This is a genomic window from Streptococcus oralis subsp. dentisani (assembly GCF_002096335.1).
Taxonomy (GTDB): domain Bacteria; phylum Bacillota; class Bacilli; order Lactobacillales; family Streptococcaceae; genus Streptococcus; species Streptococcus oralis_Z.
Map to the genome: position 1 here is coordinate 115,344 of NZ_NCUW01000029.1, position 115,343 is coordinate 230,686.

107 protein-coding genes, 6 tRNA genes, 3 rRNA genes, 1 other RNA gene and 6 pseudogenes (2 of these 123 cut by a window edge) are annotated in these 115,343 nt (G+C 39.4%); 88 read left to right on the forward strand and 35 right to left on the reverse strand.

Annotated features, from left to right (window positions below):
- Nucleotides 1–1,354: the 3' portion of an ATP-binding cassette domain-containing protein gene (locus B7709_RS05280; protein WP_084972001.1), read on the forward strand. It extends 269 nt beyond the left edge of the window; only the last 1,354 of its 1,623 coding nucleotides appear in the window; its start codon lies off the left edge, out of view; the stop codon is at nt 1,352–1,354.
- Between the two features lie 61 nt (nt 1,355–1,415).
- On the forward strand, nt 1,416–3,959 hold the full coding sequence (locus tag B7709_RS05285; RefSeq protein WP_084972002.1) for a YfhO family protein: 2,544 nt from the start codon (nt 1,416–1,418) through the stop codon (nt 3,957–3,959).
- Nucleotides 3,960–3,987: 28 nt separating this feature from the next.
- Here the strand turns inward: B7709_RS05285 and B7709_RS05290 are convergent, their stop codons facing one another.
- Nucleotides 3,988–6,642: a YhgE/Pip domain-containing protein gene (locus B7709_RS05290; RefSeq protein ID WP_084972003.1), complete on the reverse strand. Its 2,655-nt coding sequence runs from the start codon at nt 6,640–6,642 to the stop codon at nt 3,988–3,990.
- A gap of 127 nt (nt 6,643–6,769) precedes the next feature.
- On the opposite strand from B7709_RS05290, the gene B7709_RS05295 reads away from it, so the two are divergent.
- Nucleotides 6,770–7,312 carry a TetR/AcrR family transcriptional regulator gene (locus tag B7709_RS05295; protein WP_084972004.1) on the forward strand — a complete coding sequence of 181 codons (543 nt, stop codon included), beginning with the start codon at nt 6,770–6,772 and terminating at the stop codon, nt 7,310–7,312.
- Nucleotides 7,313–7,351: 39 nt separating this feature from the next.
- Here the strand turns inward: B7709_RS05295 and B7709_RS05300 are convergent.
- The 7 genes from B7709_RS05300 to rlmH form a co-directional block, all read right to left on the reverse strand.
- Nucleotides 7,352–7,425 (reverse strand) — tRNA-Asn (locus tag B7709_RS05300).
- 5 nt (nt 7,426–7,430) lie between these two features.
- Nucleotides 7,431–7,502 (reverse strand) — tRNA-Glu (locus tag B7709_RS05305).
- A 51-nt stretch (nt 7,503–7,553) separates the two neighbouring features.
- Nucleotides 7,554–8,306, reverse strand: coding sequence for a competence system response regulator transcription factor ComE (gene comE / locus B7709_RS05310; RefSeq protein ID WP_000866077.1), 753 nt, complete (start codon nt 8,304–8,306; stop codon nt 7,554–7,556).
- Nucleotides 8,303–9,622, reverse strand: coding sequence for a competence system sensor histidine kinase ComD (gene comD / locus B7709_RS05315; RefSeq protein WP_061453871.1), 1,320 nt, complete (start codon nt 9,620–9,622; stop codon nt 8,303–8,305). Before comD ends, comE begins: the two co-directional genes overlap by 4 nt.
- A 20-nt stretch (nt 9,623–9,642) precedes the next feature.
- Nucleotides 9,643–9,768 carry a competence-stimulating peptide ComC gene (gene comC, locus B7709_RS05320; protein WP_084972005.1) on the reverse strand — a complete coding sequence of 42 codons (126 nt, stop codon included), beginning with the start codon at nt 9,766–9,768 and terminating at the stop codon, nt 9,643–9,645.
- A 163-nt stretch (nt 9,769–9,931) separates the two neighbouring features.
- A tRNA-Arg gene (locus tag B7709_RS05325) sits at nt 9,932–10,005 on the reverse strand.
- Nucleotides 10,006–10,048: 43 nt separating this feature from the next.
- The gene (rlmH, locus tag B7709_RS05330; RefSeq protein WP_084972006.1) at nt 10,049–10,528 is read right to left on the reverse strand and encodes a 23S rRNA (pseudouridine(1915)-N(3))-methyltransferase RlmH; all 480 of its coding nucleotides are present in this window, start codon (nt 10,526–10,528) and stop codon (nt 10,049–10,051) included.
- Between the two features lie 185 nt (nt 10,529–10,713).
- Here rlmH and B7709_RS05335 point away from each other — a divergent pair, with 185 nt between their 5' ends.
- From B7709_RS05335 to B7709_RS05500, 33 genes and pseudogenes are all read left to right on the forward strand, one after another.
- On the forward strand, nt 10,714–11,907 hold the full coding sequence (locus tag B7709_RS05335; protein WP_084972007.1) for a S1C family serine protease: 1,194 nt from the start codon (nt 10,714–10,716) through the stop codon (nt 11,905–11,907).
- A 57-nt stretch (nt 11,908–11,964) separates the two neighbouring features.
- Entirely contained in the window at nt 11,965–12,723 is a 759-nt protein-coding gene (locus tag B7709_RS05340; protein WP_084972008.1) for a ParB/RepB/Spo0J family partition protein, read from the forward strand.
- Between the two features lie 223 nt (nt 12,724–12,946).
- Nucleotides 12,947–14,308, forward strand: a complete 1,362-nt coding sequence (gene dnaA / locus B7709_RS05345) for a chromosomal replication initiator protein DnaA (RefSeq protein ID WP_061454114.1) — start codon at nt 12,947–12,949, stop codon at nt 14,306–14,308.
- Between the two features lie 159 nt (nt 14,309–14,467).
- A complete protein-coding gene (dnaN, locus tag B7709_RS05350; protein ID WP_084972009.1) occupies nt 14,468–15,604 on the forward strand; it encodes a DNA polymerase III subunit beta in 1,137 nt (378 codons plus the stop codon).
- Between the two features lie 64 nt (nt 15,605–15,668).
- Nucleotides 15,669–15,863, forward strand: a complete 195-nt coding sequence (locus B7709_RS05355; protein WP_061453865.1) for a DUF951 domain-containing protein — start codon at nt 15,669–15,671, stop codon at nt 15,861–15,863.
- Nucleotides 15,864–15,947: 84 nt separating this feature from the next.
- Nucleotides 15,948–17,063: a redox-regulated ATPase YchF gene (gene ychF / locus B7709_RS05360; RefSeq protein ID WP_084972010.1), complete on the forward strand. Its 1,116-nt coding sequence runs from the start codon at nt 15,948–15,950 to the stop codon at nt 17,061–17,063.
- 72 nt (nt 17,064–17,135) lie between these two features.
- The gene (gene pth, locus B7709_RS05365; RefSeq protein ID WP_061453864.1) at nt 17,136–17,705 is read left to right on the forward strand and encodes an aminoacyl-tRNA hydrolase; all 570 of its coding nucleotides are present in this window, start codon (nt 17,136–17,138) and stop codon (nt 17,703–17,705) included.
- Nucleotides 17,706–21,209, forward strand: a complete 3,504-nt coding sequence (gene mfd / locus B7709_RS05370; RefSeq protein WP_084972011.1) for a transcription-repair coupling factor — start codon at nt 17,706–17,708, stop codon at nt 21,207–21,209.
- 57 nt (nt 21,210–21,266) lie between these two features.
- Nucleotides 21,267–21,533 carry an RNA-binding S4 domain-containing protein gene (locus tag B7709_RS05375; protein ID WP_001234973.1) on the forward strand — a complete coding sequence of 89 codons (267 nt, stop codon included), beginning with the start codon at nt 21,267–21,269 and terminating at the stop codon, nt 21,531–21,533.
- A complete protein-coding gene (locus B7709_RS05380; protein ID WP_061453863.1) occupies nt 21,526–21,894 on the forward strand; it encodes a septum formation initiator family protein in 369 nt (122 codons plus the stop codon). The genes B7709_RS05375 and B7709_RS05380 overlap by 8 nt, the downstream gene beginning before the upstream one ends.
- 4 nt (nt 21,895–21,898) lie before the next feature.
- Nucleotides 21,899–22,021, forward strand: coding sequence for an SP_0009 family protein (locus B7709_RS10315; protein ID WP_000429342.1), 123 nt, complete (start codon nt 21,899–21,901; stop codon nt 22,019–22,021).
- Nucleotides 22,014–23,285 (forward strand): serine hydrolase, encoded by a 1,272-nt coding sequence (locus B7709_RS05385; RefSeq protein ID WP_084972012.1) that lies wholly within the window; start codon nt 22,014–22,016, stop codon nt 23,283–23,285. Before B7709_RS10315 ends, B7709_RS05385 begins: the two co-directional genes overlap by 8 nt.
- Nucleotides 23,282–24,559 (forward strand): tRNA lysidine(34) synthetase TilS, encoded by a 1,278-nt coding sequence (gene tilS / locus B7709_RS05390; RefSeq protein WP_084972013.1) that lies wholly within the window; start codon nt 23,282–23,284, stop codon nt 24,557–24,559. The genes B7709_RS05385 and tilS overlap by 4 nt, the downstream gene beginning before the upstream one ends.
- Before the next feature lie 4 nt (nt 24,560–24,563).
- The gene (gene hpt, locus B7709_RS05395) at nt 24,564–25,106 is read left to right on the forward strand and encodes a hypoxanthine phosphoribosyltransferase (RefSeq protein WP_084972014.1); all 543 of its coding nucleotides are present in this window, start codon (nt 24,564–24,566) and stop codon (nt 25,104–25,106) included.
- 15 nt (nt 25,107–25,121) lie between these two features.
- Nucleotides 25,122–27,080: an ATP-dependent zinc metalloprotease FtsH gene (gene ftsH, locus B7709_RS05400; RefSeq protein ID WP_084972015.1), complete on the forward strand. Its 1,959-nt coding sequence runs from the start codon at nt 25,122–25,124 to the stop codon at nt 27,078–27,080.
- A gap of 120 nt (nt 27,081–27,200) precedes the next feature.
- Nucleotides 27,201–27,674, forward strand: coding sequence for a transcriptional regulator (locus B7709_RS05405; protein ID WP_084972016.1), 474 nt, complete (start codon nt 27,201–27,203; stop codon nt 27,672–27,674).
- Nucleotides 27,675–27,746: 72 nt separating this feature from the next.
- A tRNA-Glu gene (locus B7709_RS05410) sits at nt 27,747–27,818 on the forward strand.
- A gap of 231 nt (nt 27,819–28,049) precedes the next feature.
- Nucleotides 28,050–29,596, forward strand: a 16S ribosomal RNA gene (locus B7709_RS05420).
- A gap of 51 nt (nt 29,597–29,647) precedes the next feature.
- Nucleotides 29,648–29,720 (forward strand) — tRNA-Ala (locus tag B7709_RS05425).
- Between the two features lie 129 nt (nt 29,721–29,849).
- Nucleotides 29,850–32,751 (forward strand): 23S ribosomal RNA (locus B7709_RS05430).
- 76 nt (nt 32,752–32,827) lie between these two features.
- Nucleotides 32,828–32,943, forward strand: a 5S ribosomal RNA gene (rrf, locus tag B7709_RS05435).
- The 16S, 23S and 5S rRNA genes sit together here with 3 tRNA genes alongside, the layout of an rRNA operon.
- 5 nt (nt 32,944–32,948) lie before the next feature.
- A tRNA-Asn gene (locus B7709_RS05440) sits at nt 32,949–33,022 on the forward strand.
- A 115-nt stretch (nt 33,023–33,137) separates the two neighbouring features.
- Nucleotides 33,138–33,494, forward strand: a pseudogene (gene tnpA / locus B7709_RS05445) (IS200/IS605 family transposase).
- A 360-nt stretch (nt 33,495–33,854) separates the two neighbouring features.
- Nucleotides 33,855–34,088, forward strand: coding sequence for a sigma(X)-activator ComW (gene comW, locus B7709_RS05455; RefSeq protein ID WP_061454255.1), 234 nt, complete (start codon nt 33,855–33,857; stop codon nt 34,086–34,088).
- Nucleotides 34,089–34,333: 245 nt separating this feature from the next.
- On the forward strand, nt 34,334–35,620 hold the full coding sequence (locus B7709_RS05460; RefSeq protein WP_084972146.1) for an adenylosuccinate synthase: 1,287 nt from the start codon (nt 34,334–34,336) through the stop codon (nt 35,618–35,620).
- 200 nt (nt 35,621–35,820) lie between these two features.
- Nucleotides 35,821–36,288, forward strand: coding sequence for a tRNA adenosine(34) deaminase TadA (gene tadA, locus B7709_RS05465; protein WP_084972017.1), 468 nt, complete (start codon nt 35,821–35,823; stop codon nt 36,286–36,288).
- A gap of 32 nt (nt 36,289–36,320) precedes the next feature.
- Nucleotides 36,321–36,414, forward strand: an RNA gene (ffs, locus tag B7709_RS05470) — signal recognition particle sRNA small type.
- Nucleotides 36,415–36,473: 59 nt separating this feature from the next.
- On the forward strand, nt 36,474–36,917 hold the full coding sequence (locus B7709_RS05475) for a dUTP diphosphatase (RefSeq protein ID WP_061454253.1): 444 nt from the start codon (nt 36,474–36,476) through the stop codon (nt 36,915–36,917).
- A 1-nt stretch (nt 36,918) separates the two neighbouring features.
- Nucleotides 36,919–37,434 (forward strand): annotated as a pseudogene (locus B7709_RS05480) (histidine phosphatase family protein).
- Nucleotides 37,435–37,447: 13 nt separating this feature from the next.
- Nucleotides 37,448–38,809 (forward strand): DNA repair protein RadA, encoded by a 1,362-nt coding sequence (gene radA / locus B7709_RS05485; RefSeq protein ID WP_084972018.1) that lies wholly within the window; start codon nt 37,448–37,450, stop codon nt 38,807–38,809.
- A 72-nt stretch (nt 38,810–38,881) separates the two neighbouring features.
- The gene (locus B7709_RS05490; protein WP_162279162.1) at nt 38,882–39,376 is read left to right on the forward strand and encodes a beta-class carbonic anhydrase; all 495 of its coding nucleotides are present in this window, start codon (nt 38,882–38,884) and stop codon (nt 39,374–39,376) included.
- A gap of 214 nt (nt 39,377–39,590) precedes the next feature.
- The gene (locus B7709_RS05495) at nt 39,591–40,559 is read left to right on the forward strand and encodes a ribose-phosphate diphosphokinase (protein ID WP_061454250.1); all 969 of its coding nucleotides are present in this window, start codon (nt 39,591–39,593) and stop codon (nt 40,557–40,559) included.
- Between the two features lie 119 nt (nt 40,560–40,678).
- Complete coding sequence (locus tag B7709_RS05500; protein WP_084972020.1) at nt 40,679–41,116, forward strand: CoA-binding protein; 438 nt, start codon at nt 40,679–40,681, stop codon at nt 41,114–41,116.
- Nucleotides 41,117–41,143: 27 nt separating this feature from the next.
- Here the strand turns inward: B7709_RS05500 and B7709_RS05505 are convergent, their stop codons facing one another.
- Nucleotides 41,144–42,154, reverse strand: coding sequence for a YeiH family protein (locus tag B7709_RS05505; protein ID WP_084972021.1), 1,011 nt, complete (start codon nt 42,152–42,154; stop codon nt 41,144–41,146).
- Nucleotides 42,155–42,303: 149 nt separating this feature from the next.
- Between B7709_RS05505 and B7709_RS05510 the strand changes: the two genes are divergently transcribed.
- From B7709_RS05510 to purB, 32 genes and pseudogenes are all read left to right on the forward strand, one after another.
- Complete coding sequence (locus tag B7709_RS05510) at nt 42,304–43,473, forward strand: pyridoxal phosphate-dependent aminotransferase (RefSeq protein ID WP_061454248.1); 1,170 nt, start codon at nt 42,304–42,306, stop codon at nt 43,471–43,473.
- Nucleotides 43,470–44,240 carry a DNA repair protein RecO gene (gene recO / locus B7709_RS05515; RefSeq protein ID WP_061454247.1) on the forward strand — a complete coding sequence of 257 codons (771 nt, stop codon included), beginning with the start codon at nt 43,470–43,472 and terminating at the stop codon, nt 44,238–44,240. The genes B7709_RS05510 and recO overlap by 4 nt, the downstream gene beginning before the upstream one ends.
- Nucleotides 44,237–45,229 carry a phosphate acyltransferase PlsX gene (gene plsX, locus B7709_RS05520; protein WP_084972022.1) on the forward strand — a complete coding sequence of 331 codons (993 nt, stop codon included), beginning with the start codon at nt 44,237–44,239 and terminating at the stop codon, nt 45,227–45,229. The genes recO and plsX overlap by 4 nt, the downstream gene beginning before the upstream one ends.
- Before the next feature lie 4 nt (nt 45,230–45,233).
- Complete coding sequence (locus B7709_RS05525) at nt 45,234–45,470, forward strand: acyl carrier protein (protein WP_084972023.1); 237 nt, start codon at nt 45,234–45,236, stop codon at nt 45,468–45,470.
- A 443-nt stretch (nt 45,471–45,913) separates the two neighbouring features.
- Nucleotides 45,914–46,057, forward strand: a complete 144-nt coding sequence (locus B7709_RS05530) for a class IIb bacteriocin, lactobin A/cerein 7B family (protein ID WP_084972024.1) — start codon at nt 45,914–45,916, stop codon at nt 46,055–46,057.
- A 15-nt stretch (nt 46,058–46,072) separates the two neighbouring features.
- Entirely contained in the window at nt 46,073–46,231 is a 159-nt protein-coding gene (locus tag B7709_RS05535) for a class IIb bacteriocin, lactobin A/cerein 7B family (protein WP_001056955.1), read from the forward strand.
- Between the two features lie 13 nt (nt 46,232–46,244).
- Complete coding sequence (locus B7709_RS10115; RefSeq protein WP_164497054.1) at nt 46,245–46,421, forward strand: hypothetical protein; 177 nt, start codon at nt 46,245–46,247, stop codon at nt 46,419–46,421.
- 209 nt (nt 46,422–46,630) lie between these two features.
- Nucleotides 46,631–46,786 (forward strand): hypothetical protein, encoded by a 156-nt coding sequence (locus B7709_RS10120; RefSeq protein ID WP_000732134.1) that lies wholly within the window; start codon nt 46,631–46,633, stop codon nt 46,784–46,786.
- A gap of 38 nt (nt 46,787–46,824) precedes the next feature.
- Nucleotides 46,825–47,037 (forward strand): bacteriocin immunity protein, encoded by a 213-nt coding sequence (locus tag B7709_RS05540; protein ID WP_084972025.1) that lies wholly within the window; start codon nt 46,825–46,827, stop codon nt 47,035–47,037.
- An 80-nt stretch (nt 47,038–47,117) separates the two neighbouring features.
- Nucleotides 47,118–47,306 carry a hypothetical protein gene (locus tag B7709_RS05545; RefSeq protein ID WP_084972026.1) on the forward strand — a complete coding sequence of 63 codons (189 nt, stop codon included), beginning with the start codon at nt 47,118–47,120 and terminating at the stop codon, nt 47,304–47,306.
- A gap of 24 nt (nt 47,307–47,330) precedes the next feature.
- A complete protein-coding gene (locus B7709_RS05550) occupies nt 47,331–47,540 on the forward strand; it encodes a bacteriocin immunity protein (RefSeq protein WP_084972027.1) in 210 nt (69 codons plus the stop codon).
- A gap of 324 nt (nt 47,541–47,864) precedes the next feature.
- Nucleotides 47,865–48,059 carry a hypothetical protein gene (locus B7709_RS05560; RefSeq protein WP_084972029.1) on the forward strand — a complete coding sequence of 65 codons (195 nt, stop codon included), beginning with the start codon at nt 47,865–47,867 and terminating at the stop codon, nt 48,057–48,059.
- Nucleotides 48,060–48,191: 132 nt separating this feature from the next.
- Complete coding sequence (locus B7709_RS10260) at nt 48,192–48,380, forward strand: hypothetical protein (RefSeq protein ID WP_084972030.1); 189 nt, start codon at nt 48,192–48,194, stop codon at nt 48,378–48,380.
- Between the two features lie 165 nt (nt 48,381–48,545).
- The gene (comA, locus tag B7709_RS05570) at nt 48,546–50,699 is read left to right on the forward strand and encodes a peptide cleavage/export ABC transporter ComA (protein WP_084972031.1); all 2,154 of its coding nucleotides are present in this window, start codon (nt 48,546–48,548) and stop codon (nt 50,697–50,699) included.
- 12 nt (nt 50,700–50,711) lie between these two features.
- Nucleotides 50,712–52,061: a competence pheromone export protein ComB gene (gene comB, locus B7709_RS05575; RefSeq protein ID WP_000801579.1), complete on the forward strand. Its 1,350-nt coding sequence runs from the start codon at nt 50,712–50,714 to the stop codon at nt 52,059–52,061.
- A gap of 168 nt (nt 52,062–52,229) precedes the next feature.
- Complete coding sequence (purC, locus tag B7709_RS05580) at nt 52,230–52,937, forward strand: phosphoribosylaminoimidazolesuccinocarboxamide synthase (protein WP_000043285.1); 708 nt, start codon at nt 52,230–52,232, stop codon at nt 52,935–52,937.
- 66 nt (nt 52,938–53,003) lie between these two features.
- Nucleotides 53,004–56,729, forward strand: coding sequence for a phosphoribosylformylglycinamidine synthase (locus B7709_RS05585; RefSeq protein ID WP_084972032.1), 3,726 nt, complete (start codon nt 53,004–53,006; stop codon nt 56,727–56,729).
- Between the two features lie 12 nt (nt 56,730–56,741).
- Nucleotides 56,742–58,184, forward strand: a complete 1,443-nt coding sequence (gene purF / locus B7709_RS05590) for an amidophosphoribosyltransferase (protein WP_084972033.1) — start codon at nt 56,742–56,744, stop codon at nt 58,182–58,184.
- Between the two features lie 38 nt (nt 58,185–58,222).
- Complete coding sequence (gene purM / locus B7709_RS05595; protein WP_084972147.1) at nt 58,223–59,245, forward strand: phosphoribosylformylglycinamidine cyclo-ligase; 1,023 nt, start codon at nt 58,223–58,225, stop codon at nt 59,243–59,245.
- On the forward strand, nt 59,242–59,793 hold the full coding sequence (purN, locus tag B7709_RS05600) for a phosphoribosylglycinamide formyltransferase (protein WP_084972034.1): 552 nt from the start codon (nt 59,242–59,244) through the stop codon (nt 59,791–59,793). Before purM ends, purN begins: the two co-directional genes overlap by 4 nt.
- The gene (locus B7709_RS05605; protein WP_084972035.1) at nt 59,793–60,212 is read left to right on the forward strand and encodes a hypothetical protein; all 420 of its coding nucleotides are present in this window, start codon (nt 59,793–59,795) and stop codon (nt 60,210–60,212) included. The genes purN and B7709_RS05605 overlap by 1 nt, the downstream gene beginning before the upstream one ends.
- A gap of 20 nt (nt 60,213–60,232) precedes the next feature.
- Nucleotides 60,233–61,780, forward strand: coding sequence for a bifunctional phosphoribosylaminoimidazolecarboxamide formyltransferase/IMP cyclohydrolase (purH, locus tag B7709_RS05610; RefSeq protein ID WP_084972036.1), 1,548 nt, complete (start codon nt 60,233–60,235; stop codon nt 61,778–61,780).
- Nucleotides 61,781–61,900: 120 nt separating this feature from the next.
- Nucleotides 61,901–63,166 carry a phosphoribosylamine--glycine ligase gene (purD, locus tag B7709_RS05615; RefSeq protein WP_084972037.1) on the forward strand — a complete coding sequence of 422 codons (1,266 nt, stop codon included), beginning with the start codon at nt 61,901–61,903 and terminating at the stop codon, nt 63,164–63,166.
- A gap of 201 nt (nt 63,167–63,367) precedes the next feature.
- Complete coding sequence (purE, locus tag B7709_RS05620) at nt 63,368–63,859, forward strand: 5-(carboxyamino)imidazole ribonucleotide mutase (RefSeq protein WP_000165491.1); 492 nt, start codon at nt 63,368–63,370, stop codon at nt 63,857–63,859.
- On the forward strand, nt 63,846–64,925 hold the full coding sequence (gene purK / locus B7709_RS05625; RefSeq protein WP_084972038.1) for a 5-(carboxyamino)imidazole ribonucleotide synthase: 1,080 nt from the start codon (nt 63,846–63,848) through the stop codon (nt 64,923–64,925). Before purE ends, purK begins: the two co-directional genes overlap by 14 nt.
- A 147-nt stretch (nt 64,926–65,072) precedes the next feature.
- Nucleotides 65,073–65,708 carry a YdcF family protein gene (locus B7709_RS05630; RefSeq protein WP_084972039.1) on the forward strand — a complete coding sequence of 212 codons (636 nt, stop codon included), beginning with the start codon at nt 65,073–65,075 and terminating at the stop codon, nt 65,706–65,708.
- Between the two features lie 14 nt (nt 65,709–65,722).
- A pseudogene (locus tag B7709_RS05635) lies at nt 65,723–65,949 on the forward strand (phosphoribosylaminoimidazole carboxylase).
- A 3-nt stretch (nt 65,950–65,952) separates the two neighbouring features.
- Complete coding sequence (locus B7709_RS05640; protein ID WP_084972040.1) at nt 65,953–66,645, forward strand: aspartate/glutamate racemase family protein; 693 nt, start codon at nt 65,953–65,955, stop codon at nt 66,643–66,645.
- 201 nt (nt 66,646–66,846) lie between these two features.
- Nucleotides 66,847–68,001: a DUF262 domain-containing protein gene (locus B7709_RS05645; RefSeq protein WP_084972041.1), complete on the forward strand. Its 1,155-nt coding sequence runs from the start codon at nt 66,847–66,849 to the stop codon at nt 67,999–68,001.
- The gene (locus B7709_RS05650; protein ID WP_084972042.1) at nt 67,985–69,007 is read left to right on the forward strand and encodes a HEPN domain-containing protein; all 1,023 of its coding nucleotides are present in this window, start codon (nt 67,985–67,987) and stop codon (nt 69,005–69,007) included. Before B7709_RS05645 ends, B7709_RS05650 begins: the two co-directional genes overlap by 17 nt.
- 63 nt (nt 69,008–69,070) lie before the next feature.
- A pseudogene (locus B7709_RS10090) lies at nt 69,071–69,285 on the forward strand (phosphoribosylaminoimidazole carboxylase).
- Between the two features lie 67 nt (nt 69,286–69,352).
- On the forward strand, nt 69,353–70,651 hold the full coding sequence (gene purB, locus B7709_RS05660) for an adenylosuccinate lyase (protein ID WP_000610729.1): 1,299 nt from the start codon (nt 69,353–69,355) through the stop codon (nt 70,649–70,651).
- Nucleotides 70,652–70,708: 57 nt separating this feature from the next.
- On the opposite strand, the gene strH is transcribed toward purB, so the two are convergent.
- Nucleotides 70,709–74,443 (reverse strand): LPXTG-anchored beta-N-acetylhexosaminidase StrH, encoded by a 3,735-nt coding sequence (gene strH, locus B7709_RS05665; RefSeq protein ID WP_084972043.1) that lies wholly within the window; start codon nt 74,441–74,443, stop codon nt 70,709–70,711.
- Nucleotides 74,444–74,745: 302 nt separating this feature from the next.
- Entirely contained in the window at nt 74,746–75,504 is a 759-nt protein-coding gene (locus B7709_RS05670) for a GntR family transcriptional regulator (protein ID WP_162279163.1), read from the reverse strand.
- A 276-nt stretch (nt 75,505–75,780) separates the two neighbouring features.
- Between B7709_RS05670 and B7709_RS05675 the strand changes: the two genes are divergently transcribed.
- From B7709_RS05675 to B7709_RS05710, 8 genes are all read left to right on the forward strand, one after another.
- The gene (locus B7709_RS05675) at nt 75,781–77,568 is read left to right on the forward strand and encodes a glycoside hydrolase family 35 protein (RefSeq protein ID WP_084972044.1); all 1,788 of its coding nucleotides are present in this window, start codon (nt 75,781–75,783) and stop codon (nt 77,566–77,568) included.
- The gene (locus B7709_RS05680) at nt 77,565–78,041 is read left to right on the forward strand and encodes a PTS sugar transporter subunit IIB (protein WP_000156968.1); all 477 of its coding nucleotides are present in this window, start codon (nt 77,565–77,567) and stop codon (nt 78,039–78,041) included. Before B7709_RS05675 ends, B7709_RS05680 begins: the two co-directional genes overlap by 4 nt.
- 26 nt (nt 78,042–78,067) lie before the next feature.
- Nucleotides 78,068–78,973: a PTS mannose/fructose/sorbose/N-acetylgalactosamine transporter subunit IIC gene (locus B7709_RS05685; protein WP_000616991.1), complete on the forward strand. Its 906-nt coding sequence runs from the start codon at nt 78,068–78,070 to the stop codon at nt 78,971–78,973.
- Complete coding sequence (locus B7709_RS05690) at nt 78,960–79,781, forward strand: PTS system mannose/fructose/sorbose family transporter subunit IID (protein WP_000185287.1); 822 nt, start codon at nt 78,960–78,962, stop codon at nt 79,779–79,781. Before B7709_RS05685 ends, B7709_RS05690 begins: the two co-directional genes overlap by 14 nt.
- A 3-nt stretch (nt 79,782–79,784) precedes the next feature.
- Nucleotides 79,785–80,189, forward strand: a complete 405-nt coding sequence (locus B7709_RS05695) for a PTS sugar transporter subunit IIA (RefSeq protein ID WP_000045700.1) — start codon at nt 79,785–79,787, stop codon at nt 80,187–80,189.
- Between the two features lie 104 nt (nt 80,190–80,293).
- Nucleotides 80,294–81,460: an SIS domain-containing protein gene (locus B7709_RS05700; protein ID WP_084972045.1), complete on the forward strand. Its 1,167-nt coding sequence runs from the start codon at nt 80,294–80,296 to the stop codon at nt 81,458–81,460.
- A gap of 10 nt (nt 81,461–81,470) precedes the next feature.
- Entirely contained in the window at nt 81,471–82,466 is a 996-nt protein-coding gene (gene lacD, locus B7709_RS05705) for a tagatose-bisphosphate aldolase (RefSeq protein WP_084972149.1), read from the forward strand.
- Nucleotides 82,467–82,613: 147 nt separating this feature from the next.
- Nucleotides 82,614–83,651, forward strand: coding sequence for an aldose epimerase family protein (locus tag B7709_RS05710; protein ID WP_084972046.1), 1,038 nt, complete (start codon nt 82,614–82,616; stop codon nt 83,649–83,651).
- A gap of 128 nt (nt 83,652–83,779) precedes the next feature.
- Here B7709_RS05710 and B7709_RS05715 read toward each other — a convergent pair.
- The 17 genes and pseudogenes from B7709_RS05715 to B7709_RS05795 all read right to left on the reverse strand — a co-directional run bounded on the left by B7709_RS05715 (nt 83,780) and on the right by B7709_RS05795 (nt 96,140).
- A pseudogene (locus tag B7709_RS05715) lies at nt 83,780–84,270 on the reverse strand (prolyl-tRNA synthetase associated domain-containing protein).
- A gap of 42 nt (nt 84,271–84,312) precedes the next feature.
- Nucleotides 84,313–84,570, reverse strand: a complete 258-nt coding sequence (locus B7709_RS05720) for a metal-sensitive transcriptional regulator (protein ID WP_084972150.1) — start codon at nt 84,568–84,570, stop codon at nt 84,313–84,315.
- 206 nt (nt 84,571–84,776) lie between these two features.
- Complete coding sequence (locus B7709_RS05725; RefSeq protein ID WP_042901941.1) at nt 84,777–85,319, reverse strand: DUF3592 domain-containing protein; 543 nt, start codon at nt 85,317–85,319, stop codon at nt 84,777–84,779.
- A gap of 78 nt (nt 85,320–85,397) precedes the next feature.
- On the reverse strand, nt 85,398–86,060 hold the full coding sequence (locus tag B7709_RS05730) for a hypothetical protein (RefSeq protein ID WP_084972151.1): 663 nt from the start codon (nt 86,058–86,060) through the stop codon (nt 85,398–85,400).
- A gap of 13 nt (nt 86,061–86,073) precedes the next feature.
- Nucleotides 86,074–86,616 carry a DUF3592 domain-containing protein gene (locus B7709_RS05735; RefSeq protein WP_084972047.1) on the reverse strand — a complete coding sequence of 181 codons (543 nt, stop codon included), beginning with the start codon at nt 86,614–86,616 and terminating at the stop codon, nt 86,074–86,076.
- Between the two features lie 14 nt (nt 86,617–86,630).
- Nucleotides 86,631–87,152: a hypothetical protein gene (locus B7709_RS05740; protein ID WP_084972048.1), complete on the reverse strand. Its 522-nt coding sequence runs from the start codon at nt 87,150–87,152 to the stop codon at nt 86,631–86,633.
- 74 nt (nt 87,153–87,226) lie between these two features.
- Entirely contained in the window at nt 87,227–88,264 is a 1,038-nt protein-coding gene (locus B7709_RS05745; RefSeq protein ID WP_084972049.1) for a hypothetical protein, read from the reverse strand.
- 110 nt (nt 88,265–88,374) lie between these two features.
- A pseudogene (locus tag B7709_RS05750) lies at nt 88,375–89,040 on the reverse strand (hypothetical protein).
- Between the two features lies 1 nt (nt 89,041).
- On the reverse strand, nt 89,042–89,614 hold the full coding sequence (locus tag B7709_RS05755; protein ID WP_084972050.1) for a hypothetical protein: 573 nt from the start codon (nt 89,612–89,614) through the stop codon (nt 89,042–89,044).
- Nucleotides 89,615–89,917: 303 nt separating this feature from the next.
- Nucleotides 89,918–90,772, reverse strand: a complete 855-nt coding sequence (locus B7709_RS05760) for a VOC family protein (RefSeq protein ID WP_084972051.1) — start codon at nt 90,770–90,772, stop codon at nt 89,918–89,920.
- A 361-nt stretch (nt 90,773–91,133) separates the two neighbouring features.
- Nucleotides 91,134–92,399, reverse strand: coding sequence for a tyrosine-type recombinase/integrase (locus tag B7709_RS05765; protein ID WP_084972052.1), 1,266 nt, complete (start codon nt 92,397–92,399; stop codon nt 91,134–91,136).
- Between the two features lie 91 nt (nt 92,400–92,490).
- Entirely contained in the window at nt 92,491–92,751 is a 261-nt protein-coding gene (locus B7709_RS05770; protein ID WP_084972053.1) for a helix-turn-helix transcriptional regulator, read from the reverse strand.
- Nucleotides 92,748–93,329 carry a replication protein gene (locus B7709_RS05775; protein ID WP_084972054.1) on the reverse strand — a complete coding sequence of 194 codons (582 nt, stop codon included), beginning with the start codon at nt 93,327–93,329 and terminating at the stop codon, nt 92,748–92,750. The genes B7709_RS05770 and B7709_RS05775 overlap by 4 nt, the downstream gene beginning before the upstream one ends.
- A gap of 172 nt (nt 93,330–93,501) precedes the next feature.
- Nucleotides 93,502–94,116, reverse strand: coding sequence for a hypothetical protein (locus B7709_RS05780; RefSeq protein ID WP_084972055.1), 615 nt, complete (start codon nt 94,114–94,116; stop codon nt 93,502–93,504).
- A gap of 3 nt (nt 94,117–94,119) precedes the next feature.
- On the reverse strand, nt 94,120–95,196 hold the full coding sequence (locus B7709_RS05785) for an ATP-binding protein (RefSeq protein ID WP_084972056.1): 1,077 nt from the start codon (nt 95,194–95,196) through the stop codon (nt 94,120–94,122).
- Nucleotides 95,196–95,510, reverse strand: a complete 315-nt coding sequence (locus tag B7709_RS05790) for a hypothetical protein (protein ID WP_003071541.1) — start codon at nt 95,508–95,510, stop codon at nt 95,196–95,198. The genes B7709_RS05785 and B7709_RS05790 overlap by 1 nt, the downstream gene beginning before the upstream one ends.
- Nucleotides 95,511–95,609: 99 nt before the next feature.
- Nucleotides 95,610–96,140: a hypothetical protein gene (locus tag B7709_RS05795; protein WP_084972057.1), complete on the reverse strand. Its 531-nt coding sequence runs from the start codon at nt 96,138–96,140 to the stop codon at nt 95,610–95,612.
- Nucleotides 96,141–96,430: 290 nt separating this feature from the next.
- Here B7709_RS05795 and B7709_RS05800 point away from each other — a divergent pair, with 290 nt between their 5' ends.
- Nucleotides 96,431–98,359 (forward strand): hypothetical protein, encoded by a 1,929-nt coding sequence (locus tag B7709_RS05800; protein WP_084972058.1) that lies wholly within the window; start codon nt 96,431–96,433, stop codon nt 98,357–98,359.
- 28 nt (nt 98,360–98,387) lie between these two features.
- Here B7709_RS05800 and B7709_RS05805 read toward each other — a convergent pair whose 3' ends face one another.
- Nucleotides 98,388–99,176 carry a hypothetical protein gene (locus B7709_RS05805; protein ID WP_084972059.1) on the reverse strand — a complete coding sequence of 263 codons (789 nt, stop codon included), beginning with the start codon at nt 99,174–99,176 and terminating at the stop codon, nt 98,388–98,390.
- Between the two features lie 215 nt (nt 99,177–99,391).
- Here B7709_RS05805 and B7709_RS05810 point away from each other — a divergent pair, with 215 nt between their 5' ends.
- From B7709_RS05810 to B7709_RS05820, 3 genes are read left to right on the forward strand one after another with little or no spacing between them, the layout of a single operon-like run.
- Entirely contained in the window at nt 99,392–100,165 is a 774-nt protein-coding gene (locus tag B7709_RS05810) for a hypothetical protein (protein WP_084972060.1), read from the forward strand.
- Between the two features lie 13 nt (nt 100,166–100,178).
- Nucleotides 100,179–101,684 carry a serine/threonine-protein kinase gene (locus B7709_RS05815; RefSeq protein ID WP_084972061.1) on the forward strand — a complete coding sequence of 502 codons (1,506 nt, stop codon included), beginning with the start codon at nt 100,179–100,181 and terminating at the stop codon, nt 101,682–101,684.
- Between the two features lie 16 nt (nt 101,685–101,700).
- Nucleotides 101,701–102,351, forward strand: coding sequence for a hypothetical protein (locus B7709_RS05820; RefSeq protein WP_084972062.1), 651 nt, complete (start codon nt 101,701–101,703; stop codon nt 102,349–102,351).
- 381 nt (nt 102,352–102,732) lie between these two features.
- On the opposite strand, the gene rpmG is transcribed toward B7709_RS05820, so the two are convergent.
- Both rpmG and rpmF read right to left on the reverse strand, forming a co-directional pair.
- Nucleotides 102,733–102,882: a 50S ribosomal protein L33 gene (gene rpmG, locus B7709_RS05825; protein WP_001265622.1), complete on the reverse strand. Its 150-nt coding sequence runs from the start codon at nt 102,880–102,882 to the stop codon at nt 102,733–102,735.
- A 15-nt stretch (nt 102,883–102,897) separates the two neighbouring features.
- Nucleotides 102,898–103,080, reverse strand: coding sequence for a 50S ribosomal protein L32 (rpmF, locus tag B7709_RS05830; protein WP_000290417.1), 183 nt, complete (start codon nt 103,078–103,080; stop codon nt 102,898–102,900).
- 220 nt (nt 103,081–103,300) lie between these two features.
- Here rpmF and ilvD point away from each other — a divergent pair, with 220 nt between their 5' ends.
- Nucleotides 103,301–105,004: a dihydroxy-acid dehydratase gene (gene ilvD, locus B7709_RS05835; RefSeq protein WP_000137343.1), complete on the forward strand. Its 1,704-nt coding sequence runs from the start codon at nt 103,301–103,303 to the stop codon at nt 105,002–105,004.
- Nucleotides 105,005–105,170: 166 nt separating this feature from the next.
- On the opposite strand, the gene B7709_RS05840 is transcribed toward ilvD, so the two are convergent.
- The gene (locus tag B7709_RS05840) at nt 105,171–105,512 is read right to left on the reverse strand and encodes a metal-sulfur cluster assembly factor (RefSeq protein WP_001204052.1); all 342 of its coding nucleotides are present in this window, start codon (nt 105,510–105,512) and stop codon (nt 105,171–105,173) included.
- Between the two features lie 168 nt (nt 105,513–105,680).
- Here B7709_RS05840 and hisS point away from each other — a divergent pair, with 168 nt between their 5' ends.
- From hisS to B7709_RS05880, 7 genes are all read left to right on the forward strand, one after another.
- A complete protein-coding gene (gene hisS, locus B7709_RS05850) occupies nt 105,681–106,961 on the forward strand; it encodes a histidine--tRNA ligase (protein ID WP_084972064.1) in 1,281 nt (426 codons plus the stop codon).
- A 117-nt stretch (nt 106,962–107,078) separates the two neighbouring features.
- Nucleotides 107,079–107,672, forward strand: a complete 594-nt coding sequence (locus B7709_RS05855) for an SLATT domain-containing protein (protein ID WP_084972065.1) — start codon at nt 107,079–107,081, stop codon at nt 107,670–107,672.
- Nucleotides 107,669–109,105, forward strand: coding sequence for an RNA-directed DNA polymerase (locus B7709_RS05860; RefSeq protein WP_084972066.1), 1,437 nt, complete (start codon nt 107,669–107,671; stop codon nt 109,103–109,105). The genes B7709_RS05855 and B7709_RS05860 overlap by 4 nt, the downstream gene beginning before the upstream one ends.
- Nucleotides 109,106–109,314: 209 nt before the next feature.
- Entirely contained in the window at nt 109,315–109,956 is a 642-nt protein-coding gene (locus B7709_RS05865; protein ID WP_084972067.1) for a CPBP family intramembrane glutamic endopeptidase, read from the forward strand.
- 17 nt (nt 109,957–109,973) lie between these two features.
- The gene (locus B7709_RS05870) at nt 109,974–110,192 is read left to right on the forward strand and encodes a hypothetical protein (RefSeq protein ID WP_084972068.1); all 219 of its coding nucleotides are present in this window, start codon (nt 109,974–109,976) and stop codon (nt 110,190–110,192) included.
- Nucleotides 110,193–110,362: 170 nt separating this feature from the next.
- Nucleotides 110,363–112,105, forward strand: coding sequence for an aspartate--tRNA ligase (gene aspS / locus B7709_RS05875; protein WP_084972069.1), 1,743 nt, complete (start codon nt 110,363–110,365; stop codon nt 112,103–112,105).
- Nucleotides 112,102–113,043 (forward strand): YitT family protein, encoded by a 942-nt coding sequence (locus B7709_RS05880; RefSeq protein WP_084972070.1) that lies wholly within the window; start codon nt 112,102–112,104, stop codon nt 113,041–113,043. Before aspS ends, B7709_RS05880 begins: the two co-directional genes overlap by 4 nt.
- 45 nt (nt 113,044–113,088) lie before the next feature.
- Here the strand turns inward: B7709_RS05880 and B7709_RS05885 are convergent, their stop codons facing one another.
- The 3 genes from B7709_RS05885 to B7709_RS05895 all read right to left on the reverse strand — a co-directional run.
- The gene (locus B7709_RS05885) at nt 113,089–114,078 is read right to left on the reverse strand and encodes a LacI family DNA-binding transcriptional regulator (protein WP_084972071.1); all 990 of its coding nucleotides are present in this window, start codon (nt 114,076–114,078) and stop codon (nt 113,089–113,091) included.
- 9 nt (nt 114,079–114,087) lie between these two features.
- A complete protein-coding gene (locus B7709_RS05890) occupies nt 114,088–114,888 on the reverse strand; it encodes a DUF1189 domain-containing protein (protein ID WP_084972072.1) in 801 nt (266 codons plus the stop codon).
- A 180-nt stretch (nt 114,889–115,068) separates the two neighbouring features.
- Nucleotides 115,069–115,343, reverse strand: partial view of a sugar ABC transporter permease gene (locus B7709_RS05895; RefSeq protein WP_001065641.1) — the 3' portion only. The gene runs 568 nt beyond the window's last position; 275 of the gene's 843 nt are visible here — the last part of the coding sequence; the start codon falls outside the window, past its right edge; the stop codon is at nt 115,069–115,071.

A 115,343-nucleotide genomic window follows, 5' to 3' on the forward strand; every position in this document is an offset into this window, starting at 1 on the left:
AAAGCTTTATAGCATTATGAAAGAGAAAGATGCTATTTACATGAAGGAAGATTTTTCCGATGAAGATGGTGTTCGTGCAGCTGAACTCGAAGGGGAGTTTGCTGAACTTGGAGGTTGGGAAGCAGAGAGTGAAGCATCTCAACTACTTCAAAACCTAAACATTCCAGAAGAATTGCACTACCAAAATATGAGCGAATTGGCCAATGGTGAAAAGGTAAAAGTTCTCCTTGCCAAAGCACTCTTTGGTAAACCAGATGTTCTTCTCTTGGACGAGCCAACCAACGGTTTGGATATCCAATCGATTACTTGGCTAGAGGACTTCTTGATTGACTTTGATAACACCGTCATTGTTGTATCCCATGACCGCCACTTCTTAAACAAAGTATGTACTCACATGGCCGACCTTGACTTTGGAAAAATCAAACTCTATGTTGGAAACTACGACTTCTGGAAGGAGTCTTCTGAGCTTGCTGCTAAATTGTTAGCAGACCGTAATGCCAAAGCGGAAGAAAAGATTAAGCAATTGCAAGAATTCGTTGCTCGATTCTCTGCCAACGCTTCTAAGTCAAGACAGGCAACATCTCGTAAAAAAATGCTTGACAAGATTGAACTAGAAGAAATTGTGCCATCTAGTCGTAAATATCCATTTATCAACTTTAAAGCAGAACGTGAGATTGGTAATGATCTCTTGACAGTAGAAAACCTAACTGTAAAGATTGATGGTGAAACTATCTTGGACAATATTAGTTTCATCTTGCGTCCAGGTGATAAGACCGCTCTTATTGGACAAAATGACATCCAGACGACTGCATTAATTCGTGCAATCATGGGTGACATTGACTATGAAGGAACTGTCAAGTGGGGAGTTACTACTAGCCGTTCTTACTTGCCAAAAGATAACTCTGCTGATTTTGCAGGGAACGAGTCAATTCTTGACTGGTTGCGTCAATTTGCAAGTAAAGAAGAAGATGACAATACCTTCCTACGTGGTTTCCTTGGTCGTATGCTCTTTTCTGGTGATGAGGTTAACAAACCTGTAAATGTCTTGTCAGGGGGAGAAAAAGTACGTGTCATGCTCTCAAAACTCATGCTCTTGAAATCAAATGTCCTTGTACTCGATGACCCAACAAATCACTTGGACTTGGAATCTATCTCAAGCTTGAACGATGGATTGAAAAACTTTAAAGAATCCATCATCTTTGCCAGCCATGACCACGAGTTCATTCAAACTTTGGCAAACCATATCATTGTTTTGTCTAAGAATGGCGTCATCGATCGTATTGATGAAACCTATGATGAATTCCTAGAAAATGCAGAAGTACAAGCAAAAGTCAAAGACCTTTGGAAAGACTAAATAAGACTTCAAAACTCAGTTGGGTTAACCAACTGAGTTTTCTATCATTCTACGAGGTAACATGAAATCATTTTTAAAAACATATCGAACCTATTTTATTTCTTTCATCATTCCTGTAGTGATTATGTTTGGAGTATATCTATCTCAAGGGATCTACTGGAATAGCGATACATCCCCACTATTAGGAGATGGGTTTCATCAATACGTTATTTTTGATGTGGCTTTACGGGATATTCTACATGGAAATGGTAGTTTGTTTTACACCTTTACAAGTGGACTCGGACTGAATTTCTATGCTCTATCTAGTTATTACTTGGGTAGCTTTCTTTCACCTCTGGTTTACTTTTTTAATCTGTCAAATATGCCAGATGCTGTTTATCTGACAACTCTATTAAAATTTGGATTGATTGGTCTGTCAACCTTCTTTAGTCTAAATAAATTATTTCGATCTATCCCTCAGCCTTTAAAACTGGCCTTATCAACTTCCTATGCTTTAATGAGCTTCACTGTCAGTCAGTTAGAGATAAAAACATGGTTAGATGTTTTCATCTTGATTCCTTTAATTATAACTGGCTTACACATACTTATAACACAAAAGAAGCGTCTACTATACTTTACAAGTCTGTCAATTTTGTTTATCCAAAACTATTATTTTGGATATATGACAGCATTGTTTCTTATTTTCTGGTATCTCTGCCAAATTTCATGGGACTTTAAAAATCGAAAATCATCTTTTCTTGATTTTGTTGTTACCTCCTTTTTAGCAGGAATGGTTAGTTTGATGATGACTCTTCCTACATTGTTTGATTTACAAACTCATGGGGAGAAGTTAACTGCCATCACAAAATTAAAAACAGACAGTAGCTGGTATTTAGATATTTTCGCAAAACAATTCATTGGATCTTTTGATACAACTAAGTATGGATCTATACCAATGATTTTTGTTGGACTGCTTCCTTTTATTTTAACCATTCTATTTTTCACAATAAAATCCATAAAGTTTCACGTGAAACTTATCTATGCACTCTTCTTCACTTTTTTAATAACAAGCTTTTACATAGAGGCACTTGATTTATTTTGGCAAGGGATGCATACCCCAAATATGTTTTTGCATCGCTATGCTTGGATCTTTTCTACTCTGTTAATTTATACTTCATCAGAAGTCTTAAATCGTCTGAATGAAATTAAGTTCTGGAATCTATTTGTCTCCCTTTTTCTTATACTGACAGGATTTTTAGCTACTGTATACTTTAAATCACACTATTCTTTTTTAACAGATTTAAATATCCTACTCACTCTTGAATTTCTACTAGTTTATTCACTTTTACTCCTTGCAGTCATCAGAAAATTTATCTCTGTAAATCTATTTGCAATTCTTTTGTCTTTATTTATAACAGCTGAGATAAGCTTAAATGCTTCTTCTCAAATGGAAGGAATAGCTAAAGAATGGGCCTTTGCTTCTCGCAGTGCCTATAATAGAGATGTCACTGCTATGGAATCCATTATAGAACAAATTGACAATCCATTTACACGTACTGAGAAACTGCAAATTCAAACAGGAAATGACAGTATGAAATTTAACTACAATGGAATCTCTCAATTCTCGTCTGTACGAAATCGTTCAGCTAGCACTAGTTTGGATAAACTTGGATTCAAATCCTCTGGAACCAACCTCAATCTCCGTTATGCAAATAACAGTATTTTAGCGGACAGTTTATTTGGTATCCAGTATAATATTTCTGAAACTCCCCTTGATAAATATGGCTTTCAAGAGATTTATCAAAAGGATCATTTAACCTTATATAAAAATCAACTCTCTTTACCTATTGCTTTTGCCACTCAATCTATTTACACTGATGTAAACTTTAACAATCATACTCTGGATAATCAGGCTTTATTTATAAACCAGCTTGCTAATCTCAACTTAGATTACTTTTCCAAAATAGCATATGATAAAACAGATACTTCAGATGGTTTAACAAGCATCACAAGTTCTACGAATGAGGATGCAAGGATTGATTATCAGATTGAGGTTCCTCAAAATAGTCAAGTCTATCTCTCTTTTGCAAACCTTCATTTTACTAATGATAAACAAAAGAAAATTGACATCCTTATCAACAGTGAAAAAAAGACTTTTACAACTGACAATGCCTTTAACTTCTTTAATTTGGGTTATACTGAAGAACAAAAAACTTTCAATATCAGTGTTAGCTTCCCTGGAAATTCTCAAGTGTCATTTGAAACTCCAACCTTCTATCGTTTAGATACCCAAGCTTTGACTGAGGCAATCCAAAAGATTAAAGAACAACCTGTAGAAGTATCTACCTCTAAAAATAAAGTCTTTGCTACATATGAAGTCAAACAAGATAGCTCTATTTTCTTTACCATTCCTTATGACAAAGGTTGGTCTGCTTATCAAGATGGAAAAAAACTTGAAATCAAGCAGGCTCAAACTGGTTTTATGAAGGTTGATGTTCCAAAAGGAAAAGGAACCATTACACTTTCCTTCATTCCTAATGGTTTTGTTATTGGAGCAGTCTGCTCAGTAACTGCCCTTCTACTTTTTGGAATCTATAATTACAAACGAAATTCATCTATGACATAAAAATCGACCAAGGAATTGGTCGATTTTTTTAATCTTCTTGCATCTTCTTAGGTTGATAAGCTAGCATACCTAAAACAGTAAAGAAAGCTAGTATTATAATAAGGAAAATCACTTGATGATGGATATTTCCTGTCATAGAGATTGTTTGTCGTAAACCTGATACAGAGTAACTCATTGGTAACCATGGATTGATACCTTTAAAGAAATCATTTGTCAAAGCAAGGGGGTAGGTCCCTGCACTTGATGCTAACTGTAATAGTAGTAAAATAAGAGAGAAGAAAGCTCCTAAACGGCTATTCCAAGTTGTTAAAGCTGTCACCATAGACATGAAGGCTAAACTTGTGATTATAATCAGAATCAAGGTTCTCATCTCATGGTTAGCAGTCAATCCAATAAGATGGACGCCTCCATAAACTAAAACACCTGCTAAGACAGCTATAATCCCATTTATTTCAGATCGAGACTTCAACCAAGCCCAACGGCTCTCTGGATGACGTCCAGAAGGCAACTTCGCAAAAATCATATTGGTAGATATAGCAGCAACAAAAAGAGCAACTGATATCATATAAGGAGCCATGGCAATCCCATTTACAGGAACTTGGTCATTATCTGTTTTTGAGAGAACTAGAGGCTCAGATAATGTTTCTGCATTTTCAGATTCTGTTGAAGCTGATTTAAGTTGATTATTAGCATTTCCTAATCCTTGTCCTAATGAATCAACTCCTGTCTGTAAATCTTCAAGACTAGAGGTTAAAGTTGTTCCACCATCTGCTAGTTTTCCAGCACCATCTGCAATCTTCATAGCGCCACTTCCTAGTTGAGATGCTGCAGAAAGTAACTGTGTTGATTTATCTGTCAATTGACCAGAGCCAAATTGTAATTTAGTAAGACCTGCTATTAACTCTGGACTCTTATTATTCAATTGAGCAGAACCAGATGACAAACTTTCTATACCTGATACTAATTCTGGAGCTTTTCCAGCTAACGTATCTACTCCAGCTGTCAAGGATGATGTATTTTGTGTCAACTTACTTGATCCAGAAACTAATTGATCTAGACTGGTTGTTAAATTTGCATTTTTTTCACTTAGTTTATTGGCACCTATAGAAATTGTGTTCAGTCCTTTAGTATAGTTTACAACTCCTTTTTCAATTGACTGACTTCCAGGAACTAACTGATTATTTACAGAAGTTTGTAATTTTGTAAATCCATTTGACAATGTTGTCAAGGAGCTAGATGCTGCAGGTAAGAGTTGATTTGCTTTCGTCTGCACATCAGATAGATTAGATACTTGTTGTTCTGAATTCTCTATACTTTCTTTTAATCCCCCTACTGTCGTTAAAATTGTTTTTGCTGACTCAATAGTAGAATTAGAATTTTTAGAAATAGCTTCTGTCAGTTCTTTCTTTTGTTCCTCTGTGAGAGATTGATAAGTAGCTGTTGATTGAAGGTTCGCAAGAGTTTTTTCTTGTTCTGTCTGACTTTTGGTCACAATATCCTGAGCAAGAGTTGTTAGATTTGGCAAAGCTTCTGATAATGTCTTTTTCAGTTGAGTATTATCTGCTATTGTAAGAGCTTGTAGTGTCTTATTTAGTTCTCCTAGGCTTGTTGTCAATTGTGCTATTTCTTTATTTTGTTGAGATGAGGACTTTAATTGACTTGAAATTTCTTTAATACCAGTATTTAATTTCTCCATTCCATCTCTTAGTGTATCTGATTGATTGGATAATTGACTTGTTCCATTAGAAAGTTTTTCTACACTACTTGTATAAGCATTTACACCAACTGAAAATTGATTGAGACCTGTATTCAGTTGTGAAACGCCACTTGTGTAGGACTTTATACCTGTATTTAGCTGATTTACACCTGTCACCAACTCAGGAGTTTTTGACGCTAATTGACCAAGTCCAGTGTCAACTTGTGAGACGGCTTTTGTATAACTTTGTAAACCACTATTAAAAGTCCCTAAACCAATATGTAATTGCTCTATTGCAGATACATAGCTAGATAACCCTTTTGTAAATTGATCTGCTCCATTTGAAAAAGTTACAGTTGAGTTTGCTAAAGTATTAAGATTTGCCGTCAATGTTTGACTTCCCGTCACCAATTGATTCGCTCCATTAGCCAATTGTTCACTTCCATCAGCTGCCTTATTTACTCCAGACTTCAAGTCATTCATTTTTTGAAATAAAGCCTTGGTATACGTTTCAGTTACATTAGTAGAAACGGTTTGTTTTAATTGTGTCATTGCAGAATCACTCATCTTGCTTGCAATAAAGCTATGCCCACTTGAGGTCTGATAATCAATCTGCATCTGTTCAGGATGATTTGTTAGGATAGAAGCAGCTTTTTCAGACAAGTCACTTGGTAAAATCACTACCATGTAGTAATCACCATCTTCTAGCCCTTTTTCCCCTTCCTCTTCATTAACAAAATGAAAATCTAAAGCCTTATTTTCTTTTAAATTAGACACCATGTCTTCACCTATTGTCATTGTCTGTCCATTATAAGAAGCTTCCTTATCTTTATTGACAACTGCTACAGGTAACTCTGACAATTGACCATATGGATCCCACATAGATGATAAAAATATGATATTGTATAAAGCTGGAATGAGAGAAATCCCTATCATTACAATGATAAAGGTCGGTTTTTTAAATATTGCTTTCCATTCTTTAAACATGTTTCCTCCTTTTTTACACATATTGTCTAAAATTTTGATATAATAGATTATACATCAAAAAATCCAAATTTCAAGGTAAAAAATTATTTTTTAGACATATTGTCTAATTTGTCTACAAGGAGGAATTATGAAAGAAAGTAACAAACGTTTAAAAACAAAACGCATTATCGAAAATGCCATGGTACAATTACTGATGGAACAACCCTTTGATCAAATTTCTACTGTCAAGTTAGCAGAAAAAGCCGGAATTAGTCGTTCCAGCTTTTACACTCACTACAAGGATAAGTATGATATGATTGAGCACTACCAAAGTAAACTCTTTCATACCTTTGAATATATTTTCCAAAAACATGCTCATCATAAAAGAGATGCTATTCTAGAAGTATTTGAATATTTAGAGTCAGAACCACTTCTGGCTGCACTCTTATCTGAAAATGGTACAAAAGAAATCCAAAATTTCTTGAGAAATAAGCTTCACATTATGCTTAGCACAGACCTTCAGAAGCGCTTTATGAAACTACAACTAAATCCAATTGAATTAGAATATAGTAGCATTTATCTAACAAATGCCCTATTTGGAGTTTGCCAGACTTGGATTGCTCACGGAAAAAAAGAAAGCCCGCAAGAAATGACAGACTTCCTTATGAAAATGCTAGGTGATGCAAACTAAGAATAAAAAAGAACACCGAGTAGTGTTCTTTTTATCTGACTCCGCCAGTAGGACTCGAACCTACGACATCATGATTAACAGTCATGCGCTACTACCAACTGAGCTATGGCGGATAAAATAGTCCGTACGGGATTCGAACCCGTGTTACCGCCGTGAAAAGGCGGTGTCTTAACCCCTTGACCAACGGACCATCTATCTGTAGCAGATATAACCATTATATCAATTTCTTACTAATTGTCAATCACTTTTTAGATTTTTTCTCTAGAATATCTTTTAGTTTGCGAATTTTCAAACGAGTGATGGGACAGCGATGATCTTCATAAAATACAACTTCTAGATTCTTTCGATCAATTTCTCTCACATTTCCCACATTGACAAGGAAAGATTTATGGGAGCAATAAAATCTCTGAGTATGTTTGTCCTTTTCCTGAATATCTGTCATAGTTCCATAAAATTCTTTGGCAAAATTCTTACCAATAATTCGCAGTTTATGAGAAACACCTGTTGTTTCGATATACAAAATATCATGGTAAGGGATTTTCAAATCATTTCCCTTATAGTTGTAATCAAAATAGTCTACAACATCTTCGTTTTCAAGTAGCATACTCTTAGTGTAAAAAATACTCTGCTCGATACGTTTTTTGAACAATTCATCATTGATGTCTTTATCAACAAAATCTAGGGCTGATACCTGATATTTGTAAGTTAAGGTAGCAAATTCAGATCGACTAGTAATAAAAACAATAATAGCATAGGGATTGTGATGACGGATAAACTGTGCCACTTCAAAACCCTTTTTCTCAATTCCATGAATATCGATATCTAAGAAATAAAGCTGGTTTACTTCATCATTTTCGATATATTCCTTAAACTCACGAACTTTTCCTGTTGTCTTGTAAGAAATAGGAATATTTGATTCCTCAGAGATTTCATTCAATATTCTCTCAAGTCTCACTTGATGCTCAATAACATCTTCTAAAATTAGTACTTTCATTCAAATTCCCTCTTAAATCTAATAATTTGTCTAAATGTGTTGTCTTCCATCTCTGTTTCTAAAATAATGTTGTCATACTTATCTAAAATCTCTTTAACATTATTAAGTCCTAGACCTCTATTTCTTCCCTTGGTAGAGAAACCCAAAGCAAATAGGTCTTCTGAAGGCGTCATAGTAATTTTACATGAATTCTGGATAACTATAACTGTTTCAAAATCCATTTTAATGACTGCAACTTCCATTTGTTTCAAGTAACTATCCGCGGCCCCTTCAACAGCATTGTTTAAGAGAATACTCATGATGCGAACAAGATCAAGTAAATCCATTGACAATCTAGTAATAACATCCTTTACTTCCAATGTAAATTCTACATCATTATTTCGTGCATAGACAATAGATTGAGCAATCAAACTCCGTAAAGCTGAATCTTCTAAATTGTTCAAATCAAAGTAAGTATATTTTTCTGAACGCAGTTTTTGATTCGCTTTTACTAATACTTCATTATAAACTCTGTCAATTTCCTGTAAATCTTCACTGTCAATTGCCATTTGCATGCTGACAAGCATACCTGCATAGTCATGACGAAAACCTCGAATTTCATTATACAACTTGACAATTTCATCAGTATAAGTCTGTAAATGCTTTTGTTCAAATTTCTTCTGCTTTAGGGCAATCTCTTTTTCAACTTGAACCTTGTGAGAATTCATTGCAAAGAAAATCAATAACAAGCAGATAAAAACAATAGTTGATAAAATACTTCCAAAACTATTTAAGTGACGAACCGTACTCACTATATCTGAAACAAAGGATAAAGTATGCAAAAAAACAAATGCTACTATCACTTTTTTAAAAAAAGGATAGAGATAATCTTTGTCAAAATATTTAATTTCTAGATAAAAATAACGAATTATTATTAGAATAGCAAAATAAGTCAACAACAATACTACTAGAAAGAATATACCTTTATAGTGTAATACAAAGTCATCACCTGTTATAGAAGATAAGATTACAGATATAAAAGTATGGGTACTGTGATATATTAAAGATAATAGTAAACTGATAAAAATTCCTTTGTATTTATCATACTTCTTTAATTTTCTTAAATAACCATACACAACTAAAGGAAATAAAAATTTAGACAAAGCAAAACCATCTACATATGCTAGACTGATAACTTCTTCAATTATCAAAACTGATATACATGTGTAACATAAAAAAATAATTTGTTCTTTTCTAGTTATTTTACAAATCCATTCATAACTTTTGCTAATAATGAAAAAATAAAAAATAGCTATCCCTAACCCAAATAAATCCATTACTCTTTACCTTTATTTCATTACTTTTTTCTTGGAAAAATAAGATTACGTATTAATTCTGAAATTCTTTGTTCCCCACCTTGAATTCCCTGCAATTCTTTCTCTGTAAGCTTTTTGAACTGTTCCAATTTAACTATGTTTTTCATAATAAAATCTCCTGTATTGTTTTTCTTGTAAATTAACTTACAAGTTTATTATACAAAATGAAGATTCTTTAAGAAAAATTTCTTCTCAACTGTACTTTTTTGCACCTGAAATGCACTTTTTTAAGAAAAAAGCTGGGAGTTTTCCCAGCTTTGCATCTAAAATTGATCCCAGCAGGATTCGAACCTGCGACCGTTCGCTTAGAAGGCGAATGCTCTATCCAGCTGAGCTATGAGACCTAACATGACCATTCTATCAAAAAATAAGAGCTAAGTCAATCTTCTATTTATGATAAGGGGATCCCTGCTGAATGGTAAAAGAACGATAAATTTGTTCAACAAGGACTAATCTCATTAACTGGTGTGGCAAGGTCAAACGCCCAAAACTAACAGAAAGATTCGCTCGATGCTTCACAGTAGGGGATAGTCCCAGACTTCCACCAATAATAAATGTAAGGGTAGAAAATCCATTTATAGAAGCTTGTTCTAACTGTTTACTGAATTCTTCTGAAGAGAGAGTTTTTCCTTCAATTGCCAACACAATAACAAAATCTCTTTCTCCAACTTTAGAAAGAATTCGATTTCCCTCTATTTCTAATATTTTGTAATTTTCTGACTCACTTGCCTTATCTGGAGTTTTCTCATCAGCAAGCTCAATCATTTCTAATTTTGCGAAACGTGAAATTCGTTTGCCATATTCAGCAATACCATCTTTAAGGTATTTTTCTTTTAATTTTCCCACTGTTACAATTTTTATTTTCATTCTTCTATTCTATCATATCCACACTTCATTTCACATCTTATACACATAAAAATCATCCTAAATTTCTAGCAAATTCACAGAATAAAAGGAGTTATCCACAACTTGTGTAAAACTTTAAACTTTTAAGTTTGAATTAAGTTAATAGGTTTATACTTTAATTAAATAACAAATAATTGGAGGCGTTTATGAAACACTTACAAACACTTTACAAAAAAGGAGTTACATTTTTTGTAATTGTTCTCATCGGATTTTTAAGTGGAGCTTTGGGAAGTTTTGTAACACTACAACTTTCACAAAAACAAGGAAGTCAAGCTACGAATAATAATTCTGGCACTGTCACTCAAACATCCTATAAGAATGAAAATTCAACCACTCAAGCAGTAAATAAAGTTAAGGATGCTGTTGTCTCAATCATTACTTATTCTTCTAATAGTAGACAAAGTAGTGTATTTAATGCTGATGAAGCTAATCCTGATTCAGATAATCAACAAATCGCAAGTGAGGGATCAGGGGTTATCTATAAAAAGAACGACAAAGATGCCTATCTTGTAACAAATACTCACGTTATCAATGGAGCTTCAAAAGTCGACATCCGTTTAGCAGATGGTACAAAAGTTCCTGGTGAAATTGTCGGATCTGATACTTTCTCTGATATTGCTGTCGTTAAAATTTCTTCAGAAAAAGTTACAACAGTAGCAGAATTTGGGGATTCAAGTCAACTTAGTGTTGGAGAAACAGCGATTGCTATCGGTAGTCCTCTAGGTTCAGAATATGCTAATACAGTTACACAGGGAATCATCTCAAGTCTTAATCGAAATGTTTCTCTAAAATCTGAAGATGGTCAAGCTATTTCAACAAAAGCCATTCAAACAGATACGGCCATTAACCCTGGTAACTCTGGTGGTCCACTTGTAAACATTCAAGGACAAGTAATTGGTATTACATCAAGTAAAATTGCAAGTAATGGTGGAACGTCTGTAGAAGGTCTTGGTTTTGCAATTCCTTCAAACGATGCACAAAATATCATTAAACAGCTTGAAAGTGATGGTAAAGTGACTCGTCCTGCTCTTGGAATTCAAATGGTCAATCTGTCAAATGTTGGAGCTAGTGATCTTAGAAAACTAAACATTCCAAGTAGCCTCACTTCAGGTGTAGTTGTTCGATCTGTTCAAAGTAATATGCCAGCAAATGGACATCTTCAAAAATACGATGTCATTACCAAAGTTGACGACAAAGAGATTGCCTCATCAACAGACCTACAACATGCCCTTTACAATCATGCTATTGGAGACACTATAAAAATAACCTACTACCGTAATGGTAAAGAAGAAACAACCTCTATAAAATTAGATAAGAATTCTGGTGATTTAGAACATTAATTGACATCAGTGTAAAGAAAACTTTACAGAAAGTAAAAGATATGTTAGTGTAGAATCATGGAAAAATTTGAAATGATTTCTATCTCTGAAATACAAAAGAATCCTTACCAACCTCGAAAAGAATTTGATGTAGAAAAATTGAAAGAGTTGGCTCAGTCAATCAAAGAAAATGGACTAATTCAACCAATCATTGTTCGTCAATCTCCTGTAATTGGTTATGAAATCCTTGCAGGAGAGAGACGATATCGGGCTTCTCTCTTAGCTGGTCTGACCTCTATTCCAGCCGTTGTGAAACACCTCTCAGATCAAGAAATGATGATCCAATCAATCATTGAGAATTTGCAGAGAGAAAATTTAAATCCTGTTGAAGAAGCACGCGCCTACGAATCTTTAGTAGAAAAAGGATTTACTCACACTGAGATAGCGGATAAAATGGGAAAATCTCGTCCTTATATCACTAATTTTATTCGTTTACTTTCCCTACCAGAGCATATCTTAGCTGAAGTAGAAAATGGAAAAATTTCTCAAGCTCATGCACGTTCACTAGTTGGTTTGGATAAAGAGCAACAGGAATATTTCTTTCAGCTAATCAAAAATGAAGACATCTCTGTGAGAAAGTTAGAAACACTGCTGACAGAGAAAAAACAAAAGAAGCATAAAAAAAGTGATTCTTTCATCAAAGATGAGGAAGATAAATTAAAAAAACGACTGGGATTAAATGTAGAAATTAAACTTTCTAAAAAAGATACTGGAAAGGTTATTATTTCTTTTTCAAGCCAAGAAGAATATGACAGAATTATCAACAGCCTGAAATAAGGCTGTTCTTTTATTTTTTCAACCCACAAATTTATCCACTATTTTTTATAGCAGAAAACCAAAGAATTCAAGGGAATCCCTCACTTTTCCCCAACCTGTGGATAAAAAGTGTAAACATTGTGGATTCTTTTCCACAGATTGTGGAAAAATGCTATCATCTATGGTAAAATAAGTTTAACAGTAAACCTTTTTATATCAAATATAGAAAAGGAGGGGATAATCGGTGAAAGAAAAACAATTTTGGAATCAAATCTTAGAATTGGCTCAAGAAAGATTGACACGTTCTATGTACGATTTCTATGCCACACCTGCTGAACTCATAAAAGTGGAGGGAAATGTAGCTACTATCTTTTTACCTAGACCTGAAATGGAAATGGTTTGGAAAAAACAGCTCAAGGATATCATTGTGGCCGCTGGTTTTGAAGTTTATGATACTGAAATAAAAACTCAATTTGTCCTAACAAAACCTGAGGAAGAATCTTCAACCTATGTCATGGATTCTGAAAATAGCAATCATTATGTTACTTCACAGGCCAATCTTGCTATTCCATATTCTGAAACAGGATTGAAGGAAAAATATACCTTTGATAACTTTATTCAAGGAGATGGGAATATATGGGCTAAGTCTGCTGCTCTAGCTGTTTCTGAAGACCTCGCCTTGACTTATAATCCCCTTTTCATTTATGGTGGTCCTGGACTAGGGAAAACTCACTTGCTAAACGCGATTGGAAATGAGATTCTGAAAAATATTCCTGATGCGCGTGTCAAGTACATTCCTGCCGAAAGTTTTATCAACGACTTTCTTGAGCATCTGAGGCTCGGGGAAATGGAAAAATTTAAAAAAACTTACCGAAGCCTTGATCTCTTACTGATTGATGATATCCAATCTCTCAGTGGCAAAAAGGTTGCAACTCAAGAAGAGTTTTTCAATACTTTCAACGCTCTTCATAGCAATCAAAAACAAATCGTTCTGACTAGTGACCGAAGTCCTAAACACCTAGAAGGCCTTGAAGAAAGACTTGTCACGCGCTTTAGCTGGGGATTGACTCAAAATATCACCCCTCCTGACTTTGAGACACGTATCGCCATTCTTCAAAGTAAAACGGAACATTTAAACTACCATTTCCAGAGTGATACCCTAGAATATCTGGCTGGCCAATTTGATTCAAATGTTCGAGAATTGGAAGGAGCAATTAACGATATCACTTTAATTGCCAGAGTAAAGAAGATTAAAGACATCACTATTGATATTGCTGCAGAGGCTATTAGAGCTCGCAAACAAGATGTTAGCCAACTGCTAGTCATTCCAATTGACAAAATTCAAACTGAAGTTGGTAATTTTTATGGAGTGAGTGTCAAAGAAATGAAGGGGACGAGACGAGTTCAAAACATCGTTTTGGCGCGTCAAGTAGCCATGTATCTAGCTAGAGAACTGACAGATAATAGTCTTCCAAAAATCGGAAAAGAATTTGGTGGAAAGGATCACACTACAGTTATTCATGCCCATGCTAAAATAAAATCATTGATTGATGAAGACGATAATTTACGCTTAGAAATCGAAGCAATCAAAAAGAAAATTAAATAGTTTGTGGATAACTTTTACTTTTCTATCTTTTTTATCCACATTTTTTAAACAAGCTAAAAATCTTGAAGTTACTAAATAGAAATCAGTTTTCCACAGAATTCACACACCCTATTATTTCTATTATCCTTCTAATACTAAAAAATAAATAAAGGAGAATCCATGATTCATTTTTCAATTAATAAAAATTTATTTCTACAAGCCTTAAATACTACAAAACGAGCAATAATCTCTAAAAACGCTATTCCAATTTTATCAACAATCAAAATTGATGTTACCAATGAAGGGATTACTTTAATTGGATCAAATGGTCAAATCTCCATTGAAAATTTTATTTCTCAAAAGAATGAAGATGCTGGTCTTTTGATTACTTCCTTAGGTTCAATTCTTCTTGAAGCCTCTTTCTTTATCAATGTTGTATCCAGTCTTCCAGATGTAACGCTTGATTTCAAAGAGATTGAACAAAAACAAATTGTCTTAACAAGTGGCAAATCAGAAATTACCCTAAAAGGGAAAGATAGCGAACAATACCCACGAATCCAAGAAATATCAGCAAGCACTCCTTTGGTTCTTGAAACCAAACTACTCAAGAAAATTATCAATGAAACAGCTTTTGCTGCAAGTACGCAAGAAAGTCGTCCAATCTTAACAGGTGTCCACTTCGTATTGAGCAAAAATAAAGAACTAAAAACAGTTGCGACAGATTCTCATCGCCTTAGCCAGAAAAAATTGACTCTTGAAAAAAATGGAGATGATTTCGATGTGGTGATCCCTAGTCGCTCTCTACGCGAATTTTCAGCTGTTTTTACGGACGATATTGAAACAGTGGAGATTTTCTTTGCCAATAATCAAATCCTCTTTAGAAGTGAAAATATTAGCTTCTACACTCGTCTCCTAGAAGGAAACTATCCTGATACAGATCGCTTAATTCCAACCGACTTTAATACGACAGTAACTTTTGATGTTGTTAATTTACGTCAATCTATGGAACGTGCTCGTCTTTTATCAAGTGCGACTCAAAATGGTACTGTGAAGCTTGAAATTAAAGGTGGTGTTGTTAGCGCTCATGTTCATTCTCCTGAAGTTGGTAAAGTAAACGAAGAAATCGATACGGAGAAGGTGACTGGAGATGATTTAACTATTAGTTTCAACCCAACTTACTTGATTGATTCCCTCAAGGCTTTAAATAGCGAAAAGGTGACTATTAGCTTTATCTCAGCTGTTCGTCCATTTACTCTTGTGCCAGCAGATACTGACGAAGACTTCATGCAGCTCATTACACCAGTTCGTACAAATTAAGTAAAAGAGGTTGAGCCTAGCTCGCCTCTTTTATGATATAATCGAAAAAGAAAAGGAGAGTAGTATGTATCAAGTTGGAAATTTTGTTGAGATGAAAAAACCACATGCTTGTATCATTAAATCAACTGGTAAAAAAGCCAATCGTTGGGAAATTACACGTGTTGGGGCAGATATCAAAATCAAATGTAGCAATTGCGATCACCTTGTTATGATGAGTCGCCATGATTTTGAACGAAAAATGAATAAGATTATTGACTAAGAACCCTTAGTTAGAGAGTTAGCAAGTTTTCCCTTTTTGTGTTATAATGTTAGGGATTGAAATGAGAACGGAGAATGAGAAAATATGGCTTTAACAGCAGGTATCGTTGGTTTGCCAAACGTTGGTAAATCAACCCTTTTTAATGCAATTACAAAAGCAGGAGCAGAGGCAGCAAACTACCCATTTGCGACTATTGATCCAAATGTTGGGATGGTAGAAGTTCCAGATGAACGCCTACAAAAACTAACTGAAATGATTACTCCTAAAAAGACAGTTCCAACAACTTTTGAATTTACAGATATTGCAGGGATTGTAAAAGGCGCATCAAAAGGGGAAGGTCTAGGGAATAAATTCTTGGCCAACATCCGTGAAGTAGATGCGATTGTTCATGTTGTGCGTGCATTTGATGATGAAAATGTTATGCGCGAGCAAGGACGTGAAGACGCCTTTGTGGATCCACTTGCAGATATTGATACCATTAACCTGGAGTTGATTCTTGCTGACTTAGAATCAGTTAATAAACGCTATGCGCGTGTAGAAAAGATGGCACGTACGCAAAAAGATAAGGAATCCGTGGCAGAGTTTAACGTCCTTCAAAAGATTAAACCAGTCCTTGAGGATGGAAAATCAGCTCGTATCATTGAATTTACAGATGAGGAACAAAAGGTTGTCAAAGGTCTCTGCCTTTTAACCACTAAACCAGTTCTTTATGTTGCCAATGTGGATGAGGATGTAGTTTCAGATCCAGATTCTATCGATTATGTGAAGCAAATTCGTGAATTTGCAGCGACAGAAAATGCAGAGGTAGTTGTTATTTCCGCGCGTGCTGAGGAAGAAATTTCTGAGTTAGACGATGAGGATAAGCAAGAGTTTCTTGAAGCACTTGGCTTGACAGAATCAGGTGTTGATAAATTGACTCGAGCTGCTTACCACTTGCTTGGACTTGGAACTTACTTTACAGCTGGTGAAAAAGAAGTCCGTGCTTGGACCTTTAAGCGTGGTATGAAAGCTCCTCAAGCAGCTGGTATTATCCACTCAGATTTTGAAAAAGGTTTTATTCGTGCAGTAACCATGTCATATGAGGATCTAGTGAAATACGGGTCTGAAAAGGCTGTAAAAGAAGCTGGGCGCTTGCGTGAAGAAGGAAAAGAATATATCGTTCAAGATGGCGATATCATGGAATTCCGCTTTAATGTCTAATAACATTTAACAAATAGTGTCAATTAGGTTGGAAAAAAATTCCAACCCTTTTGGCTTTTGAAAGGAAAATAAATGACTAAATTACTTGTTGGATTAGGAAACCCAGGGGATAAATATTTTGAAACCAAGCACAATGTTGGTTTTATGTTGATTGACCAATTAGCTAAAAAACAAAATGTCACTTTTACACACGATAAGATATTTCAAGCTGATCTAGCATCTTTTTTTCTTAATGGCGAAAAAATTTATCTTGTCAAACCAACGACGTTTATGAATGAAAGCGGGAAAGCTGTTCATGCTTTATTGACTTACTATGGTTTGGATATTGAAGATTTACTCGTCATTTACGACGACCTTGACATGGAAGTTGGGAAAATTCGTTTAAGAGCAAAGGGCTCAGCAGGTGGTCATAATGGGATTAAATCTATTATTCAACATATAGGTACTCAGGTCTTTAACCGTGTTAAAATAGGTATTGGAAGACCTAAAAAAGGTATGTCAGTTGTTCACCATGTTTTAAGTAAGTTTGATCAGGATGACTATGTAGGTATTTTACAATCAATTGACAAGGTTGACGATGCTGTAAACTACTATTTGCAAGAGAAAAACTTTGAGAAAACAATGCAGAGGTATAACGGCTAAATGGCGACTTTATTAGATTTATTCTCAGAAAATGATCAGATAAAAAAATGGCATCAAAATCTGACAGATAAGAAAAGACAACTAATACTAGGACTGTCAACTTCTACCAAGGCTCTTGCAATTGCAAGTAGTCTAAAAAAAGAAAATAAGATTGTGTTATTGACATCGACTTATGGAGAAGCAGAAAGAATTATCAGTGATCTTCTTTCTATCTTAGGAGAGGAATTTGTCTATCCATTTTTGGTAGATGACTCTCCTATGGTAGAGTTTTTGATGTCTTCACAAGAAAAAATCATTTCGCGAGTTGAAGCCTTGCGTTTTTTAACTGATTCATCTAAGAAAGGGATTTTAGTTTGTAATATAGCGGCAAGTCGATTGATTTTACCTTCTCCAACTGGATTTAAAGAAAGTATTATAAGGATTGCAGTCGGTGAAGAGTATGAGCAACATGATCTTCTTCACAAATTAAAGGAAATAGGCTATCGCAAAGTTACGCAAGTACAAACTCAAGGTGAGTTTAGTATTCGAGGAGATATTTTAGATATTTTTGAGATGTCTCAGTTAGAACCTTTCCGAATCGAGTTTTTTGGTGATGAAGTAGATGGAATTCGGACTTTTGAAGTAGAAACACAATTATCAAAAGAAAATCAGACAGAACTCACTATCTTTCCAGCTAGTGATATGCTTTTAAGAGAAAGGGACTATATACGAGGTCAGTCAGCTTTAGAAAAGCAAATTTCGAAGACCTTATCACCAATTTTAAAATCATACTTGGAAGAGATTTTGTCAAGTTTTCATCAAAAACAAGTACATTCAGATAGTCGAAAGTTTTTATCTTTATGTTACGATAAAAAATGGACTATATTTGATTATATTGAAAAAGATACGCCAGTATTCTTTGATGATTACCAAAAATTGATGAATCAGTATGAAGCCTTTGAGAGAGAATTAGCGCAATACTTTACAGAAGATTTACAGAATGGTAAATCATTTTCTGATATGCAGTATTTTGCAGATATAGAGCAAAACTATAAAAAACAAAGTCCAGTTACCTTTTTCTCCAATCTACAAAAAGGACTAGGAAATCTCAAGTTTGATTACATTTATCAATTTAATCAGTATCCAATGCAAGAGTTTTTTAATCAATTTTCTTTTCTTAAAGAAGAAATTGAGCGATATAAAAAAATGGACTACACCATTGTTCTGCAGTCTAGCAATTCAATGGGAAGTAAAACATTGGAGGATGTTTTAGAGGAATACCAGATTAAATTGGATTTCAGAGATAAGTCAAGTATCTGTAAAAAATCTGTAAACTTAATCGAAGGTAATTTAAGACATGGTTTTCATTTTGTAGATGAAAAAATTCTCTTGATTACTGAACATGAGATTTTCCAAAAGAAAATAAAACGTCGTTTTAGAAGACAACATGCTTCGAACGCAGAGCGATTAAAAGATTATAATGAACTTGAAAAAGGGGACTACGTTGTTCACCATATCCATGGAATTGGCCAATATTTAGGGATTGAAACAATTGAAATCAAAGGGATTCACCGTGATTATGTCAGTGTTCAATACCAAAATGGGGATCAAATCTCCATCCCAGTTGAGCAGATTCAATTACTGTCCAAATATGTTTCAAGTGATGGTAAAGCTCCAAAACTTAATAAATTAAATGACGGTCATTTCAAAAAAGCTAAGCAAAAAGTTAAGAACCAGGTAGAGGATATAGCTGATGATTTAATCAAACTTTATTCTGAGCGTAGTCAGTTGAAGGGTTTTTCTTTCTCAGCTGATGATGATGAGCAACGTGCTTTTGATAATGATTTCCCTTATATTGAAACGGATGATCAACTTCGTAGTATTGAGGAAATCAAGAGAGATATGCAAGATTCTCATCCCATGGATCGACTTCTGGTTGGGGATGTTGGTTTTGGGAAGACTGAAGTAGCAATGCGTGCAGCATTTAAGGCGGTCAATGATCATAAACAAGTTGTCGTTCTAGTTCCGACGACGGTTCTAGCACAACAACACTATACCAACTTTAAGGAACGATTCCAAAATTTTGCAGTTAATATTGATGTGTTGAGTCGCTTTAGAAGTAAAAAAGAGCAGGCGGAGACACTTGAAAAATTAAAGAATGGTCAAGTCGATATATTGATTGGAACGCATCGTGTTTTGTCAAAAGATGTTGTTTTTTCAGATTTGGGCTTGATGATTATTGATGAGGAACAACGATTTGGTGTCAAGCATAAGGAAACCTTGAAAGAATTAAAAAAACAAGTAGATGTCCTAACCTTGACAGCTACTCCAATACCTCGTACTCTCCATATGTCTATGCTGGGAATCAGAGATTTATCTGTTATTGAAACTCCGCCAACTAATCGCTATCCTGTTCAGACTTATGTTTTGGAAAAGAATGATAGTGTGATTCGTGATGCTGTCTTGCGTGAAATGGAGCGTGGAGGTCAAGTTTACTATCTTTACAACAAAGTTGACACGATTGATCAGAAGGTTTCAGAATTACAGGATTTGATTCCAGAAGCTTCAATTGGGTTTGTTCATGGACAAATGAGTGAAATTCAGTTAGAAAACACTCTATTGGACTTTATTGATGGCCAATATGATATTTTGGTGACAACTACCATAATTGAAACAGGCGTTGACATTCCAAACGCCAATACCTTATTTATTGAAAATGCAGACCATATGGGCTTGTCAACCTTGTATCAATTAAGAGGAAGAGTTGGTCGGAGCAATCGCATTGCTTATGCCTATCTTATGTATCGTCCAGAAAAATCAATCAGTGAAGTCTCTGAAAAGAGATTAGAAGCAATCAAAGGATTTACAGAATTGGGATCTGGATTTAAGATTGCGATGCGAGATCTTTCTATTCGTGGAGCAGGAAACCTCTTAGGAAAATCCCAATCGGGCTTTATTGATTCTGTTGGTTTTGAATTGTATTCGCAGCTACTAGAGGAAGCTATTGCTAAACGACATGGTAATGGGAACACAAGAACCAAAGGGAATACCGAATTGATTTTACAAATTGATGCCTATCTTCCTGATACTTATATTTCTGACCAACGACATAAGATTGAAATTTACAAGAAAATTCGTCAAATTGACAATCGTGTCAACTATGAAGAATTACAGGAAGAATTGATGGATCGTTTTGGAGAATATCCAGATGTAGTGGCTTATCTTTTAGAGATTGGTTTGGTCAAATCATACTTGGATAAGGTCTTTGTCGAACGTGTAGAAAGAAAAGAGAATAAGATTACAGTTCAATTTGAAAAAATCACTCAGCGACTGTTCTTGGCTCAAGATTATTTTAAAGCCTTATCTGCAACCAACTTAAAAGCGGCCATAGCGGAGAATAGAGGGCTAATGGAAGTCGTATTTGATGTCCGAAACAAGAAGGATTATGAAATTTTAGAAGGTTTGCTGATTTTTGGAGAAAGTTTACTAGAGATAAAAGAATCAAAGGAAGCTAATTCTCTTTGACGTTTTTCTTCTATAAAAGGGATAAAAATGGTACAATGATAATTTGAGGTAATAAAAATGAGATTAGACAAGTATTTAAAAGTATCACGAATTATTAAGCGTCGTACAGTCGCAAAGGAAGTAGCAGATAAAGGTAGAATCAAGGTAAATGGAATTTTGGCCAAAAGTTCAACGGATTTGAAAGTTGATGACCAAGTTGAAATTCGCTTTGGAAATAAGTTGTTGCTTGTAAAAGTACTGGAGATGAAAGATAGTACAAAAAAAGAAGATGCAGCAGGCATGTATGAAATTATCAGTGAAACACGGGTAGAAGAAAATGTCTAAAAATATTGTACAGATGAACAATCCTTTTATTCAAAATGAACACCAACGTCGTCGTTACCTGATGAAGGAAAGACAAAAGAGAAATCGCTTTATGGGTTGGGTTCTGATTTTGATGATTTTGTTGTTTATTTTACCGACTTATAATCTGGCCCAAAGCTATAATCAGTTACTGCAACGTCGTCAGCAATTGACAGAATTGAAAGAACAATACCAAACTCTTAGTGATGAAAAGGATAAGGAATCTGCTTTTGCTGCAAAGTTGAAAGATGAAGACTATGTAGCAAAATATGCACGTGCCAAGTACTATTACTCAAAGACACGAGAAGCGATTTACACAATTCCTGATTTGCTTCCGAGGTAATGTCATGGAAAATTTATTAGAAGTTGTTGAGAAGTTTTTAAGTTTGTCAGATGAAAAATTAGAAGAATTAGCAACTAAAAATCATTTATTACGATTACAAGAAGAAAGGGAAGGAAAGAATGCGTAAGTTCTTAGTAGTGTTATCACTACTATCTGTTTTTATCATAACTTCAAGAGTAGTTAGCACAGAAAAACAGCTTCCTTACTCTTCACAAGAAATTTATTATCTAACTGAGTCTGATTATGGATTTTACTATAAAGAACCTCTTGAATCGCCAATGGTTTATGGAGAAACGGCTATCTATGCAAATGAGGATTTGATTAAGGAGTCTGGAAAATTGACTCCTGGAACCACCTTTAAAATCGTAGAATGGCGTTTGAATAGACAAGGTATTCCTGTTTTTAAATTAGACAATCATCAGTTTGTCGTTGCAGATAAGCGTTTGGTCTATGATCAAAGTCATGTTCAAACTCAAAGTAGACAAGTATGGTTGGAACCGGGGTTTGTTATCTATAATAGCCCTTATGATGCTAAAGAAATTTCTTCATCCCTCTCTCCCTATCAACGCGTAATAGTGGATAGAACCCTCTTTGCTGAGGGACAAGAATTTCTTCATATTGACCAAGTTGGGTGGGTATCAAAAGAGTTCGTCTCAGAAGAGGACAATCGTATCCAGAAGGTTCAAGAAATCTTATCAAACAACTATCAGAACGAAAAATACTCTATTTATGTTAAACAACTGAGCACAGGAAAAGAGGCTGGGGTGAATGAAGACAGCAAACTCTATGCAGCTAGCATCTTGAAACTGGCCTACCTTTATTATGCTCAAGATAAGATAAATCAAGGGGAATATACGCTGGACAGTAGCTTCAAGTATATTCCAGAAGTAAATAGTTTCCCTGGATCCTATAAACCAGAAGGTAGTGGCAGTTTACCTAAAAAAGAAGACAACAAAGATTACAGTCTTCAACAGTTAATTACCAAGGTAACAAAAGAGTCTGACAATGTTGCTCATAATATTTTAGGTTATTATGTGACAAATCAATCTGACGGAACTTTTAAAGAAAAAATGTCCACTATTATGGGTGAAGATTGGGATGTGAATGATAAATTAACTTCTTCAAAAATGGCTGGAAAGGTCATGGAAGCTATTTATAATCAGAATGGCTTCGTACTGGAGTCTCTAAGCAAGACGAATTTTGACAACCAGCGAATTGCAAAAGGTGTTTCGGTTAAGGTAGCTCATAAAATCGGAGATGCGGATGAGTTCAAACACGATACTGCGATTGTTTATACGGACTCTCCTTTCGTTCTTTCCATTTTCACCAAAAATTCTGATTATGACACTATTGCTAAGATAGCAAAGGATGTCTATGAGGTTCTAAAATGAGGGAGCAGGATTTTTTAAATCATTTTCTCCGAAAAGAGTACTTCAAAAAACATTCTAAAGTCCTATTGGCTCTGTCTGGTGGACTGGATTCGATGTTTTTATTCCATCTATTGTCTACTTATCAAAATGAGTTGGGAATTGAGCTGATTTTAACTCATGTCAATCATAAGCAGAGAAGTGAGTCTGACTGGGAGGAAAATGAACTAAGGAAGTTAGCTGATGTAGCTGGACTTCCTATTTATATCACAAGCTTTTCAGGAGAGTTTTCAGAGGCGCGTGCTCGAGAGTTTCGTTATGATTTTTTTAGGAAAATCATGAAAGAGGTTGGGGCGACAGCCTTGGTCACTGCCCACCATGCAGATGATCAGGTTGAAACGATTTTGATGCGGTTCATTCGTGGAAGTCGACTACGTCATTTAATAGGAATAAAAGAAAGTCAAGTAGTTGATGATATTGAAATCATCCGTCCCTTGTTGCATTTTCATAAAAAAGATTTTCCACTAATTTTTCATTTCGAAGATCAAACAAATCGTGAGAACAGCTATTTTCGCAATCGTATTCGAAATAGATATTTACCAGAACTTGAAAAAGAAAATCCTCGACTTAGATCTGCTCTTTTAAATCTAGGAAGTGAGATTTCAGATTACCAAGCAGCCATAACGGAGCTTTCTGAACAGATTGATGTAGAAGATTTGAATGAGCTCTTTTCATACTCAAAACAAACTCAAGGGGTCTTGCTCCAGAACTATCTCAATCAATTTCCTGACTTAAATCTTACAAAGGCTCAGTTTGATGAAGTTAGACAGATTTTAGTAAGGAAAAGTCAGTATCGTCACCCACTGAAAAATGGTTATGAATTGATAAAAGAGTATCAGAATTTTCGAGTTTGCAAAATCAGTCCTCAGGCTGATGAAAAGGAAGATGAACTTGTGTTACACTATCAAAATCAAGTTCGACATATGGGTTATTTATTTTCCTTTGGCATCCCTATCGAAGGAGATGCTGTTCAAAAAATGATGGTTTCACGGGAAACATCTGTACATATTAGATATCGAAAACCTGGTGATGTTATTAGGCTGAATGGTCATCGAAAGAAACTGAGACGCTTATTTATAGATTTGAAAATCCCTATTGAAAAACGAAAAACAGCTCCTATTATTGAGCAATTTGGAGAAATTGTTTCAATTTTGGGAATTGCTATCAGTGATTTGAGTAAAAACACGAAAAATGATATAATGAACACTGTACTTTATATAGAAAAAATAGATAGGTAAAAAGATGTTAGAACACGATATTAAAAAAATCCTCATTTCACATGATGAAATTACAGAAGCAGCTAAAAAGCTAGGTGCACAATTAGCCAAAGATTATGAGGGAAAAAATCCAATTCTTGTTGGAATTTTGAAAGGATCGATTCCTTTTATGGCTGAATTGGTCAAACATATTGATACGCATATTGAGATGGACTTCATGATGGTATCTAGCTACCACGGTGGAACTGCAAGCAGTGGTGTGATCAATATCAAGCAAGATGTAACTCAAGATATCAAAGGAAGACATATTCTATTTGTAGAAGATATCATCGATACAGGTCAAACTTTGAAGAATTTGAGAGATATGTTTATTGCAAGAAAAGCAGCTTCTGTTAAGATTGCAACCATGTTGGATAAACCAGAAGGGCGAATTGTTGAAATCGAAGCTGATTATACTTGCTTTACTATTCCAAATGAGTTTGTAGTAGGATATGGTTTAGACTACAAAGAAAACTATCGTAATCTTCCTTATGTTGGAGTGTTGAAAGAGGAAGTTTATTCAAATTAGAAAGAGCATTCTTTAATGAAAAAACAAAATAATGGTTTAGTTAGAAATCCATTTCTATACTTGTTAATTATCTTCTTCCTTGTAACAGGATTTCAGTATTTTTACTCTGGAAATGCTGCTGGGAAAAGTGAAAAAATTAACTATACAGAATTGGTAAAAGAAATTACAGCAGACAATGTAAAAGAATTGACCTATCAGCCGAATGGTAGCATCATTGAGGTGTCTGGTGTTTATAAAAATCCTAAGACAAGTAAAGAAGAAACAGGAATTCAATTTTTCACTCCTGATGCTACGACAGTAGAAAGATTCTCAAGTACCATTCTTCCGTCGGATTCAACAGTTGCAGAATTGCAAAAACTTGCTTCTGAACATAAGGCTGAGGTAACGGTTAAACATGAGAGTTCGAGTGGTATGTGGATCAATATCCTTGTCTCTGTTGTGCCATTTGCCATTCTCTTCTTCTTCCTATTCTCTATGATGGGAAATATGGGAGGAAATAATAGTAGAAATCCAATGAGTTTTGGACGTAGCAAGGCCAAGGCTGCTAACAAAGAAGATATCAAGGTACGATTTTCAGATGTAGCAGGTGCCGAGGAAGAAAAACAAGAATTAGTTGAAGTTGTTGAATTCCTAAAAGACCCAAAACGATTTACAAAACTTGGTGCGCGTATTCCTGCGGGTGTTCTTTTAGAGGGACCTCCGGGAACAGGTAAGACTTTGCTTGCTAAGGCAGTTGCTGGAGAAGCAGGCGTTCCATTCTTTAGCATCTCAGGATCGGACTTTGTAGAAATGTTTGTCGGAGTTGGTGCAAGTCGTGTTCGTTCTCTTTTTGAGGATGCTAAAAAAGCAGCACCAGCCATTATCTTTATCGATGAAATTGACGCTGTTGGTCGCCAACGTGGTGTTGGCCTCGGTGGAGGAAATGATGAACGTGAGCAAACCTTGAACCAGCTCTTAATTGAAATGGATGGTTTTGAGGGCAATGAAGGAATTATCGTTATCGCTGCGACAAACCGTTCAGATGTCCTCGATCCTGCTCTACTACGCCCTGGACGTTTTGATAGAAAAGTCTTGGTTGGTCGCCCTGATGTTAAAGGTCGTGAAGCAATTTTGAAAGTTCATGCTAAAAACAAACCTCTAGCAGAGGATGTTGATTTGAAATTAGTTGCCCAACAAACTCCAGGTTTTGTTGGTGCTGACTTGGAAAATGTTCTAAACGAGGCAGCTTTGGTTGCTGCTCGTCGCAACAAGTCAGTCATTGATGCTTCAGATATTGATGAGGCAGAGGACAGAGTGATTGCTGGACCATCTAAGAAAGATAAAACAGTATCACAAAGAGAACGTGAATTGGTTGCCTACCATGAGGCTGGACATACCATTGTTGGTTTAGTCTTGTCAAATGCTCGTGTTGTTCATAAAGTGACCATCGTACCACGTGGACGTGCAGGGGGATACATGATTGCACTTCCTAAAGAAGATCAAATGCTTCTTTCTAAAGAAGATATGAAAGAGCAATTAGCAGGTTTGATGGGTGGTCGTGTAGCTGAAGAGATTATCTTTAATGTCCAAACTACAGGAGCTTCAAATGACTTTGAACAAGCTACACAGATGGCGCGTGCAATGGTCACTGAATACGGTATGAGTGAAAAACTAGGTCCAGTTCAATATGAAGGCAATCATGCTATGTTTGGTGCACAAAGTCCTCAAAAATCAATTTCAGAGCAAACAGCCTATGAGATTGATGAGGAAGTTCGTTCATTATTAAATGAAGCACGGAACAAAGCAGCTGAAATAATTCAATCAAATCGTGAAACTCACAAACTAATTGCAGAAGCATTGTTGAAATATGAAACATTGGATAGTACTCAAATTAAATCTCTTTACGAAACAGGAAAAATGCCTGAGACTGTAGAAGAGGAAACCCATGCCCTATCTTATGATGAAGTAAAATCAAAAATGAGTGAAGAAAAATAACCCCGGAGAGGCGCTGCCTCTCTTTTTATGTGCCGTTGAGGGAGGAATAAGTATCGAATAGAGGAAAGAGATCCATAGGTTCGTGCATTCTGCTAGACTAAAGGCAGAAAGGAGAAATCTATGAATCTAAAAGAATTATATGAAGAAAGCAAGGGGATTGTCCATAAGTGTCGGAAAGATTATCATCTCCATCTGTGGGAGAAAGAGGACTGGGATCAGGAAGGTATGATGTGCCTCTATGAGCTAGTCAGTCACCATCCAGAGTTACTAGAGGGAGAACGTCACCGACTATATGTCTGCTTTAAAACCAAATTCCGCAATCGCATCCTAGACTACATCCGTAAACAGGAAAGTCACAAGCGCCGTTTCGACAAAGAGCCCTATGAGGAGGTGAGCGAAATCAGCCATCGCCTAGGCGAAAAAGGACTCAGGCTGGACGATTATTATCTCTTTCACGAACTTCTAAAGAATTACAAATCAAAGCAGAGTATGGAAAAACAAGAGTTAGTGGACCGTCTCATGGGAGGAGAATGTTTCAAAGGACGCAAGTCACTCCTAGGCGAATTAAGAGTGGTATTGAGTGATTTTAGATAAAATGAAAATAGCCCAAAAAAGTTCTTGACAAAGGCAAAAAAGTAGGTATAATAGAAAGAGTTGAAAAGCTCAGGTCCGTTGGTCAAGGGGTTAAGACACCGCCTTTTCACGGCGGTAACACGGGTTCGAATCCCGTACGGACTATGGTGTATCGCAGGGTTGAAAAAAGTAAAAAAAGTTTCAAAAAAGTGTTGACAAAAGTCGGCGGCTGTGATATACTAATATAGTTGTCGCTTGAGAGAGAAAGAGTGACAAAGACCTTTGAAAACTGAACAAGACGAACCAATGTGCAGGGCACTACAACTGAGGTTGTAGTACTGAACAATGAAAAAACAATAAATCTGTCAGTGACAGAAATGAGTGAGAACTCAAACTTTTAATGAGAGTTTGATCCTGGCTCAGGACGAACGCTGGCGGCGTGCCTAATACATGCAAGTAGAACGCTGAAGGAGGAGCTTGCTTCTCTGGATGAGTTGCGAACGGGTGAGTAACGCGTAGGTAACCTGCCTGGTAGCGGGGGATAACTATTGGAAACGATAGCTAATACCGCATAATATTGACTATTGCATGATAGTCAATTAAAAGGTGCAATTGCATCACTACCAGATGGACCTGCGTTGTATTAGCTAGTTGGTGGGGTAACGGCTCACCAAGGCGACGATACATAGCCGACCTGAGAGGGTGATCGGCCACACTGGGACTGAGACACGGCCCAGACTCCTACGGGAGGCAGCAGTAGGGAATCTTCGGCAATGGACGGAAGTCTGACCGAGCAACGCCGCGTGAGTGAAGAAGGTTTTCGGATCGTAAAGCTCTGTTGTAAGAGAAGAACGAGTGTGAGAGTGGAAAGTTCACACTGTGACGGTATCTTACCAGAAAGGGACGGCTAACTACGTGCCAGCAGCCGCGGTAATACGTAGGTCCCGAGCGTTGTCCGGATTTATTGGGCGTAAAGCGAGCGCAGGCGGTTAGATAAGTCTGAAGTTAAAGGCTGTGGCTTAACCATAGTACGCTTTGGAAACTGTTTAACTTGAGTGCAAGAGGGGAGAGTGGAATTCCATGTGTAGCGGTGAAATGCGTAGATATATGGAGGAACACCGGTGGCGAAAGCGGCTCTCTGGCTTGTAACTGACGCTGAGGCTCGAAAGCGTGGGGAGCAAACAGGATTAGATACCCTGGTAGTCCACGCCGTAAACGATGAGTGCTAGGTGTTAGACCCTTTCCGGGGTTTAGTGCCGCAGCTAACGCATTAAGCACTCCGCCTGGGGAGTACGACCGCAAGGTTGAAACTCAAAGGAATTGACGGGGGCCCGCACAAGCGGTGGAGCATGTGGTTTAATTCGAAGCAACGCGAAGAACCTTACCAGGTCTTGACATCCCTCTGACCGCTCTAGAGATAGAGTTTTCCTTCGGGACAGAGGTGACAGGTGGTGCATGGTTGTCGTCAGCTCGTGTCGTGAGATGTTGGGTTAAGTCCCGCAACGAGCGCAACCCCTATTGTTAGTTGCCATCATTTAGTTGGGCACTCTAGCGAGACTGCCGGTAATAAACCGGAGGAAGGTGGGGATGACGTCAAATCATCATGCCCCTTATGACCTGGGCTACACACGTGCTACAATGGCTGGTACAACGAGTCGCAAGCCGGTGACGGCAAGCTAATCTCTTAAAGCCAGTCTCAGTTCGGATTGTAGGCTGCAACTCGCCTACATGAAGTCGGAATCGCTAGTAATCGCGGATCAGCACGCCGCGGTGAATACGTTCCCGGGCCTTGTACACACCGCCCGTCACACCACGAGAGTTTGTAACACCCGAAGTCGGTGAGGTAACCTTTTAGGAGCCAGCCGCCTAAGGTGGGATAGATGATTGGGGTGAAGTCGTAACAAGGTAGCCGTATCGGAAGGTGCGGCTGGATCACCTCCTTTCTAAGGAAAAGGAACTGCGCATTGGTCTTGTTTAGTCTTGAGAGGTCTTGTGGGGCCTTAGCTCAGCTGGGAGAGCGCCTGCTTTGCACGCAGGAGGTCAGCGGTTCGATCCCGCTAGGCTCCATTGGTGAGAGATCACCAAGTAATGCACATTGAAAATTGAATATCTATATCAAATAGTAACAAGAAAATAAACCGAAACGCTGTAAGTATTTAATTAGTTTTCTAATTTTTGAAAAAATTAGGTTAATAAGGTTAAGTTAATAAGGGCGCACGGTGGATGCCTTGGCACTAGGAGCCGAAGAAGGACGTGACAAACGACGATATGCCTTGGGTAGCTGTAAGTAAGCGATGATCCAGGGATTTCCGAATGGGGGAACCCAACAGGTACTACCTGTTACCCATATCTGTTAAGGATATGAGGAGGAAGACGCAGTGAACTGAAACATCTAAGTAGCTGCAGGAAGAGAAAGCAAAAGCGATTGCCTTAGTAGCGGCGAGCGAAACGGCAGGAGGGCAAACCGAAGAGTTTACTCTTCGGGGTTGTAGGACTGCAAAGTGGACTCAAAGATTATAGAAGAATGATTTGGGAAGATCAGCCAAAGAGAGTAAAAGCCTCGTATTTAAAATAGTCTTTGTACCTAGCAGTATCCTGAGTACGGCGGGACACGTGAAATCCCGTCGGAATCTGGGAGGACCATCTCCCAACCCTAAATACTCCCTAGTGACCGATAGTGAACCAGTACCGTGAGGGAAAGGTGAAAAGCACCCCGGGAGGGGAGTGAAATAGAACCTGAAACCGTGTGCCTACAACAAGTTCGAGCCCGTTAATGGGTGAGAGCGTGCCTTTTGTAGAATGAACCGGCGAGTTACGATATGATGCGAGGTTAAGTTGAAGAGACGGAGCCGCAGGGAAACCGAGTCTGAATAGGGCGCTTTAGTATTATGTCGTAGACCCGAAACCATGTGACCTACCCATGAGCAGGTTGAAGGTGCGGTAAGACGCACTGGAGGACCGAACCAGGGCACGTTGAAAAGTGCTTGGATGACTTGTGGGTAGCGGAGAAATTCCAAACGAACTTGGAGATAGCTGGTTCTCTCCGAAATAGCTTTAGGGCTAGCGTCGACATTAGAGATTCTTGGAGGTAGAGCACTGTTTGGGTGAGGGGTCCATCCCGGATTACCAATCTCAGATAAACTCCGAATGCCAAAGAATTATGGTCGGCAGTCAGACTGCGAGTGCTAAGATCCGTAGTCGAAAGGGAAACAGCCCAGACCACCAGCTAAGGTCCCAAAATAATTGTTAAGTGGAAAAGGATGTGGGGTTGCACAGACAACTAGGATGTTAGCTTAGAAGCAGCTATTCATTCAAAGAGTGCGTAATAGCTCACTAGTCGAGTGACCCTGCGCCGAAAATGTACCGGGGCTAAAACAATTTACCGAAGCTGTGGATACCTTTATAGGTATGGTAGGAGAGCGTTCTATGTGTGAAGAAGGTATACCGTGAGGAGTGCTGGAACGCATAGAAGTGAGAATGCCGGTATGAGTAGCGAAAGACAGGTGAGAATCCTGTCCACCGTAAGACTAAGGTTTCCAGGGGAAGGCTCGTCCGCCCTGGGTTAGTCGGGACCTAAGGAGAGACCGAAAGGTGTATCCGATGGACAACAGGTTGATATTCCTGTACTAGAGTATGTAGTGATGGAGGGACGCAGTAGGCTAACTAAAGCAGACGATTGGAAGTGTCTGTCTAAACAGTGAGGTGTGAATTGAGTTAAATGCTTAGTTCTATAACATTGAGCTGTGATGGGGAGCGAAGTTTAGTAGCGAAGTTAGTGACGTCACACTGCCAAGAAAAGCTTCTAGCGTTTAAACATACTCTACCCGTACCGCAAACCGACACAGGTAGTCGAGGCGAGTAGCCTCAGGTGAGCGAGAGAACTCTCGTTAAGGAACTCGGCAAAATGACCCCGTAACTTCGGGAGAAGGGGTGCTGACTTTAAGTCAGCCGCAGTGAATAGGCCCAAGCAACTGTTTATCAAAAACACAGCTCTCTGCTAAATCGTAAGATGATGTATAGGGGGTGACGCCTGCCCGGTGCTGGAAGGTTAAGAGGAGTGCTTAGCGTAAGCGAAGGTATGAATTGAAGCCCCAGTAAACGGCGGCCGTAACTATAACGGTCCTAAGGTAGCGAAATTCCTTGTCGGGTAAGTTCCGACCCGCACGAAAGGCGTAATGATTTGGGCACTGTCTCAACGAGAGACTCGGTGAAATTTTAGTACCTGTGAAGATGCAGGTTACCCGCGACAGGACGGAAAGACCCCATGGAGCTTTACTGCAGTTTGATATTGAGTGTCTGTACCACATGTACAGGATAGGTAGGAGTCTATGAGCTCGGGACGCCAGTTTCGAAGGAGACGTTGTTGGGATACTACCCTTGTGTTATGGCCACTCTAACCCAGATAGGTGATCCCTATCGGAGACAGTGTCTGACGGGCAGTTTGACTGGGGCGGTCGCCTCCTAAAAGGTAACGGAGGCGCCCAAAGGTTCCCTCAGAATGGTTGGAAATCATTCGCAGAGTGTAAAGGTATAAGGGAGCTTGACTGCGAGAGCAACAACTCGAGCAGGGACGAAAGTCGGGCTTAGTGATCCGGTGGTTCCGTATGGAAGGGCCATCGCTCAACGGATAAAAGCTACCCTGGGGATAACAGGCTTATCTCCCCCAAGAGTTCACATCGACGGGGAGGTTTGGCACCTCGATGTCGGCTCGTCGCATCCTGGGGCTGTAGTCGGTCCCAAGGGTTGGGCTGTTCGCCCATTAAAGCGGCACGCGAGCTGGGTTCAGAACGTCGTGAGACAGTTCGGTCCCTATCCGTCGCGGGCGTAGGAAATTTGAGAGGATCTGCTCCTAGTACGAGAGGACCAGAGTGGACTTACCGCTGGTGTACCAGTTGTCTTGCCAAAGGCATCGCTGGGTAGCTATGTAGGGAAGGGATAAACGCTGAAAGCATCTAAGTGTGAAACCCACCTCAAGATGAGATTTCCCATGATTATATATCAGTAAGAGCCCTGAGAGATGATCAGGTAGATAGGTTAGAAGTGGAAGTGTGGCGACACATGTAGCGGACTAATACTAATAGCTCGAGGACTTATCCAAAGTAACTGAGGATACGAAGCGCGAGGTTTACTTGACATTTGATAGATATTCAATTTTGAGTAGGTATTACTCAGAGTTAAGTGACGATAGCCTAGGAGATACACCTGTACCCATGCCGAACACAGCAGTTAAGCCCTAGAACGCCGGAAGTAGTTGGGGGTTGCCCCCTGTGAGATATGGAAGTCGCTTAGCTTTTATCCGCCATAGCTCAGTTGGTAGTAGCGCATGACTGTTAATCATGATGTCGTAGGTTCGAGTCCTACTGGCGGAGTTAGAAAAAAGAACACCATTGGTGTTTTTTTTGTTTTAGTTATGTGATTATTAGTCCGTCTTGCTCCGTGAGGTGCGCGTCGAAGGTTATACCAAAAAACTCCAAACGCGAAACAATAAAGGTGTTCAAGCCAATTGTAAAGCGAAAGGGGAAAAATATGGCACAAAAGGCTCATAGTTTATCGCACACAAAGTGGCAAGGTGTTAAGATTATTGAAGGTCGCTTAATGCCAGACCATGTACATATGTTAGTAAGTATTCCACCTAGAATTAACGTTGTAAGTTTCATGGGTTATTTAAAAGGTAAAAGTGCACTCATGATGTTTGATAGACACACCAACCTCAAGTATAAGTTTGGGAATCGGCATTCTTAGGTGAAAGGTTACTACGTGAGTACAGTAGGACTTAATGGAGCCACAATTAAGAAATATATTCAAGAGCAGGAAAAGTATGATACTGCACTAGATAAATAGAGTGTAAAAGAATATGAGGATCCCTTTAGGTATAGTGGTAAGTAACACTCAAGCCTCTTTGAGAGGTAAGTGACGAGTCAAGAGCAATAAGGCTTGAACAATGTAAAAGCGAGGGTCTTTTGGCGCTGGCTGATAATTTGAGCTTATATCCCTAGTGCATACTACCCATTAGAGGGTGGTTCTGATTTTATAAATGAAGTAAACTTCTCAAAATTCAAAACTTAATTTTTGCATCTATAAATGCCTCTTTATTTTATTTTCAGTTCGTTTAGCTTTAAATTCTGCTTTTATAGGATTTAAAGCTTTTTTAGTTTTTATTTTTGTTAGACTAGTGTTAATAATAAGAAAGGGATTTTTTATATGCTTCAAAAATTTTATGATCGAGCATTTGTCTTTTTGAAACTTGTTGAACAAGAGTATGCTTCTTTAGGTCAGAGTCGTGCTGAGTGGGAATCACTTCATCTTCGTTTTTTACTTTATTACTTGATAAGATTTAGAATTACAAGTGTTAAAGACTTTAATTTATATCATTTTCAGACGGCCTATCGCTTGTATCTTGATAAATTCTTTCTAGAAGGTGCTATCCTAAACTAGTGAGGATCATATATATCATTTTTCACGAACGATAACGAGCATTGAATTTGTGAATTTAAGGTTTTTATTTAAAATTTAAGGTTTTGAATTTTATAATTTACAGAAATTCCAAATCTTTTCTAGTGTTTCTTCTTGATAAAAAAGTGTTTTTTTCTTATAATAAATTGTAAGATATAATTGCAGGTGAGACTCCTGCCATGTATATGAGAAAGGACGAGCTCCTAGTAGCTCAGACGAATTTTATTATGACTTCAGTTGTTGTTGTAGGTACCCAATGGGGCGATGAAGGTAAAGGGAAAATTACAGATTTTCTTTCAGCTAATGCAGAGGTAATTGCTCGTTACCAAGGTGGTGATAATGCTGGTCACACCATTGTGATTGATGGTAAGAAATTTAAGTTGCACTTGATTCCATCTGGAATTTTCTTCCCTGAAAAAATTTCTGTCATTGGAAACGGAATGGTTGTAAATCCTAAATCTCTAGTAAAAGAGTTGACTTATCTTCATGGTGAAGGTGTGACAACTGATAACTTGCGTATTTCTGATCGTGCACATGTTATTTTGCCTTACCATATTGAGTTGGATCGCTTGCAGGAAGAAGCTAAGGGTGACAATAAGATTGGTACTACAATCAAGGGAATCGGTCCAGCATATATGGACAAGGCTGCTCGTGTTGGAATTCGTATTGCGGATCTTTTGGATAAGGATATTTTCCGTGAACGTTTGGAACGCAATCTTGCGGAAAAGAATCGTTTGTTTGAAAAATTATATGATAGTACCCCTATTTCAGTTGACGATATTTTTGAAGAATACTATGAGTATGGTCAACAAATCAAGCAATACGTGACAGATACATCCGTTATCTTGAATGATGCGCTTGATAATGGCAAACGTGTGCTGTTTGAAGGTGCGCAAGGTGTTATGCTAGATATCGACCAAGGTACGTATCCATTTGTTACGTCGTCAAACCCTGTCGCTGGTGGTGTGACAATTGGGTCTGGTGTTGGCCCAAGTAAGATTGACAAGGTTGTAGGTGTCTGTAAAGCCTACACAAGTCGTGTAGGAGACGGACCTTTCCCAACTGAATTATTTGATGAAGTGGGAGATCGCATTCGCGAAGTAGGTCATGAATATGGTACAACAACTGGTCGTCCACGTCGTGTGGGTTGGTTTGACTCAGTTGTGATGCGTCACAGCCGCCGTGTATCTGGGATTACCAATCTTTCATTGAACTCTATAGATGTTTTGAGTGGTTTGGATACTGTGAAAATCTGTGTGGCCTATGATCTTGATGGTCAACGTATTGATTACTATCCTGCTAGTCTTGAGCAGTTGAAACGTTGCAAGCCAATTTACGAAGAATTGCCAGGCTGGTCAGAAGACATCACTGGAGTTCGTAATTTGGAAGATCTTCCTGAGAATGCGCGTAACTATGTTCGTCGTGTGAGTGAATTGGTTGGCGTTCGTATTTCGACTTTCTCAGTTGGTCCTGGTCGTGAACAGACAAATATTTTAGAAAGTGTTTGGTCGTAAGAGATTTTTAAGATTTGTTTAAGATAGGTCGGGTATACTATAGACAGTTACAAGAAGACCTCCTAACTTGTTGTAACAAATATCCTAAACTTTTCTTTTTCATAATAATCTCCCTATTAAGTCACCGCATTGGGTGGCTTTTTTTGTCTTGGGAATCATGATATAATAATAGAATCGACAAGTAGGAAAAGGAAAAATTGATGAGTTATACAGTTGAAGAAAAAGAAAGCTTCATGAGAGAAGCCTTGAAGGAGGCAGAAATTGCCTTAGAGCATGATGAAATTCCTATCGGATGTGTAATTGTCAAGGATGGAGAAATTATTGGTAGGGGGCATAATGCGCGCGAGGAGTTGCAACGGGCGGTTATGCATGCAGAAATCATGGCCATAGAGAATGCGAACGTGAGTGAAGAGAATTGGCGTCTGCTGGATTGTACACTTTTTGTGACTATAGAACCGTGTGTTATGTGTAGTGGGGCTATTGGACTTGCCCGTATTCCAAACGTAGTCTACGGGGCTAAGAATCAGAAATTTGGTGCTGCTGGGAGTTTGTATGATATCTTGACAGATGATCGTCTCAATCATCGTGTAGAGGTCGAAATGGGAGTTTTGGAGAGTGAGTGTGCAGCGATTATGCAGGACTTTTTCCGAAATAGACGGAAAAAATAATTTTGCTTTTAAAAAGAATAGGAATGTGATATAATAAATAGTGGAGCAACAGTTCTGCGTGAAGCGGGTCAGGGGAGGAATCCAGCAGCCCTAAGCGATGTGAATTGTGTGCTCTTTTTTCGTGCTTTTTCCGAATAAATAAGATAGAATAATCTAGAATAAGTGATAATAGAAAAGAGAAGATGATGAAAATTCGTGGTTTTGAATTGGTTTCGAGTTTTACAGACGAAAATTTATTACCGAAGCGTGAGACGGCTCATGCGGCAGGTTATGACTTAAAGGTTGCGGAACGCACGGTGATTGCTCCGGGAGAGATTGTTCTCGTTCCAACGGGGGTCAAGGCCTATATGCAGCCGACAGAAGTGCTCTATCTCTATGACCGTTCTTCAAACCCTCGTAAGAAGGGTCTAGTCTTGATCAACTCTGTTGGCGTTATTGATGGGGACTATTATGGAAATCCTGGAAATGAAGGGCATATTTTTGCGCAGATGAAAAATATCACAGACCAAGAGATTGTTCTTGAAGTTGGGGAACGTGTGGTTCAGGCTGTCTTTGCACCATTTTTAATTGCAGATGGGGATGAGGCAGATGGCGTGCGGACAGGTGGATTTGGTTCGACAGGGCACTAGGATGAAGATTATCTTTGTGCGTCATGGGAGCCAGATTATCGTGAGTTAGAAGAGCGTTCTTATACTGGATTCGGAATGGATTTGGCCCCCTTATCTGAGAAAGGAAGACAACAAGCTCAGAAACTTTGCCAAAATCCCTTGCTACAATCAGCTGATTCGCTAGTAACTTCAGCAGTGACAAGAGCTTTAGAAACGGCTTCTTTATGTAACTGGTGCTACGGGTCTTCCTTTAAGAGTAGAGCCTTTATTGCATGAATGGCAAGTCTATGAAACAGGGATAGAAAACTTTGAAAGAGCTAGATGTCTGTTTTTAGAAAACAAGGGGGAGTTGCTTCCTAATAGTCCTATTCAATATGAGACAGCTGAGGAGATGAGAGCTTGCTTTCTTGAATCTATGGCTAAGTATCGAGATCATCAGACTGTGGTAGTTGTAGCCCATCGAATGCTGATACGGCAGTTTGTGGCAAATGAGAAGATTGATTTTTGTCAAGTAATTGAATGTGAGATAGAAATTTAGAAAGAGGTTTATCATCGCAAAGAAAAAAGCGACATTTGTATGTCAAAATTGTGAATATAATTCACCTAAGTATCTAGGGCGCTGTCCCAACTGTGGGTCTTGGTCTTCTTTTGTAGAAGAAGTTGAGGTTGCAGAGGTCAAAAATGCGCGTGTGTCCTTGACAGGTGAGAAAACTAAGCCTATGAAACTGGCTGAAGTAACTTCTATCAATGTCAATCGAACCAAGACGGAGATGGAGGAATTTAACCGTGTACTTGGAGGCGGAGTGGTACCAGGAAGTCTCGTACTCATCGGTGGGGATCCTGGGATTGGGAAATCAACCCTTCTCCTACAAGTTTCGACCCAGTTGTCTCAAGTGGGTACGGTTCTCTATGTCAGTGGGGAGGAGTCTACCCAGCAGATTAAACTACGTGCAGAGCGCTTGGGGGATATTGATAGCGAGTTTTATCTTTATGCAGAGACCAATATGCAGAGCGTAAGAGCTGAGGTGGAGCGCATCCAACCAGACTTTCTCATCATCGACTCCATCCAGACCATTATGTCTCCTGAGATTTCAGGGGTGCAAGGATCTGTGTCTCAGGTGCGGGAGGTGACAGCTGAACTCATGCAGTTGGCCAAGACCAATAATATTGCCATCTTTATCGTAGGGCATGTGACCAAGGAGGGTACCTTGGCTGGTCCGCGTATGTTGGAGCATATGGTGGATACAGTGCTTTACTTTGAAGGGGAGCGCCACCATACCTTCCGTATCTTGAGGGCAGTCAAAAATCGTTTTGGCTCCACTAACGAGATTGGCATCTTTGAGATGCAGTCAGGTGGATTGGTTGAGGTGCTCAATCCGAGTCAAGTTTTCCTAGAAGAGCGTTTGGATGGGGCGACTGGTTCGTCAATCGTGGTAACCATGGAAGGGACACGTCCGATTTTGGCGGAGGTTCAAGCCTTGGTGACGCCAACCATGTTTGGAAATGCCAAGCGTACAACGACGGGGCTTGATTTCAATCGTGCTAGTCTGATTATGGCTGTTTTGGAAAAACGTGCAGGGCTTCTCTTGCAAAATCAGGATGCTTACCTAAAATCTGCTGGTGGTGTGAAATTAGATGAGCCTGCTATTGATTTAGCCGTTGCAGTGGCTATTGCCTCTAGTTACAAGGACAAGCCAACCAATCCTCAGGAATGCTTTGTTGGAGAGCTAGGTTTGACTGGAGAAATTCGACGCGTGAATCGTATCGAACAGCGCATCAATGAAGCTGCTAAACTGGGTTTTACTAAGATTTATGTACCCAAAAATTCTTTGACAGGCATTAAACCACCTCAAGAAATTCAGGTGATTGGAGTGACAACGATTCAGGAAGTTTTGAAAAAGGTCTTTGCATAATCCGTGACAAATCCTCTTAAAAATGATAAGATAGGAGAAATATTTGATTATCAAATTTTTGAGGAGGGAATCGTGTCGTATTTTGAACAGTTTATGAAAGCCAATCAGGCTTATGTTGCCCTACATGGGGAGTTAAATCTGCCACTTAAACCTAAAACCAGAGTAGCTATCGTGACCTGTATGGACTCACGTCTACACGTTGCGCAAGCTCTAGGTTTGGCCCTTGGGGATGCTCATATCTTGCGGAATGCGGGTGGTCGAGTAACTGAGGACATGATTCGTTCACTGGTGATTTCCCAGCAACAAATGGGGACAAGAGAAATCGTGGTGCTTCACCATACAGACTGTGGAGCTCAAACCTTTCAAAATGAAAGTTTTCATGAACATTTGAAAAACGAGCTCGGGGTTGATGTGTCTGATCAAGATTTTTTACCATTTCAGGATGTTGAAGAGAGTGTGAGAGAGGATATGCAGTTGCTTCGAGAATCTCCAATGATTCCTGATGATGTGGTTATTTCAGGTGCTGTCTATGATGTGGATACAGGAAGTATGAGAGAAGTATACTAACTTTGTCTCGAAAAAATCTCATCCTAGCATAAAAACGATTGTTAAAATGTAGGATTTTTAGTTTTAATATAGCTAATATAAAATAATATAAAACAAGGGTATAAATGTTTGCTCTTGTTTTATTTTTGATTGAAAAATAAAGGAAAAAGCGCTACAATGGTAGATGGAAAATGTTGTGTAAAAAACAAGTGATACATAAATACCGGAGGAAATCATGTCTTTTTCTGATTTAAAGCTGTTTGCCCTTTCTTCTAATAGAGAATTGGCAGAGCGTGTGGCGCAAGAGATTGGGATAGAGTTGGGGAAATCGACTGTTCGCCAATTTTCAGATGGGGAGATTCAGGTCAATATCGAAGAATCAATCCGTGGGAAACACGTCTTTATCCTACAATCAACGAGTTCACCTGTAAATGATAATCTACTTGAAATTTTGATTATGGTGGACGCCTTGAAGCGGGCTAGTGCAGAATCTGTCAATGTTGTTATGCCTTACTATGGCTATGCACGTCAGGATAGAAAAGCGCGAGCGCGTGAGCCAATTACTGCAAAACTCGTTGCAAACATGCTAGAAGTTGCTGGAGTAGATCGTTTGTTGACGATTGATTTGCATGCGGCACAGATTCAGGGATTCTTTGATATTCCAGTCGATCACTTGATGGGTGCTCCATTGATCGCGGACTATTTTGAACGTCGTGGGATGGTTGGTTCTGACTATGTGGTTGTCAGTCCAGACCATGGTGGGGTGACTCGTGCTCGTAAATTGGCAGAGTTTTTGAAAACTCCGATTGCGATTATTGACAAACGCCGTAGTGTAGACAAGATGAATACTAGCGAAGTGATGAATATTATCGGTAAGGTAGAAGGTAAGACCTGTATCTTGATTGATGATATGATCGATACAGCTGGAACTATTTGCCATGCGGCGGATGCTCTTGCTGAAGCAGGTGCCGTTGAAGTTTACGCAAGTTGTACGCACCCAGTTCTTTCGGGGCCAGCTATGGACAATATCCAAAAATCAGCTATTAAAAAATTGGTTGTTTTGGATACCATCTACCTACCAGAAGACCGTTTGATTGATAAGATTGAACAAATCTCGATTGCCCACCTCTTAGGAGATGCCATCGTGCGCATCCACGAAAAACGCCCTCTTTCTCCTCTATTTTGTATTGAGAAAAAGATTTAATCCTTCACTTAAAATAGATAGTTCTCCTAGCAGGTTTCTTTTCTTGCTGGGAGATTTTTGTAGTCAAAATCTGCAAACCCTTTCATAATATGCTATACTGATGAAAAAGGAGGATTTCTATGAGCCAAGAATTTATCAATCCAAGCGATGGTGTGGTCCGTCAGTATCTGGCGACCAGTAAAACGTTAGCGGTAGTGGGTTTGTCTGACCGTGAAGAAACAACTAGCAATCGAGTGACTAAGGAAATGCAGGCTAGAGGATATAAAATCATTCCAGTTAATCCCAAGCTTGCAGGTGGGGAAATCTTGGGAGAAAAGGCTTATGCGAGTCTAGCTGAGATTCCTTTCCCTGTGGATATTGTCAATGTATACCGACGTAGCGAGTTTTTACCAGATGTGGCGCGTGATTTTCTCAAGGCTGATGCTAAGATTTTCTGGGCGCAACTGGGACTCGAAAGTTTAGAAGCGGAAGAAATCTTGCGTGCTGGAGGATGCGATAACATCGTCATGAATCGCTGTATCAAGAGAGAACATACTCGTTTAATTCTTGAACAATAAAAAGGTAGCCATGGGCTACTTTTTGTGTTATAAAGTACCAATCAATGCTTGCATACCTAGACTGGTAAGGATGATGGCAATCCAGCAAAGGGCTCCGAGAAGAATGGACTTGCCACTGGATTTGATCATAGCGATAAGATTGGTTTTGAGACCGATGGCGCTCATGGCCATGATAATGAGGAATTTGGATAGTTGTTTGAGAGGGGTGAAGAAGCTGCTAGACACACCAAGAGAGGTAAGGAGAGTCGTTAAGAGAGAAGCCAAGATAAAGTAGAGAATAAAAAGTGGGAAGACTTTTTTTAGTTGGAAATCTTGGCTGTTTTTTTGCTGGCGACTTTGCCAGTAGGAGAGAAAGAGAGTGATGGGAATGATCGCTAAGGTGCGCGTCAGTTTAACAATGGTTGCTGACTCAAGGGTATTGGTTTGGTAAAGACTGTCCCAGGCACTAGCTGTGGCCGTTACAGAGGAAGTATCATTGACTGCAGTTCCTGCAAAGAGGGCGAAGCCGTCATTGGATAGATGAAGCCAGGTTCCTAGAGTTGGAAAGATGAGCGCAGCCAAGACATTGAAGAAAAAGATAACGGAAATGGCTTGGGCTACTTCTTTTTCCTTGGCATGGATAACGGGTGCTGTCGCCGCAATAGCAGAGCCACCACAGATAGAAGAACCTACTCCAATCAAGGTAGCCAGTTTTGTGTCCAGTGCAAAGAAGCGCTGGAAGAGATAGGCAACAATCAAAGCTATTGAAATGGTGGACAGGATGACAGGGAGCGAAGATTGCCCTACCGCGAAGACTTGCGAGATATTGAGACCAAAACCGAGTAAGATAACGGCATATTGGAGTAATTTTTTTGAACTAAAGGTCAAGCCAGCATCCAGTTGTTTGTGGGGTGATAGAAAAGGGTGAAGGAGCATCCCTATAAAGATAGCAAAGACAGGTGCTCCGATGACAGGAAAGAATCCTCCTAGGTACCAAGACATGATAGAAATGACAAGGCAGGCCAAGATTCCTGCCCCATTTTTTGATAAAAATGACATATAAACCTCCGAAAATAAGCACTTATTATTATAGTCCTGTCGAGAAGAAAAGTAAAATAGAAAGTAAAAAATGCAGGTTTCAGATGGATTTTGCGGTCAGGGAGCTTTTGTAGTATAATAGAAATACGTTTTGAAAGTAGGAGGTATCTATGGATTTAACCAAGCGCTTTAATAAACAATTAGACAAGATTCAAGTGTCCTTGATTCGTCAGTTTGACCAGGCTATTTCAGAGATTCCTGGGGTCTTGCGTTTGACCTTGGGGGAACCTGATTTTACAACGCCAGATCATGTCAAGAAGGCAGCCAAGCGAGCCATTGACCAGAACCAATCCTACTATACAGGGATGAGTGGTCTACTGACTCTACGTCAGGCAGCTAGTGACTTTGTTAAGGAAAAATACCAACTGGATTATGCTCCTGAAAATGAAATCTTAGTTACAATTGGGGCGACAGAGGCTTTATCTGCTACTTTGACGGCTATTTTGGAAGAGGGAGACAAGGTACTCTTGCCCGCTCCTGCCTATCCAGGATATGAGCCGATTGTCAATCTAGTTGGGGCAGAGATTGTCGAGATTGATACAACTGAAAATGGTTTTATCTTGACTCCTGAAATGTTGGAAAAGGCTATTTTGGAGCAAGGGGACAAGCTCAAAGCAGTCATTCTCAACTATCCAGCCAATCCGACAGGAATTACCTATAGTCGAGAGCAGTTGGAAGCTTTGGCAGACGTTTTACGCAAGTATGAGATTTTCGTTGTCTGTGATGAGGTTTACTCAGAATTGACCTACACAGGCGAAGTCCATGTATCTCTGGGAACTATGTTGAGAGATCAGGCTATTATTATCAATGGTCTATCTAAGTCTCATGCTATGACAGGTTGGCGTTTAGGCTTTATCTTTGCTCCTGCAGCTTTCACAGCTCAGTTAATCAAGAGTCACCAATATTTGGTTACTGCTGCAAACACCATGGCTCAACATGCTGCGGTGGAGGCCTTAACAGCTGGTAAAAGCGATGCAGAGCCTATGAAGAAGGAATACATCCAGCGTCGAGATTATATTATCGAGAAAATGACTGCTCTTGGTTTTGAAATTATCAAACCAGACGGGGCCTTCTATATCTTTGCAAAAATTCCACCTGGTTACAATCAAAACTCCTTTGCCTTTCTCAAGGATTTTGCTCAGAAGAAGGCTGTTGCTTTTATCCCTGGTGCTGCCTTTGGGCGTTACGGAGAAGGCTATGTTCGTCTGTCTTATGCAGCCAGCATGGAAACGATCAGAGAGGCTATGAAACGACTTGAGGAGTACATGAGAGAAGCATGATTCAGTCTATCACGAGTCAAGGTCTCGTACTCTACAATCGTAACTTTCGGGAGGATGATAAGCTGGTCAAGATCTTCACCGAGCAGGCTGGGAAGCGCATGTTTTTCGTCAAACACGCTGGTCAATCTAAACTAGCTCCGGTTATTCAGCCCTTGGTACTAGCTCGTTTTCTCTTACGAATCAATGATGACGGACTCAGTTACATTGAGGACTATCATGAGGTCATGACCTTTCCCAAGATCAATAGCGACCTCTTTGTCATGGCTTATGCGACTTATGTGGCGGCTCTTGCAGATGCTAGTTTGCAGGATAATCAGCAGGATGCTCCCTTGTTTGCCTTCTTGAGGAAGACTCTGGAGTTGATGGAAGCAGGGATAGATTATCAGGTCTTAACCAATATTTTTGAAATTCAAATCTTGACCCGATTTGGAATCAGCCTCAATTTTAATGAGTGTGTCTTTTGCCATCGGGTTGGTCAGGCCTTTGACTTTTCTTTTAAATATGGAGCCTGCCTCTGTCCAGATCATTACCATGAGGACGAGAAACGTTGCCATCTGAATCCCAACATCCCTTATCTACTCAATCAATTTCAAGCCATTGATTTTGAGACCTTGGAGACTATTTCGCTCAAGCCTGAAATCAAGCAAGAGTTACGCCAATTTATGGATCAACTCTACGAAGAGTACGTAGGAATTCACCTAAAATCAAAAAAATTTATTGATTCCCTAGCCGACTGGGGACAATTACTAAAAGAGGAAGACAAATGAAAAAAATCGCAGTAGATGCCATGGGGGGCGATTACGCACCTCAGGCCATCGTTGAGGGGGTCAATCAAGCCCTAGCTGACTTTTCAGATATTGAGATTCAACTTTACGGAGATGAAAGCAAAATCAAGCAATATCTAACAGCGACAGATCGTGTCAGCATTATCCATACGGATGAGAAAATTGATTCGGATGATGAGCCGACAAAAGCTATCCGTAAGAAGAAAAATGCCAGTATGGTATTAGCAGCTAAGGCAGTCAAAGAGGGAGAGGCAGATGCTGTTCTTTCCGCAGGAAACACAGGTGCCTTGTTGGCAGCAGGATTCTTCATCGTGGGTCGTATCAAGAATATCGACCGACCTGGACTTATGTCAACATTGCCAACTATAGATGGAAAAGGCTTTGATATGCTTGACCTCGGTGCTAATGCGGAAAACACTGCTCAGCACCTCCATCAATACGCTATTCTCGGCTCCTTCTATGCCAAGAATGTTCGTGGGATTGCAAAACCACGTGTTGGTTTGCTCAACAACGGAACAGAAAGCAGCAAGGGAGACCCGCTTCGTAAGGAAACTTACGAATTGCTAGTAGCTGATGAAAGTTTGAACTTTATCGGAAACGTGGAAGCGCGTGATCTGATGAATGGCGTTGCGGATGTTGTCGTAACAGATGGTTTCACGGGAAACGCTGTTCTCAAATCCATTGAAGGTACAGCCATGGGGATCATGGGCTTGCTCAAAAACGCCATTACAGGTGGAGGTCTGCGAGCGAAACTAGGTGCTCTTCTCCTTAAAGATAGTCTCAGAGCTTTGAAAAAACAGCTCAACTATTCAGATGTTGGAGGGGCGGTCTTGTTTGGTGTTAAGGCCCCTGTGGTCAAGACTCATGGCTCAAGTGATGCCAAGGCTGTGTACAGTACGATTCGCCAGATTCGTACCATGCTAGAAACAGACGTAGTTGCTCAAACTGCGCGTGAATTTTCAGGAGAATAAAAAGATGACAGAAAAAGAAATTTTTGACCGTATTGTAACCATTATCCAAGAACGACAGGGAGAGGACTTTGTCGTGACAGAAGCTTTGAGTTTGAAAGACGACCTTGATGCAGACTCAGTGGACTTGATGGAGTTCGTCTTGACGCTAGAAGATGAATTTGGTATCGAAATCAGTGATGAGGAAATCGACCAACTTCAAAGTGTAGCGGATGTGGTAGCGATTATTAAAGGTAAAAAATAGCCATAAGCAACATGCAAGTCATGTTGTTTTTTTGTTTGCAGAAAAAAGAGAAACTTTTAGTAGAAATTGCGAATAAAGAGATGAGAAAGAAAAAGGAGGAACGTTCATGTACATGCCAATCTTGTATCCATGGTACATCAAGTGGTTTTTAAAATAAAAATGAAACAGTTGTTCATTTTCGAATTGTTTTTCGAATAGATAGGTAAGAGGAAAAGGAAGGAGACTACGCGATGTATTTACCAATCTTATTGCCATGGTTTATCAAATGGTATTTAAAATAAATGAAATTTACCTGTTCATTTTAAATCACTTCTCGAATAGATAAGTGAGAAGAAAAGGAAGGAGAGAAGAAAATGATTTCAGTAATTTACCCAATCTGGTTTTTAAAATGGTTTAAAATCTAGAAGTCGTAAACTAAAAAATAGAAATAAAGGAGAAAAAAGATGACAAACTTTGACAAAATGGAACAGAGCTTTGTAACTCTTACAGAAGAAGAGTTGATGGATGTGGATGGGGGTTCTGTTACTGCTGTGGTAGTAGGGGGCATCCTACTTATTGGCGGTATTGCTTGGGGATACTTTATGTGATAATAGGAGGATAAAATGAATATGAATAATTTAAATAATTGGCCAGAGTTGACAGAAGACGAATTGATGAATACTGATGGAGGCGTGATCACATTCGCTACGATTGGTATTGGAGTGACTATTTTCCTTGGCGGTAGATTAATCGGGCAAGATTTAAAGCGTAGGTTTGGATAAAAAGTGATTAGGTATGAAAAATCGAAAAAATTTAATAGGCGTGCTTTTAATCGGTTTTGGAGCACTCTGCGTTCTAGGTGATTTAAATGTAATTACCTTTAAGGTTGATCAGTATGTAGGCTCAGAATTATGGATTCCAATCCTTATTTTAATGATGAGTTATTTGGATTCAGGCGAAAACAAGGTTTAAAGAGAACTATTGTTAGCACGTGGGAAATACTATTGAATAGTCATCTTTTAGTTACTATCAATGAAAAAAGAACTAAAAAAATGGAGAAATAAACGAAGATTTCAGAAAAATTTTCAGTAATTATTATATCAGCTTCAGGAATAGTAGAGCTTTTGGTTGGAGTAGCTATTGAATTAGCTAGTATTATTTAAAAAGGAGAGAATGGAACAATGAAAAAACTGGATGAAAAATTTGACATCATGACAGAAGCAGACTTATCCGTTACTGAAGGAGGCATCGTTGTTACTACTTCAACAGCAATAGCTTGGGGTATTTTAGGAGTCGCTTCTTATATGTATGGGCGTTATCTAGGAAGTAGACGTTAAGCTAAAAATTTGGGATAAAGTATGTAGGGAAATTAACCATGAATCACAACATTAATCTCAATACACTCTTACCTAAATTAGCCACTATATTTCCTTTATTGGCAATCGGCCTGCATCTCGCGCTTCATCTGATTCGTACAGGTTCATTAGTATCCTTTAATTGGCAGTGGACTTTAGCTGGTTTGTTTGCTTCGGGCTATTTTGGTATTTTTTGCAAAGATTTGTCAAAAAATAATCAAAACTATAAATGATCAATCTGAATCAAAAGGATTTTGTGCATGTGAATGGCGGAGTTTTTCCGCCTTTCTTATCAGGTAAATAGGAGTCTACCATGAAAAAATTCTTATTAGGTTTTGTTGAGGGATATTTTATTGCATCACTCATTATCTACATCGCAACGTATTTGATTTTGAAAAATCCGATCAATACCTTGTTTTATCCAGAAACCTATCCAATTCTGCTTGGTCTGTTTTATCTAGGATACAAGTACAAAACAAAAGAAAGTACGATTGGAAATTGATGGACCATCAGATTGGAGTTTGGGATGAAAGTTGTTCAATTACTAGGAAAAGCTTGGCCAGAGACCACTGTATTGTTTAGCTCGATGGCTTATCTAATTATTAGAATCGTAGCTGATGTAAACAAGATACATCTACCTACATGGTTTGAATCTTTTGATATACCTACGATTTCAGTATTCTTGATAATCTTTATCTTACTTTATAGAAGTGAAGAAAAAGATAATAAACGATGACAACATGAGTCTGATTTCTGTAGCTTCAGTATAAGAGAAATATTGGAGTGTTAGACCAATGAACCGTAATCTACATTTAGTTAGGATGGTGTCCGTATGTTAAAAAAGAAGTGATGTTATTAGGGGGGCTTCTACTAGTACGTATTGTACTACCGATCCTTCAAGTTTTAATGGACTATAAGCTATTACCAGGAAAGTATGGTGTAAATTTTATGGAAGTTTCAGACTTGTTCTCTTATCCCCTACTTCTTTTAATCATTTACATAGCGGTAAAATACCATACTATCCAAAAAATAACGGCTAAAGAAGGCAATGAGGACGAAAATGACTAAGATTTTAAAATCTATTCTTGTATTCACTTTCCTATTTTTGATGAATATTTTCATCTTTGGGATACTAGCAACTTTAGGATTTCAGGTAACAATGAGTGAAAATAGTTATATGGTACCCCCGGTGTTTGCGTTTATCGTTTTATACGCCATTCACAAAAGAAGAGGGAAAGGTAAGAAATCTGTGTAATTGAATGATCTAGGCAGGACGCTTGTTCTGCCTATTTTTTGCCAAAAAAAGTGCAGTTGAGGTGTTTATTTGGAGTTTTACATATATTTTTGATAAAATAGGTGTAGAAATTAGGAAAGTTGAAGAAAAGAAATGAAGAAGGTTTTAGGATATTTTTTAGTATTTGTTTTTCTATTTTTGATGAATATTTTCATCTTTAAGATGCTAGCAACCTTGGGATTTCAGCTGACAATGAGTGAAAAGAGTTATATTGTACCACCGCTGTTTTCGATTATCGTTTTGTACATGATTGACAAAAGAATTAGGAAGAAAAAGAAATAAATATATATTTTAGGTAGGACGTTTGTTCTACCTATTTTTATTTAGGGAAAAGTGCTGTTCAGGTGCGGATATTGTTTTTTCAGAAATAATTCCCTTATTTCTTCCTTGTTTGGTTAAAATAATCTTACAAAGTTTTAAGAGATTATTAGAAAAAAGGAGATGGATATGAAATTTGGGAAAAGGCACTATCGTCCCCAGGTGGATCAGATGGATTGTGGCGTGGCTTCCTTGGCCATGGTATTTGGCTACTATGGTAGTTATTACTCCTTGGCTCATCTACGAGAACTAGCTAAGACGACCATGGATGGGACGACGGCTTTGGGCTTGGTCAAGGTGGCAGAGGAGATTGGTTTTGAGACGCGAGCAATTAAGGCGGATATGACGCTTTTTGACTTGCCAGATTTGACTTTTCCTTTTGTTGCCCATGTGCTTAAGGAAGGAAAATTGCTCCACTACTATGTGGTGACTGGGCAGGATAAGGATAGCATTCATATTGCAGATCCAGATCCTGGGGTGAAATTGACCAAACTGCCACGTGAGCGTTTTGCGGAAGAATGGACAGGAGTGACTCTTTTTATGGCACCTAGTCCAGACTACAAGCCTCATAAGGATCAAAAGAATGGTCTGCTCTCTTTTATCCCTATATTAGTGAAGCAGCGTGGCTTGATTGCCAATATCGTTTTGGCAACACTCTTGGTAACCTTGATTAATATTGTGGGTTCTTATTATCTGCAGTCTATCATTGATAGTTACGTACCAGACCAGATGCGTTCGACCTTGGGTATTATCTCTATTGGGTTGGTCATCGTCTATATTCTCCAGCAGATCTTGTCTTATGCCCAGGAGTATCTCCTACTGATCCTTGGGCAACGCTTGTCGATTGACGTGATTTTGTCCTATATCAAGCATGTTTTTCACCTGCCTATGTCCTTCTTTGCGACACGCAGGACAGGAGAAATCGTATCTCGTTTTACAGATGCCAACAGTATCATCGATGCGTTGGCGTCGACCATTCTGTCGATTTTCCTAGATGTGTCGACGATTTTGATTATCTCGCTGGTCTTGTTTTCACAAAATATGACACTCTTTTTCATTAGTCTGCTTGCGCTTCCCATCTATACAGTGATTATCTTTGCCTTTATGAAGCCTTTTGAAAAGATGAATCGGGATACCATGGAAGCTAATGCGGTTCTGTCTTCTTCTATCATCGAGGACATCAACGGTATTGAGACCATTAAGTCTTTGACCAGTGAAAGTTCACGCTATCAAAAGATTGATAAGGAATTTGTGGCTTATCTGAAAAAATCCTTTACCTACAGTCGGGCAGAAAGCCAGCAAAAGGCACTGAAAAAAGTTGCCCAGCTCCTGCTCAATGTTGCTGTTCTCTGGCTGGGAGCTATTCTGGTCATGGATGGGAAAATGAGTTTGGGTCAGCTGATTACTTATAACACCCTGCTTGTTTACTTTACCAATCCTTTGGAAAATATCATTAACCTACAAATCAAACTTCAGACAGCGCAGGTTGCCAATAATCGCTTAAATGAGGTTTATCTAGTAGCTTCGGAGTTTGAGGAGAAGAAAACGGTAGAAGATTTGAGCATGATGAAAGGGGATATGACCTTTAAACAGGTTCACTACAAGTATGGCTATGGTCGTGACGTCTTGTCGGATATCAATTTGACCATTCCGCAAGGGTCTAAGGTGGCTTTTGTGGGGATTTCAGGGTCAGGAAAGACCACCTTGGCCAAGATGATGGTTAATTTTTACGACCCAAGTCAAGGGGAGATTAGTCTGGGTGGTGTCAATCTCAATCAGATTGATAAAAAAGCCCTGCGCCAGTATATCAACTATCTGCCTCAACAGCCCTATGTCTTTAACGGAACGATTTTGGAGAATCTTCTTTTGGGAGCCAAGGAGGGGACGACTCAAGAGGATATCTTACGGGCAGTCGAATTGGCCGAGATTCGAGAGGATATCGAGCGCATGCCACTGAATTACCAGACAGAATTAACTTCGGATGGGGCTGGAATTTCAGGTGGACAACGTCAGCGAATCGCTCTGGCGCGTGCTCTCTTGACAGATGCGCCTGTCTTGATCTTGGACGAGGCGACCAGCAGTCTGGATATTTTGACAGAGAAGCGGATTGTTGATAATCTCATGGCTTTGGACAAGACCTTGATTTTCATCGCCCACCGCTTGACCATCGCTGAGCGGACAGAGAAGGTTGTTGTCTTGGATCAGGGCAAGATTGTCGAAGAAGGCACCCCTGCAGACTTGCTTGCACAGGATGGCTTTTATGCCCATTTGGTCAATAGCTAGAAAGAGGAGAAGATGAAACCAGAATTTTTAGAAAGTGCGGAGTTTTATAATCGTCGTTATCATAATTTTTCCAGTCGGGTGATTTTACCTATGTCACTTCTGTTCATGTTTTTACTGGGATTTGCAGTTTTTGCAGAGAAGGAGATTAGTTTGTCTACCCGAGCAACTGTCGAACCGAGTCGGATCATTGCCAATATCCAGTCGACTAGCAATCAACGCATTGTGGCCAATTATCTGGAAGAAAACAAGTTGGTCAAGCAAGGAGATCTGCTCGTTCAGTACCAGCAAGGGGCGGAGGCTGTCCAGGTCGAAGCATACGCCAGTCAATTGGAGATGTTAAAGGATCAAAAAAAGCAGTTGGGATATTTGCAATCCAGTTTGAAAGAGGGGAGTGATCAATTTCCAGAGGCGGATAAGTTTGGTTATCAGGAGATGTTTCGAGACTATCTCAGCCAAGCTAGTAGTCTTAGGAGTAATGTTTCTCAGCAAAATGCCAGCATCTCCTCTCAAAATGCGGCAGCAAGTCAGAGCCAGGCCGAGATTGGCAATCTTATCAGTCAAACAGAGGATAAAATTCGAGACTACAAAACAGCTAAGTCAGCGATTGAAAAGGGAGATCAACTGGATAGTCAGAATCCAGCCTACTCTTTTTATCAGACCTATAAAAATCAAGGTGAAGAAGATCCGCAAGCTAAATCGCAAGTTATTGCGCAAGTGGATGCACAAATTGCCCAGCTAGAGTCCAGTCTAGCTACGTATCGTGTACAGTATGCGGGTTCTGGAGCTCAGCAGGCCCACGCAACGGGACTGGATAGTCAACTGGAATCGCTCAAGTCTCAGCACTTAGTCAAAGTTGGCCAGGAATTAACTCTTTTGGATCAGAAAATTTTAGAAGCAGAGTCGGGTAAGAAAGTCCAGGGAGGTCTCCTCGATAAGGGGAAGATTACAGCAAGTGAGGATGGGGTGCTTCACCTTAATCCTGAAACCAGTGATTCTACCATGGTCGCAGAAGGAACCCTGCTAGCCCAACTCTACCCATCCTTGGAAAAAGAAGGGAAAACCAAACTCACAGCTTATCTCAGTTCAAAAGATGTTGCTAGAGTCAAGATTGGGGACTCTGTCCGTTATACTACGACTAATGATGCGAAGAATCAAATTTTCCTGGATTCCACGATTACAAGTATCGATGCGACAGCTACAAAGACTGAACAAGGAAATTTCTTTAAAATTGAGGCGGAGACCCATCTGACTTCTGAGCAGGCTGCAACACTTCGCTATGGTTTAGAAGGCCGCCTGCAGATGATTACGGGAAAGAAAAGCTATCTCCGTTATTTTTGGGATCAATTTTTGAATAAAGGGTAATATTCGTGTTTTTCAGAGGATAAATGATTTTAAAACTGTAAGAAGAGTTCATCTTGCAGTTTTTCTTTACGCTTAAAACAGAAAAACGTTATTTATTCGTAAAAACCTTGAATTTTTCATGCTTTTGTGGTAGAATGTGCTCAAGTAAAACGAAAGGCGAACTTTAAAATGTCAAAACAACTGATCTATTCGGGAAAAGCCAAGGATATCTATACAACTGAGGATGAAAATCTCATTATTTCAACTTACAAGGACCAGGCAACTGCCTTCAACGGTGTCAAGAAGGAGCAGATTGCGGGCAAGGGAGTCTTGAATAATCAGATTTCATCTTTTATTTTTGAGAAATTAAATGCGGCTGGTGTAGCAACTCACTTTGTGGAGAAACTTTCAGACACGGAACAGCTCAATAAAAAAGTTGAGATTATTCCTTTGGAAGTTGTGCTCCGCAACTACACGGCTGGTTCCTTTTCAAAACGTTTTGGCGTAGAAGAAGGTATTGCATTTGAGACTCCGATTGTCGAATTTTACTATAAAAATGATGATTTGGATGATCCCTTTATCAATGACGAGCATGTGAAATTCCTTAAAATTGCGGATGACCAGCAGATTGCTTACTTGAAGGAAGAAACCCGTCGTATCAATGAACTTTTGAAGGCTTGGTTTGCTGAGATTGGTCTTAAATTGATTGACTTTAAGCTAGAGTTCGGTTTTGATAAGGATGGCAAGATTATCTTGGCAGACGAGTTTTCACCAGATAACTGCCGTTTGTGGGATGCGGATGGCAACCACATGGACAAGGATGTTTTCCGTAGAGGTCTCGGAGAATTAACAGACGTTTACGAGATTGTCTGGGAGAAATTGCAGGAATTGAAATAATCTGTTTGCAAGACTCTCAAGGTCGTTGGGAACATTGCAAGAGCTGAAATAAAGGAATAAGAATTGATGGATAAACGTATTTTTGTTGAGAAAAAGGCTGATTTTCAGGTCAAGTCAGAGAGTTTGGTAAGGGAGCTCCAGCACAACTTGGGACTGTCAACTTTGAAAAGTATTCGCATTGTGCAAGTTTATGATGTCTTTGATTTGGCAGAGAATTTGTTTGCGCCTGCAGAAAAACATATCTTCTCTGAGCAGGTGACAGACCATGTCTTGGATGAATCAGCCGTGCAAGCGGATCTTACCAACTATGCTTTCTTTGCCATTGAAAGTTTGCCAGGGCAATTTGACCAGCGTGCAGCTTCTTCACAGGAAGCCTTGCTTTTACTGGGAAGTTCAAGTGATGTAACAGTCAACACAGCCCAGCTTTACTTGGTCAATAAGGATATTGATGCGATTGAGTTGGAAGCGGTCAAGAACTACCTGCTCAACCCAGTTGATTCTCGTTTCAAGGACATCACGACAGGGATTGCCAAGCAGGAATTTTCAGAGTCGGACAAGACCATTCCTAAATTGACTTTCTTTGAAAGTTATACGGCAGAAGACTTTGCTCGCTACAAGGCCGAGCAAGGGATGGCAATGGAAGTGGATGATTTGCTCTTTATCCAAGACTACTTCAAGTCAATCGGGCGCGTGCCAACTGAGACAGAGCTCAAGGTTTTGGACACTTACTGGTCTGACCACTGCCGTCACACGACTTTTGAGACAGAGTTGAAACAGATTGATTTCTCAGCTTCTAAGTTCCAAAAACAATTGCAGGCGACCTATGATAAATATATCGCTATGCGCGAGGAATTAGGCCGTTCTGAAAAACCACAAACCTTGATGGATATGGCGACTATTTTCGGTCGTTATGAGCGTGCTAATGGTCGTTTGGATGACATGGAAGTGTCCGATGAGATCAATGCCTGCTCGGTTGAAATCGAGGTGGATGTGAATGGAGTGAAAGAGCCATGGCTTCTCATGTTTAAAAATGAAACCCACAATCACCCAACAGAAATCGAACCATTTGGTGGGGCTGCTACTTGTATCGGTGGAGCTATTCGTGATCCGTTGTCAGGCCGTTCATACGTTTACCAAGCCATGCGGATTTCGGGTGCAGGTGATATTACAGCTCCGATTTCAGAAACTCGCGCTGGTAAATTGCCGCAACAAGTTATTTCTAAAACCGCTGCTCATGGTTATTCTTCTTACGGGAATCAGATTGGGCTTGCGACGACCTATGTTCGTGAGTACTTCCACCCAGGCTTTGTAGCCAAACGCATGGAGCTTGGTGCCGTTGTTGGTGCAGCTCCCAAGGGCAACGTTGTCCGTGAAAAACCGGAAGCGGGTGACGTGGTTATCTTGCTAGGTGGTAAGACTGGACGTGATGGTGTCGGTGGTGCGACAGGGTCTTCTAAGGTTCAAACAGTTGAGTCTGTAGAGACTGCCGGTGCTGAGGTTCAAAAAGGGAATGCCATCGAAGAGCGCAAGATTCAACGTCTTTTCCGTAATGGAGATGTCACTCGTCTCATCAAGAAGTCCAATGACTTTGGAGCAGGTGGTGTCTGTGTGGCTATCGGTGAATTGGCAGATGGTCTTGAAATCGACCTCAACAAGGTTCCTCTTAAATACCAAGGCTTGAATGGTACAGAAATTGCCATCTCTGAATCACAAGAACGGATGGCGGTCGTGGTTCGTCCTGAAGATGTGGATGACTTCGTTGCGGAATGTAATAAAGAAAATATTGACGCGGTTGTTGTGGCAACAGTGACTGAAAAACCAAATCTTGTCATGCACTGGAATGGTGAAACGATTGTCGACTTGGAACGCCGTTTCCTTGATACAAACGGTGTGCGCGTAGTCGTTGATGCCAAGGTGGTAGACAAGGGTGTCAAACTTCCAGAAGAACGCACAACAAGCGTTGACACACTTGAAGCAGATACCCTTGCGGTTCTATCTGATCTCAACCATGCGAGTCAAAAAGGATTGCAGACCATCTTTGACTGCTCGGTCGGTCGTTCAACGGTCAATCACCCACTTGGTGGTCGCTACCAACTCACACCAACTGAGGCATCTGTGCAGAAATTGCCAGTTCAACACGGTGTAACTCACACTGCGTCAGTCATGGCTCAAGGATTCAATCCATATGTGGCAGAATGGTCTCCATATCACGGTGCTGCCTATGCGGTTATCGAAGCAACTGCTCGTTTGGTTGCTGCTGGTGCAAACTGGTCTAAGGCCCGATTCTCTTATCAAGAGTATTTTGAACGCATGGACAAGCAAGCAGAGCGTTTCGGTCAGCCAGTAGCAGCTCTTCTAGGCTCTATCGAAGCACAAATCCAGCTTGGCTTGCCATCTATCGGTGGTAAGGACTCTATGTCTGGTACTTTTGAAGAATTGACTGTACCGCCAACCTTGGTTGCCTTTGGGGTGACGACAGCAGATAGCCGTAAGGTGCTTTCTCCAGAGTTCAAGAATGTTGGTGAAAACATCTACTACATCCCAGGTCAAGCCCTCTCTGCAGAGATTGATTTTGATTTGATTAAGTCTAACTTTGCCAAGTTTGAAGGCATTCAAAAGGCTCACAAAGTGACATCTGCATCAGCTGTCAAATATGGTGGTGTCCTTGAAAGCTTAGCTCTTGCTACCTTTGGGAACCATATCGGTTCAGAGGTGACCTTGCCTGAACTTGAAACAGCCTTGACAGCTCAATTAGGCGGATTTGTCTTCACATCTCCTGAAGAAATCGCTGGAGTAGAGAATATTGGACAAACGAAAGCAGACTTTACACTCGTTGTCAACGGTGTGAAGCTAGATGGACACAAACTTGACAGTGCCTTCCAAGGGAAACTGGAAGAAGTTTACCCAACAGAATTTGCTCAATCTAAAGAATTGGAAGAAGTTCCAGCTGTCGCTTCTGATGCAGTCATCAAAGCCAAGAAAACTATTGAAAAACCAGTGGTTTACATCCCGGTCTTCCCAGGAACAAACTCAGAATATGACTCAGCTAAGGCATTTGAAAAAGAAGGTGCAGAAGTCAATTTGGTGCCATTTGTGACCTTGAATGAAGAAGCCATTGTCAAGTCAGTTGAAACTATGGTTGACAACATCGGCAAAGCTAACATCCTCTTCTTTGCAGGTGGCTTCTCAGCTGCGGATGAGCCAGATGGATCAGCTAAGTTTATTGTCAATATCCTGCTCAATGAAAAAGTGCGTGTAGCCATTGATGGCTTTATCGCTCGTGGTGGCTTGATTATCGGTATCTGTAATGGATTCCAAGCCCTCGTCAAATCAGGCCTTCTTCCATATGGAAGCTTCGAGGATGCTAACGGTACTAGTCCAACCCTCTTCTACAATGATGCCAACCAGCACGTGGCCAAGATGGTGGAAACTCGGATTGCCAATACCAACTCACCATGGTTGGCTGGAGTACAAGTGGGCGATATCCATGCCATTCCAGTATCGCACGGTGAAGGGAAATTTGTCGTGACGGCTGAGGAATTTGCGGAGCTCCGCGACAATGGTCAAATCTTTAGCCAATACGTTGACTTTGAAGGCAAGCCAAGTATGGATTCTAAGTACAATCCAAACGGTTCAATCAACGCTATCGAGGGAATCACTAGCAAGAACGGCCAAATCATCGGTAAGATGGGTCACTCAGAACGTTATGAAGACGGTCTCTTCCAAAACATCCCAGGAAATAAAGACCAGCACCTGTTCGCGTCAGCTGTGCGTTATTTCACAGGGAAATAAAAGGTATAAAAAATGACATACGAAGTAAAATCTCTTAATGAAGAATGTGGTGTTTTTGGTATCTGGGGACATCCAGATGCTGCTAAATTGACCTATTTTGGGCTCCACAGTCTTCAGCACCGTGGTCAGGAGGGGGCAGGGATCCTCTCCAATGACCATGGACAATTGAAGCGCCATCGTGATATGGGGCTTTTATCAGAAGTCTTCAGAGATCCTGCTAATTTGGATAAATTGACAGGGACTGGAGCGATTGGACACGTGCGTTATGCGACTGCGGGAGAAGCTTCTGTAGACAATATCCAACCTTTCCTTTTTCGCTTTCATGATATGCAGTTTGGCTTGGCTCATAATGGAAATCTGACCAATGCAGAATCTCTCAAGCAAGAATTAGAACAAAGAGGCGCGATTTTCAGCGCGACTTCGGACTCGGAAATCTTGGCTCACCTCATTCGTCGGAGTCACAATCCGAACTTGATGGGCAAAATCAAGGAGGCGCTCAGCCTTGTCAAAGGTGGCTTTGCTTATATCTTGCTGTTTGAGGACAAGTTGATTGCTGCGCTTGACCCTAATGGTTTCCGTCCGCTTTCTATCGGAAAAATGGCTAATGGAGCGGTAGTCGTTTCCTCTGAAACTTGTGCCTTTGAAGTAATCGGCGCGGAGTGGATTCGCGATGTGAAACCAGGCGAGATTGTCATTATTGATGACAATGGCATCCAGTATGATAGCTATACGAATGATACTCAGCTCGCGATTTGCTCTATGGAGTATATCTATTTTGCCCGTCCTGACTCCAATATCCATGGAGTCAATGTCCATACGGCACGGAAACGTATGGGTGCCCAATTAGCGCGTGAATTTAAGCATGAGGCAGATATCGTGGTCGGTGTGCCAAACTCGTCACTCAGTGCAGCTATGGGCTTTGCGGAAGAATCAGGACTCCCAAACGAAATGGGTCTTATAAAAAACCAATACACCCAACGCACCTTTATCCAACCAACTCAAGAATTGCGGGAGCAAGGTGTGCGGATGAAGCTATCAGCCGTTTCGGGTGTTGTTAAAGGCAAACGTGTGGTTATGGTGGATGATTCCATTGTCCGAGGGACAACCTCTCGTCGCATCGTTCAGCTATTGAAAGAAGCAGGTGCGTCTGAGGTTCACGTTGCTATTGGCAGTCCAGCGCTAGCTTATCCATGTTTCTATGGGATTGATATCCAGACGCGTCAGGAGTTGATTGCTGCCAATCATACGGTTGAAGAGACCTGCCAAATCATTGGTGCGGATAGCCTGACCTATCTTTCAATTGATGGCTTGATTAACTCTATCGGGATTGAAACAGATGCACCGAATGGTGGTCTCTGTGTCGCTTACTTTGACGGAGATTACCCAACTCCTCTCTATGATTATGAAGAAGAATATCGTAGAAGCTTAGGGGATAAGACAAGTTTTTACAAATAGGCGGAAGACGATTCTCCATGAAAGGAAAGGAAGAGAAGATGACAAATAAAAATGCTTATGCTCAGTCGGGCGTGGATGTTGAAGCGGGTTATGAAGTTGTTGAGCGGATCAAAAAGCACGTGGCTCGTACGGAGCGTGCAGGTGTCATGGGGGCTCTTGGTGGTTTCGGTGGCATGTTTGACCTTTCAAAAACAAATGTCAAAGAGCCTGTCTTGATTTCAGGGACTGATGGTGTCGGAACCAAGCTTATGCTAGCCATCAAGTACGACAAGCATGACACGATTGGGCAGGACTGTGTAGCCATGTGTGTCAATGATATCATCGCTGCAGGTGCGGAGCCCCTCTATTTCCTCGACTACGTCGCGACTGGTAAAAATGAACCAGCTAAACTAGAACAAGTGGTTGCTGGTGTGGCAGAAGGATGTGTGCAGGCAGGCGCTGCCCTCATTGGTGGGGAAACGGCTGAAATGCCTGGTATGTATGGCGCAGATGACTATGACTTGGCTGGTTTTGCGGTCGGTGTGGCTGAAAAATCTCAAATCATTGACGGCTCAAAAGTGGCAGAAGGGGATGTGCTTCTCGGACTTGCCTCAAGTGGGATTCACTCTAATGGTTACTCACTCGTTCGTCGTGTCTTTGCCGACTATACAGGTGAGGAAGTTTTACCAGAATTGGAAGGCAAGAAACTCAAGGAAGTTCTTCTTGAGCCGACTCGTATCTATGTTAAGACTGTCTTGCCACTCATCAAGGAAGAGTTGGTCAACGGCATTGCCCACATCACTGGTGGCGGCTTTATCGAGAATGTCCCTCGCATGTTTGCGGCTGACTTGGCTGCAGAGATTGAGGAAAGCAAGGTTCCAGTCTTACCAATCTTCAAAGCTCTTGAAAAATACGGTGAAATCAAGCACGAAGAAATGTTTGAAATCTTCAATATGGGTGTAGGCCTCATGCTGGCAGTCAAGCCTGAAAATGTAGGTCGTGTCAAGGAATTGCTGGATGAACCAGTCTATGAAATTGGTCGCATCGTCAAGAAAGAAAACGAAAGTGTCATCATCAAATGAAAAAAATAGCGGTTTTTGCCTCTGGTAACGGCTCAAATTTTCAGATGATTGCCGAAGAATTTCCGGTGGAGTTTGTCTTTTCAGACCATCGTGACGCCTATGTGCTGGAACGTGCAGACAAGCTCGGCGTCCTGTCCTATGCTTTTGAACTCAAGGAGTTTGAGAACAAGGCGGACTACGAAGCAGCTCTTGTCGAACTCTTGGAAGAACACCAGATTGACTTGGTTTGCCTCGCTGGCTACATGAAAATCGTTGGACCAACCTTACTTGGAGCCTACGAGGGGCGTATTATCAATATCCATCCAGCCTACCTGCCCGAATTTCCAGGAGCTCATGGGATTGAGGATGCTTGGAATGCTGGTGTTAGTGAGAGCGGCGTGACCATTCACTGGGTGGATTCGGGTGTGGATACAGGAAAGGTCATCAAACAAGTGCGTGTGCCACGGCTGGCTGATGATACGATTGATAGTTTTGAAGCCCGGATTCATGAAGCGGAGTACAAGTTGTATACAGAGGTGTTAGATAGTTTGGGAGTGGAGAGAAGATAATGCGTCAAAGCAATAAGAAATCATGTAAATATATATGCCGTCTTTGCATCATAATAATTGTATGTATTTTATGGCTTGGGTATCCGAGTGCACCTTTTAAAGATTTTATATTAGAAAATATTTTAGCTCCTCTATTCATTACTATTTTCACTTTATCGTGGACAAAATTTAGAACAGGAAAAAATTTTAGAGGAAAATTTGATTATTTCATTTGCGCATTCGGAATGTTTATTTTATTGATGTGTGTAATTGGACAGACGTATCAAGGCTTTAATTCAGAAGAAGCTATTTGGAATTTAGACAAAATAATATTAAATAATATTAACAAGATACTAACTTTGTTTTTTATTCCACTGGTAGTTGGTTATTTTACTGATCGTTTTGTTTTTGAGTTAGAAAAATTAGAACATAGTAAATAAAATAGTAATAAGGAGAACAAATGACTAAACGAGCACTTATTTCAGTCTCAGATAAAGCGGGCATTGTTGAATTTGCCCAAGAACTCAAAAAACTTGGTTGGGATATTATCTCGACAGGTGGGACAAAGGTTGCCCTTGATAATGCTGGGGTGGAGACCATTGCGATCGATGATGTGACTGGTTTTCCAGAAATGATGGACGGTCGTGTCAAGACCCTTCATCCAAATATCCACGGGGGTCTTTTGGCTCGTCGTGACTTGGACAGCCACTTGGAAGCGGCTAAAGATAATAAGATTGAATTGATTGACCTTGTGGTGGTCAATCTCTATCCTTTCAAGGAAACCATTCTCAAACCAGACGTAACTTATGCTGATGCAGTTGAAAATATCGATATCGGTGGGCCGTCTATGCTTCGTTCAGCAGCTAAAAACCATGCCAGCGTGACGGTTGTGGTAGACCCTGCTGACTATGCAGTGGTTTTGGATGAGTTGTCAGTTAATGGCGAAACAAGTTATGAAACGCGTCAACGTTTGGCAGCCAAGGTTTTCCGTCATACAGCAGCTTATGATGCCTTGATTGCAGAATACTTCACAGCTCAAGTGGGTGAAAGCAAACCTGAAAAACTCACTTTAACCTATGACCTCAAGCAATCAATGCGTTATGGTGAAAATCCTCAACAAGACGCAGACTTCTACCAAAAAGCCTTGCCAACGGATTACTCCATTGCATCAGCCAAACAGCTTAACGGTAAGGAACTATCCTTCAACAATATCCGTGATGCGGATGCTGCCATTCGTATTATCCGTGATTTCAAAGAACATCCAACCGTTGTGGCTTTGAAACACATGAACCCATGTGGAATCGGTCAGGCTAATGATATTGAAACTGCTTGGGACTACGCTTATGAGTCTGATCCAGTGTCTATCTTCGGTGGGATTGTGGTTCTCAACCGTGAGGTGGATGCTGCGACAGCTGAGAAGATGCACGGCGTTTTCCTCGAGATCATCATCGCACCGAGCTATACAGATGAAGCGTTAGCCATTTTGACCAACAAAAAGAAAAACTTGCGTATCCTTGCCTTGCCATTCGACGCTCAGGATGCCAGTGAAGTAGAAGCAGAGTACACAGGCGTAGTAGGTGGACTTCTGGTGCAAAATCAAGACGTGGTCAAGGAAAGCCCAGCTGACTGGCAAGTGGTGACCAAACGCCAGCCAACCGAGACAGAAGCGACAGCTCTTGAGTTCGCTTGGAAGGCCATCAAATACGTCAAATCAAACGGAATCATCGTAACCAACGACCACATGACACTTGGTGTTGGCCCGGGTCAAACTAACCGTGTGGCCTCTGTTCGTATCGCCATTGACCAAGCCAAAGACCGTCTTGACGGCGCTGTTCTTGCTTCAGATGCCTTCTTCCCATTTGCGGATAACGTGGAAGAAATCGCCAAAGCAGGTATCAAGGCCATCATCCAGCCAGGTGGGTCTGTGCGTGACCAAGAGTCTATCGAAGCAGCGGATAAATATGGCTTGACCATGGTCTTCACAGGTGTAAGACATTTTAGACATTAAAAAACGAAAGGGAAGAAAACGGTTTCTTTCCTTTTTTGGTTTAAAATGCTAAGTGAAACAAGATTAAAACGAACGTTTGTGATATAATGTTAGTAAATAATTCGCAAAAGAGGTTGAGAGATGAAGCTGTTAGTTGTCGGTTCGGGTGGTCGTGAACATGCGATTGCTAAGAAGTTACTTGAATCAAAAGACGTTGAAAAAGTTTTTGTAGCCCCTGGAAATGATGGAATGACTCTGGATGGTCTGGAATTGGTAAATATCTCTATTTCCGAACATTCTAAATTGATTGAGTTTGCAAAAGCCAACGATATTGCTTGGACCTTCATTGGTCCAGATGACGCCCTTGCGGCTGGGATTGTGGATGATTTTAACCAAGCTGGGCTCAAGGCTTTTGGTCCGACTAGGGCTGCATCGGAGCTGGAGTGGTCCAAGGATTTTGCTAAGGAAATAATGGTCAAATACAGCGTTCCGACAGCAGCCTATGGCACATTCTCAGACTTTGAGGAAGCTAAGGCCTATATCGAAAAGCAGGGGGCTCCTATCGTGGTCAAGGCGGATGGCTTGGCGCTTGGGAAAGGTGTCGTCGTTGCTGAGACAGTTGAGCAAGCAGTCGAAGCCGCTCACGAGATGCTCTTGGACAATAAATTTGGTGACTCAGGTGCGCGTGTGGTTATTGAGGAATTTCTTGAAGGTGAGGAATTTTCACTTTTTGCCTTTGTCAATGGTGACAAGTTCTACATCATGCCAACAGCTCAGGATCACAAACGTGCCTACGATGGTGACAAGGGGCCTAACACGGGCGGTATGGGTGCCTATGCGCCAGTTCCTCACTTGCCAGAGAGCGTGGTTGCCACAGCGGTTGACACTATTGTCAAGCCAGTTCTTGAAGGGATGATTAAAGAAGATCGTCCGTATCTTGGTGTCCTCTACGCGGGGCTTATTTTGACTGCTGACGGTTCGAAGGTTATAGAGTTTAACGCTCGCTTCGGAGATCCAGAAACGCAAATCATCTTGCCTCGTTTGACATCTGACTTTGCACAAAATATCACGGATATCCTCGATGGCAAGGAGCCAAACATCACGTGGACGGATAAGGGTGTGACGCTAGGCGTGGTTGTAGCTTCAAACGGCTACCCGCTAGATTATAAAAAGGGCGTTGAGTTACCAGCTAAGACAGAAGGCGACATCATCACCTACTATGCAGGGGCTAAGTTTTCGGAAAATAGCAGAGCACTGCTGTCAAATGGCGGACGTGTTTACATGCTCGTCACCACAGCAGATACTGTCAAAGACGGACAAAACATTATTTACAGTGAACTCGACAAACAAAACACAGAAGGTCTCTTTTACCGAACAGATATCGGAAGCAAGGCTATAAAAGATTAGTAGCTACTAAATTTGTCATGGCGAGCGAAAGCGAGCCAAAGTAAGATAATGGTCGCCGTGGTGAAAAGACCAGAACAATTTCTGTTCTGGTCTAGGGAAACTTTGAGACTCTAGGCTCAAAGTTTAGGAATGAAACCGAAGGTTTGCTTCCGTCCCCACCACCTAAGACCATTATCAAAAAAGAAGAAAAAAGGAAAAATTATGACTAAACCAATTATTTCCATCATCATGGGCTCCAAATCAGACTGGGCCACCATGCAAAAAACAGCAGAAGTCCTAGACCGCTTTGGTGTAGCCTACGAAAAGAAAGTCGTCTCTGCCCACCGCACACCAGACCTTATGTTCAGACATGCAGAAGAAGCCCGTAGTCGCGGTATCAAGGTCATTATCGCTGGTGCTGGAGGTGCAGCCCATTTGCCAGGTATGGTCGCAGCAAAAACAACCCTTCCTGTCATTGGTGTACCAGTCAAATCACGTGCTCTTAGTGGCGTGGACTCGCTCTACTCTATCGTGCAGATGCCAGGCGGTGTACCTGTGGCAACCATGGCTATCGGTGAAGCAGGCGCGACCAATGCGGCTCTTTTTGCCCTCCGTCTCCTATCAGTAGAGGATCAGGCTATCGCGACAGCTTTGGCAGATTTTGCAGAAGAACAAGGAAAAATCGCAGAGGAGTCTACAAATGAGCTCATCTAAAACAATCGGAATTATCGGTGGCGGCCAGCTGGGTCAGATGATGGCCATTTCTGCTATCTACATGGGCCACAAGGTTATCGCGCTGGATCCTGCCGCGGATTGCCCAGCCTCTCGCGTGGCGGAGATCATCGTGGCTCCTTATAATGATGTGGATGCCCTCAGTCAGTTGGCTGAGCGTTGCGATGTCCTCACTTATGAATTTGAAAATGTTGATGCTGGCGGTTTGGATGCGGTTATCAAGGATGGACAACTCCCCCAAGGAACAGACCTCCTTCGCATTTCTCAAAATCGCATCTTTGAAAAGGATTTTCTCTCAAACAAGGCACAAGTCACTGTGGCACCTTACAAGGTCGTGACCTCAAGCCAAGACTTGGCAGATATTGACCTATCGAAAAACTATGTCCTCAAAACGGCGACTGGTGGCTACGACGGTCATGGACAAAAGGTCATTCGCTCGAAAGCAGATTTGGAAGAAGCCTATGCATTAGCAGATTCAGCAGACTGCGTTTTGGAAGAATTTGTCAACTTTGACCTCGAAATTTCCGTCATCGTGTCGGGAAATGGCAAGGACGTGACAGTTTTCCCAGTTCAGGAAAATATCCACCGCAACAACATCCTGTCTAAGACCATCGTTCCAGCTCGAATTTCTGATAGTCTAGCAGATAAAGCCAAATCTGTGGCGGTGCGAATTGCAGAACAGCTCAAGCTATCTGGAACCCTCTGCGTGGAAATGTTTGCGACAGCTGATGATATTATCGTCAATGAGATTGCGCCACGTCCACACAACTCAGGGCATTACTCCATCGAAGCCTGCGACTTTTCACAGTTTGACACGCACATCTTGGGTGTTCTCGGAGCACCATTGCCAGCTATCCACCTACATGCGCCTGCCGTTATGCTCAACGTTCTCGGTCAACACGTTGAGGCCGCTGAAAAGTATGTCGTAGAAAATCCAAGCACCCACCTCCACCTGTATGGTAAAATAGAAGCAAAGCACAACCGTAAGATGGGACATGTGACCTTGTTTAGTGATGTACCGGATAGTGTGGTTGAGTTTGGGAAGTAAGACAGGACCCCAGTTATAAGGTCCGTCGTCTTACCCCTGCAAGGTTGACTAGGCTTGTCGTGGCTGATAAAGTCAGCAAGAGAAGTTAGTCAACTACTGCTAGAAGGGATTGATTTTTCAGAAAATTCTGTGGAGGAAATACTATAGATGAAACCAATTATCCCGAAAAGTCCGGAAGTGCCGAAAGAGTTCTCTGATAAAGAAATCTCTTTTTTGACTAAGAGTGTTTTTGGGGAAATAATCGAACCTCAGCCGTGTGATGTTTTATTTGTTTTCAGCGGAACTCATCCAGGCCACTGGGAAAAAGCTATTGAGGCTTATCAAAAAAGCTATGTAAGAAGAATTATTGTGACCGGCGGTCGAAGTTTGACAGGAACGCCTCATCCAGATTGGAATGGACATACAGAGGCAGAGGTTATTATCCAGCATCTGATGGCTGCAGGCATTCCTGAAGAAGCGATTAAATCTGAAAACTCCTCTAGCAATACTTTAGAAAACGTACTGTTTGCCAAAGAAATTTTTGATTTTAATACTGTTGAGACCGTTATGTTCATTTGCAAAAGTCACGCGACTGGTAGGCAATGGCGGACCTTGGCTCAGCACTTGCCAAAGCATCTTCGCTACATCCCATATACCTTCAATGCTTTTTACAAGGATGTTGAGATTGGTCGGTATAGCTGGATGAATACAGACATTGGCAAGTCCAGAGTTTGGGGAGAATATCTGCGGCTTCTCCATTATGGAGAAAAGGGAGATATTTTAAAGTTAGATGTTGAATTGTGATATAGGAGGTTTCTATGATTCAAATCATCGTTAATGCTTTTGTGGAGGAAGGAAAAGAAATCGCCGTTGTGGAAGTACTCTTTGCCAGTGCCGACCATGAAAAAGTAAAAGCCAATATCAGGAATTAAAGATTCAATATCCAAACAATTATCTGGCTATCTATGATTCGCCATTGGATACTGACCTTAACACCCTGCCGCATTATCCGTCGGTGGCGATAAGCAAGGAGGAATTTAATTAGTCTATGAAAACTATCGGTCTGATTGGTGGTATGAGTTGGGAAAGTACCACATCTTACTACCAAATCATCAACGAAACTATTAAAAAAGAGCTGGGTGGCCTGCATTCTGCTAAGATTCTACTTTATAGTGTTGATTTTGCAGAGATTGAGCATTATCAGGCAGTTGGAGACTGGGAGAAAAGCGGTCAACTGTTGACAGATATTGCTCAGCGCTTGGAGCAAGCAGGTGCGGATTTCATCGTTATTTGTACCAACACCATGCACAAGGTTGCTCCGCAGATACAAGAAAAGATTACGATTCCAATCTTGCATATTGCGCAGGCAACTGCGCAGGCCTTGTTGGTTGACGGTATTGAAAAAGTCGGCCTCCTAGGGACTAAGTACACCATGGCCCAAGATTTTTACAAGGAGAAATTAATAGAGTCTGGGTTAGAAGTGCTGATTCCAGACCAAGTTGGTATTACAGAGGTCAATCGAATCATTTATGACGAACTTTGCCTAGGGAACATCAAAGAAAGCTCAAAGCAGACTTATCTTGCCGTTATAGATGATTTGAAAAAAGCGGGCGCAGAGGCCGTTATCTTGGGTTGTACCGAGATAGGTCTCCTCGTCAAGCAATCCGACACCGACCTGCCTCTCTATGACACAACAGTGATTCATGCAGAGAAAGCAGCGGAGTGGGCGGTAAATAAGTGACTATAGAAGACAAGCGAGATCGTAAGGTAGGGCATATAACTTTGTTTAGTGATGCGCCGGATAGTTGGGGAGTAAGACAGGGCCCTAATTAAAAGGTTCGCTGTCTTAACCCTGCAAGGTTGACTAGGTTTGTCGTAGCTGATAAAGTCAGTCAACTAATGGTAATAGGAAATTATATAATAAAATAGAAGTGGTGATAAAATGACTGATACATTATTTAATGTTTTTTATGGGAAAATAAAAAAGGAAACTGCTGATGCTAAGTTAATAGATACCGTGGATACACAAGAAATCAAGAAAAAATTGTCTTCTGGTGAGTATAATTTAGTGATTGACCAAGCAAGATATCCTCTTGCAGCTCTGCCAGTTATATTTAAAGCATATAATTTAAATCCAGATTATCAAAGAAATAAAGTTTGGGATCCTCAAAGAAAGTCTAGACTGATTGAAAGTCTTATAATGAATATTCCAATACCTCCGATTTTTTTATACGAAATTTCTCCCAGCAAATATGAAGTAATGGATGGATTACAAAGAATTTCGACAATAATTGATTTTCTTAATAATAAATTTAAATTAAAGGGTTTAGAAGTTTGGGAAGAGTTGAATGGTTGCTCTTATAATGAGTTAATTCCTGAAGTTCAAGATGCAATAGGTAGTCGGTATCTATCGGGTTCAGTTATTTTAAGTGATTCTAAAAATACTAAAGAAAAACAAGATGAACTAAAAAGATTGATTTTTGAAAGACTTAATACAGGTGGGATTACACTTACAAAGCAAGAAATTAGGAATGCTGTAAATACTAGTATAATGAATACAATGATAAACGATTTTGCTGACAATAATGATACATTCAACAATCTATGGCATTCTGGAGGAGATAGTAAAAATCGAATGGGAAACCGAGAAATGATTTTACGTTTTTTTGCTTATAAAGACCTATCTTATAATAATAATACCGCTGTTGGAACATCTCAGGCTTTAGATTATTATTCCGCTAAATCGGTATATTTTGATGAATCGAAGGTTAAAAATCTAAAATTATATATTGAAAATACTCTCGATTTAGTTAAAAAGCTTTTTGGTGAGCAAGCATTTAATAAAAATAATGGTACGAAAAGTGAGAAAATGCTTTTTGACACGGTGATGCTAGCTTGTTCAATGTGTATTGATAAAGAAGTTGGATTAAACGGAGATATGGATATTGAGAATAATGTTCAACTGAAGAATGATTTTTTAGAGTCGAATAGAGAATTATTTAATGGCAAATATACTTCGTTTAGTAAAGTTTTAGAAAGACAAAAAGCGTTTTATAATTTTTTAAACTCGGAGATTATAAATGATACAAGCAATTAATCTAGATAGTTCCTTTTGGTTTAAAGGAACTGGTAAAAAAATTCAAAAAATTAGAGACCTCGTTGAGGGATTCAATAGTGATACTGCACAACCTGCAGAACAAACAGTTTACGAAAATTATTTTTTTATAGCTTTATACTCTTTATGGGAAAGTGAAGTGTACGGAGTAGTTTATGAGATATTTCAGAGATATCCTATGGCGCTTACTACAGAAAAATTTATTGAAGAATACTATAAAAATATCTTTTCAACTCGTTCTAAGAGGACTAAAGAAAAAATGGACACGCTTGGTTTTAAAAAAATTCTAGAGATTTCCGAAATTATAAAAGAAAAAGACTTGTTTTTTGATACAAATAACTTATGGTATTCTACATTGAAGGACTTATTCAAAAAATGTGATTTCAATATCGAATTCTTAGAAGCATACTTTTCTCAGAACGATTTGAGCGACCTACTAGTTACCAAATTATCTTCAATTGAATTCGATGTTAGTGGCGATGAGTTTAGACCTGAAAGAAATGTCGAATCTTACATTGATTTTTTGGTATCGCAAAGGAATTCAATCGCTCATAGTTTTAAAAGTCCAACAGGTGCGAGATTTGATAAAGAAGTATGGCTTAGTTTATTGGACTTGTTTCTAGAGATTTTTTCAGCACTGGATAATTTTTTGCAGGATGAAATATTAATAAAATTATTATCTAATAATTTTCCTGAATTGGAAGAGATTACTAATTTCGAAAAAGTTGCTACTAAAAAATCTAATAGTAAGAAAATGAAAGTAAATATTAAGTTAAATGCTGGTAGATTTGAGCCAGAGGAGGGGGCAATTTGTGTTTTTATGAATAAAGATATTTCTGGGTTTAAAAAAATAAAAAAATTTAAAATTATTAAAAAAGAAACTTTTACAGCTATAGGTTATGACTATAGACTAGAATTGGAGGAATTGTATAAAACCGGTACGATACGTAGGAATGAAGGAAGTTTGCGTTTTTTTACAATAAAGTAAAGCGGAATACAACTGTCTAATTTTTATTTTGTTTCGTAGTTTTGTTTAATTATTTGATTTAAAATAATCACAAACTATCTTGTTGGGGAAAATAAATCTGGACGGTAGTTAAGATATTTTTTGTAAGAATAGTTCCTGATAAGGTACAAGCTAAATATGAAGAACTAGCTACACAATACCCTGAAAACTACTTAGCAATCTATGATGTCCCGCTGGATACGGATTTGAATACACTAGATCACTATCCATCTGTATGGATTGGGAAAGAAGATTTTTAGTAGAGAAGCTTCGTTCACTTAGCTAGCTTATTCCCAAAAGCTTAAGAAGAAAGGAAAAATAAACAAAATGATCAACCGTTACTCTCGCCCTGAGATGGCGAACATTTGGAGTGAAGAAAATAAATACCGTGCTTGGCTTGAGGTGGAAATCTTGGCTGACGAGGCATGGGCTGAATTGGGGGAAATCCCTAAGGAAGATGTGGCTTTGATTCGCGAGAAGGCGGACTTTGACATCGACCGTATTTTAGAGATTGAGCAAGAGACTCGTCACGATGTGGTTGCCTTTACACGTGCGGTATCTGAGACTCTTGGTGAAGAGCGCAAATGGGTGCACTATGGGTTGACTTCTACCGACGTGGTGGATACAGCTTATGGTTACCTCTACAAGCAAGCCAACGACATCATCCGTCGTGACCTTGAAAACTTTACCAACATCATCGCTGACAAGGCTAAGGAGCACAAGTTCACCATCATGATGGGTCGTACCCACGGTGTGCATGCGGAGCCTACAACCTTTGGTCTTAAATTAGCAACTTGGTACAGTGAAATGAAGCGCAATATCGAGCGTTTCGAGCATGCGGCTGCTGGTGTGGAAGCTGGTAAGATTTCTGGTGCGGTTGGGAACTTTGCCAACATCCCGCCATTCGTTGAGCAATACGTCTGCGACAAGCTTGGTATCCGTGCCCAAGAAATCTCTACACAGGTGCTTCCTCGTGACCTTCATGCTGAGTACTTTGCAGTTCTTGCGAGCATTGCGACTTCTATCGAGCGTATGGCGACGGAAATCCGTGGTTTACAAAAGTCTGAGCAGCGCGAAGTGGAAGAGTTCTTTGCCAAAGGTCAAAAAGGATCTTCAGCAATGCCTCACAAGCGCAACCCTATCGGTTCTGAAAATATGACGGGTCTTGCGCGTGTTATCCGTGGTCACATGGTGACAGCTTATGAAAATGTTGCTCTCTGGCACGAACGCGACATTTCCCACTCATCAGCTGAACGTATCATCACACCGGATACGACTATTTTGATTGACTACATGCTCAACCGTTTTGGAAACATCGTTAAGAATTTGACGGTCTTCCCAGAAAACATGATCCGCAACATGAACTCAACTTTCGGTCTTATCTTTAGCCAACGTGCTATGTTGACCTTGATTGAAAAAGGTATGACCCGTGAGCAAGCCTATGACTTGGTGCAACCAAAAACAGCCTACTCTTGGGATAACCAAGTAGACTTCAAACCGCTTCTTGAAGCAGATCCAGAGGTGACATCACGCTTGACTCAAGAAGAAATCGACGAAATTTTCAACCCTGCATACTACACCAAACGTGTGGATGATATCTTTGAACGTATCGGGCTCGGTGATTAAACCTAACAATAAAAAGCGAGATTCAATCTCGCTTTTTTGTATGCTTATCGAAGGGGTTTAATCTTCTTTTCTCTTAGTGAGTCCATAGGCTGCTAGTGTGGCCATGAGTCCTACTGCGACCAAGCCTGCAGAGTCTTGGCTTCCTGTTGCAGGGAGTTGTTTTTCATCTGCTTTGCTAGTAGTTGTTTCAGCTTGCTCAGCTTTCTCAACGGCAGTTCCGACTTCGACAACCTGAGCGACCGCTTCCTGTGATACCGCACTATTGACAAGGGTTCTTTCTTCCTTGCCGTCAGCAGTGGTGCTGACAGAGTAGAAAATCGTACGGCGACCATTTGCTCCAGCAAGGACGACTTGCGTTTGTCCGAGTGGCAATTGCGGATTTTCACGTGTCACGGTAGGGAATGGAATTGCTTCCTCTTGGATGTCCAGTCTTGGTTTTGCCTCTGCGACTGGAGCAAGACCGTGTTCATCCCCTTTGTGAGTAATAGGGGCACCGATTTCAACCACTTGGGTCACAGGTTCTTTGGTTACTTGGCTATCTAGAACAGTTTCTGTTTGTTTCCCATTTTCAGTAAGGACAGAGATGTAATGAGTGCGTTCGCCCTCTACACCTGGTGTGATGATCTTTTCCTGACCGGCTGGGAGGTTCGGATTTTCCTTCTTGATAACTTTAAAAGGAATCTTTTCTGCTCTTGTGATGAGTTCAGGTTTGGTTTCAACATTAGCAGCTAGTTCGTTTTCATCGAGGCTTCCTGAGTGGGTTGCTGCTGGTTTGAGGCCTAGGCGGGCTGCCTTGAGTTTGGCTACGAGAGCGTCTAGCTCGGCTTGTTTGTTACGGTTGAGGTTGTAGTTGAGAGCTTCTTTAGCTGCATTTAGAGCATCCAAGCTTTCCTTGCTGTATCCATCCAAGTTTGCAGGGATTTGAGCAAGTTCCTCACGGAGGGCATTGTAGTTAGCGCGGAAGTAGTCTTTGTTATTGTCTGCAAAGGCAGTCATGAGTTCAAAAATTTCTTCTTCCTTGTACTCAGCGCTTGGTCTATCTGCCCAGATGGCAAGCATACTTCCAACTGTTGGAAGGTCTACCTCAGGATATTTGGTAGATGCAAGCTGGTTAAATGGTGTTTTTTTAGTGTTTTCAATTGCTTTTTTGAGGAAACCACCACCATCTTCAGGTTTTTGGCCGAGAATGTAGTACCAGTCTCCGTTGGTGTTAAGGAATTTGTAGCCTTTGCTTGCTAGGTACTGAGGCGTTGCAAGGTTATAGCCCCACCATCCTTTAGACCAGTAAGAGATGATGACATCCTTGTCAAACTCAACATCATCCTTGTCTTCATAGTAGAAACCATCGTTGAAGGCCATTGGTTGAAGGCCTCGTTCTTTAGCCATAGCAGCAAGAGTGTTAGAGTACTCAGCAAACTTGCCATAGAGTCCATACCATTTGAGGTAGTACCAGCCTTGCGCGTTGGTAGCATCATTGGCATATTCGTCTGTACCGTAGTTGAAGATTTTTGTCTTACCTGCAAAGAAGTCCATGTACTTGCCGATGAGGGCTTTGGTAAAGTTCATGGCTTCTTCGTTTTCGAGGTCCATGGTTGTTTTTGAGACCTTGTCAAAGTTAGCTTGAGGATTCTTGATTCCAAGTTTTTCCATAGCGACGAGCATGGCATCCATGTGACCTGGGCTGTTAATCGCTGGGATGAGTCCGAGACCTTTTGATTTTGCGTACTCGATTAATTCAGTGATTTCAGCTTGACTAAGAGTGGTTCCATTTGGATCATCGTAGTAAGCTTTTGTTCCTTCGATGATGGCCTTTTTGACATCGTCACTTGCATAAGTTTTGCCGTTAGCTGTGATAGTCATGTCATCAAGTAGGAAGCGAAGTCCATCATTTCCAAGGAGGAGATGTACATCAGAGTATCCGAGTTCGCTCGCCTTGTCTACGATGCGCTTGAGTTGGTCCAGCGTGAAGTACTTACGTCCAGCGTCGATAGAGATTACCTTGTTCTTGGCAAGTTTTTCAACTTCGCGTTTCGCGTCTTCTTCTTTTTGAGCTTCTGGTGTGAAGGTTAGGTTGCTAACAGCTTCTTGGAGTTTCGCGATTGCTTGGTCAATGGTATCTTGTTGGGCACGGCTGAGATTGCTGTCGAGTGAGCGAATGGCTTTTTCAGCTTCTTTGACAGCTGCGACGCTTTCTGCAGTATAGCGTTTAAGGTCTGTTGGCACTTCTTTAAGGGCTTGCTCAGCAGACTCATAGTCGGCAGCAAAGTACTCAGCGTTAGCATTTGCGAAGCTACGCATGAGTTTGAAGAGGCGTGATGGTGAATAGCGTGCAGATGGGGTATCTGCCCAAGCAGCTACCATACCGCCTATAAATGGGATATCTGCCCCATCAGATTTTGGTACCGAAGTGATTGGAGTGTTCTTGATACCATTGAGTCCTTGGTCGAGATTGTACCAGCCTTGACCATCTGCATTCCGTCCTAGAACATAGTACCAAGCATCGTTGGTATTAAGGATTTGGTGGCCTTTTTCAACTAGAAGTTTAGAAGAAGCGACGTCATATCCGCCCCATCCACCAGTCCACATAGAAACGATGATGTCTTTGTCAAAAGTTCCAAAGCTAGTGTCGCTATTGTAGTAGATACCGTCGTTAAAGGCCATTGGTTTGAGGCCGTGAGATTTGACGATGCGAGCAAGGTCATTGGCGTAGGCGATAAATTTGTCGTAACCCTTATCTGGGAAGCCATCTTCTGGATACCACTTGTAGGCCTGAAGAACGCTCCAACCTTTGGCATCTGTAGCATCGTTGGCGTATTCATCTAGTCCGATGTTAAAGATGTCAGATTTGCCAGCAAAGTAAGCAGCATACTTGTCGATTAAAGCTTTTGTGAACTCAACCGCTTCTTTGTTATCAAGGTCAACGGTACGAGCAGATTCTTTCCCAAAGTAGTTGAAATTCGGTTTTTGGATACCTAGTTCTTTCATGGCATGCAAAATAGCATCCATGTGGCCAGGGCTGTTTACGGTTGGGATAAGGCCAATACCTTTGTTTTTAGCGTAGTTAATCAAGTCCGTCATCTGACTCTCTGTCAAATGGTTGCCGTTTGGATCCTTGTAGTAGGCATCCGTTCCGTTTTCGAGAGCACGTTTGACATCATCACTTGCATAGGTTTTGCCATTGGCTTTGATGGTCATGTCGTCTAGCATGAAACGCATGCCATCATTTCCAACTAGTAAATGAAGATCAGTATAACCGTAGTGTTTAGCTTTGTCGATGATTTCTTTGAGTTGATCTGGAGAAAAGTACTTGCGTCCAGCGTCGATTGAGATCATTTTTCTTTTAGCTAGTTTTTCGTTTACCTGAGCAGCCCGTTCGGCGCTAGGAGTGGCTACTGCAGGTGTGACAACTTCGTTTTTCTTTTCTTCGTCAATTTTTACTGGTTCTGATTGTTCTTTTGAAACAGGAGTAGTTTTTTCAGCGACTGGAGTCTCGTCAGCTTTCTCTGCAATTACTGGAGATTCAGTTTTTTCGACTGTTGGAGCGAGTGTAGCTGAAGCATTCTTCTCCTCCGTGCTTTTTGCCTCAACTGTTTCTTCAATTTTGCTTTCAACCGATGTCTCAGCTGTCTGCGACTGTCCCTGAGCAGTTTGAGCTGCGCTTGGATTTTCTGGTGTTGGAGTGACGCTGTCGGCAGACACGACGTGGGTACCGAAGGCAAATCCTATGAGTACAGAAGCTGCCCCAATCGCGTATTTACGGATGGAGAAGCGCTGTTTCTTTTCTAGTTTCATGATAAAACCTCCTTGTTATTATGTTGTATGATAACGTTTACATAAAACTGTTTTTATTTTATTATCTAAACTATAAAAAGTCAAGCGGCTTTATGAAAGAACTATAATAAATGGAAAAAATCATAAGATTAGGAAGCTGTTTCCCCTAGCAAATCTGCTCTAGCAGAAAATTTTTCTGACTATTTTACTTGTTTTTAGTAAAAACGCTACTAATTATAGATTTACCTTTTATCGTATGTTCATACTAAATGGTGCATGCTATAATAGACATAGAAAAACCTGAGTCTAAACTCAGGTTTTTCTTATCGACCTCTATTACTTGAGATAAATTTAATCTTGTAGTAATCCGCTCGCTTATAAGTTTCGCTATAGGCCAGAACTTGACCAGTAGCTTCTAGCTTGGTTGTCTTGGTTTGGAAGACTGTTGGGAATTGTGTATCGATTCCTAATACAGAAGCAGCGTGCTCGGGGGTTGGGAATGCAATCTCATTGATTTCCTCAAAATGCTCATCACTCATGTGGATGTGGTAGTCCAGCTTGAAGCGTGTATAGATAGAACTATAGTAGTCAAGATTTGGATAGTTGGCATTGATATATTGTTCAGGAATATAAGAAGTGTGGTAGATATAAGTTACGTCATTACTTTGACGAATTCGTTCAATTTTATAGTAGAATTGATCACCACGTAATCCAAGTTTCTCCAAATATTCAAGTGTGTTTCCACGTTCGATAGAAAGGACGGTTACCTTATCATCTTTTGTTTCAAAGATTTCGACATCTGAAAATTCAACGAGTTTGTGCTTACGAGCGCGTGATACGAATGTTCCTTTCCCTTGTTGGCGGACAATATAGCCATCTTTGGCAAGGTCGTTCAAAGCGCGTACGACGGTAATAGAACTTACATCATACATGGCGATCAACTCTGCTTCAGTATAGAACTTGTCTCCACTCGCAAATTGACCAGAGATTATTTTGTTTTTCAATTCATCTTTAATATATTGGTATTTTGGAATAGCCATAATTTCACCTCGATTCTCTTTCTCTATCCTTGATTTTACCATAAATATAAAGAAAATAGTAGTATTTAGATAAAAAAATAGAATAACAGACTAAAAATGTTATTCTATGTATGAGAAGTAGCTCATTTTAACGACTTGCTAAAATTTACTAGAGGGTTCATTTTCATGTGGTATTTGCAGAAAGCTAGTAAAAGAGAAGTAAAAAAATAGAAAAAATTTAAAAAATTTTCTAAAACCTATTGACAAATGCAAAAGATTTGATTATATTTAATATTATAACAAATGAAAGCGCAAACTTAATTAGTCAGAGGTGGGAACATGCCAAGATTTAAAATTGAGAACGATTTCTACCTAGATGGAGAACCGTTCAAGATTTTGTCCGGCGCCATTCATTATTTTAGGATTCCAGCAGAGGATTGGTATCATTCTCTCTACAACTTAAAGGCGCTTGGCTTTAATACAGTCGAGACTTATGTGGCTTGGAATTTACACGAGCCTGTTGAGGGAAAATTTAATTTTGAAGGTGCTCTAGATTTGGAGAAATTTCTCCAAATAGCACAGGAATTGGGCCTTTATGCTATTGTACGTCCTTCGCCATTTATCTGTGCCGAGTGGGAGTTCGGTGGCTTACCAGCTTGGCTCTTGACCAAGCCCATGCGAATCCGCTCGTCCGACCCGGCCTACATCGAGGCAGTTGCTCGCTATTATGACCAATTATTGCCAAGGCTCGTGCCTCGCTTGTTGGACAATGGCGGAAACATTCTCATGATGCAAGTCGAAAATGAATATGGTTCTTATGGAGAAGATAAGTCTTATCTGAGAGCGATTCGAAAATTGATGGAAGATCGAGGGATTGATTGCCCACTCTTTACTTCAGACGGTCCTTGGAGGGCTACTCTGAAAGCCGGAACCTTGATTGAAGAAGATCTCTTTGTGACAGGAAACTTCGGTTCTAAGGCTCCTTACAACTTTTCACAGATGCAAGAATTCTTTGATGAGTATGGCAAAAAATGGCCCCTCATGTGTATGGAATTCTGGGATGGCTGGTTCAACCGTTGGAAAGAACCCATCATCACGCGTGATCCAAAAGAGTTGGCAGAAGCTGTTCGAGAGGTGTTAGAGCAAGGCTCCATCAACCTTTACATGTTCCATGGCGGAACAAACTTTGGTTTCATGAATGGTTGCTCGGCTCGAGGAACTCTGGATTTGCCACAAGTTACATCTTACGATTATGATGCCCTTCTCGATGAAGAAGGAAATCCAACTGCTAAATACCTAGCAGTCAAGAAGATGATGGCAACACACTTTCCAGAGTATCCACAGTTGGAACCACTTTACAAGGAAAGCATGGAAATGGAATCCATTCCACTAGTCGAAAAAGTTTCCTTGTTTGAAACCTTGGATAGTCTGGCAAGTCCAACTGAAAGCCTCTATCCAAAAGCGATGGAAGAACTTGGTCAAAGTTATGGCTATCTTCTTTATCGTACCGAAGCAAGTTGGGATGCAGAAGAGGAACGTCTCCGTATCATCGATGGACGTGACCGAGCTCAACTCTATGTAGATGGTCAATGGATTGCCACTCAATACCAGACAGAAATTGGTGAAGATATCTACTGTCAAGGCAACCGAGAAGGCTTTTCAGAGATTGACATCTTGATCGAAAATATGGGGCGTGTCAACTACGGACATAAGTTCTTGGCAGATACGCAACGTAAAGGGATTCGTACAGGTGTCTGTAAGGATCTACACTTCATGTTAAATTGGAAACAATATCCACTTCCATTGGATAATCCTGAGAAAATTGATTTTTCAAAAGGATGGACAGAAGGACAACCAGCCTTTTACGCTTTCGACTTTACCGTTGAAGAGCCTAAGGATACCTACTTAGATTTATCTGAGTTCGGTAAGGGAGTTGCCTTTGTCAACGGGCTTCACCTAGGACGTTTCTGGAATGTCGGCCCGACCCTCTCACTTTATATCCCTCATAGCTATCTCAAGCAAGGTGATAACCGCATCATCATCTTTGAAACTGAAGGTGAATATAAAGAAGAGATTCATTTAACTCGTAAACCTACACTAAAACACATAAAGGGGGAAAACTTATGACAATTGTAGGATGCCGTATCGATGGACGTTTGATCCACGGTCAAGTAGCCAATCTTTGGGCTGGAAAACTAAATGTTTCGCGCATTATGGTTGTAGACGACGAAGTTGTTAACAACGATATTGAAAAGAGTGGTTTGAAACTTGCAACACCACCAGGTGTGAAACTCAGTATCTTGCCAGTTGAGAAAGCAGCAGCAAATATCCTTGCTGGTAAATACGATAGTCAACGTCTCTTTATCGTTGCACGTAAACCAGACCGTTTCCTTGGTTTGGTCGAAGCAGGTGTTCCGCTTGAAACACTCAACGTCGGCAATATGTCTCAAACACCAGAAACTCGCTCTATCACACGTTCTATCAACGTGGTAGACAAGGATGTGGAAGATTTCCACAAACTAGCAGAAAAAGGTGTGAAACTCACTGCTCAAATGGTTCCAAATGATCCAGTTTCAGACTTTTTGAGCTTATTAAAATAGGAAAAAATTTTTAGGAGGTCATTGTTATGATACAATGGTGGCAAATTTTACTTCTCACTTTGTACTCAGCTTATCAAATCTGTGATGAGTTGACAATCGTTTCATCTGCAGGTTCCCCTGTATTCGCTGGTTTCATTACTGGTTTGATCATGGGAGATGTGACAACTGGTTTGTTTATCGGTGGTAGCTTGCAGTTGTTCGTTCTCGGGGTTGGTACCTTCGGTGGTGCTTCTCGTATCGACGCAACTTCTGGTGCGGTTCTTGCAACAGCATTCTCTATCTCTCAAGGTATTGATACAGACCTTGCGATTACAACAATCGCTGTACCAGTAGCAGCACTTTTGACATACTTCGACGTTCTTGGACGTATGACAACTACTTTCTTTGCACACCGTATTGATGCTGCGATCGAACGCTTTGACTACAAAGGTATCGAACGTAACTACCTACTTGGTGCGCTTCCATGGGCTCTTTCTCGTGCCCTTCCAGTATTCTTCGCTCTTGCTTTTGGTGGTGCTTTCGTACAATCAGTAGTAGACCTTGTTAAAGAATACCAATGGGTTGCAGACGGTTTGACACTTGCAGGTCGTATGCTTCCAGGTCTTGGATTTGCAATCTTGCTTCGTTACCTTCCAGTTAAACGTAACCTTCACTACCTTGCAATGGGATTCGGTTTGACAGCTATGTTGACTGTTCTTTACTCATATGTAACAGGTCTTGGTGGAGCCGTTGCGGGTATCCTTGGTACTCTTCCTGCTGATGTTGCTGAAAAGATTGGCTTTGCTAACAACTTCAAAGGTTTGTCTATGATCGGTATCTCTATCGTAGGTATCTTCCTTGCAGTTGTTCACTTTAAGAACAGCCAAAAAGTAGCTGTAGCAGCACCTTCTACACCATCAGAAAGTGGGGAAATCGAAGATGACGAATTCTAATTACAAACTTACAAAAGAAGATTTTAATCAAATCAACAAACGTAGCTTGTTTACTTTCCAATTAGGTTGGAACTACGAACGTATGCAAGCTTCTGGTTACCTTTACATGATCTTGCCTCAATTGCGTAAAATGTATGGGGATGGAACTCCTGAATTGAAAGAAATGATGAAAGTTCATACTCAATTCTTCAATACTTCACCATTCTTCCACACTATTATCGCTGGTTTTGACCTTGCCATGGAAGAAAAAGATGGTGTGGGTTCAAAAGATGCCGTTAACGGTATCAAGACAGGTTTGATGGGACCATTCGCTCCTCTTGGAGATACAATCTTTGGTTCACTTGTACCTGCTATCATGGGATCTATCGCAGCAACTATGGCTATCGCTGGCCAACCATGGGGTATCTTCCTTTGGATCGCAGTTGCAGTTGCATATGACATCTTCCGTTGGAAACAATTGGAATTTGCCTACAAAGAAGGGGTTAACCTTATCAACAACATGCAAAGTACTTTGACAGCTTTGATTGATGCTGCATCTGTACTTGGTGTCTTCATGATGGGTGCTCTTGTAGCGACAATGATCAACTTTGAGATTTCTTACAAATTGCCAATCGGTGAAAAGATGATTGACTTCCAAGACATCTTGAACTCAATCTTCCCACGCTTGCTTCCAGCAATCTTTACTGCCTTTATCTTCTGGTTGCTTGGTAAGAAAGGTATGAACTCTACTAAAGCGATCGGTATCATTATCGTTCTTGCAGTAGGTCTTTCATTCATCGGTAAATTCTTGCTTGGAATGGGCGCATAATTTATGAGTAAATCATTAATTTTGGTGAGTCATGGTCGTTTCTGTGAAGAACTTAAAGGTAGCACAGAAATGATCATGGGTCCACAGGACAACATTCATGCGGTGGCTCTTCTTCCAGAAGATGGTCCAGAAGAATTTACTGCAAAATTTGAAGCTGCTATCGAAGGATTGGATGATTTCCTAGTTTTTGCGGATCTTCTCGGTGGTACACCATGTAACGTGGTAAGCCGTTTGATCATGGAAGGACGCGACATTGAACTCTACGCAGGGATGAATCTTCCAATGGTGATTGAATTTATCAATGCAAGCCTTACAGGTGCAGATGCGGATTATAAGAGCCGTGCTGCAGAAAGCATTGTAAAAGTCAACGACCTGTTAGCGGGCTTCGATGATGACGAAGATGAATAAGATGTAACTTAGAGCATCTTATATAGAATATACATGGGAATGGGAGTCACTCCCATTCCCATATTTTCAATAGGAATGAAACAACAATAGATTAGAGGAACTCTATGCTAAATTACACAAAAGAAGAATTACTTGAACTGGGTGCAGAAATCACGACTCGTGAAATCTACCAACAGCCTGATGTATGGAAAGAAGCTTTTGAAGCCTATCAAGCGAAACGGGAAGAAATTGCAGCCTTCCTACAAGGGATTGCGGATAAACATGACTATATCAAGGTCATCTTGACAGGTGCTGGGACTTCTGCTTATGTGGGAGATACCTTGGTGCCTTACTTTAAGGAAGTCTATGACGAACGCAAATGGAATTTCAATGCCATTGCGACAACTGATATTGTTGCCAATCCAGAAACCTATCTGAAAAAAGATGTGGCGACTGTCCTTGTTTCCTTTGCTCGTAGTGGAAATTCACCTGAAAGTGTGGCGACGGTTGATTTGGCTAAAGCCTTGGTTGACGACCTCTATCAAGTGACCATTACATGTGCTGCAGAAGGGAAATTGGCACTTCAAGCCCATGGCGATGACCACAATCTCTTACTCTTGCAACCAGCTGCTTCCAATGACGCTGGATTTGCCATGACTTCTAGTTTTACGTCTATGATGCTAACAGCTCTCTTGGTCTTTGATCCTACAGAATTTGCTGTGAAAACTGAACGTTTTGAAGTTGTTTCTAGCCTTGCTCGTAAGATTCTAGACAATGCAGCAGATGTTAAAGAGCTTGTTGACCTCGACTTTAACCGTGTTATCTACCTGGGTGCAGGTCCTTTCTTTGGCCTTGCTCATGAAGCTCAGCTCAAGATTTTGGAATTAACAGCTGGTCAAGTGGCAACTATGTATGAAAGCCCAGTCGGTTTCCGTCACGGTCCAAAATCATTGATCAACGAAGATACCGTTGTTTTGGTCTTTGGTACAACGACAGACTACACTCGCAAGTACGACTTGGACTTGGTTCGTGAAGTTGCTGGTGATCACATTGCTCGTCGTGTTGTGCTTTTGAGTGATCAAGCCTTTGGTCTTGAAAATGTCAAAGAAGTGGCCCTTGGTTGTGGCGGTGTCTTGAACGATATTTACCGTGTCTTCCCTTACATCGTTTATGCCCAACTCTTTGCCCTATTGACTTCACTCAAGGTAGAAAATAAACCAGATACACCATCTCCTACAGGTACCGTAAACCGTGTGGTACAAGGTGTGATCATTCATGACTATCAAAAATAAGGAAGTGTCTATGAGTAAATTACAATTAAGTCCCAATAAAGTAGCTTGCTTGCAAAAACTCTCTGACGAGAACGGCATTATCTCAGCTCTTGCCTTTGACCAACGTGGTGCTTTGAAACGCCTCATGGCTCAATACCAAACAGAAGAACCAACAGTGGCTCAAATGGAAGAACTCAAGGTTTTGGTTGCAGATGAATTGACAAAATACGCATCCTCTATGCTTCTCGACCCTGAGTATGGTCTCCCAGCTACAAAAGCGCTTGCTCCAAATGCTGGTCTTCTCCTTGCTTATGAAAAAACAGGATACGACACAACAAGCACCAAACGCTTGCCAGACTGCTTGGATGTTTGGTCTGCCAAACGCATCAAAGAACAAGGTGCAGATGCTGTCAAATTTTTGCTTTACTATGATGTAGACAGCGCTGACGAACTCAATCAACAAAAACAAGCCTACATCGAACGCATTGGTTCTGAATGCGTGGCAGAAGACATTCCATTCTTCCTTGAAATCCTCGCTTACGATGAAAAAATCGCTGATGCAGGTTCTGCAGAATACGCAAAAGTGAAACCACACAAGGTTATCGGTGCCATGAAGGTCTTCTCAGACCCACGCTTCAACATTGATGTCTTGAAAGTGGAAGTTCCAGTCAACGTCAAATATGTTGAAGGCTTTGGCGATGGTGAAATCGTGCATACACGCGAAGAAGCAGCAGCCTTCTTCAAAGCTCAAGACGAAGCAACAAATCTTCCATACATCTACTTGAGTGCGGGTGTATCAGCTAAACTCTTCCAAGAAACACTTGTTTTTGCCCACGAATCAGGCGCAAACTTCAACGGAGTTCTTTGCGGCCGTGCAACCTGGGCTGGATCAGTTGAAGCCTACATCAAAGACGGTGAAGCAGCAGCTCGTGAATGGTTACGCACAACTGGATTTGAGAACATTGACGAACTCAATAAAGTTCTTCAAAAAACAGCAACTTCATGGAAAGAACGTGTAGAAGCATAAAAACAAGAATAGAAGAATTCCTTTTTGTTAAGAAGATACTTAAGGTTTTCTGACAAAGGATTCTGAAAATAGAAACTACAACCATAGATGGTGTATACACTCTCTATGGTTTGTTTACTTAAGAGAAATGGATTAAAGGAGACAAAAATGAAAGCATACACAGAGCGTGTATTTGGAAATCATGAGGGCAAGGATGTCTTGGCCTATCGCTTTGAGACTGAGGCAGGTTATCAGCTAGAGGTCATGACTTATGGTGCAACCATCTTGCGCTATGTCACACCTGACAAGGCTGGAAACTTTGCCAATGTTATCTTGGGCTTTGATGATTTTGATAGCTATGTAGGCAATAGTCCCAAGCATGGAGCAAGTGTAGGTCCTGTAGCGGGCCGTATTGCAGGTGCGACCTTTGAGCTCAATGACCAGACCTATAATCTTGAAGTCAACAATGCCAGCAACTGTAACCACAGTGGTTCAACAGGTTGGGATTCAAGCTTGTTTGAATTGGTAGAGGTGAGCGACCATGGCTTGACTCTCTACACAGAGCGTACAGACGGGACAGGAGGATTTCCTGGTAATCTTAAGATTTGGATTAGCTACCACTTGGAAGAAACTGGTGCCTACGAAGTCAGCTATAAGGTAACAACCGATCAGGATACGCTTGTCAATCCAACTAATCACAGCTATTTCAACTTGTCTGGTGATTTCACGCAGACAGTTGACCGCCATGTTTTCCAACTAAATACGGAGGGCATTTACCCAATCGCTCCCGACGGTGTTCCGGCCAAGACTCCAGATGCTTATCGTGATGTGGTGAAACACATCTACAATGGTGCCTTGCTCAAGGATATCTTTGCAGAAGAAGATGAGCAAATCCAACTGGTATCTGGTTTGGATCACCCATTTGCTCTTCCTGCAGGTCATGACAATGCTGGTTTCCTTTATGACCAAAATTCAGGTCGCTTCCTGCTTTTCAAGACAGAGGCTCCTTGCTTTGTGGTCTACACAGCAAACTTTGTGGATGAGACTGTCATCATAGCTGGTCAGCCAATGATTCAGCACAATGGAATTGCCCTTGAAGCGCAAGCTTTACCAGATGCCATTCACAGTGACTTTAAAGATCAAGTCATTCTCAAAGCAGGGCAAACCTTTACTAGTAAGACTCGTTACGAGCTTGTTGTTAAATAAAAAGAAGAGCTGGAATCCAGCTCTCAGAAAGTAGACAAACATCATTTTTGGTGTTTGTTTTTTTGTTCAAGATGTAGTGTATGGTGTGCATAAATAGTACAAGTTGGTAGGTGGATGATTACGGCTTCCTATAACTCAATAATATGGAACTCGTAGCCAATCACTTCTAGAAAACGAAGCAAATCTATCGTAGCCCAAAAGAGGTTTTTCTCGTTGGTATTGGGGTGGAAATTCATCCGTTATTCCGACATGATTTCTTTGTCGAAATAAACTTGAATGTCCTTGTCGGTATTGTTGAGCAAGCCAAAAGGTGAAACAACACCTGCGGGCAAGCTCATTTTTTCAAACAAGCTCTCAGACGAAGCCATCCGAATCCTGCTAGCTCCTATTAGTTCTTTCAAGAGGCTCATATCCAGACGCTTTTGATCATCCATGATTACCAGATAATAGGTTGTTTTTCTTTTTTGTTTGTGAGAAACATGGTCTTGGTACGGATACCTTCGATTTCCTCGATAAAACTATCTGCCTGCTCCGTGGTTAAGGCTGGCTCGTGCTCCACGATATCAAAGGGAATATCTAGCCCATTTAGCATTTCTACAACTTTTTTGTATGCTTCCATCTTCTAGCCTCCTTTATCAACTTGATAGCCCCAAAAAGAGGGTTATTTTCGTTTGATTAGGTACTGAACAGCCTTTTCTAGGCGTTCCTTTTGAGCCTCGGGGTCATCTAATGGTTGGTTGATGCAGTCAGTGAGATTTTCAGTAATGATCATCTCAATCACGCGCTCAACGCTAGATTTCACTGCTGTCAACTGCGTAACAATATCTGCGCAGTCACGATCTTCTTCAATCATCTTTTGAATCCCACGCAACTGGCCCTCTGAACGTTTCAGGCGTGTGATATACTTTGAGTTTGTCATTAATTTATCCTTGGTCACTTTTTCTTCATTATATCTCGAATAAGGGGCTTTGTCAAAATTCACTTCCTGTCTGTATTTGTAGGAGGCAACCTCTCCTCTGTATCAGATAGAAAAGATAGGTGAGCATGAAAATGGAAAAGAAACTCTGTCCTCCTTGAAGCTTGATGGGAAATAAAGTTGCCCATTAACCAACTGACTTTTATGCCTTATATCTTGGACAAAAAGGCAAGGATCACTATCCCATAGACTAGGACTAGAGCCAGACCAAATCCGATACCAAACCACTTGTAAAACTTGTCCATCCCGCTGTAACGTTCGACATAGGCCCTGTTCGGCTTGTCTGGATCGTACCAGACCGTCAGCTCCGAATGAAGGGGGAAATGGGTCTGCATCAATCGTTTGAAGGAAACAAAGGAGTTGCTGTAGCGAGTGATCGAAGACGCTAGCATATCTTCTCTTGTATAATCATTTGAAACTTTAGTAGGACCCCACGGAGTCGTGACCGTTTTGAACATAAAATACTGCAAGGTTTTCTTATAAGTAATCCCATCCACCGTGTATTCGACGATAGGTGGATACCCCTCACGAAAACGGCTATATCCGATAACTGTTCCCTGTACGGATGACTGGGCAAGGCGGACCAACTTCTGATCTCGAAGATAGAGGTAGAGAAAGGTCCCACATACAAATACAAAAGATAGGAAGATGACGATGATCCCAACTATCAAACCAATCACTTCTTTATTCATATGAACTCCTCCAGTTATTCTATAGAGTAAAATCCCAAAGAACTCACTCGTCCAGAATCGGTATCGAATCCCTCGAGTCTACTCTTCGGATTTTTCTTTTGACTCTTGTTCTTTCATATCTTTCACAGATTTCGATACGATATCTCTCACCTGTTCGTCAGTAAGTCCTGGAATCTGGTAATAAGGATTATTGGACTCGCTTTTTGACGGCTTTGTTTCTGAACTTTCTGTTTTAGAACTTTGTTCAGTCGAAGACGAGGCTTTCGACTCTGAGGAACTGGTTTCTTTTGCCTTAGAGGAACTAGACGGCTCAGACTCCGAAGACTTGGACTTCTTAGGCGCTTTAGAATCAACCCTAGGCAGCTTGTCTACTTGGTCGTTCGGCTGTTTTACAGGTTTATAGGATAGCCCAAAGGACAATAGTAAGGCAATCAAGGTCCCAATACCAGCCAAGGTTCTTTTATTGGCTTCAGCCGAGGGAACCTTTATTCCCTTTGTACTGAGTGTTTTCCATTCTGGGTGCTCTTTTTCTATGGCTTTTTTCTGTATCCCAAGAGGACCCAGTAGAAAATAATTAAAAGGCACAAGCGTTGCCATAGCCACCGTTATAAGCGGAACATAACTGGAATGACTCGATACCAGTAGAATATCGAGTATGGCGAGAACAATGAATAGCCAAAGCCCCACAAACTTTCGAACTTGATGCTCTTTTTTTATCTGCAAGTATCTTTCTTGTGACATCATGTGGATTACCTTATCTCTCTAACAAATAAGCAAGCACTACAACGGCGTAGACCATGATTAACAATATAGCACTACCGATACCCAACAATTTATAAAGTTTGTTGATTCCACAGTATCGTTCCACATAAGCTCTGTTTGGTTTCTCAGGATCATACCATACCGTCATCTTCGAATACACTGGAAAATGCATACGCATTAAGTTATTAAACGATATAAAGGAATTACGATAAAAGGTGAGTGAATTCGCCAGCATGTCCTCTCTGGTAAAGTTATCAGACGTACTTATTGGCCCCCATGGAAGCGAAATCGTTTTGATTATAAAATACCGTAATGGCTTGCTATAAGTAGTTCCGTTAACCGTATATTCAACAACCGGAGGATTTCCAGCTTGAAAATTACTATAGCCCACAACCGTTCCCTTAACAGACGATTTGGCAAGACGTACCATTTTTTTATCTCGAAAATAAAGATAAAAATACGTACCAGATAAAAAAATCAAGGATGAAAGAATAACGATGGTAGCAAATAAAAATAAAATGGTTTCTGTTGTCACATTCAATTCCTATCTTATTCTGCGCTCTTCACATCGGACATTGAAAGTGTCATCTTAGATGGATCTGACATCGAATCAATAATCTCCAGTTGCTCTGAATTAAGTGGTAACAAAATTAACGTAGTTGTGTAAGAAGGTAACTCACCACTATCCTTGATAGTATAGCTAATCTTTTGATTATCAAAAATAGTCTTGCCATCGTAGGACCAGCTTAGTGAAAACTCCAAATCTTTTTTGATATCTACGTCAGTTTTATTGACGAGCATTAGTGCCGCTCTACCATCTGAAACTGCTTCTGTAAAGTAGATAGCCATATTTCCCTTACTACCTAGTTCGGGATGTTCCTTGGTCAATTTTTTTCCAAGTTCAATTAAATCAGATGTTTTACCTTCGTATTGCGGCGCTACCACAAATTTCAATTCCTTCTCTTTATTTACAACTGTCTCGCGTGTACTTTTCTCTGTTCCCCCTGCTTCCTTTCCATTAGAGCAAGCTCCAAGAATCAATAACAAGACGATGACAAATAACTTCTTCATTTTTTCCTCCCTATTTAAAATTCAATGTCAAATACCAATATCTATAGTAATATAAAATAAATACTTTTGTCCCATTATTCTTCCTCCGTACTGGATTTATAATATTGTAAGAACTCCTCTTCGCTTTGAACCAAATATTCCTGTCCATCTTTCGAACTAGCTGCTGGAATGGTGATGTCCTTAAAAATATTTGTACCCTCTGGAAGAACCAGCTTTAAGAGAGAGATTTCAAAACGAACATCTTCTTTTCCAAGGAAATATAATTCAGATAACAACCCTTTACTTAATATATCAAACACCTTTGGATATTTGCTTGATAAGGACAGGTATTGGGATTTTTCTACTGGTTCTTTAAAACTAAAAAGAGATAAGACAAAGGCAAACTTCTCGTTTGAAAATTTATGATTCGAAATAAGAATATCTTCTAACTTTGGTTTGTATGATTCTTGCTCATCGTTATAAAGGTCTTTGGAAGTTTTACCAGATGGAGTAGTTGCTACTATCTTTCCTTCCTCTATATCAATAAGCCCAGTTTTAGTTTTTGATTCTGGCTGTTGGCCAACAGCCATACTAATTGGTAAGTAAGTTTTCCCTTGTTCCGTATACAAGAAATAATTAACGCTGCGAACCCTTCTTGGAATATAATCCTTATTATATTCCCTCACCATCTGAAATACATCATACGTTTCTTGTTTGATTGTCCCATCTTTCGTGTCATAGACATCTAACAACCAGTACTCTCCCCGCTCTGGAATATTACTTTTCAAATACGGAACCGCATCCTCTTCAAGAATCCAATACTTATACGTGGCTGATTTTAACTTATAACTTTGCTGGATAATATAGCGTTCTCCATTAACTCTCGTCATTGTTTCTACATTGACACGCGAATCATATTTCTTAGCCTCTTTCGCATCTTTCAACTCCGACTCATTATCCCACTCAATCGCTACTGCCTTGTTGTCATCCATGAATTCATAACTTGCAATTTTTACCCTTGGACTCCACATAACAAACTGAGTAAGCTCATGCCTGCGATATGCCTGATAAGCAAAGTATAGTCCTATAATAGTGAGTGCAAGAAGCATGACTTGAACTAATTTTGATTTCATTATCTTCCCTCATCAGTGATTTATATAATATCAAAACGCTTTATAGGTCTAGTATCCACAACTACCATATTCAAAAACTCATAATATCTTTCTTTCATCTTATCCTCCACTTATTTCTCTTCCCTAAACAATACTTTTCCCTGCTTGTATTTTCGTACGGCTAACAGCCAGCGGATTGGATTGTTTTGGAATAAGAGCAGTACGACACTAATTGGGATGATCGTTGCCCCGATTGGTACCATGAACATGGACGACTCAAACCACTCATGTTCATAATAGGGAATGAAGGTCCCAGGTATGGCAAAAAGCACAACAATAACTAAAGCGAATAGAAGAACGAGGATAACAAATAGATACAAGATGATTTTATCGGCTGTTGGTTCCTTATCTGGTGACTTCCTCCAAAAAGTACTACTTTCAACCGCTTCTTTAAACTGCTCTTCACCTGCTGGGACAAGCGACTTAGCCCTACTGTAGAACAGTTTTCCAAATCCATAAACACTTCCGATAAAAACGAAAAGGATAGCGGCTAGATGGATCGGAATCATCCACTCACTCAATTTAAAAGGCGCTATCAAGGATCGTATCTAAATACTGATAATAGCAACTAGCAAGAAAGCAAAGAAGAGAATCCAAGGCCACTTGGATTTTTTTGAACTGATAGCACCTTCCGTGTCTGGCAAGTTGCTATATTCTGTCATTAAAGCCTCTCTCGTCCTTGTATTATAGTAGACGGATTGCTGGCTTCCTTGGCCTATATAAATGATTTTTCTCATCTTACATTTCTCCCTCTTTCCCTCGGCTATCGTCCTGTAATGTCTCCATCAGCTCCTTGAACAGTCGTTTGCGTGTTTTCATCTGAAATTCATAGATCATATAAACAAGGGAAAAAATCCCTAACATATACATAATCAAGAACTGAAAATCAGAGTAGATAAAATAGCGATAGATTGAAAACAGAATCATGAGAAAACAAAAAACCTCAACTAGGACTGTCCATCTAGATTTTCTCCTAAGTGTTTTGATATTGGCTTTTGTCAGTCGGACTTTTCTAAATCTATCTGTCTTCATTTTACGTCGGGTAGATTTGGCAAGGAGAATTGTCCCGAAAATCAAAAACAGAGACATCAAGATAAAGAAGATCAGATTGAAAGGTGACGAGACATCTCCAAAGGTTTGGTTGAGCCACTTCGACAGCCGTTGTAAGGAATAGATTGCAATAGGAGCTGCAATGGCTGAATAATTCATGTCTTGTTTTACTCCATAGAATACTTGATTCTTCAGATCATAATAGATAAAAGAATCCTCCAGAGGGCCCATACTGATTAATTTTTTTACACTTGTATCCATCTATTTCCTGTCTCCTAAACTCAATACGGATACTCAAACAGAGTTCTACTTTCTCTTTAAAGCATCGTGACGACGATTGCGAGCAGTCTAGCCGATTTTTCGGTCTTTGCCTTCCTAGAGAAAGAAAAGTTTATTAGTATTATAGCATGAACCCCCAGAAAAGGGAAAATATCCCTGATCGATACCGTAGCTAGAGTCAAGAAAGGCTTCGTCATTTCATACAAAAGCGAACAAGTTCGTATTCTAAAAACAGAATACGAGCCTGTTCGCCTTTTTATATGTCTATGATGTGTTTTTCACATCTCATCGTTCCAAGCGAATGCGGGTCACAATCCCGTCTGGATCTAGAAGATTCAGCTCACTTGAATTTAGCCACTTGATCGGTGCTTCTAGCTCTTGTGCTTGCTTAACGATGTTCAAAAGTTCTTCCTTGCTTTCGACCTCAAGGACGTAGTAGGCCAAGCCAGGCAAGCCCGATTTACGCGGAGCTAGACCTTTTCCAGCCCATTCGTTGACAGCCAGGTGGTGATGGTACTGACCTGCCGCTATCCAACTCGCACTCGGAATGCTAAATTTATCTTCCAGCCCCAACACCTTTTGATAAAACTGACTTGCCGCGTGGCTATCCTTAACCGATAGATGGATATGTCCCATTCTCGTCCCTTCGGCTAGGAAAAAGGGCTCTGCCTTTTCCCCCAACTCATAGATGTCCTGTGCCGCAAGAGCCTCGGTCACACCAATAATACGACCGTCTTCTCGAATATCCCATGAAGAAACTGGCTTATCACGGTAGAGTTCAATGCCATTTTCTTCCAAATCCTCCAGATAAAGGGCTTCACTGTATCCATGATCCGCACCTTCGACCAGAGGAATGCGCAAGTCACTTAGGTGTTTCAAGACATCTGCCAAGGCTTTTCGTGTCGGCAACAAAATCGCCAGATGGTAGAGCCCATAATGCTCCCTTACTTCGCCAGACTTTTCTGCCTGAATCAAGTGGACCAAGGCCTTTTTACCAAGTCCCAAAATCGCTTCTGTCTCTGTTTGAGATAAAATCTCCAAGCCAATAATCTGGTGATAAAAAGCCGTTTGACGCATCAAATCCTTGACATTTAAAACCACCTCTGCTAGGTAAATGTGGCTTTGGTAAGCATAAGTCATAGGGTGCCTCCTTTTTGTTGTAATTTTATATATTACATCGATTGTACACTATTGAGATAAAATGTCAACGAAGACAACTCAAAAGAGCTAGAAACTATCTCTTTATAACCCGAAGACTTTAAAGAATTTTATATTTTTGATTACAAAGAAAAAGATAGAAGAAAATGCTCTCAAAAGGACTTTTTCTTCTATCTAACTAACTAACGCTTGAAATCAGCGTTTCTTATGTATTGATTCGTATTGAATGCTTACTTAACTTCTGTAAAGGTTGTTAATGGTATTTTAGCACTCTTTAAACGCCGTCATATCAACGTTTTTAGATTGTTCTTTAGAAAATGTAGTCATAAATGTAGTCATTTTACTATGCTGTCAATTTTACAATTTCTTTGAGATAGATTTCAACTGCTTCTGCCTTCTTTTTCGGTGCCAATTCAGCATAAGTATCCATTGTCGTTTTAATCGACTTATGGCCCATTCTTATCTGGAGCTCTTTCCAGTTTGCACCAGCATTCAGCATTAAAGAAGCATGTGTATGGCGGAAAAGGTGAAAACCATAGTTTGGTAGTCTTAACTCGGTCAAACGCTTTTTAAGCGTTGCACGTTCATTTCTGTCACACATATAGTTCCCGTAAATTGTGGGGAAAATTAAGTCTACAGTTGGTAAATCGTGACTCACAAAATAATCACTCATCTCAGCATGAAAAGCTTTCAAGTCATCTAAGACTTGTCTCGGGACTGCAACTCTTCTGTTACCAGCATCCGTTTTGGCACTGTTCTTACAAACAATTTCGCCCTTAATCCCAAGTTTCTTATTTCCAGCTTTCCACATTAGCGTTTTATTGACGATAATTTCATTAGCATCAAAATCTAAATCATTGATCGTCAAAGCTAGAAGCTCGTTGATTCGAAGTGCAGAAGCTAATAGTGTATCGCATATAACCTTAAATCTTCGATTTGCTCGAGTATCAGGAAGAGTATCAAGATAGTTCAGCCAAATAGCCAAGTCATCTCCATGCAATACCATGATTCTCTCCTTTACCACCTTCGGTTTTGGAGGGATTTTTACTGTCCTAGCTGGATTCTGAGAAAGTTCGAAATTTGTAATCCCATAATCAAAAATATCACTAAGCTTATAGATAACTGCACCGAAATCTTTGGCGTGTCCCTTTTTGGATTTTTTAACACCCGATTCAACAGACTTTTTAGATTGTAGAGCTAGCTCGTTAACCCAAATCTGAATATCAGCAGATTTTATCTCTTCAGGCTTATATTCTCCAAACTTAGGGATAAGATAGGTATCAAGATAGCTTCGAACTCGGTTGATCGTATTCTGAGAAGTCACCCAAGTTACAAAACTTACAAACCACGCTTCTGCTAATTCCTCGAAGTTATTAATCGACAAGGTCTCTTTTAGAGTTGATCCCTTCGCTTCAAAATCAATCCGAGCTTGAATGATTTTCCTATCCAGACTTTTTAGAGTTTTAGCAGTTATAGATGATGTAACTTTTTTTCCAGTCTTAACATCTACACCAATATACACACCACGTTGCGTATAGCTAATAGTTCCATTATTCTTGATAGTTTTAATGACTTTTCGATTGTTGTGAATGATAGTTTCTTTCTGCATAGTAGCCTTTCACGTTCGGATATATAAAAGGCTAAAATAACAACCTCACATTATTCTATGTGATATTACTATTTTAGCACATTTTTTAGAATCAAGGAGTTAAATAGGTCAGTACATCATCCATTCTATAAAACACTGTTCTAGTCCCCTCAATCGGTGGTTCAAGACGTTTAAGCCCTGTATCCTCCCAAGACTTCAAGGTGTTTGGTGAAATTTTCAGTATCGATAGCAGCTCTTTCCGAGTAAGTATACTTACATTTTTTTGAGTATTTTCTTGTTTCTGCATCAAAGCAAGCAAACAATTTAAAATTTGTTCAATTTGATTCAGTTTAATGAGTTCATTATTCATCATTTTTCACTCTCCTTTCTTTTGCCTGAGTATCGACGCGAATCCAGATACTTTGCAAAAAAGTACGTCTTATTAATGATAAGATTCAACAGTGACGGATTCTCAACTCGTGCATATCTAACAAGATTGTTGAACTCAGTAAAATTGTGTTCGTCGATAATATCAATTACCGTTGAAAGAAATTGTTCATTATTGCTACTTATCAGAAATTTATTCAAGTCAAAACCACAACCAGACTCAATTTCATCAATATTGTAGAGTGTTTTATCAGGATTCTCAGCGTGTATAAAATAATCGTACATACCTTTTGGAGACATGACTATCTCTACATGCGAAGGTGTATTAAGCTTTTCAGTTAGTAACTCTGATACCTGAGTATAGCTTTTTAGTGATTCGAAAAATAGAACTCCATGTTTGTGTGATTTCTTAAATTCTCCAGTTTCTTTGTTAACGTCTTTATCATGCCAAGGGCTCAAGACAAATGGGATATGCATCTCCTCAAGAATATCTAAATAATTTTCTGGTGCACTTTCTTGATAAATCAGGAATGCCCATTTATTGGAACGTTTATCTTTAGCCATAAATACCTCTCCTCAATTCATAAATTCATATTTTAAGATTCTCGCAATTTGTGTGATTATGTATTATTGGACATATTGGGAGTCGTAGTATTCCCAATATGTCATCTAAACATTTTTTTGAGAAAGGCAGCAACTCTGGCCCTCACTACGTGAGCCGAGTACTGCCAACTTATTATCTCTTAGTTCCTGTAAACCAAATTTTATTACCTTTTCGATATGGTGAAGAAAAATAATAGTTTGGATTTCTACTTGAAATTTCTTCCTTGATATCATCTTCCATTTCTTTTAGAAGTTTTTGAGCCTGTTGAGTACGAGGAACACGGAGTAAGACAGTGACGGTTTCTTTTCTTACATCTACTGTACACCTTAAGACAGAGTTATTGAAAGTTTTTAAAATAGGATTGATTCGAGTAATGGTCTGACTCTCAATTGTACTCATTGGTTCTGAATGCACATCTTGCTTCAGAAATTGTCTCATTTGAAAAGTTTGGTAGATAGACTTGAAATAATTCCACAATGAGTCTTTTGATAATCTTTGGGCAAACTCAATGAAAACCAAAAGGACAGGAACGAAAATAAGGCAAAATGACAATAGTTGAATGTAATATTCAAGAGAAGTCAGGTTATCTAGTATCATTGAAAAAAACTCGTGCATTCCGGGGAGCTTAATATTTTCTAACATTTGAATAAGTAAATTGATTCCAATATTTAAGAGGAAGCTAAGCAATGCAAAAACTATAAGACTAGCATTGAGGTTATAAGTTCTTTGAAAAAAAGTTTTTTTCATAAGTTACAGGATACCTTTCTTTGTATAATACGTGGGACATAGTAGAGGCAAAACTTGATAAGGATGTTCATTATCTATAATTTGAATTAAGCCCGTCCCTTTTCCAATTGGGATGACGATTCCCTCAGAGTCTAAGTCAGGGAATAGAAACTGTGTTGTCTTCTTGTTGATATTGCCTATTTGTATCAAGACATTCAATTGTTCCCTAACAGATATAGGTATAGTATTATGGTCGAAGCGCTGACTAACAAGCAACAAGTGGATAGATGTGGCTCGGCCCAAAAGAGAAACTTGTGTTAAGAGAGAGAAAAATGAATCTTTAATAGTTTTATTGACTCCCTCGGACAACGCCAACACTTCATCAATGACAATCGTCAAATGTTCAAATTTATGATCTGGCTTATCATAGAGAATCTCTTGTCTCTGTTGTATAAGATTCAAGCAAGTACTTAAATTCTCGTTGATTTCTGAAACAAAGTCTGACTTGGATCGATTTTTTTGAGGATGTAGAACCGGAATGCCATGTTCGCGAGCCCATCGACTGGGTGTATCAAATTTTGGATCTACAATTATTAGCTCTGAAATATTTTTTAGCAGGCTAAGAAAATAGGTCAGAGCGTAAGACTTACCTGAACCGCTATTCCCTGCGATAGCTATCGAAGTTACTTTGTTATAGTCAAGAGTAAGATTTTTCATTATAGGAATCTGATACCCTTTTTGATTATCTGAGAATTCTTCCAAATCAGAAATAACTAATCGTTCAGAGATACCTACTCTCCAAGGAAAGAAGAGTCCACGTTGAACATGGATATCATCTGTTTCTAGTGCCATAAAATAAGCTGTATTTTGTTTGAGAAGAGTAAAACGAGGGTACAGAGAGGCATTTGCAATCAAAAAAATTTTTTGATAGAGATCATCATCAATGATATAGCTAGCTGGCAAACGAGGAAGAAAGAGAAAACCTTCTTCCATAATCTTGCAGTCAAAACTATTATTAAAGCTACTTTCTTCTTGCATAATACTTCCTAGTCCCATGTTTAAGCTTTGGAGCAAATACTGCTCTAGTTCTTTTTTAGTCATTATTTAATCCCCTTAACATTTTCTGCTTTAAAGTAGACATTGAAGCCGACCTCGCAAGCTTGTAAATTATCGAACTGTACCAAGGTCATATAGGAGGGAAGTTCTATTTCGTTCTCAAATTTGACACGAAAAGGTGGAAGCCCCTTCTGAGAAAACCAGGCTTTATAAGCAATGATTTCACCCGTTGGTTGACCGTCTTCAAATTTAATTTGTGTCTCTAATTCTGTACTCAAGCAATAAATACCTTGTTTGCTATCTATATACTCACTTGCTGTATTAGTTGAATAACCACTTTTACGATTTCTTGTTTTCATAAGTTTCACCTCGTATTTAATTATTTGCCTTGGCCAAGAACATTTTTAGTTTAACGTAAATTCAGGAAGTAGACTGTCAGTTTTCTTGACAGTTTACTTTTAAATTTGTGATATTAAACAAGCTAATTCAGATAGCCAATCAGTCAATTTCTCAGCTATTTGATGAGAAGTTTCTTCCGCGGGGAAATCTGAAATAAAGTTTGACAAAGAACATAGAAAAATTTCTTTGTTTTTTTCAATGAATTGAGATACTTCTTTTTGTGAGATATTAGAAATTTTTTTTACTAATAGCTGATTTAGAAGCGTGTCTTCAAATACAGGATCAGTTAAAATCGTAGTTATTATATTTTTAATCAGCAATAATTCAAATTTCTTATTCGGAAAGAATAAATCTCTGGGATGTTTATAATCTAAACTAGTTTGAAAAGCTAGCGAAGCGTTGAAACTAATATTTCTTTTTCCTTTCAGAATTTGCCCAACCGTTGTTTCAGATAATAGATCAACTTCTTTTTCGTATGATTCATATCCAATTTGGTTTTGTAATATTTGTTTCTCCTTGAACCTTATCTTGAATTCTTCACCTAACAATTTGCAATACAATTTTGTTATCACTTTTCTATATGATGTCATTTTACTTCCTTTGCGTCCGAAGACGGAAAGAAACTAAATAAATCCCAACCGCTAGATGTTAAAAAAGCACACTAAATCAACGGCGAAACCCTATAAGGTATAGACAACTAACAGATATGTCGATACTTTTAGTTTCTATCCGTCCATTCGATGCGCATCATATAGGACTTATTATTTATGTTTGAAAGCAGTAAATTACACTTGACTTTATCTTATGCATCTTTTATTACTTTCATATATAATTAAAACAAAAGTAATAATTTTTATGAACCTGGGATTGAGGGATTTTTATGACTGGCAAAATTTATTCAGAATCGTTTTTTATCGACTATGTATATAATGATAGACAATTATCCATTGCATATAACCTATTGAGACATGTCTTCTTAATGAATACTTTAGATCGTGGGACATATAAACTCTTGGGGCATGAATTTAATCAATGGGATGAAGATACTTTCAATTTATTAATTAACAAACTACAAAAGCTATATCACGAAAAATTTACAGTAGATAGTATTACCAATTTATGGAATAGTGGTGACTCAACAATACATTATGATAAGGAAACTATTCGCAAAAAATTAAGAATTTTTGAAAAAAGAGAAGATATTTTGAATCAATATCTTTTCTCCCTAAATGATAAATTAGAGATTTTAAAGTATGTTTATTGTTCTTTATTCGGTAAAGATACTGAAATTATAGGGAAAGTTTTGTGTACAATCCACGAAGAAATTCCTCAAAAATATTCTAGTAATTCTAAAGGGAAAACTTCTAATGAGTTTGAAAGAAAACTAAATCTTTATTATCTAAAAGATATTGAAAAATTGGGTTTGACATTAGATATTTCAAACATTTCCTCTAAAAATGAAGAATTTATCATTTTTAAATCAATAGAGGATAAAATAAAAGCTCTTCTAAATATTGAAGAGCAAATTGAAAGGAAATATCATATAAAATTTAAAAAAACAAGTTCGAAATACTGCACTGCATCTATTGGTGGTCTAAAATACCCTCTAACAAATATACCGATAGACTTCCTGCAATATAACGACAACATCATCATTAATGAACAGGACTGTTTTTTAACAATCGAGGATAGATTTTTTTATTTTGACATTCCTTACTTTACAACTGAAATTAAATCTGAAAATACGAAAACAAAATTCAAAGAGGGAAACCTTCAAAAAGTATATAATGCACCTTTTGTCAGTGAGTTTATAAAATTCTTGAGGGAAGATTTAGAAAATAGTAATCGTACATTTAAAAAAGTACACTATTATGATTTTCCAACACGTAATGAAATATACAATTCTTTACTAACTTTAAAAGATAATAAGGAATTATTGATAGATCAAGTGGGATTCATTAATAATCAAATAATAATTATTATTTTATCGAGATTGATTGATAGTTTTTTTGCAAAAATAAACTTGATGAACAACTTGTATTCAATATTAGTAATCTTCTGTGGAATTCATTACAAAGCTACTTTCAACAAATACTACAATCTTTCAGATAAATTAATTAGCAGCATATTAAACACAATTCTATACTTATCTTCAAAATTCTTTTGTTATACTTTACAGAATATACTATTTGAAAATGATGAAACTTACTGTTCTAAATTTAATTTATATTTTGAGAACCAATATATCGATAATCAAATTGATTTATTTGAATTATACCTTAAATACTGTTATCAGTACATTAACGTTCTGTATAGAGATACGCTCTTACCTCTTGTAAAGGATATAAACTATTATTGTAACATTAAGAGTTTACTCTTAAATTTTAATGAAACAATGGAAGTAGAAGGACTAAACAGAGAAATTAATTCTGAATATTCTTGTTTAATGAGAGAAATAACTTCAATTGAAAAGTCATACCAGAAAATAATAAATCGCCTAGAAGAAGAATATGAATTGTACGATAGTGAAAATCATCAAATGTTAGAAAAATATTATAAGAATATCTCAGATAAATTAGTTAAAGATGTAGAAAAGAGATTTAATTCTTTTATGCTTGGTGATCTAAACTTAGATTGGGATGTTTATTTTCAAAAGGGAAATTTCTATGAAAAATTTGAATTAGAATACCAAAACTTTATCTCTCAGTTAAGAACGGTTATACCTATTTTTATGGTTGAAAAGAATTTTTCTGATAATGATAAAAAGCTAATGAAAAGTTATTTGGATACGATTGGCATTGTAATATAAAAATCAGGAGATTAAACTTAATTTATAGTTAGACTACTTTTAATAGCTTAGAATGAATTATTTTCCCATTAAAATACGATAATTTTTTTTCGATTTCAGAGATAAAAGCTATTCTAGCAGGAACAGATTTTTCCTTAGAATTATTTACATCGAAATCTTGCTCGCAAGGAATAAAGTTTAATTCATCCGATAAATGATTGAAAACAACTTTTGGAATTTTTAAACTACATAGATAATACCTAGTTTCATCATTTCGAAAAATTCTTAGGTAGAAGTTGTTCCACTTATCTTGCACTAGAAACAATCTGCATTCTCCATAATACATTACAAGATGGTCAGATTCTTCCATTTTTCTTAACTGTAATGATCTTCGAGGCAAGTATTTTCTAATACCGTTTTCATTTGTCAATTCGTAATTTTCATCATCACCTTCATCAACATCAACATCATCATTAGGATTTTGATTTTGAGGTAGATTTACCACAATTATTCTATCATCTAAAATACGTTCTAACATTTGTTCAGCTCTGTCAGGAGCGATTTGATCATAGAATACTCTTAATTCTCTTCTAGCAGCAGGTTTAAGTAAGTACTCACAATTTTCTGTATGAACAGAGTTGGGGTAAGCAGCAAGGTAAATTCCATTACTATTCTCTTTTATAGATAATCGTACTTGTTTACACCCAGGACATAGTAGTTGACCTCTGTATCTGTCTCTTGTTGCTTGTTTGTTTCTATAGAATTCCTCTTCTAGTACGTGAAGTTCAAGTATTTCATTGTTGCTTATACAGTACTGATATTTATTTGTTTCAGGCATAATTATTCCTTTTTAATTATATAAATGAAAGGTAAAGATGTTTGTATTTTATTATACCATAATAGTACAAAATACTCTAATACATAAGGTATCCATAGTTGTTACTAAAGGGTAGGTGGTAGCATAAGCTAGTGAACAAAGAAATTATTTGTTGTAAGTGTATTAAGTGTAAAAATCTTAAGATGTTAATGTTATAATAAACTGGAGGAATTTTTATGGAAGAAAATTTAAACCCTAATATTGACCCACGTATAAAATTCAAATTGTTACCACCAGCTACTATTATTAAAAATTTTGTTGATGGAGAGCCCGATTGTAATTATGAGAACTATTTACTAGAGCTACTTAATAAGTCATCTCATTTTAAAGATAAAGGGCAATCTCCTTTCTCTAAACCGTTAAATGAAAATAATGGTCAATGTGATGCAATATCGAAAAATTATGAAATAGACTTTAAATTATTATCATCTAGCACTAGATTACAAGCTAGTCATTTGTTTTCTCCGGGCATTAGCAATTATGGCGATGGTATAATTGGTATTCATGAAAGTAAAAAGAAATTCGGTGAAGTAAAAGCTACTCAGATTCATGTTGCATTCCGAACAAGAGATATATCAGAGCTCACTCGATTAGGGGAAAACTTTTTAAATATTAGAAAGTATGGTATTGAAAGAGATATCATAAAAGTGTTGAAAATGCTTGAAAAACAGAAAAACCTTTTATTATTTTTTCCATATTCGTTTGAGCTGATTGATATACTCGAGACAGATAATTCGGATGATATTATTGTAAGCGCGTTAAATTATGATTTCCACTCACTATTTGAATACAGAAGTTTAAAAGCGAAGGGATTTGATACCTATTTTGTAACTATATTTCAAGATAGATTTTATATTTTTTCTATTCTTGACGACACCCTCTGTTTAATTGAGAAAGTAGATTGTATGTTACTGCCTACATTTATTAAATTAAAGAATTATCATCTATAAGGAGGACGAGTTATTGATCAATCCAGATTTTTACAAAAGACTAGCAAAGATATTCTGTGGAGATGAGACAGAGCTGTTTACTTATAAATCAGGGCCTCAGCTAGTTTCTTTTTTCAATACCCATTTCCATACTCAAGATAGTTATGGTCAGGGCTTTCCTACAAGATGGATATATGTGAATGACAAGCTGTTGGACTTTTCATCTAGAGGCATTATCAATTCATTTTTCAACCTCATACTCAGCAAACAATATCTTTTAACAGAGCGTCAGATAAGTGAAGTGGATGCTATAGAGCATCAGCAGAAAATAATAAATGAATTAGATAAAATTTGTTCTGTTTATTCTTTAAAACTCTCAAGAAAAGGAAATGAATTTTATTTAGTAGAAATTGATTTAGATTTAGTTGAGATTGGAAAGGGTGGCTTTGCCGATATTTATTTCCAAAAATCTACAGGATTAGTGGTAAAAAAACTAAATGAGGAATCTGTGAGACGACAATCGTTGAGAAGTAGGTTAAAAAGAGAGTATGAAATAACTAAGTCTTGTTCGGATATTGAGAGTATTATTCGAGTATTTGATTTCGATAGTAGTAATTGTTCATACACAATGGAAAAAGCCGATGATACATTGGGAAATTATATTGAAGCAAGTGAGCTGACAGAGGATTCTAAACTCAATATATTGCGTCAAATACTTTATACTATGTCTCTTGTCCACCAAAGAGATGTTCTACATAGAGACTTAAGTCCGACCAATGTTTTTTTCGTGAATGGGATAATTAAGATTGCTGATTTTGGTTTAGGAAAAAACCTAAACACTCTGACATCTCATCAAACAATGGACACAACTTCCTTTGGTCAACTCTTTTATTGCGCACCAGAGCAATTAATGCTTTTAAAAGATGCCGATAAACGAAGCGATGTGTATTCGCTGGGACGTATTATTAATTTTGTTATGACTAAGTATCCTAATATTTCTTCTCATTCACTTCGTTCTGTTAGTGAAAAAGCTACGAATTTAGAACCTGATTATAGGTATCAAGATGCTACTGAAATGTTGAGTGCATTAAATGCATGGTTGAGAATTAGAAGCGACGATGCTTTTAAGAAGACAATATGGGAAAAAATTAGCAACGGTGTTTTTGATGACGACATAGAAAACTATATCTATGAAATGCCAGCAAGAGAGTTATGTCAAGCATGTATAAAAAAAGGTAATGTTTTTATTGAAAGCTTAATGATCTTTATGAAGTTAGATGATACACATGCGATTTATATCATTCAGACGATTCATTCTAACTATGAGCAATATTTGAAACGATTTGAAGATGCAGACTCTTTTGCTACTCTTTCTTATAGAGTTCTAAAGGAACAATTTTCATTCAATGTTAAAGAAGTGGCTGCTCAGATTTTACACTATGTAGCTTATGCAGTTGGGCGCTTTTCTGCTCAGCGTAAGATAGATAACTTGATTGAAAATGGGATTGAACCAATGATTGAATCCATATTAGAAAGATAGATTAGGAGGAGATGTAATGACAAACGATGAGTATTTTAATGAAATAGAGACATATTTCATTAAATTAAGAGAATATCGTGAGGAATCAAAGTCAATAGCTGCTGGTATTATTGGTGAAAATCTTACTAAAGATGATTTATTTTTTATTTCTGCACTTAACAGACGAGTTCAATTTATTGATGGAATAATGAACTTATTAAGAACGAGAAATCTGACTTGTACAGGAATTATAGTACGAACACAACTTGATAACCTTATGAGAGTTTTTGCAGCTTTTATATCAGAGGACAGAAGATCATTTATTAAAGAGACATTAAGTGGTACACCTATTAAGAATATGAAAGATAATCAAAATGAAAAGATGACTGATGCCAATCTTAAGAAAAGGATGTCGAAGTATTATCCTGAGATTGAAGAAATTTACAATAAATCATCTGGTTATGTTCATTTGTCTGAAGTCGCATTTCATGAAGCCTTTTGGACCGAACGTTTTGAAAAAGGAGACAAAATTAAATTTTCAGTTGGATTACCCCCAAGAGAAAAACTAAATCCTATTTTAATTGAGTGTGCTGAAGTATTCTGTCACTTTACAGAGATTGAATATGATTTTTACCAAAAAATCATTGATTCAAAAAAAGTTTTTGATAATAAACAAAAAGAGATTTAAAAATCGATATGAACTATGTTGAAATTGAAATATCAATCTTGATAAAAATAGAAGATTTAATAATAAGATAAAATGAATTATGAAGATAGAGAATATTGCTTCAAAAATCACATTAATCTCAATTGCTTATGATTTATATGATGATTCGTTGAACATTGATGATTGGAAAGCAAAGATTGAATAGATTATAAAATACAAAAACGCTCTAGACAATATGACTAGAGCGTTTTCTATATATCCGAACATCTAATTTATTTCACAAAAAATGTAGTCAAAAATGTAGTCATTCGGTTGATTTTTATTGCAATACATTGAAATTTGAAAATTCAAGAATCGCGTTAAATCAAGGTTTTTTCGTTTCTACTGAAACGTAATGACCTACTATTTAACCTCTGTAAACACTACGTGCTTGCGAAGTTTTGGTGAGTATTTCTTCAATTGAAGACGGTCTGGGGTGTTACGTTTGTTTTTAGAAGTAAGGTACAAGCGTTCACCAGATTCTTTGTGTTCAAGTGTAATATTTACGCGCATGGTATCTCCCTTCTATTATTCAGCTGATGCAGCTTTAGCGATTTTACGTCCTTTGTAGTATCCTTTAAGTGATACACGGTGAGAACGTGAGTAATCTCCAGTAGTTTCGTCAAAGTTTACAGATGGAGCTGTTACTTTGTAGTGTGTACGACGTTTGTTTTTCTTCGCTTTTGAAGTGCGACGTGCAGGTACTGCCATTTTGTTTTCTCCTTTAGGTATTTAAATTCGATTCAATCCACTGATTTTCATCAACCATACTAGGATAACACATTTTTTTTGTAAAGTAAAGTTACTTGACAAAAAAAGATGAAAAAATCAGAAGCTAGTAATCGAAATTTTCTGAAAATTCAAGAATTTTCTTCTGTTCATTGCTTTTAAAATGTGCTATAATAGTAAAAACTGAAATGGGAGGGATAAGATGACTGAATTAGATAAACGTCACCGCAGTAGTATTTATGACAGTATGGTAAAATCACCAAACCGTGCTATGCTTCGTGCGACTGGTATGACAGATAAGGACTTTGAGACACCGATTGTGGGAGTGATTTCAACTTGGGCAGAAAATACGCCATGTAACATTCACTTGCATGATTTCGGGAAATTGGCCAAAGAAGGTGTCAAATCTGCAGGTGCTTGGCCTGTGCAGTTTGGGACTATCACTGTAGCGGACGGGATTGCTATGGGAACGCCTGGTATGCGTTTCTCTCTAACATCTCGTGACATCATCGCGGACTCCATCGAGGCAGCTATGGGTGGTCACAACGTGGATGCCTTCGTCGCTATCGGTGGCTGTGATAAGAACATGCCTGGTTCCATGATTGCCATTGCTAACATGGATATCCCAGCTATTTTCGCCTATGGTGGAACCATTGCACCGGGAAATCTTGATGGCAAAGACATTGACTTGGTTTCTGTCTTTGAGGGTATCGGAAAATGGAACCATGGTGATATGACAGCTGAGGACGTGAAACGTCTCGAATGTAATGCCTGCCCTGGCCCTGGTGGCTGTGGTGGTATGTATACAGCTAATACCATGGCGACTGCTATCGAAGTTCTAGGGATGAGTTTGCCAGGTTCATCATCTCACCCAGCTGAATCAGCTGACAAGAAAGAAGATATCGAAGCAGCAGGACGTGCTGTTGTTAAGATGCTAGAGCTCGGTCTCAAACCATCAGATATCTTGACTCGTGAAGCCTTTGAAGATGCCATTACTGTGACTATGGCTCTAGGTGGGTCAACCAATGCCACTCTTCACTTGCTTGCTATTGCCCATGCTGCCAATGTTGACCTGTCACTTGAGGACTTCAATACGATCCAAGAGCGTGTGCCCCACTTGGCCGACTTGAAACCTTCGGGTCAGTATGTCTTCCAAGACCTCTACGAAGTCGGTGGTGTCCCAGCGGTTATGAAGTACTTGCTAGCGAATGGCTTCCTTCACGGAGACCGTATCACATGTACTGGTAAGACTGTTGCTGAAAACTTGGCTGATTTTGCAGATCTTACTCCAGGTCAAAAAGTCATCATGCCACTGGAAAATCCAAAACGTGCAGACGGACCATTGATTATCTTGAACGGGAATCTTGCCCCTGATGGTGCGGTTGCCAAGGTATCTGGTGTTAAAGTGCGTCGCCACGTTGGTCCAGCTAAGGTCTTTGACTCAGAAGAAGATGCTATACAGGCTGTTCTGACAGATGAAATCGTTGATGGCGATGTAGTCGTTGTGCGTTTCGTTGGACCTAAGGGTGGTCCTGGTATGCCTGAGATGCTATCACTTTCATCAATGATCGTTGGTAAAGGTCAAGGAGACAAGGTTGCCCTTTTAACAGACGGACGTTTCTCTGGTGGTACATATGGTCTGGTTGTCGGACATATCGCTCCTGAAGCTCAGGATGGTGGACCAATTGCCTACCTCCGTACAGGGGATATCGTTACGGTTGACCAGGATACCAAAGAAATTTCCATGGCCGTATCCGAAGAAGAACTTGAAAAACGCAAGGCAGAAACAACCTTGCCACCACTTTACAGTCGAGGTGTCCTCGGTAAATACGCCCATATCGTATCATCTGCTTCACGCGGAGCCGTGACAGACTTCTGGAATATGGACAAGTCAGGTAAAAAATAAACTCAAAAAGCAAGCCATTTTCGGCTTGCTTCTTTTCATCTTCAAAAGTGATTTGCCTGCTTATACTCAATAAAAATCAAAGAGCAAACTAGAAAGCTAGGCGCAGGCAGTACTTGAGTACGACAAGCCGACGCTGACGTGGTTTGAATTTGATTTTTGAAGAGTATTAACGAGGTGGCAGTCCAAGGGCAATACGGCCGTAGCGACTGATTCGTGTGATCTTCCAGGCAGGCGACCAAGTGACTTCAACCTTGACATCTTCGATACCCTCGATTTGTTTTAGACCTGCGACGATTTCGATAGGCAAACTTTCTGCACAATCGCAGGCAGTATCAGTGAAGGTCATGACAATCTTGCAGAGACCTGTTTCATCCAGATTGATTTCATAAATCAAGCCCAGATTATACACATCCAATTCCACATCTGTATCAAAAACCTTCTCTAGTTTTTCGATAATTTGGTCTTGCAAGGCCAAAGCACGGTCATTGATTTTGATATCGTCTCTCATAACAGTCCCTCCACGTGATAAATATCCTCTATTTTCTCATAATTCTGACAATTTGGCAAGTTTTTGATGAATTTTCTGAAAAAGGCTCTCTTGAGATTTTCTACTCTTACTGTTTTAATCCCTCTATTTATGGTAAAATAAGACTATTAAGTTTAAAGAGGATTCCCTATGAAATTACAAAAACCAAAAGGAACGCAGGATATTTTACCTGCTGAGTCTGCCAAGTGGCAGTACGTTGAAGGATTTGCCCGTGAAATTTTCAAGCGCTATAACTATGCGGAAGTGCGTACGCCTATTTTTGAGCATTACGAGGTTATCAGTCGCTCTGTCGGAGATACAACGGATATCGTAACCAAGGAAATGTATGATTTTTATGACAAGGGTGAACGCCATATTACCCTCCGTCCAGAAGGAACTGCGCCCGTTGTCCGCTCTTATGTGGAAAATAAACTCTTCGCCCCAGAAGTGCAAAAGCCAAGTAAGTTCTACTACATGGGCCCTATGTTCCGTTATGAGCGTCCACAAGCAGGTCGTTTACGCCAGTTCCACCAGATTGGTGTTGAGTGCTTTGGTTCTAATAATCCAGCTACCGATGTGGAGACCATCGCTATGGCAGCTCATTTCTTGAAAGAAATCGGCATTCAAGGTGTCAAATTGCACCTTAACACACTTGGAAATCCTGAGAGCCGTGCGGCTTACCGTCAAGCCTTGATCGACTATTTGACACCACTCAAGGAGACCTTGTCTAAGGATAGCCAACGTCGTTTGGAGGAAAATCCTCTCCGTGTCTTGGACTCTAAGGAGAAAGAAGACAAGGTGGCAGTAGAGAATGCGCCGTCTATCTTGGACTTCCTTGATGCAGAAAGCCAAGCTCATTTTGATGCTGTGCGTCAGATGTTGGAAAATCTGGGTATAGACTATATCATCGATACCAATATGGTGCGCGGTCTGGACTATTACAACCACACGATTTTCGAGTTCATCACAGAGATTGAGGGTAATGACTTGACGGTCTGTGCGGGTGGTCGCTACGATGGTTTGGTTGCCTACTTTGGTGGTCCTGAAACTGCTGGCTTTGGTTTTGGACTTGGTGTAGAGCGCCTGCTTCTCATCCTTGAAAAGCAAGGTGTGGCCCTCCCTATCGAAAACGCCCTAGATGTCTATATCGCAGTCTTGGGTGAAGGCGCAAATGTCAAGGCTTTGGAATTGGTACAAGCCCTTCGCCAACAAGGATTCAAAGCAGAACGTGATTACCTCAACCGTAAGCTCAAAGCTCAGTTCAAATCAGCCGATGCCTTTGCGGCTAAGACCCTCATCACGCTAGGGGAGAGCGAAGTCGAAAGCGGACAAGTGACGGTTAAGAACAACCAAACACGAGAAGAAGTGCAAGTGTCCCTTGAGACCATCAGCCAAAATTTCTCTCAAGTCTTTGAAAAACTAGGATTTTAATTATTAAATATAATGGAATAAAAGAAGAGCATTCCTCATATTTTTAGAGGAGTAAATTGATATTGATAGATATTATTAGCATAATCTACAAGATTATTAGACCTATTGGAGAAAGTTATGAATACTAAAGACTATAACGGGATAAATATAAGAGATGAAATAAATAAAAAAATAAATGGATATAATAGAACGAGAGATAATCGAATTCATGCAAGCGAACGTTTATATTCTTATAGTAGTAAATGGGATACAGTGTTCTTTATTATGAATATTATAGCAGTAAGTTTGGTAATTGGTTCTCTGATGAATATAGGCTCACATGTTGAAATATTTGTATCTAGTTGTTTTTCGTTATATACAGTTATTTTACAGTATTATTATAATTGTTTAAATTATAAGGAAAGAGCATTGAAATATCATTATCAACAATTAGAAATTGAAAAATATATTTTAGAATTAAAAGAACTACTTAGACTTGATAAGACAAATTCAGAACTAGAAGAGAGATATAAAGTAATTTGGAATCGGTATATTTCAACTTTATCTGCTACGGAGAATCATTCTAAATTTGACGATGAAACAGTGATTTTTAATAAAGAAGGAAGTGGGAAGCGGCCTCGTGATTTTTCGGCGGATAACATCTTATATTATCTAAATATAGTGGTGATTATTTTGATTATTACACTTTATGTAGTAAGGACTATAATATGACAGAGGATGAGATTCTACAGTATGCATTTGACTATATCATGAGTGTAGCCAGAGAGAAGGTGTATAATTTACAATTTATTGCTATAATGAATTACTTTAAAATAAAGGATAATTTTCCTCGAATAGAGAATTATGGTTTGAATTATGAGGATTTTAGCAAAAAATACAAAAAATTCTGTGTAAGAGATTTTGTGTATAAGAAAGACTATTACTCTACTAGAGAGATGTATCTGATTGCTCCTTCATACTATCTTTATTATACTTTTAATGTTTTTAAATATTTTTATTATAATCAAGAATTTTTAAATTTTTCTCAAAAGAATATAAAAGTATTTTATTCGGGTGAATTATCCTTTGATGATCAAAATAAAATTTCAATAAATAGTAACTTTTCTAATTCTTATAAAAATTTTCAACTTGAAAAAGTAAGTTTTATTGGTGGGAAGGCTTTAGTGATTGATATTCAGGACTTCTTTAAAAGTATTTCTACAGATAGACTTATTGAGATGTTAAATATCAAAAATAAAAATTGTTTTTGTAGACAAAGTATTGATAATTTAAAATTATTTTTTAATAATAATAATTTTGAAAGTTTACCCCAGTTCCATTATTCAATAGCTTCTTCAGTTCTATCACAATTCTATCTTATAGATTTTACTTGTGCAATGAATAGAATATTAATTAGAGAAAAATGTCAGGCTGTGAGATTTGTTGACGATATGGTAATTAGTCTCCCTAAGTATAAAAGATTGAAAAAAGTGAATGAAGTGCTGAATGAATTAAGTTATTTTTTATGGGAGAATCACCTTAATTTAAATTCTTCTAAAACTCAAATTCTTAAAAATAAGGATTATAAAACTAATGTTGATATTATAGAAGATTCTTACTCTAATGAATCTAAGTCAAGCTATACTGTAAATAAAATAATTAATGATAAAGTAGACTTGTTATTAAAAAATCAGGCGGAAAATCTTATAAAATTTATTGAGGAATTAAGAAAATGTTTCTCGTCCAAAAGTGTGGACTTGAAAACATATCATAAATGTATAAAAAAGTATATATCTATAGATGGTGAGCATGCAACAAAAGTAATTAATCATCTAAATTACAGTAAAAAATGGAAAAATTTAGATAAAAAAATTCTAATTAAATTGATTGAGGACAATACATACATATTTTTCAATCCAATGCAATTTACAACATTTTTTCTGCTTATTTTTAAACATTTGAGGACATTGGGGTGTGAAAACCAATTTATTTTAGATAAATTTTTAAATGATTTAAAAAATAAGAATCAACTCACTTTTCGAGAGGGGGTAATGACTATACAGTATTTCCTCCAAACAAAATATAATGATAAAGAATTGTTAGAAAAGATGAAAGATATAAATAAAAAATATGTTGAATTCTTAGATGAATTTTATAATGTATAGAATTAATGGAACGGATTTATAAAAAATTGTATCACAATGAAGCAGTTTAATTTATTTTAAAGGTCAAACTTGTATATTTAATTGATATCATTTCTATACTTGCAGGAGAAATTCACTGATTAACTCTTTTAGTTGCGACTGTATTCCACATTTTTATCAAAATGATGCGAATAACAATGCTAAGTCTTCATTTCAAATAGGAGGCCCATATGAACTTATTTAAAAATCTTGGCTGGTTTCTTCTAGCTGTTCTATCCTTTTTCTTTGGCTATGGTCTGGTTCAGAGTATGGCTTTATCAGCTCTTGGACTAGGGGCTTCAATCTATGGAGTCTTGCCACTTTATATCGCCCTGTCAGGAGCCTATGTTTATGGAGTTTACAAGTGGTATCAGACAGAAAAGGTTAGCATCCAGACAACTGCTTTTAATCGTTATATCTGGTTGCCCACTCTGGTTTTGCTAGTGGCTATTACAGCCCAGTTCTTTTTGCCAAACGATCCGTCGACCAATCAACAAATCGTATCCCAACTGACAGTGGCACAGCCTGAATTTGGTTTCTTTATGGTGGTGGTCTTTGCTCCTCTGACGGAAGAACTCATTTTTAGAGGGATGCTGGCGCGCTATCTCTTTCCTATGCAGGACAATAGCAAACAGACAGGTCTGTTTCTCCTTGTATCGAGTGTCCTTTTTGCCTTGATTCATTTTCCAGGGACTTTGCAACAGTTTTTAGTCTATGCTAGTCTGGGATTAAGTTTGGGACTGGCTTATGTGAGTCGAAAAGGCCTTCTTTACAGCATTTCTTTACATGCTTTAAATAATTTAATCGGCTTTTTGATGATACTCATGCTATAATAGAGTCAGGAGGTCACATGAAACGAGTAATTTTATTAGCAGTGATACAGGCAGTCGTTCTCTTCTTTATTATCGGGGGCCTTGCCTATGCCTTTAAAGGCGATTTCTTTTACAACTATCTAGCAGTTGTCTTTGCGCCTATTGCAGGTGTCTTGCGTTTTGCTTCGGCTTATGCGACGGAGATTGTCCTACCTAAAAAGGCAGCTGAGATTGCTGAAAAGCGTAAAAAAGGTTAAGAATCATAATAGGAAAATCCGATGGCGTCTTCATCGGATTTTTTGATGGTGTCATGATTTTTTAACTGTTCGTTTTGATTTTTACAGACAATCAAACTTTTCTGCTGATTTTCATGAAGAGCCTGCGCTTTTATGGTAAAATAGTAACAGAATAAAAGAGGAGAGAAGAAATGAAACGTAGTATGTATGCTGGTCGTGTTCGTGAGGAACACATCGGACAAGAAATTACCTTGAAAGGATGGGTTGGCCGTCGTCGTGACTTGGGCGGTTTGATCTTTATCGATCTTCGTGACCGTGAAGGGATTATGCAGTTGGTCATCAATCCAGAAAAAGTTTCAGCAGAAGTCATGGCAACAGCTGAAAGCCTTCGTAGCGAATTTGTTATAGAGGTGACGGGTCAGGTTGCGGCACGCGAGCAAGCAAATGATAAGCTGCCAACTGGTGCAGTTGAGTTAAACGTGACAGCCCTGACAGTGCTTAATACAGCTAAAACAACCCCATTTGAGATTAAGGATGGCATTGAAGCCAATGATGATACGCGTCTACGTTACCGTTACCTTGACCTTCGTCGTCCAGAAATGCTAGAGAACCTTAAGCTTCGTGCTAAGGTGACCCACTCTATCCGCAACTACTTGGATGAGTTGGAGTTTATCGATGTGGAGACCCCCTTCCTTTCTAAGTCTACACCAGAAGGGGCGCGTGACTATTTGGTACCGTCTCGTGTCAATAAAGGACATTTCTATGCTCTTCCTCAAAGTCCACAGATTACCAAACAGTTGTTGATGAATGCTGGATTTGACCGTTACTACCAAATCGTCAAATGTTTCCGTGACGAAGACTTGCGTGGTGACCGTCAGCCTGAGTTTACTCAGGTCGACTTAGAAACGTCTTTCCTTAGTGAGCAAGAAATTCAAGATATCACAGAAGGCTTGATTGCGCGCGTGATGAAAGAAACAAAAGGCATCGAAGTAACTCTTCCATTTCCTCGTATGAAGTATGATGACGCGATGGCTCTTTACGGTTCTGACAAACCTGATACTCGTTTTGATATGTTGCTTCAGGACTTGACAGAAGTGGTCAAGGGTGTTGATTTTAAAGTCTTCTCAGAAGCACCTGCCGTTAAAGCCATTGTAGTCAAAGGAGCTGCAGACAACTACTCACGTAAAGACATTGACAAGATGACTGAAGTAGCTAAACAGCACGGTGCTAAAGGTCTTGCTTGGGTCAAGGTGGTTGATGGAGAATTAAATGGACCAGTTGCCAAGTTCTTGACTGGCATTCAAGCAGAATTGACTGCAGTACTTGGTCTTGAAGATAAGGACTTGGTTCTCTTTGTGGCGGATACGCTTGAGGTAGCCAATGCAACCCTTGGTGCCCTTCGTGGACGTATCGCCAAAGAGATTGGCTTGATTGATAATGATAAGTTCAACTTCCTTTGGGTGGTTGACTGGCCAATGTTTGAATGGTCAGAAGAAGAAGGCCGTTATATGAGTGCCCACCATCCATTTACCCTTCCACAGGAAGAAACAGCTCACGAATTAGAAGGTGATTTGGCTAAAGTTCGTGCCATTGCTTACGATATCGTCTTGAACGGTTATGAACTTGGTGGTGGTAGCCTTCGTATCAACCAAAAAGACCTTCAAGAACGTATGTTCAAGGCTCTTGGTTTCTCATCTGAAGAAGCAAATGACCAGTTTGGCTTCCTTCTTGAAGCCATGGACTATGGTTTCCCACCACACGGTGGTTTGGCTATAGGGCTTGACCGTTTTGTCATGCTCTTAGCAGGAGAAGAAAATATCCGTGAAGTCATTGCCTTTCCTAAGAACAACAAGGCAACTGATCCAATGACACAAGCTCCATCAATAGTCGCTCTCAAACAACTAGAGGAACTCAGCTTACAAGTAGAAGAATGAAACAAGCGAAACGAACTAAGCGGTGGCGCTATTATCTGCGCCGCTTTGCTTATCAGATAAAAATTTTACGTGTCTTACAAAGCATCTCTCGGGAAAAATATGATGAGAAAGTCTCGGCCTCTCTGGTCTATGGTTTTCTATCAGCAGTAGCGGTCAATTTCTTTTTTCAACCAGGGCATGTGTATTCGAGTGGTGCGACAGGTTTGGCACAGATTATCTCTGCCTTGAGTAATCATTGGTTTGGTTTTCATATTCCGATTTCGCTAACCTTTTACGCCATTAATTTCCCTTTGATGGTCTTAGCTTGGTATCAGATTGGACATAAATTTACGGTCTTTACCTTTATCACAGTATCCATGAGTTCCCTTTTTATCCAGTTTGTGCCCGTTGTGACGCTGACAGAGGATCCCATCATCAATGCCCTTTTTGGGGGTGTTGTCATGGGCTTGGGGATTGGTTTTGCACTCCGTAACAATATTTCTAGCGGTGGTACAGATATTGTCAGCCTGACCATTCGCAAGAAAACAGGGAGGAATGTTGGTAGTATTTCTTTCTTGGTCAATGGGACGATTATGCTGATAGCAGGTCTGACCTTTGGTTGGAAATACGCCCTTTACTCTATGATTACGATTTTTGTATCGAGCCGTGTGACAGATGCAGTCTTTACCAAGCAAAAACGCATGCAGGCCATGATTGTGACCAGTAATCCTGACAAGGTAATCGAAAAAATCCATAAAAAATTGCACCGAGGCGCTACCATGATCCACGATGCAGAAGGAACCTATAATCATGAGAGAAAAGCAGTCTTGATTACTGTTATCACGCGAGCAGAGTTTAATGATTTTAAACACATCATGAAACAGGTCGATCCGACAGCCTTTGTCTCTGTATCCGAAAACGTCCATATCCTAGGACGGTTCGTAGAGACAGACAATTAGACATGAAAAAACCAGCTCTGGAGCTGGTTTTTATGTGACTATTGGTCATGATTTTTCGATAATTTTGTGTCCAATCAACTGACGGTAACAAATCTGTCTATTATTTTTCGCGTCATTGATAATCTGCAAAATCGTTTCAAATGATGTCCGTCCAAGTTCAAGACTGTTGATGTCGACATAGGCTACTAGGTCGAGTCGAGGATTGACAGAGTCGAAACTCAAGACAGGAACATTTAATTGATGTTTATTGATGTAGTCGCAAACCCCTTCTGCTAGAAGGCTGTCGGTTGTGATGATGGCGTCAATCTGCGGATCGTGATTAAATAGGAGTTCACTGAATTGATAACCTTTTTCTTCTAGAAATTCTGTCGCAAAGTAGGTTAAGTTGGTATCAATCGGAAGTTGGTGTTGTTTGAGTGCGGATTCATAGCCAGTTAGACGGTCTTGCGTTACGAAGAGTCGCTTTGTACCTCCGATGAAGGCAATTCGTTGGCAGCCTTTTTTGATGAAATACTCTGTCGCATCAAAGCCAGCTTGTACATTATCATTATCAACAAGAGGGATAAAGGGTGAAGTGGATTTTCCGAGAATGAGGAAAGGGAACTGCTCATCCGCTACTAGTTTGACTAGAGGATCTTCTTCTTCAGCGTAGAGGAAAATCAAACCATCAACACGCTTACCATAAACCATCTGAGAAATGGCATTGAGACGTTCTTTTTCATCTTTCCCCGTTGCAATCTGAATAGCGTAGTGGTTTTCAGATGCGACTTGGGCGATCCCTCGTAGGACAGATGGGAAGAAAGGATTTTGGTAAAAGGCATCTGAGTCGTCAGGAAGCACCAGGCCGATAACTTGAGTATAGCTACTAACTAGACTACGAGCATTGAGATTGGGATGGTAGTTGAGTTCCTTCATAGCCTTGCGAACTCGTTTTTTGGTTTCATCACTAATCGTTGATTTATTTTGAATGACGCGGGTTACGGTTGAAGGTGAGACACCTGCAGCCTTGGCCACATCTTTAATCGTAACGGGCATAAAAATCTCCTATTTATGATAATCTGGATCACGGAAATGTGTCTTGTAAAAAATAGTGACCAGATACAGAACAAAAAGAATGTTTTGTACAGTGATCAGGGTTGTCATATTTTGGCCAAAAAGTCCCAAAACAAGCGTAATCAAAGTTGGCAATCCTAAACAGTTCAAGATAAAATGGTAGCACTCTTTAAAGCTCCTAAATGAAAAGAGGCGTGATTTTTTGGTGATATAAAGGAGAAGACTAGCTCCAAGGGAGACAATGAAGAAATTCAATCCAAAGAGGAAGCTAGCACCAAGGACGAGAAAGAGACTGATATAGATACGGTTCTGTTGGTACCAGTCTTTAGAAATAGCCTGGGTTAAAGCTTCCTTACTCTGGAAACTCTCCGTTTGAATCGCGTGGTAACGAATGCGAGTCAATTCCTTACTTTCCTTACTGATGACGAGTTCTTCCGTATCAAAATGCAGTTGCAGGTCCTTTGGCAATTCTTTGTTTTGGCTTGGACCAATCAAAAGAGAAGGCTGCTGATTTTTAGTTCCAGAATAGCTCAGTTTCCCATCTACTATCTGCGCATTCTCTGACAAGTCCATGATCGCTTCATCTGTCAGGGGAGTGTAGACATTGTCAATAAAAGTATCCAGCGGATAGGTTTCCTGTGAGCTGTTTTGAATAGCAATTGGAACCATAGACAAGCTGATGAGGAAAATGCTAGTAAAGAGGAGTTGAAACCAGTTGAGTCCGAAACGTTTTGACAGGGGTTTACGAAATCCCCAGATACTAGTAAAATACGAGAATGGATATGGAAGCATAGGCATCTTTCTAAAAGTGTTTTCTATATGAGTAATATTATATAGAGAAATGTACTTTATTTCAAGTCTAGTAGATAAATTGCTTATTTAAAAGCGAATCTTGCTACTATTTGTGGTCTTGTGTCTAATCTTTCAACTTTACAAGCAAGATAAAAAATGAAAAAGGGTGGCGGGGATAGATTATCCCTTGTCGCCACCACTTGTAAGTCCTGAAACAAAGTTCTTTTGTAGGAAGAAGAAGAGAATACAGATTGGAAGGGCGATGAGGATAGCACCTGCTGAGAAGTAGGCGATCTTCATGTTTTTCACATTGCTAACGAAGGTTTGGAGACCAACGGCAACAGTAAAGTATTCTTTCTCACGAAGCAAGAAACTAGAGAGGATATAGTCTCCGAAAGGTCCCATGAAGGCCCAGAGGGCTTGTACAGCCACCATTGGGCGAACAAGTGGGAGAA

Bases quoted from the DNA above. Each gene is read 5' to 3' on its own strand.
- B7709_RS05285 (WP_084972002.1), top strand. From the start codon at position 1,416: ATGAAATCATTTTTAAAAACATATCGAACCTATTTTATTTCTTTCATC.
- B7709_RS05290 (WP_084972003.1), bottom strand. From the start codon at position 6,642: ATGTTTAAAGAATGGAAAGCAATATTTAAAAAACCGACCTTTATCATT.
- B7709_RS05295 (WP_084972004.1), top strand. From the start codon at position 6,770: ATGAAAGAAAGTAACAAACGTTTAAAAACAAAACGCATTATCGAAAAT.
- comE (WP_000866077.1), bottom strand. From the start codon at position 8,306: ATGAAAGTACTAATTTTAGAAGATGTTATTGAGCATCAAGTGAGACTT.
- comD (WP_061453871.1), bottom strand. From the start codon at position 9,622: ATGGATTTATTTGGGTTAGGGATAGCTATTTTTTATTTTTTCATTATT.
- comC (WP_084972005.1), bottom strand. From the start codon at position 9,768: ATGAAAAACATAGTTAAATTGGAACAGTTCAAAAAGCTTACAGAGAAA.
- rlmH (WP_084972006.1), bottom strand. From the start codon at position 10,528: ATGAAAATAAAAATTGTAACAGTGGGAAAATTAAAAGAAAAATACCTT.
- B7709_RS05335 (WP_084972007.1), top strand. From the start codon at position 10,714: ATGAAACACTTACAAACACTTTACAAAAAAGGAGTTACATTTTTTGTA.
- B7709_RS05340 (WP_084972008.1), top strand. From the start codon at position 11,965: ATGGAAAAATTTGAAATGATTTCTATCTCTGAAATACAAAAGAATCCT.
- dnaN (WP_084972009.1), top strand. From the start codon at position 14,468: ATGATTCATTTTTCAATTAATAAAAATTTATTTCTACAAGCCTTAAAT.
- B7709_RS05355 (WP_061453865.1), top strand. From the start codon at position 15,669: ATGTATCAAGTTGGAAATTTTGTTGAGATGAAAAAACCACATGCTTGT.
- ychF (WP_084972010.1), top strand. From the start codon at position 15,948: ATGGCTTTAACAGCAGGTATCGTTGGTTTGCCAAACGTTGGTAAATCA.
- pth (WP_061453864.1), top strand. From the start codon at position 17,136: ATGACTAAATTACTTGTTGGATTAGGAAACCCAGGGGATAAATATTTT.
- mfd (WP_084972011.1), top strand. From the start codon at position 17,706: ATGGCGACTTTATTAGATTTATTCTCAGAAAATGATCAGATAAAAAAA.
- B7709_RS05375 (WP_001234973.1), top strand. From the start codon at position 21,267: ATGAGATTAGACAAGTATTTAAAAGTATCACGAATTATTAAGCGTCGT.
- B7709_RS05380 (WP_061453863.1), top strand. From the start codon at position 21,526: ATGTCTAAAAATATTGTACAGATGAACAATCCTTTTATTCAAAATGAA.
- B7709_RS10315 (WP_000429342.1), top strand. From the start codon at position 21,899: ATGGAAAATTTATTAGAAGTTGTTGAGAAGTTTTTAAGTTTGTCAGAT.
- B7709_RS05385 (WP_084972012.1), top strand. From the start codon at position 22,014: ATGCGTAAGTTCTTAGTAGTGTTATCACTACTATCTGTTTTTATCATA.
- tilS (WP_084972013.1), top strand. From the start codon at position 23,282: ATGAGGGAGCAGGATTTTTTAAATCATTTTCTCCGAAAAGAGTACTTC.
- hpt (WP_084972014.1), top strand. From the start codon at position 24,564: ATGTTAGAACACGATATTAAAAAAATCCTCATTTCACATGATGAAATT.
- ftsH (WP_084972015.1), top strand. From the start codon at position 25,122: ATGAAAAAACAAAATAATGGTTTAGTTAGAAATCCATTTCTATACTTG.
- B7709_RS05405 (WP_084972016.1), top strand. From the start codon at position 27,201: ATGAATCTAAAAGAATTATATGAAGAAAGCAAGGGGATTGTCCATAAG.
- comW (WP_061454255.1), top strand. From the start codon at position 33,855: ATGCTTCAAAAATTTTATGATCGAGCATTTGTCTTTTTGAAACTTGTT.
- B7709_RS05460 (WP_084972146.1), top strand. From the start codon at position 34,334: ATGACTTCAGTTGTTGTTGTAGGTACCCAATGGGGCGATGAAGGTAAA.
- tadA (WP_084972017.1), top strand. From the start codon at position 35,821: ATGAGTTATACAGTTGAAGAAAAAGAAAGCTTCATGAGAGAAGCCTTG.
- B7709_RS05475 (WP_061454253.1), top strand. From the start codon at position 36,474: ATGAAAATTCGTGGTTTTGAATTGGTTTCGAGTTTTACAGACGAAAAT.
- B7709_RS05495 (WP_061454250.1), top strand. From the start codon at position 39,591: ATGTCTTTTTCTGATTTAAAGCTGTTTGCCCTTTCTTCTAATAGAGAA.
- B7709_RS05500 (WP_084972020.1), top strand. From the start codon at position 40,679: ATGAGCCAAGAATTTATCAATCCAAGCGATGGTGTGGTCCGTCAGTAT.
- B7709_RS05505 (WP_084972021.1), bottom strand. From the start codon at position 42,154: ATGTCATTTTTATCAAAAAATGGGGCAGGAATCTTGGCCTGCCTTGTC.
- B7709_RS05510 (WP_061454248.1), top strand. From the start codon at position 42,304: ATGGATTTAACCAAGCGCTTTAATAAACAATTAGACAAGATTCAAGTG.
- recO (WP_061454247.1), top strand. From the start codon at position 43,470: ATGATTCAGTCTATCACGAGTCAAGGTCTCGTACTCTACAATCGTAAC.
- plsX (WP_084972022.1), top strand. From the start codon at position 44,237: ATGAAAAAAATCGCAGTAGATGCCATGGGGGGCGATTACGCACCTCAG.
- B7709_RS05525 (WP_084972023.1), top strand. From the start codon at position 45,234: ATGACAGAAAAAGAAATTTTTGACCGTATTGTAACCATTATCCAAGAA.
- B7709_RS05530 (WP_084972024.1), top strand. From the start codon at position 45,914: ATGACAAACTTTGACAAAATGGAACAGAGCTTTGTAACTCTTACAGAA.
- B7709_RS05535 (WP_001056955.1), top strand. From the start codon at position 46,073: ATGAATATGAATAATTTAAATAATTGGCCAGAGTTGACAGAAGACGAA.
- B7709_RS10115 (WP_164497054.1), top strand. From the start codon at position 46,245: ATGAAAAATCGAAAAAATTTAATAGGCGTGCTTTTAATCGGTTTTGGA.
- B7709_RS10120 (WP_000732134.1), top strand. From the start codon at position 46,631: ATGAAAAAACTGGATGAAAAATTTGACATCATGACAGAAGCAGACTTA.
- B7709_RS05540 (WP_084972025.1), top strand. From the start codon at position 46,825: ATGAATCACAACATTAATCTCAATACACTCTTACCTAAATTAGCCACT.
- B7709_RS05545 (WP_084972026.1), top strand. From the start codon at position 47,118: ATGAAAAAATTCTTATTAGGTTTTGTTGAGGGATATTTTATTGCATCA.
- B7709_RS05550 (WP_084972027.1), top strand. From the start codon at position 47,331: ATGAAAGTTGTTCAATTACTAGGAAAAGCTTGGCCAGAGACCACTGTA.
- B7709_RS05560 (WP_084972029.1), top strand. From the start codon at position 47,865: ATGACTAAGATTTTAAAATCTATTCTTGTATTCACTTTCCTATTTTTG.
- B7709_RS10260 (WP_084972030.1), top strand. From the start codon at position 48,192: ATGAAGAAGGTTTTAGGATATTTTTTAGTATTTGTTTTTCTATTTTTG.
- comA (WP_084972031.1), top strand. From the start codon at position 48,546: ATGAAATTTGGGAAAAGGCACTATCGTCCCCAGGTGGATCAGATGGAT.
- comB (WP_000801579.1), top strand. From the start codon at position 50,712: ATGAAACCAGAATTTTTAGAAAGTGCGGAGTTTTATAATCGTCGTTAT.
- purC (WP_000043285.1), top strand. From the start codon at position 52,230: ATGTCAAAACAACTGATCTATTCGGGAAAAGCCAAGGATATCTATACA.
- B7709_RS05585 (WP_084972032.1), top strand. From the start codon at position 53,004: ATGGATAAACGTATTTTTGTTGAGAAAAAGGCTGATTTTCAGGTCAAG.
- purF (WP_084972033.1), top strand. From the start codon at position 56,742: ATGACATACGAAGTAAAATCTCTTAATGAAGAATGTGGTGTTTTTGGT.
- purM (WP_084972147.1), top strand. From the start codon at position 58,223: ATGACAAATAAAAATGCTTATGCTCAGTCGGGCGTGGATGTTGAAGCG.
- purN (WP_084972034.1), top strand. From the start codon at position 59,242: ATGAAAAAAATAGCGGTTTTTGCCTCTGGTAACGGCTCAAATTTTCAG.
- B7709_RS05605 (WP_084972035.1), top strand. From the start codon at position 59,793: ATGCGTCAAAGCAATAAGAAATCATGTAAATATATATGCCGTCTTTGC.
- purH (WP_084972036.1), top strand. From the start codon at position 60,233: ATGACTAAACGAGCACTTATTTCAGTCTCAGATAAAGCGGGCATTGTT.
- purD (WP_084972037.1), top strand. From the start codon at position 61,901: ATGAAGCTGTTAGTTGTCGGTTCGGGTGGTCGTGAACATGCGATTGCT.
- purE (WP_000165491.1), top strand. From the start codon at position 63,368: ATGACTAAACCAATTATTTCCATCATCATGGGCTCCAAATCAGACTGG.
- purK (WP_084972038.1), top strand. From the start codon at position 63,846: ATGAGCTCATCTAAAACAATCGGAATTATCGGTGGCGGCCAGCTGGGT.
- B7709_RS05630 (WP_084972039.1), top strand. From the start codon at position 65,073: ATGAAACCAATTATCCCGAAAAGTCCGGAAGTGCCGAAAGAGTTCTCT.
- B7709_RS05640 (WP_084972040.1), top strand. From the start codon at position 65,953: ATGAAAACTATCGGTCTGATTGGTGGTATGAGTTGGGAAAGTACCACA.
- B7709_RS05645 (WP_084972041.1), top strand. From the start codon at position 66,847: ATGACTGATACATTATTTAATGTTTTTTATGGGAAAATAAAAAAGGAA.
- B7709_RS05650 (WP_084972042.1), top strand. From the start codon at position 67,985: ATGATACAAGCAATTAATCTAGATAGTTCCTTTTGGTTTAAAGGAACT.
- purB (WP_000610729.1), top strand. From the start codon at position 69,353: ATGATCAACCGTTACTCTCGCCCTGAGATGGCGAACATTTGGAGTGAA.
- strH (WP_084972043.1), bottom strand. From the start codon at position 74,443: ATGAAACTAGAAAAGAAACAGCGCTTCTCCATCCGTAAATACGCGATT.
- B7709_RS05670 (WP_162279163.1), bottom strand. From the start codon at position 75,504: ATGGTAAAATCAAGGATAGAGAAAGAGAATCGAGGTGAAATTATGGCT.
- B7709_RS05675 (WP_084972044.1), top strand. From the start codon at position 75,781: ATGCCAAGATTTAAAATTGAGAACGATTTCTACCTAGATGGAGAACCG.
- B7709_RS05680 (WP_000156968.1), top strand. From the start codon at position 77,565: ATGACAATTGTAGGATGCCGTATCGATGGACGTTTGATCCACGGTCAA.
- B7709_RS05685 (WP_000616991.1), top strand. From the start codon at position 78,068: ATGATACAATGGTGGCAAATTTTACTTCTCACTTTGTACTCAGCTTAT.
- B7709_RS05690 (WP_000185287.1), top strand. From the start codon at position 78,960: ATGACGAATTCTAATTACAAACTTACAAAAGAAGATTTTAATCAAATC.
- B7709_RS05695 (WP_000045700.1), top strand. From the start codon at position 79,785: ATGAGTAAATCATTAATTTTGGTGAGTCATGGTCGTTTCTGTGAAGAA.
- B7709_RS05700 (WP_084972045.1), top strand. From the start codon at position 80,294: ATGCTAAATTACACAAAAGAAGAATTACTTGAACTGGGTGCAGAAATC.
- lacD (WP_084972149.1), top strand. From the start codon at position 81,471: ATGAGTAAATTACAATTAAGTCCCAATAAAGTAGCTTGCTTGCAAAAA.
- B7709_RS05710 (WP_084972046.1), top strand. From the start codon at position 82,614: ATGAAAGCATACACAGAGCGTGTATTTGGAAATCATGAGGGCAAGGAT.
- B7709_RS05720 (WP_084972150.1), bottom strand. From the start codon at position 84,570: ATGACAAACTCAAAGTATATCACACGCCTGAAACGTTCAGAGGGCCAG.
- B7709_RS05725 (WP_042901941.1), bottom strand. From the start codon at position 85,319: ATGAATAAAGAAGTGATTGGTTTGATAGTTGGGATCATCGTCATCTTC.
- B7709_RS05730 (WP_084972151.1), bottom strand. From the start codon at position 86,060: ATGTCACAAGAAAGATACTTGCAGATAAAAAAAGAGCATCAAGTTCGA.
- B7709_RS05740 (WP_084972048.1), bottom strand. From the start codon at position 87,152: ATGAAGAAGTTATTTGTCATCGTCTTGTTATTGATTCTTGGAGCTTGC.
- B7709_RS05745 (WP_084972049.1), bottom strand. From the start codon at position 88,264: ATGAAATCAAAATTAGTTCAAGTCATGCTTCTTGCACTCACTATTATA.
- B7709_RS05755 (WP_084972050.1), bottom strand. From the start codon at position 89,614: ATGGATACAAGTGTAAAAAAATTAATCAGTATGGGCCCTCTGGAGGAT.
- B7709_RS05760 (WP_084972051.1), bottom strand. From the start codon at position 90,772: ATGACTTATGCTTACCAAAGCCACATTTACCTAGCAGAGGTGGTTTTA.
- B7709_RS05765 (WP_084972052.1), bottom strand. From the start codon at position 92,399: ATGCAGAAAGAAACTATCATTCACAACAATCGAAAAGTCATTAAAACT.
- B7709_RS05770 (WP_084972053.1), bottom strand. From the start codon at position 92,751: ATGATGAATAATGAACTCATTAAACTGAATCAAATTGAACAAATTTTA.
- B7709_RS05775 (WP_084972054.1), bottom strand. From the start codon at position 93,329: ATGGCTAAAGATAAACGTTCCAATAAATGGGCATTCCTGATTTATCAA.
- B7709_RS05780 (WP_084972055.1), bottom strand. From the start codon at position 94,116: ATGAAAAAAACTTTTTTTCAAAGAACTTATAACCTCAATGCTAGTCTT.
- B7709_RS05785 (WP_084972056.1), bottom strand. From the start codon at position 95,196: ATGACTAAAAAAGAACTAGAGCAGTATTTGCTCCAAAGCTTAAACATG.
- B7709_RS05790 (WP_003071541.1), bottom strand. From the start codon at position 95,510: ATGAAAACAAGAAATCGTAAAAGTGGTTATTCAACTAATACAGCAAGT.
- B7709_RS05795 (WP_084972057.1), bottom strand. From the start codon at position 96,140: ATGACATCATATAGAAAAGTGATAACAAAATTGTATTGCAAATTGTTA.
- B7709_RS05800 (WP_084972058.1), top strand. From the start codon at position 96,431: ATGACTGGCAAAATTTATTCAGAATCGTTTTTTATCGACTATGTATAT.
- B7709_RS05805 (WP_084972059.1), bottom strand. From the start codon at position 99,176: ATGCCTGAAACAAATAAATATCAGTACTGTATAAGCAACAATGAAATA.
- B7709_RS05810 (WP_084972060.1), top strand. From the start codon at position 99,392: ATGGAAGAAAATTTAAACCCTAATATTGACCCACGTATAAAATTCAAA.
- B7709_RS05820 (WP_084972062.1), top strand. From the start codon at position 101,701: ATGACAAACGATGAGTATTTTAATGAAATAGAGACATATTTCATTAAA.
- rpmG (WP_001265622.1), bottom strand. From the start codon at position 102,882: ATGCGCGTAAATATTACACTTGAACACAAAGAATCTGGTGAACGCTTG.
- rpmF (WP_000290417.1), bottom strand. From the start codon at position 103,080: ATGGCAGTACCTGCACGTCGCACTTCAAAAGCGAAGAAAAACAAACGT.
- ilvD (WP_000137343.1), top strand. From the start codon at position 103,301: ATGACTGAATTAGATAAACGTCACCGCAGTAGTATTTATGACAGTATG.
- B7709_RS05840 (WP_001204052.1), bottom strand. From the start codon at position 105,512: ATGAGAGACGATATCAAAATCAATGACCGTGCTTTGGCCTTGCAAGAC.
- hisS (WP_084972064.1), top strand. From the start codon at position 105,681: ATGAAATTACAAAAACCAAAAGGAACGCAGGATATTTTACCTGCTGAG.
- B7709_RS05855 (WP_084972065.1), top strand. From the start codon at position 107,079: ATGAATACTAAAGACTATAACGGGATAAATATAAGAGATGAAATAAAT.
- B7709_RS05860 (WP_084972066.1), top strand. From the start codon at position 107,669: ATGACAGAGGATGAGATTCTACAGTATGCATTTGACTATATCATGAGT.
- B7709_RS05865 (WP_084972067.1), top strand. From the start codon at position 109,315: ATGAACTTATTTAAAAATCTTGGCTGGTTTCTTCTAGCTGTTCTATCC.
- B7709_RS05870 (WP_084972068.1), top strand. From the start codon at position 109,974: ATGAAACGAGTAATTTTATTAGCAGTGATACAGGCAGTCGTTCTCTTC.
- aspS (WP_084972069.1), top strand. From the start codon at position 110,363: ATGAAACGTAGTATGTATGCTGGTCGTGTTCGTGAGGAACACATCGGA.
- B7709_RS05880 (WP_084972070.1), top strand. From the start codon at position 112,102: ATGAAACAAGCGAAACGAACTAAGCGGTGGCGCTATTATCTGCGCCGC.
- B7709_RS05885 (WP_084972071.1), bottom strand. From the start codon at position 114,078: ATGCCCGTTACGATTAAAGATGTGGCCAAGGCTGCAGGTGTCTCACCT.
- B7709_RS05890 (WP_084972072.1), bottom strand. From the start codon at position 114,888: ATGCTTCCATATCCATTCTCGTATTTTACTAGTATCTGGGGATTTCGT.